This window comes from Paraburkholderia sp. GW821-FHT02A12, assembly GCF_059422005.1.
Genome location: NZ_JBWKWA010000002.1, coordinates 3670061 through 3782964, shown reverse-complemented (window position 1 = coordinate 3782964; position 112904 = coordinate 3670061). Strand labels below are relative to the sequence as shown.

The window sequence follows — 112904 nt, the reverse complement described above, 5'->3', positions numbered from 1 at the left end:
TGAATGCGCACGTGGATATCGTCGCCGACGGCCGGATACCACGTCGACAAACCGAACTTCGCGCGGCTGAAATGACCGTCTGCGGAAAAACCGAGCGTGTCTTTTTTCGTTAGCGGATCGGGTGCGAAACCGTTGAAGGTCACATCCAGCGTAACCGGCTGCGTGACGTCGCGAATCGTCAGAGTGCCGGTCAGCGTGCCGCGCGATTCGCCGGTGCGCTCGAAGTGCGTGCTGACAAAACGCAACTGCGGAAAGCGCGACACGTCGAGCATGCTGGCGCTTTTCACCATCTTGTCGAGCACCGGCACATTCGTGTCGATGCTCGCCGCGTCGATCGTCACGGTTACCGCGCTTTTGTCCAGGCCGCCTTCATTCCAGTCGAGTTGACCCTGCCTGCGATCGAAACGCATCGTGAAGCGCGAATACTTGAGGTGATCGACATCGAAGGTAATGCTGCAATGGTCCCGATCGAGTTCATAGCGGCCAGCCGGCACCCGCGCCTCGCTCTGGCTGACCGTGTGCGTGAGTACTTGCAGCGGCGTACAGGCCATCGGCATCAGCAGTGCTGCGCTGAGCAACGCGCGCATGAACGTTGCGCGGACAGTGGAAGTGCTCATGAAGTTCGTCCCGGTTAGCCCAATCGTCATCACGATAGCAGTTAGCGTACTCAGACCGCAAAAAGCGCGCAAACGCAAGTAGAAACTTGACGGAGGAGAATGATCGTTCTACCATCCGTGCATGGCTACGCAAACTGAAACTGAATCCCTGGCGCCGGGCAGTGCGCGCGAACGGCTGCTCGATGCTGCCGAAGCATTGATCTACGCGGGCGGCATTCATGCAACCGGCGTGGACGCGATCGTCAAGCAGTCCGGCACCGCGCGCAAAAGCTTCTACACGCATTTTGAATCGAAAGATGCACTCGTCGCCGCGGCGCTCGAGCGGCGCGACGAACGCTGGATGAACTGGTTCATCGCGGGCACGCAGGGGCATGGCAAGACCGCGCGCAAACGCCTGCTCGGCATGTTCGACGTGCTGCGCGAATGGTTCGCGTCGGAGGATTTTCACGGCTGTGCGTTTCTGAACGCGGCCGGCGAGATCGCCTCCGCTGACGATCCGATCCGGATCGTCGCGCGTGAGCACAAGGAACGCCTGTTGGCCTTCGTGCGAACGCAGTGCGATAAATACGCGTTGGAATCCGACATGGACGGCCGCCGCGTCGCGCGGCTGTCGCGTCAATGGCTGATCCTGCTCGATGGCGCGATTGCCGTCGCGCTGGTGAGCGGCGAGTCCGACGCCGCGCTCGACGCGCGCGCCGCAGCCGAAGCGTTGCTCGCCATCGAACCCGCCGGCAAATCTGCCAACAACCGCTCGCCATCCCGGCGAACCGCAACCTGACTGAGGAGCCAGCATGGCCGACCCGATCGAAACCCGCCCGCCGCTGCCACCGTTCACGCGCGAAACCGCGGTCCAGAAAGTGCGCGCCGCGGAAGACGGCTGGAATACCCGCGACCCCGAGCGCGTGTCGCTCGCCTACACGCCTGACAGCGTGTGGCGCAACCGCGCCGAGTTCACGCACGGCCGCGCGGAGATCGTCGGACTGCTGCGCCGTAAATGGGCGAAGGAACTCGACTATCGGTTGATCAAGGAGCTATGGGCGTTTACCGATAACCGCATAGCGGTGCGCTTTGCGTACGAATGGCATGACGATTCGAACAACTGGTTCCGTTCTTACGGCAACGAAAACTGGGAATTCGACGAACATGGGTTAATGGCGCGTCGTCATGCAAGCATCAACGATTTGCCGATCCGCGCATCGGACCGTTTGTATCTCTGGCCGCTGGGTCGGCGTCCCGACGATCATCCGGGCCTCTCCGACCTCGGGCTCTGAACCCTCAAGGTGAACGCGCGCCGTGCGTTCACCGCTCTGCCATCGGTTCTCCGTTATTGTTGTGTTTGCGCCGCGGGGCACCTCCTGTGCCCGGGCGCCCGAGCGTGTCCTCCACTTCGCGTAAGCGGGTTGAGGTACAGTGCGCGACGGACGGCAAGCAGGAATACCCAGAACGCGGATGACACCGGCGCTCGACCGGTGACGGAGAACACATGCAATTTCGGCAGATAAAGAGGAATGTCCGGCGCACCGCTGTGGCGCTCGTTGCGAGTTTCGCGGCGGTGTCCGCGGCACATGCGAGCAACTGGTGCGAGGGCGGCATATGGGGCGACCTGATGCTCGGTTCGTATCACATCAAACCCGACCCAAACACCCATTTCGAAGAGTTCAATCCAGGGCCTGGCGTCGAATGCTGGCTCAACAACCGATGGGCGCTGACCGCCGGCGGCTTTCGCAATTCGCTGCGGCGGCCTTCGTACTATGGCGGCGGCGTCTGGTCGCCTGACTTCGCGCACTGGGGCATCGTCCGGATTGCGGCGATCGGCGGGATCATCTCGGGCTACAACTACGGCAACTGGGGCCTGGGTCGCGACCATACGATCGGACCCGTGGTTGCGCCGATCGTGATGGTCGAATACAAGCGCGTTGGGGCGAACTTCATCGTGATTCCGCCGATTCCTTCGGACCATCTTCCGTTCACGATCGGGTTTCAGGTGAAGGTGAAGTTCTAGGTGGCTGTTCTCAATTCGCAAATACGTCGCGACTTTTTGAAACGACGGTTCTTGTGACAGAAAAGTTGCGACTTCCCATCTGGGTCTTCAGTTTGGCAAACTGACATGCCCGGCGCTTCCCATCAAGTCGTCTGGAAAAAAGCCCAGGAATTTGGCTGAATCGGTTTCCCAGGCCGACGTCTCCGACGCGACCGCATCGACAGAGCGTAGCGCGTCGACGGTCGCGCTTCTATTCGACACGAATCGCCATGACGCTGACCGCACTGGCGCGACAGTCACCGGGGCCGATTCGAGAGCGCTCAACAGAGCGGATGCGTCTGGCGAGTACACGACAAAACCTTCGTTGCCCAGCGCCGCGGTGGCGATTCCGAGTGTCTCGCAGAGAGCGGCCTTGAGATCTACTTCGGCAGCATCTGTGTTGCGCGACTCTGCGATCAACGCTGCGATTTTCGCATCGACGATCTGTCCCTGCCTAAGTAGCGGTGAGGTGGCATGTATCCACGCTTCGGGCGGACACGCCTTCTGGTCCCGGCTCAAAGGAATGAATGGGTTAATCTCCGCCGGATAGACGCGGCATACCAGTGGGCGGCTTTCGTAAGCGCTGCACTGCATATCTTCTTCGAGGTTCGGACACGGGCCATCAAACGCGGCGACAATCAGCGCCACGACCCGTATAGGCAGAGAACCGCTTGAGGCGGGAAACGAGCGCCGGCGTTTGTGTGCCGCTATCAAGTTATCGTGGGCAGGTTCTTCGGGCCACGGGACAGCCTCGAGGAATAGCTGAACCTGGTGGCCGCGCTTTAGCCAGCTGATAGCTTCGGCTACCGTCAACGGTAATCGAAGGTCGTGACAACATTTGCCGCACATTGTGCAGCCGAAGTCGATATTCATCCGCCAAGCTCCTTTGCCTCCTGGACCATCCGATTGTGCCTGTTTGTGCCTGTTGTTGTGGCGATAGCCTGGAGATCGTTGAGCTATCGCCATAAGACACAGCGTTCGACTTAGTCGTAGCAGAGGCGCGATTCTTACAGTGGGTTCGGACAATAATTTTTCTGGCGGTGGATAAGACGTTCGCGAAAGGGGGATGGTGAGGAATTCCAGGAGATGGTGCGATGTCGGCGAGAGGTGAGCCGTTCCAGGATGGTGAGGATTTCCAGGAAGTCCGCCTCATACCCGCTGACGGTGACGCATCGAGCGTTCGAAATCTCACCTTCAAGCAAAGCAACGCAAGGCCGGAAGAATCCGCCAATCTCCTTACATCCGCTTCCATCTATAAACAAAGCGTGAGCGCTTCATCTTGCGTTACGTGATGCCGCGAATCCCGCGAGCACTACATTCGCGGGCACGCAGACGGCAGGCCGGCACCACCCTGGAGGCCAGGCTTTGTCGTGGTTGTAACGGCTTCGTAAAACATGATCCTTCGCTGGTTGATAAGTTGCGGATGACGCGCCGCGCCGCTACCTGAGCGGCGACGCTGCGTGACCATTGATCCATCGAAGGAGAAGGCATGAAAAAGCTGTTGGCAATCGCGGCGCTCGCCGCCCTGACCGCAACCTTGAGCGGATGCTGGTGGGGGCCGCCTCCGGGTTGGGGCGGGGGCGGTCCGGGTGGTGGCGGGCCCGGCGGCGGTGGTCCTGGCGGCGGTGGCGGCGGCGGGCCGCACGGCGCGATCGTCGTTCCTAACAATGCTGCGCAAGGCTAACCGAGGCTAACCCGGAAACGTAAGCGACACGACGAAACCGCCATCGCTTGCGCTACCGGCATGAAAAACGCCGCCGTTATATCGCACGAGGCGCCGCACGATTGCGAGGCCCAGTCCGCAGTGAGCATCGCCGCTGCGCGCTTCGTCGAGCCGCACGAACGGCTGCAGCGCGCGAGGTACCAGGCGAAGCACGGGAATGAGGCGAACAGCCGATAGGTGAGAAGATTCGGGAGTACACGCGGTGGGAATAACGCTACCTGTCGCCGGACTTCAAACTCAAAGGTGAGGATATTCGGGATGACACCCAACGCTTTCCGCGGCGAGATCAAGGCGGCGCTCGCACAACACGCCGACGCCCAGCGCGCACTCGCGATGCGCGCTTACATGCGGAACCAGTTCGAGTTCATCGGAGTGCCGACGCCGCTGCGGCGGCAAGCGACATTGCCGGTCTTCAAGCGGCTCCCGGTCGAGAACGCGGAGCATCTCCTGGCATGCGCACGCGTCTTATGGTCCATGCCGCAACGCGAGTATCAATACGCCGCCACCGATCTGCTGGCGCGCAAGTGGAAGGTCCTCGGTCTTGCGGACATCGAGCATCTGCTTTCGATAGCGCAACGTAGCGCGTGGTGGGACTCGATTGATCCGCTGGCGGGCGTGGTCGGCGACGTTCTGAAATCCGCGCGGGAGCAAATCCCGAATGCGCAAATCTGCATGGATGCCGCGCTCGAGCATGAGTCGCTGTGGATTCGCCGCATCGCAATGATTCACCAACTCGGCTGGCGCGACCGTACCGATGAGGAGCGTCTATTCGGTTATGCCCGCTCACTGGCCGCGGAAACGGACTTCTTTATCCGCAAGGCCATCGGTTGGGCTTTGCGTGACTACGCGTGGCATGCGCCTCACGCAGTGAGCGGTTTTCTATCCGCTACGCGAGACGTGATCTCGCCGCTCACATTGCGCGAAGCCGCGAAGCATCTTTCAGCGATTCGCTGACGAGTGTGCTCTTATGGCTTTGGTCTTTCCTTGTTTCGTTATTGGTTTATTAGCGTTGCTCCGCACAGGGGCAACGCTAATAAACCAATAAGAAAAAGAAAAGAACGGCCAAAGAAGTCAGAGCAAGGAGGCCAACGCCGCAGGCACACAGACAGAAAGCGCCGCGCACGCAAACCAGAACAGGCGCTGCCACTTCCCGCTTTAAAGCCAAATTTAAACGGACTTTATATAACGGCATTGCCGAGAAAAACTTTAGAAAAAAATTAACGCCTCGGGCCGCCGCCCCCCTTTTTTTATCAGCAATTAGTCATCGCTTGGTAACATGCGCCCGGAATAATTCCCAGTGCTGCTACATCACCAGATTCCGCGAAAAAAGCGCGCGCCCCATCAGAGGGCCGACGCAAAAGGCCACACCCTCGGGGGTTCAAATGACTATCCGTCATCGCATCACGCTGTTGGTTATCTTGATGTTCGTCGCTCTATCGGCGATCGGAGGCTACGCCGTCTATCAGACCCGCGGTAGCGCGGGCGAAGTGCGGCAGGTGACCGAGGGTGTCGTGCCCAGCGCGCTCGCGTCCGCCGACCTCGTATCGCAAGTCAAAGACGTCCAGATCGCCACAATGACGCTCGTCTACGCGCCGGACGACAACATGGTCGCCCAGGCACAGGACGAACTGAAGAAGAAAAAGGCCTCGCTGCAACAGGCGCTCGCGCTGCAAGCGAAAGATGCCGCGAGCCACGCGCAAAAAGGCCTGGTGTCGCAAGCCAGGGACAGCCTGGAAAACTACTTCTCCGCTATCGCCGAAACGGCGAAGATGAAGGCCGCTGGCAAGAACGAACTCGCGCAGGCCTATCTGTTCGCCAACGTCGCGCAGTATCGCGACGAACTCGAAGGCATCGTCGAAACCCTGCGTGTCGAAAAGAACCGCGAGAAAGACGAAGCGATCACTACGCTGAACGCCACGCTCGCCACCACCACGACGGCTATCGCCATCGTCACCGGCATCGCCATCATTCTGCTGACCTCGATCGGCTCGCTGCTCTACCGCCAGATCACGCGCCCGCTCAGCCGCATGCAGGCGATGATGAGCGAGATCGCCTCGAGCCAGGACTTCACGCGCCGCGTGCCGGTGGGCCGCCTCGACGAGATCGGCCACTCGATCGTCGCCTTCAACGGGATGATCGAAAAGATCCAGGAAAGCTCGGCGCAGCTCAAACAGAAGACCGCCGACATTCAGGCAATGTTGCAGAACATGCAGCAGGGCATTCTGACGGTGATCGATGGCGCCGTGGTTCACGCGGAATACTCGGCGTATCTGGAAGACATCTTCGAAACGAAGGATATCGCCGGCCGCAGTCTGATGGACCTGGTGTTTTCGGAAACCGATCTCGGGTCGGACGTCCTCTCGCAAGTCGATGCGGCGACGCACGCGTGCCTCGGCGAAGACTGCATCAACTTCGCTTTCAATCAGCATCTGCTGGTGGGCGAGATTTCGAAGCGCATGCCCGATGGCCGCGTGAAGATTCTCGACCTGAGCTGGTCGGCGATCACCGACGAAAACGACGTCATCGTGCGCCTGATGCTGTGCGTGCGCGACGTCACCGAGCTGCGCAAGCTCGCTGCCGAAGCTAGCGAACAACGCCGCCGCCTCGACATGATCGGCGAGATTCTCGCTGTCAGCGAAGAGAAGTTCCATCATTTCATCGAAAGCTCCGCTGGGTTCGTCAGCGAAAACGAGCGGATCATTCGCAAGCATTCCGAAGCGGACCACGCAGCGATCGCCGAGCTGTTCCGCAACATGCACACCATCAAGGGCAACGCGCGGACCTACAACCTCCAGCATCTGACCAACGTCGTCCACGAAACGGAGCAGAGCTATCACGAACTGCGCCAGCCGGACGCGGACCGTTCGTGGGATCAGGAACATCTGATGCAGGAGTTGACGCGCGTGCGCGAGGCCATTGAGAGCTACGCGAAGATCAACGAACAGAGTCTCGGCCGCAAAGGCAAGGGCCGCTTGAACGACGCCGGCAACGCGGGCCGCTACGTGATGGTCGAGAAGGAACACATCCAGCAGACCCTGAGCCTGCTGGATAAGGCGAACGCAAGCGAGCTCCAGGAATTGCAGTCGATGCGCGACACCGTGCGCCGAACCTTGCGGGCTCTGGGCAGCGAAAGCGTGCGCGATGCGCTGTCCGGCGTGCTCGACTCGCTGCCGTCGCTCGCGCACGAACTGGGCAAGCAGGCGCCGAACGTGCGCATCGACGACAACGGCTATCGCCTGCGCGGCCAGGCAGGCGGCACGCTGAACAATGTGTTCATGCATCTGCTGCGCAATTCGATGGACCACGGCATCGAAACCGCCGAGGCGCGTACCGCGCAAGGCAAGACGCCAGCCGGCACGATCGATATCGAAGCCGGGGTGGACAGCGGCGCGTTGCAGATCACGCTCAGCGACGACGGCCGCGGTCTCGCGCTCGAACAGATTCGCGGCATCGCCGTCGAGCGCGGCTGGATCGGTAGGGACGAATCGCTCAGCGACGAAGCCATCGCCGATTTCATTTTCCGGCCGGGCTTCTCGACGGCGGAAACGGTCACGGAAGTGTCGGGCCGCGGTGTCGGTATGGATGCCGTGCGCGATTTTCTCAAGCGCGAAAACGGCAGCATCGAACTGCGTTTCACCGACGATAACAAGGGCGCATCGTTCCGCCAGTTCCAGACGATCGTCTGCCTGCCGGACAGCGTCGCGGTCGATACGTTAGGTGTGCAGGCGCGCGGCGCTGCCGGCGAACTGCGACTCGACGCAATGGCGTGAGCCGGGCAAGGGTTTTTGGAAGGATCGGTTGTGATTCCACAGTATCTGATAGCAGCGGTGGCAGGCGGCGCAATCACTGCGCTGCTGGCGTTCGCCGTGCACAAGTTGCAAAGCAGGAAGACCATCGCACGGTTGCGCGCTGAAAGCGAAGCGCGATCCGACGCGCTGCTGTCCGAGCATGCGGGTCATGTCGAAACGCTCCGTGAGCGCGAGCAGTTCGCGCAAGATCTGGAGGCGTCGCTGACACAGTTGCGCGAGGAACTGGCGCGGCAATCGGCGGCATCTGAAGATCTGCGCACCGCGTTGCAAGCCGCCACCGACGACAAAGGCCAGTGGGCACATCACGCGCAACAGATCGCAAGCGAAGCCGCGCGACTGAAGAGCCTCGGTGCGACCTTCGAGCGTTGGCACGATCAGATGATCTCGCTGATGACGCAAAACCACGACATGCACGCAAAAAACCAGGAGCTTTCGTCGATTGTCCGGCACGTGGTGATCGTTTCGCTGAACGCTTCGATCGAAGCCGCACGAGCGGGTCCGGCCGGGCGCGGCTTCGCGGTGGTGGCGAGCGAGGTTCGCGCGCTTGCGGCGCGCTCCGAAGAACTGTCGAAGAGCTATCGCGACAGCCTGCACCGCAACGACCTGACCACGACCTCGACGTTTCAGGACATCCAGGCAGGCGGCAAGATGATCGCCGCGTCGCTGAGCAGCGTCGAGTCGCTGGCCAATCAGTTCCAGGCGAAGCTTCACCAGGTGTCGACGTGATCACCGGCCACGCGAAGGATAGCTTCGAACGCATTTTCCGCAGGGCTGCGCAAGCGCGCTTGCCGCTGCAATCGAGCGATACGTGCGAGATCGTGCCGGTCGCGCAAGCCGGCATGGGCGCGACGAGCGACACCCAGGTCGTCGTACTGACCATCTCGTCGATTGTGTTCAGACTGCTGCTGATCCTTCAGTTCGATGACAACGACAGCACCTGCAACTACTTCCTGAAAGACACCGCGGACCGGTCTTTCCAGGAAGCGTTTCTGGAAATCTGCAACCTGTGCTGCGGCGCGATGAATCACGAACTGCAGCGCTATTTCCCGGACCTCGGCATGTCGACGCCTTACGTGCTGGGCGCTCGCTGCCTGTCGCATTTGCAGGAATTGAAACCGGATTTTCTGTCTTCGTATTCGATCACGATCGAGGGTTCGGTACAGCTTGCCGCGACGATTTGCGTCTGCGCAGATGCGCCGGTCGACTTCGTGGCGGATACGAGCGCCGTCGAAGAGACCAGCGGCAAGCTAGAGATGTTTTGAACGTTATGTCGATATCGACAATGAGCAGGAACCCGAAATGAACGTGAACAAGCCGGTCAGCAAGGTGCTGGTGCTGGATGACTGCCCGGTGCATAAAGACGCGCTGAAGCGCTTCTGCGACGAAAACAATCTGGTCGGCGTGAAGGTCGGCAAGAGCCGTCTGCCTTCGGTGTTGCGCTCGAATATCGATCTGGGCGCGATTCTGTTTGGCGAAGGATACGGCGGTTCGGCCGAGGCGAGCGCCGAGGTCGCGATCAGGATCAATGCCGTGCGGCCCGAACTGCCGATCATCATGCGCCGCGAATCCGGTCCGACTTTGGACGGTCTGCCGGAGAGTCTGCGGAGGGTGGTCTGCGCTGCCTACGTCGGGCACGACATGGCGCCGCTGCGCAAGGTAATCGACGAATACATCTTCAGCCTGGATTACCCGAACGCGCTGGTGCGCGGCATCGCGGAGATGACGCAGGCGATCCTCGGCGACGTCTTCAAGGACCTGGTCGTCGCCTGCGAGACGCCCTACATCGTGCGCGACCGGATCATCTTCGGGGAGGTGTTCAGCCTGATTCCGCTGGAGAGTGCGTGGTGTCGCGGCTACATGATGATGCAGGCCGAGGAGGCGCCGATTCTCGAATTGCTGGATCGCTTCCAGATGACCCATGGCGCGCATGACGGCGAGGCCGACTTTCGCGATCTGAACGGCGTACTGGGTGAAGTGACCAACCTGATCTGGGGCTCCTTTCGGAACCGCTATGTCGGCGACGCGGACGCGTGGCTGCGCAGTCAGGTGCAGGTGCCGCTGCTGGTGAATCACAAGCACAAGTACATCTCGTTCGGCAGCGGCAATCCGCAACTGTGTTTCATGTATCGGCTGACGGACCCGCAGTCGGGGCGGTCGGTCAAGCTGCATCAACGTTTTGTGTTCAGCCTGAGCTGGTCGCCCGAGGATTTCAAGGAAGTCGAGGAAGACGTCGGCGCGATGGTCGATGCGGGCGAACTCGAGCTGTTCTGATTGTTGTCATAGGAAAAAATCATGTCGAAGATTCTCGTGGTGGACGACTCGAGCACGGTGCGCGATGAAGTGGCCGGCTTTCTGAAGAAGAACGGCCTGGACGTCGACACCGCCGTGGACGGTAAAGACGGTCTCGCCAAGCTGAAGACCAACCCCGGCATCAAACTGGTGATCAGCGACGTCAACATGCCGAACATGGACGGCCTGACGATGGTCGAAAAGATTCGCGGCGAACTCGCGAACACGACCGTCAACGTGATCATGCTGACCACCGAAAGCAGCCCGGCGATGAAGGAGCGCGGCAAGGCGGCCGGCGTGAAAGGCTGGATCGTCAAGCCGTTCAAGGGCGACGCGGTGCTGGAAACGTTCCGCAAGCTGGCAGGCTGAACGGTACGGGCGCGGCAGCACGAACGCCGCGGTTCCGGCCAAAGGTGAGAATTTCCGGGAGCCGCGCGCAAAAAGTCAGGCAAACGTAGTCGTGGGCATCCTTCACACGTTGTGATTGTCGAGGCCGCGAGTGGCTGCAGGCGGCTCCCAGATGCGATCGCCGGAGCAAAGGTGAGAATATTCGGGAGCCGCGCATATGGCCACGAGCCGTAGCGGATTTTGGACCGAATTCGGTGAGCGGCAAGATCAATCCGCGTTCATCCGGCTGATGCAAGTCTGCCCGGCGCACCGCCTCTTACCTGGGTATGCAAATTACCTGAAACACACTCAAAGGTGAGGGTTTGCGGGAGTGGCCGGTCCGGAACGACGGGTGCCCCGCCCAGCATGCCTTTGCAGCCCGCACGCAAGCGCCTGAGGTGAGCTTTTTCGGGAGCTGGCCGATGCGCACCTCGCGTCTCGCTGATGTCTGATGCGCCATCACCCGTATGGGTTTCGGGAGAAGCGTCGGGCGCGACGCGATAGCGGCGCCCGACGTGTGATTCATCGGCGTGTCAGCCGAAAGGTGAGGGTTTTCGGGAGCAGAGACAACATTGCATGCTTGCAGCGGCGCCGGTCAGCGAGCCTTCGTCAGGCGGAGCGAAAGCGCTCCCGATACTGCATCGGCGTCACGCCGATTCGTCTCGTGAAGACAATCCGCATCCGGTCCGCGGTGCCGAAACCGCAGTCGTAGGCAATCGTCTTGAGCGCCGCGTCGCTGCTATCCAGCAACTTGCGCGCCGCATCCACGCGAGCGCGTTCGACGAACTCATGCGGTGTGACGGTGGTCTCCTGCACGAACACGCGCGCGAAGTTTCGCGCGCTCATGCCCGCGACGTCGGCCAGTTGCCTTACCGTGAAACGCTCGCGAATGCGCTCCATCACATGCGCCTGCACTTTGGCGACCGGTGAAGTTTCATCGGCCGGTGCAGTCAGGTAGGGGCTGAACTGCGACTGGCCGCCTTGCCGCTGCGCGAACACCACCAGCCGCTTGGCGACCGCCAGCGCCGCGTGCGGCCCATGATCCTCCGCCACCAGCGCAAGCGACAGGTCGATGCCCGCGGTGACGCCGGCCGACGTCACGAGCTGCCGGTCGCGCAGATAGATGCGATCGAAATCGACGTGCGCCTGCGGAAATTGCGCCGCCAGTTGCGCCGCGTGCTGCCAGTGCGTCGTGACGTTGCGCGCGTCGAGCAACCCGGCGTGGCCGAGCGCGAAAGCCCCGGTGCAGATCGAGCCGTAACGGTCGCACTGCGTGGCGACGTTCGTCAGCCATTCCAGCAGCCGTGCATCGGGTGCGCGGTCCGGCAACGCGGGGCCGCCCGCGACCAGCGCGAGGTTGAAGGGGCGGCGTGCCTGTTCGAAAGTAGCGTCGGCGGTAAGCGTCATGCCATTGGATGCGCGCAGCGGCCCCGGCTCTGCACTCAGCAGCGTCACTTCATAGCGGTCTTGCGGGGCGACGAACCGATTGGCTTCGGAAAAGACATCGACGGGACCGGCGACGTCGAGCGCCTGCACGCCAGGAAAGATTGCGATCGCGACGGTAGGCATCGAATGACTTCCTTTGACGACGAACTGGATCCGCAAGCGGCGGCAGTCGACGCGGTGCGTTTGGCAGTGTTCGACGGTCCGCCACGATTGCCTGTGATAACGCGTTGGCCAATACTGAATCTCATCGACGCGCGGCTTGAACAGCAAAAAAAGCGCGGCGAACCAGCATACCAAACGCGCTTTCAACTCACCAGGACCGCGCGCTTTCTTTACCGCGTCATTCAAGGAGCACATCACATGACCACGATCGCAGGCATCCAGATTCCCGACAGCATGATGGCGCGCGAAGCCACGCAACTCGTGCGCGATACCGAAGCCGAGTTGCTCTACCATCATTCGCGGCGCGTGTTCCTGTTCGGTTCGCTGGCCGGTGCGCGTAACAAGCTCAAATACGATGCCGAGTTGCTGTACATCGGCGCGATGTTTCATGACATGGGACTCGTTGCGTCGTATAGCAGCGAGCATGATCGCTTCGAAGTGGACGGCGCGAACGCCGCGCGCGAATTCCTGCGGCGCCACGGCATCGGCGAGGACGATATCGAGCAGGTGTGGAATTCGATCGCGCTGCACACCACGCCTGGCATTCCGCAACATATGAAGCCGGTGGTCGCGCTGGTCACGGCGGGCGTCGAGATGGACGTGCTCGGCCTCGCCTACGACGAGTTCACCGAGCAACAGCGGCATGAGGTGATCCATGCGCATCCGCGCGGCGCGCATTTCAAGGAAGGCATCATCGACGCGTTTGCGCACGGCACGATTCACAAACCGGAGACGACCTTCGGCAACGTGAAGGCGGACGTGCTGGCGTTGAAAGACCCGCATTATCATCGCGAGAATTTCTGCACGATGATTCTTGGCTCGGCGTGGACGGATTAGAGGTTTGGCGGGGGCGTACCTATTTTCCGTGTCTGGCGTCAGAATAGGCGCATTGCTCAACGACGCGGCGCCCCGTCATGGTAATCAAAAACCTTCTACGAAGGCTCGACCTCACCACGCTCCAACTCTTTCTCGCCGTCTACGAAGAAGGCACGCTCACGCGTGCCGCCGAGCGCGAGGCGATTGCCGTATCGGCGGCGAGCAAACGTCTGCTCGAACTCGAACAGGCGGTCGGCGCCACCTTGTTCCAGCGCAACGCGCGCGGCATGACGCTCACGCCGGCCGGCGAAACGCTGCTGCATCACGCGCGCCGCGTGATGCGCGACATCGAAAACATCGGCATCGAATTGGCTGGGCACGCGAGCGGCGTGCGCGGCTACGTGCGCATGATGGCCAACCTGTCGGCGATCGTCGAATTCCTGCCTGAAGATTTACGCGCGTTCCAGTTGCAGCACGAGCGCGTCAAACTCGATCTCGAAGAGCGGCCGAGCGGCGGCGTGGTCGAAGCCGTCGACGACAGCCTCGCCGACCTCGGCATCTGTTCCGGCGACGCCGACACGCGCGATCTGCACGTCGCGCACTATCGGCACGACTCGCTGGTGCTCGTGATGCGCGACGATCATCCGCTGGCCGGCCGCAGCAGTATCGTTTTTGCCGAAACGCTCGACGGCGATCACGTCGGCCTGCACGCAGCCAGTTCGATCAATGCCCGCACGCACATGGCCGCGCGCCAGGCCGGCAAGCCCTTGCGCTTGCGTATCCACGTGCCGGGCTTCGACGCGGTGTGCCGGATGGTGCAGGCCGGTATGGGCGTCGGTGTCCTGCCGCTCAAGGTCTATCAGATCATGGGCCGCCCGCTCGGCCTCGTCGGCGTGCCGCTGGAAGACGACTGGTCCGAACGCAACCTGGTGCTGGTGGTGCGCGATGTCGAGGCGCTGTCGCCGGTAAGCCGGCTGCTGTTCGACCACTTGCGCTCGATCGAGGCATCAGAAGCCCCGTAGGCCGCCGACGGGACCTGAGCGTTCGCCGTTCGCGAACGGTCGTTGGCGAATTGCGGTTGGACGCCGCCGCGGCGCCGCTTCTAAGCTGTCTCCCAACACGAAACTTGCTTCGGAGACAGCATCATGGGTGGTCCCCTGCAGGGTATCCGCGTCGTCGAGATCGGAACCCTCATCGCCGCGCCGTTTGCCGCGCGCCTCATGGCCGAGTTCGGCGCCGAGGTCATCAAGATCGAGGCGCCGGAAACCGGCGATCCCCTGCGCAAATGGCGCAAGCTGCATGAGGGCACCTCGCTCTGGTGGTATCTGCAGTCGCGCAACAAGAAATCCATCTGCGTGAATCTGAAGTCGGCGGACGGGATCGATATCGTCAAACGGCTCGCCGCCGACGCCGACGTCGTGATCGAAAATCTCCGTCCCGGCGCGCTCGAAAAGCTCGGCCTCGGCTGGGACGTACTGCACGCGATCAACCCCAAGCTGACGATGGTCCGCATCTCCGGCTACGGCCAGTCCGGCCCGTACCGCGACCGGCCGGGCTTCGGCGCGATCGGCGAAGCGATGGGCGGCATCCGCTATACGACCGGCGAAGTGGACGGCGCACCGGCGCGCGTCGGCGTGAGTCTCGGCGATTCGCTCGCTTCGCTGCACGGCGTGATCGGCGCGTTGATGTCGCTGCTGCGCGTGAAAACTGGGCAGGGCGAGGGCCAGGTCGTCGATGTTTCGCTGGTCGAAAGCGTATTCAATCTGATGGAAAGCCTCGTGCCCGAATACGATCTGCTCGGTCATGTGCGCGAGCGCAGCGGCGGCGCGTTGCCGGGCATCGCGCCATCGAATACCTATCCGACCGAAGACGATGGCTATGTCGTGATCGCCGGCAACAGCGATCCGATCTTCAAACGCCTGATGCAGGTGATCGGCCGCGCCGATCTTGCCGACGACCCCGCTCTCGCCCGCAACGACGGCCGCGCGAAGCAATGCGCGCTGCTCGATCAGGCGATCGCCGCGTGGACCTCGCACCATTCCACCGACGACGTGCTGGCCGCGCTCGAACGCGCCGAAGTGCCGGCCGGACGCATCTATTCAGTGGCCGATATCGTCGCCGATCCGCACTACCAGGCGCGTGGCATGTTGCTGCAAGCGGACCTGCCTGGCGGCGCCTCGGTGAAGATGCCGGGCATCGTGCCGAAACTCTCGGACACGCCGGGCGAAGTGCGCTGGCAAGGTCCGGCGCTGGGCGAGCATACGGGCAGCGTGCTGCGCGAACTGGGTTTTGCCAACGACGATATCGAGCGGCTGCGCCGCGAAGGAGCAGTGCAATGAGCGAGCCGAGCTTTGACAAGCTGATCGTGCAGGAAGTCGCGCCGCGCGATGGCTTGCAGATCGAACCCACATGGGTCGAAACCGCCGACAAGGTCGCGTTGATCAACGCGCTTTCGACCGCGGGTTTCACACGCATCGAGGCGGGTTCGTTCGTCTCGCCGAAAGCGATTCCGGCATTGCGTGACGGCGAGGCCGTTTTCCAGCAGATCGAGCGGCATCCGGGCGTGATCTACGTCGCGCTGGTGCCGAACCTGAAGGGCGCTGAACGCGCGCTGGCCTCGCGCGCCGATGAGCTGAATCTGGTGATGTCGGCGAGCCAGACGCACAACCGCGCCAACATGCGCATGAGCTGCGAGGCGTCGTTGATGGCGTTCGGCGACATCGTGCGGTCTTTACAGCACTCGCATGAGGGTAGCCATGTCAAGCTGAACGCGACTGTAGCGACCGCGTTCGGTTGTCCGTTCGAAGGCAGGATCGACGAAGACCGCGTGATCGGCATTGTCGATACGTATCGCGAGATGGGCATGCAGGGCATCACGCTGGCCGATACGACCGGCATGGCGAATCCGCGCCAGGTCGCGCGGCTCGTGACGCGCGTGCTCGAACGCCTGCCGGTTGCCGCGCTGACGCTGCACTTTCACGACACGCGCGGCCTGGGCCTCGCCAACGTGCTGGCCGCGTACGAAGCCGGCGCGCGCCGCTTCGACGCGGCGTTGGGCGGCCTCGGCGGGTGCCCGTTCGCGCCGGGCGCGTCCGGTAACATCTGCACGGAAGACCTCGTGAACATGTGCGACGAAATGGGCATTCCCACGGAGATCGAGCTGGAAAAGCTGCTCGCGTTGTCGCGCGGTTTGCCTGCTTTGCTCGGTCACGAGGTGCCCGGGCAACTGGCGAAGGCCGGCCGCAATCGCGACCTGCATCCCGTGCCGGAATACGTTCTGCAAATCTGATACCCCCTTGACCGACTATACGACCGGACGGCACTGCCGAATCCGGCATTGGAGACAACCATGAGTGACCTCGGCGCAGTCGCAACCGGCAGCCGTCAGCACAGCGGACACGACGCCGCGACCCTCATCCGCAAAGTGGCGTGGCGGTTGATGCCGCTGATCATGATCTGCTACCTGTTCGCGTTTTTCGACCGCATCAATATCAGCTTCGCGAAGTTTCAGCTGCAGAGCGACCTTGGCTTGACCGATACCGCATACGGCCTTGGCGCGAGTCTGTTTGTGATCGGCTACGTGTTGTTCGAAGTACCAAGCAACCTGTTTTTGTACAAGGTCGGTGCGCGCCGCTGGATTGCCCGGATCATGATTTCATGGGGGTTGGCGACGGCGGCGATGGTATTCGTCCATAACGAATGGCAGTTCTATGGGCTGCGATTCCTGATCGGCGCGATGGAAGCGGGCTTTGCGCCGGGCGTGCTGTATTACCTGACGCTGTGGTTTCCGCCGAGCTACCGCGGGCGCATCACTTCGATGCTGTTTCTCGCCTCCGCGTTTTCGGGCCTGGTCGGGGCGCCGGTTGCGGGTCTGGTGATCGGGCATATGAACGGCGTGCTCGGCATGCCGGGCTGGCATTGGCTGTTTCTGCTGGGCGGCTTGCCGTGCGTCGCGCTTGGCTTTCTCGTGATGAAGCTGCTGAAGGATCGTATCGAGGACGCAGGATGGCTGTCGGCGGCGGAGAAGTCATATCTGTCGAGCCAGATCGCACAACAGAGCCGGCAGCCCAGCACCGGACATTCGCTGGCGGGTGCAATCAGAACGCCTGGCTTTCTGACGCTCGCGCTGGTCTACTTCATGATTCAGGTTGCGTCGTACGGACTCAACTTCTGGGCGCCGCATCTGATCCGCGTCGCCGGCACCCACAATCCGACGGTAATCGGCCTGCTCACGGCAGTGCCTTATATCGCCGGTGCGATCTGCATGGTGGTGGTGGGCCGGATGTCGGATGCCACGGGCGAACGGCGCAAGTTCGTCTGCGGTCTGCTCGTGATGGCGGCGCTCGGCTTCTTTGCCGCAGGCTTGTTCGACAGGCAAACCGCGCTGCTGGTCGTTGCGCTGGCCGTGATGGGCGCGGGCGTGGTCGCTTCCATTCCGGCGTTCTGGGCGCTGCCGCCGAAACTCCTGACCGGCGCGGGCGCGGCAGGCGGGATCGCGTTGATCAACACGCTCGGGCAGGTCGGCGGCATTGTGAGTCCGGTGATGGTTGGCCGCGTGCGCGACCTGACCGGCAGCACCACGCCGGCGCTGTATGTGATCGGCGCAATGAGCCTCGTGTGTGCGCTGATCGTGTTGTACGGTCTGCCGGAATCCTTGCGTCAGAAGGATGCATCGCAATGATGCGCGTCTTTAGGTAAACGAAAGACCGCCAAGGCTATTTTCACCCCGCCTGTCATTTCCAGTCAGCGTTTGCGACTAAGTCCATGAAACACCTGGCCGGCCTTCTCGAGCGCCGGTCCGGGTGTTGTGTTCCCAGAGCCGGCGTGTGCGACGGATCCCCCGAAGCCAGCCATTCTGAGTGCTTGAACGTCGCTTACCTGGCGCGCCTCGACGGCCCGCTACTCACGTAAAAGTGGAGATGACATGAAATCGATTCGAACCATCATTCTGTGCGGACTGCTGCCGTTGGCGCTCGCAGCAGGCTCGGTGCAGGCGCAGGGAATCGGGCGCGCCGGCACCTACGTCATGCCGCCGAACTACAGCATGATGATGGACAAGCTCACGCCCGAACAACGCACGCAGGCCATCGGCATTCAACAGAAGATGATGCAGGTGGAAATGGAGTATCAGGACACGATGGCGCAGATGGAAATGAAGCATTCGCACGAGATGATGGCGATGCAGAACCAGTTGCTCGATCTGTTCAAGGGGCATTGAGGGGGACCGTGGCTGACGGAGACAGCGCCTGGCGAGCGTTCTGACGCCTGGGTGGGCGCCGCTTCGTCAGCCCGCCGCGGTTTGAGCAGGCAGAACCCGCCAGGCATGATCCGCATTGAGCCGTCTGCCGTTTCGTGCGACTCTGCGTCAAGCAGTATCGGCGTGCGAATTCCGCGTTGTCCGGCAGGAGCGACCAACATGTCCTTCCATCATTGCGCGTTATCCGATTTATCGGTTGCGTCGGCCCGCACCGGGTTGACCGCATTTGTGTTCGCCGGCGGCGGCAGTCTGGGCGCGATCGAGGTCGGCATGTTGCGCGAACTGCTCCGCCGGGGCGAACGTCCGGGCATCGTGGTCGGCGCATCCGCCGGCGCAATCAACGCCGCCTATTTCGCGGGCCGCCCTGACGGCGACGGTGTGGCGATGCTCGAAGCGCTGTGGTGCCGTATCCGTCGGCGGGACATCATGCCGTTGACGATGTTCGGGTTTCTCGACATGGTGCTGCGGCGCCGGCCGCACCTCTTCCAGGCGACTGCGCTGCGTGTGCTGCTGGAAAAAAACTTGTCGTACGCGCGCGTGGAGCAGGCGGCGCTACCGCTGCACGTCGTGGCCACCGACATGCTGACCGGCAACGAAATCATCCTGTCGTCCGGGCCGGTGGTGGAAGCGGTGCTGGCGAGCGCGGCGATTCCTGGCGTGTTCCCGCCGGTGCGGATCGGCGGACTCGATCTGGTCGACGGCGGTGTGGCCAACAACACACCCATCTCGGTGGCGGTCGGGCTCGGCGCCACGCGCGTGATCGTGCTGCCGGCCGGCTTTGCCTGTGCGCTGCGGAAGCCGCCTTCCAGCGCGATCGCCCAGGCGATGCATGCGCTGACGCTCGTCATCGCGCGGCAACTCGTGCGCGACCTCGAGTTCTATTCGGCCCGCGCGGAGATCTTCGTCGTGCCGCCGCTGTGCCCGCTGGATGTCTCACCGTACGACTACACCCAATGCGATCGCTTGATCGACCGGGCGGCTGAAACAACGCGAACATGGTTGAACGAAGGAGGGCTTGAGAAGGCGTTTATTCCGGGCGAACTGCGTGAGCATGAACATGACGTCGTGTATTAACGTATGCGTTCTCGCAGCGGGAGGCCTCGGCGGCGCGTCCTCTGCATTTTGTTGAGTACGGCCAGCCGCGTCATCCGTGCCCATGCAACGCCGCTATGACTCGCCGACGGCCTGACGATATGCCGTCGGCGCGACGCCGACGCTTTCGCGGAACCGGTGGCTGAAATGGCTGGCGTTCGCATACCCGCAGTGCTCGGCGACTTGCGTGAGCGGCAGCGAGGTGGTGCGCAGCAGCGTGCGCGCGCGTTCGAGTCGCTGCTGCGCGATCCACGCAGCGGGCGGCAACCCGAACGACGTGCGGAACATACGCGCCAGATGAAATTCCGATAACGACGCGACGCCGGCCAGTTCGCCGAGCGTCAGCGTCTGCGCGAGATGGTTCTCGATGTAGTCACGCAAGCGCCGCCGCGTGGCGACCGACAAACCGCCTTTAAGCGACGTGTCGGTGCGGCGCACGCCTTGCGCGCGCAACAGCAGACTCAGCACCTGGTGCGCGGTTTCATTGGTGCGCAGCAGACCGTCGGGATCCTGCCAGTTTTCATTGGCAAGCGATCGGCACAGGGTGGCGATGCGCGGGTCTTCGAAATAGGTGCGATCGGCGAGCGTCAGCTCGCGGGGCTCGCGGTCGAGTTCCTGCACGGCGCGTTGCGTGAAGTGCTCCGGCAGGAAGTACAGATGCATGAAATGCATGTGGCCGCGTACCCACCAGCGCGATTCATGATCGCCGGGCAACGCGCAAAGCCGCGCCGGCGCGCCGTAGCGGCCGGGCATTTTCTGTCTTTCGGTTCGATAGCCGCCATCCAGATAGCACGACAGCGTGTGATGGCCGGGCCGCTCGTAGACGGTCTCGGCTTCCTCGGTGTCGCGCGTCCACACGGCGATAGCCAATTTATCGCCGAGCCACGCGAACCGGTCGAGATTCGCGTTGGCATTGCGCAGCGTGTGGCACACCGAGTGAAGGCCGAACGGCGTTTCGGAGGAGTCCATCGCGGCGGCGGGCGGATTGGCGTTCACGGAACGAGCGGCATGCGTCTGATGAGTGGGGAAGCGTCAGTATAGGGCGAGCCATGCACCGTGGCTTGCCGCGACGAAAAAGTGCGCAATCCTGGACAAGTGCGCTCACGCGTGCCGCCGCATAGTTGAGCTTCCGCTCCACTTAATGCAGCAGGCTTGCCATGAATTTGTCGCTGTACGCCGTCACCGTTCTGATCTGGGGTACCACCTGGATCGCAATCAAGTGGCAATTGGGGGCCGTGCCGCCGCCGGTCTCCATCGCCTGGCGCTTCTGGATCGCCGCGCTCGTGCTGTTCGCGTTGCTGCACCTGATGCGCCGCCCGATCTGGCTACCACGCGCCGCATGGCGCTTTCTGGCCGCGCAGGGGTTGGCGCTCTTTTGCGTCAATTTCTTGTGCTTTTACTACGCCGAGCAGGTCGTGCCGAGCGGACTGGTAGCGGTGGTCTTTTCGACCGCGCCGCTGTTGAACTCGATCAACGGCCGGCTCTTCATGGGCCGTCCGCTGCAGCCTTCGGCGATTGCGGGCGCGTTGCTCGGTCTGGTCGGTATCGTGTGCCTGTTTGTCCAGCAGATGGCGGGACACCTGGGCGATCATGCTGCATGGCTGGGCCTCGCAATCGCCTTCCTCGGAACCTTGTGTTTCTCGGCGGGTAATCTGCTGTCGAGCCGGATGCAATCGATGGGCTTGCACCCGTTCGCCACCAATAGCTGGGCGATGCTGATCGGCGCCAGCGTATTGACGGTCGGTAGCGCGTTGGCGGGCTTTTCCTTCGCCATCGAGCCGTCCGCGCGTTATCTCGGCGCGCTCGCTTACCTCGCGATATTCGGCTCGGTGATCGGCTTTACCGCGTACCTGATGCTAGTGGGGCGCATCGGGCCGGAACGCGCGGCTTACTGCACCGTGTTGTTTCCGATCGTGGCGCTGGCGGCGTCGACGGTATTCGAAGGCTATCAATGGTCAGCACTGTCCGTGGTCGGACTCGTGCTGGTGCTGGCCGGCAATCTGGTGGCGTTCGATTTGACGCGGCGCATTTTCGTGCGGCGGGTGCGCACTTACTGAGTGCGGCGGCCGGCGGCGGCGGCTTATTGTGCCGCCGCCTACTCCGGTCGTTTGCCGAGGCTGTCGAACAGTTCGAGGATGGTTGTCTTGGCCTTCTGCACGGCATTGCTGAGCAGTGCCGTGTCGTGAGGTGAGTGTTTTCGGGATCCAAAATAGCTTGAAGAAATCACCGGTGAGCTTTTCCGGGAGCCAAAGAAAGAGCGCCCAAACCGGCAGGCGGTTTTGTGAAGTACCGTTTCAGCGAGCGCGCAGCGCGAGAAGGGGTGGATGATTGCCTTGTCACGGGCACTAGTGGACCACAGTGTGGTCCAGCAGGTTTCCACTACCGGTGGTTGGCCGAGGTGCCCGCTCAAGTCCACGCGGGCAATTAGTACTTTTTTGGGGAGCCGTGGGGGAATTTCGACGGCAATCCCAAAACTGGCATGCAGGATAACTGGCGCTTCAGGGTGCGCGCGCTCCACGGTGACGATGCGTTTTGGCCGCTCAATGCGGTGAAGTTCTCGAAGGCCACGAAGTCGCCGCACCGCGCTATAAGCGGACTGCATCCGCACAGCCCTTAACATCGAGTGACAATTCCCAGGGCTCGCCATGTGCGGGCCATTTTTTACGTGCACCGCGTTTCCCATCGTTGTAGACATCACTTTCACCAGTGCTGGATAGGCGGGGCGTGATGCCAATGTCACGGACATCAACGCCCCTCACACTTTTCAGATATCTCCGATTTACGTCAGTAACAGACAAAACCAATCTCCCTTCAGAAGTTTGTTCAACCCTGAAGGAGACTGGCGCATGAAAAATAGCGCAATCAACGAAACAACCTATCTGTTCGCGACAATCGGTTCGCTGACCACTCGAGGCGGACGGGTTACGACCGCAACCGGTGGCTACGCTATCGCCGGTCTGAATGTCGCACGGGTCGGTGATGTCGTGACATACCCGGACGGCAGTGAGGCGGTGATTATGGACGGGGCGGGTTTCGCGCTGGTGATCGGCAACCGGCCCGCTGCAGTGGTCGGCAGCAGCCTGAGCAATGGCGACCGGATCATCGAGACGCTGGTGAAGGACCACGGCATCGTCGTGCGTGCAGGCGAAACAATCGACGGGCTTTTCGATGCCAGCTACGTGCCGCCGCCATACACCGGGACGACATATCGTTTTGCCGTCAAAGGAGCGACAACCCGGCTCGGCGGTGTGCTGCGGGAAGCAACGAGCGACCACCCTATCCGCGAGATTCACCGTAATGCGGCCTGTGTCGGCGATTTCATCGAATATGCAGACGGCACGCGGGCACAAATCGTCACGGGCATTGGCCTGCCCGACAGGTCAGGTTTCCGGCCACTTGCTGTCGTTGGCAGCCTGCTCGATAACGGCGATGCGATTACCGACAGCCCCGATCGCGAAAACCATGCTGTGAGCCTCGTTCCAGTCCCGCCCGATGTTCCGGTTCACGGATCTGACGACGCTTTAGCACGACCTGCGGGAGCCTGACCCAATGGCGATTTTCTATAGCGTTGTTGAAGATGATCCGCTCGACAGTGGAGAAAATAGCCGCGTCATAGATGGGCTCGCTAACTGCACGATCGAAGGTCAGGACGGACGCCACAGACGAATGACGTTTCTTGGCCATATGGCGTGGTGCGACCGGTGCAAGAGTGCCGGTGAGATCGTTGCGGCTGCCGGATGCCTGGACAACCGGCGCATGTTCGATGCCACCTTGGGTCGATACCAGGCGCTAGGCGGCGATAAGGTGCTCTGCAAATGCGCGACGCCCCCGCGCATCATTCCGGTCTATGGCCGTAGCTGGATGGTCTTCGACGACATGGGTGGCGTCAGCCATGCAGCCGCCGCGTTTCCGTCCGGTGCATCGTCCCAGATGGCAGGAAGCTTTGACGAGCAATACGTGTTGCGCGACGCCATGACGTCCCGCCCTCTGGCAAACATGCGCTATCGGATACGCACGGCGGCTGGCAGAACGTTTGACGGTGTGACCGATGCTGAAGGTCATACGCAGCGTGTGACGACTGACGGAACGGAAACTCTCAAACTCGAAGTGAAGGAGACGAACGGAGATGCCTGATTCAGACTATGTATTGGTTCATGAAGGCGCGGTGACGAACACGACGCCGGGTTCAAAGGTATACGTAGACCTCACGCTCAACGGGCCGCCTATATGCGAGAACATGACGGACACCGAGTTTCGGAAGCGTGCGTTGCGCTTGCGGGACATTGCCATCTCCCTTATCGACAAGCGACTTGCAGAGCTAACGGTCTGGTCAAACCAAGCGCAAGACCGCGTAAGTGACTGGTTCGGAAGATGCGATGCCGTAACGCGTAACCGCTTGATGACATCCCTGCCAGAGCTAAGGCGCGTACTATCTGGCTTGCAGCCAAAAAATTTCTTGCGTGCAACGCCGGAGCTGGATCGTTATCTCGGATGTACGCCTAACACGAAAAACATTGAACGCGAAATGGCGCATGTCTGCGCACCGAACACAGCAACGCATACCATATGCATTTCCCCCGCTTTCTGTACGGCACGAGACGTCAATATGTTCGGCGAGTCGAAACTTGCGACGATCATCCACGAAGCAACACATTTCACCGATACGTTCGGGAGCCTCGATAACATGTATGGATTCAATTCGTATATGAAGATTTGGGCTCACGACCACCCTGATCTCGCCATCGCAAATGCCGATAGTATTGCGCTATACATTGTCTATGCGGAGGATGTTCGTGCTTAAGATTCTTGCATTAATTGCCTTATTGTTCTCCGCTTCTTCATTCGCATGCGTAGGCCCACAAAATAGACCAACGCAAATCATTTCTGTACCGTTTGAACGGAATTCTGCAGAGTTGACTTCGAAGGAGACTATCCGGCTCGCATCATGGGCAATTGACATGAAGTCGAGTTTCCCAATTCAGCTGTGGACAAACATTGTCGCAACGTCGGCACCAGATGAGAGGGAAGCCGCTCAGCTCTCGGCGCAACGAGCTGCATTAATGAAGAAGTTGGCCGTTCAATTTGGCTTGGCAAACGGCGGCTTCGAAGTGCACAGCTACGTGGACAACGCATCCAGTCTGAACGGCAGCTTCTCAATGTCCGGTCAAATCGATCTTTCTCCGGGTTGCCCGAATAATTGCTGCGATGGTTAGTAACGCTTACCCGCGGAGACCGAGTGTCGTTGCCCGTTGGATACCAGCAGGCGCTCGGTTACGTAACGCGCCGTGCGGCGCGCGCGGGGCAGGGCGCGTGCGGCGAGCATCTGAGCGTGTTCAAGGCAACGGCGAACGCCGACGACCATCTGCGCATCGTGTTGTCGAAGATGTATCGGTTCAACTCGTCATGGATGCCGGTGCTGGACGGCGACAGACGCTATGTCGGCGAAGTCACGCAGGATTCGATCGCCGACTATCTGAGCCCGGGCCGCTCGCGTCAGCAGTCCGGCCGGCCATCATGTCGCCGGCCGGTGCCGCGGCAGCCGCGCAAGCTGCTGCGTACGCTCGAGGTCCACAAGCTGGTTAAACCGCCTGCCGGCCTTCGCGCCATTGCGGAGCGAAGGCCGCGAACGTCGCCAAAGCCGCCGCGATCGCGTACGTCGCCAACCCCAATCCGGCGATAACCCACAACGCAATCGACACATGCGGCGCCAGAATCGTCGCCGCGCCCGCCATCGCAACGCCGAGCAGGCCGCCCGCCTGCCGCAACGCATTCAACACACCCGAGGCCACGCCGGCCAACTCGCCGGGCACCTGTTCCAGCACCGTCGAGATCATCGGCGGAACCGACAAGGCCGTGCCGCCGCCGAACACCACCATGGCCGCATACGTGACGACCCACGGCGCGCGCCATTCCAGACTCATTGCCATCGCCGGCACGGCAAGGGCAGCGAGTGCGAGTCCGGTTGTCATGAACTGCGTGGCAGTGAAACGTCCATGCAACTTGCCCACTAGCACGTTGCCGAGCGACAGGCTGCCGGCGAGCGGTAACAGCGTGAGACCGATCTGCCGCGCGTTGAAGCCGAACTCGCCGTGCAGAAAGAGGCTCAGCATGAAGAGCAAACCGAAGTAGCCGACGTAGACAAGCGTGCCCATCACGTTCATCGCGACGAACAGGCGGTTGCTGAACCATGCAACCGGCACCATCGGATCATGTGCGCGGCGCTCGACGGCGACTAGTGCGAACGTTGCCAATACCGCGAGCAGCGCGGCGCCCCACACTTCTCGCGCAGCGATACCGCGCGACGGCAGTTCGATCGCCGCGAAGCAGAGCGCACCCAGCGCGACGATACTCGCCAACTGCCCACCCCAATCGACGCGGCGTCCGACGCTGCGCAACGAATGACGCACGACGATTCCCGCACCCGCGAAGGCAATCAAGCCGGTCGGCAGGTTGATCAGAAACGCGCTGCGCCAGCCGAACCCTTCCACGAGCATGCCGCCGAGCACCGGCCCGACCGCCGCCGCCACCGATGCAATCCCTGCCCACAGCGCGATGGCGCGACCACGTTCGACGGGGTCGTCGAAGGTGCTGCGCACGATCGCCAGCGACGCCGGCAGGAATAGCGCTGCGCCGCTGCCTTGCACGAAGCGCGCGGCCACCAGCGCGCCGACGTTCGGCGCCAGCCCGCAAGCCGCCGAGGCTGCCACGAACAACGCCAGCCCCCACAAATACACCGCCTTTGCGCCGAAACGGTCGGACGCGACGCCGCCCGCGAGGATCAGCGCGGCGAAGCTCAGCGTGTACGCGTCGACGATCCACGCAAGGCCGCCCACGGACGCGCCCAGGGTAGCGTGCATCGCCGGCAAGGCCACGTTGACGATAGTGGTGTCGAGCACGGCCATGAACATGCCGCTCGCCACCAGCGCCAGCGTCAGACGCGGCCGCTTCGCGGACCGCGTCTCGTCGGCCTGCGCCACCGGTGGCTGTTCAACGGTGCATTCGGTCATCAGGTTCCTCTGGTCCAATCTGCAATCGGTAGATCGGCGAAGTCTAGTCACGCAAGCAGCTGCAATAAAGCAGTGATTTCGCATCTGTCTGATGCAAAATTGCATCACGGAGGAATCGACCGATGATGAACTGGGACAACGCCCGATTTTTTCTCGCCGTGGCGCGCGCCGGCACCTTGCGCGGCGCGGCGATGCGCCTCGACGTCGATCAGGCGACGGTCGGCCGGCGGATCGCCGCGCTGGAAGAAACGCTCTCGGCCACGCTGTTTCTGCGTACGCCGGCCATGTATGTACTGACGCGCGCAGGCGAAGCGCTGCTTGGGCCGGCCGAGACAATGGAGCAAGCGGCGTTGTCGATCGAACGGCGGATTGCCGGGCTCGACGATCAGCTGGCCGGCACGATCCGCGTCGCTACCACCGATTCGCTCGGCAAACGCTTTGTGGTGCCGGCCATCGCCAAGGCGCGGCGCGCGCATCCGGGCATCGAGATTGTCTGCGTGACGTCCGCGCAGATCACCAATCTGACCCGGCGCGAAGCCGACGTGGCGATCCGCACGCTGCGGCCCGATGCGCCCGATCTGGTTGCGCGCAAGCTGGCGCAGCTGGAGGTCGGCATTTACGCGTCGCGCGAGTATGTGGCGGCACGTGGCGAGCCGCGCGACGGCGAGGCGTTCGACGGTCACGACCTGGTGATGTATCAGCAGCCGGTCTCGCCGTGGCTATGGGCGCCGCTGTGTGGCGAGCCGACGTCGCGCGGACGTCTCGTGTTCCAGACGCAATCGACCGCGATGCTGTTCGAGGCGGCCCTCGCCGGTTTCGGTGTCGCCGGGCTGCCGTGCTTCCGCGCGGATTACGAACCGGAACTGGTGCGCGTCATGCCGCATCGAGCTGAGCCATTCGACGTGTGGCTGGTCGCGCACGCGGATCTGTACAAGACGGCGCGGATGCAGGTGCTGATTGCGGCAGTGGCGGAGGAATTCGCGGACGCGCGTTAATCGTCAATGGTCAATGCGAGGCCGTGTCGAACCCGTGCGCATGCTGCGAATCCAGTATCGGCCACGTCGGCGGATTGACCAGCGGCGGCACTGCGCGCATCGCGTGCAGCTGAAAAGCAAATAGCAGCGCGTTGCCGCGCAAACTCATGCACATCGAATTATTTGAAGTTCACGCAAGCCCGCAGATAATTTTTTACGAATAAATTTCCGCCTTTTCTATGCGAGGATCGAACGCCAACGTTCACGTATGCGCGATAGCCATCGATCCGCATACACGCTGAAGCGCGCCGGACACGCCGGCTGTGCGCGCTTCGCACTTCGCAAGGAAACACACTGTTGTGAAATTCTCTTCTCGCCTTGGCGCCGCTGTTCTTCTCTTCCATAGCCTCGTCCCGGTCGGCGCACTCGCCCAAGCTCAACTGAACTACACCACCTCCTGGATCGGCAACAGTTTCGGCTTTGGCGACGGCAAATGGATGCAGCAGGACATCCAGGCGATCAGTGTGGGTGCGGACGGCACCGTCTACACCAATGCGCCCTGGGACGAAAGCGGCAGCGAGATCGCCGCGTATCGCGCGGGCGACAAGCTTGCCGTGGCGGGCTCGACGCACGGCTGGGGCAACACCGGAGGCGATGCGGTCGCGACGAACCATACCTACCTGTACGCGGCGATGTCGATCGGCAACGAGAGCAACAGACTGGTTGGCGCGGACTATCCGCCGGCCAATCAGACGTGGTTCGGCATCACGCGCCGCACGCTCGCCAATCTCGCGACCGGCGCGCCGTTCAGCGGCGGCATCGGCAACAGCGCGAATGCGACGAAGAACAGTTTTCTGCTGCTCAACGCCGTGGCGACCGGCAACGATGCGGGCGTTCGCGGCATGGCCGCCACCGATAGCGAAGTGTATGTCGCGGATACGTACAACAGCCGGATCCTCGTCTTCGACGCAGCCTCGATGCAGCGCTTGCGCTCGTGGAACGTGCCGTCGCCGGGACGCATCGCGGTGGATACCGATTCGACGCTATGGGTGATGAGCGGCGTCTCGTCGGGCAGCCTGAGCGTCCTGCACTACGCCGCCGACGGCACCGCCCTTTCCGGCACATTGGCCTTGCCTGCCGGTACGGTGCCGACCGACATCGCGGTCACGCCGTCAGGGCAGATCCTTGTCGCCGACAATGGACCGACGCAGCAGATCCTCGTCTTCAACAAGGACGCCAGCGGTCAGCCGCAAGCCGCCGCGCCGATCGGCACGCGCAATGGCATCTTCCACGTGACCAAGGGCGTGCCGGGCAACTGGCGCTTCAACGGCATCACGGGTATCGGTGTCGATCCGGCCGGCAATCTGTACGTCGCGCAAAACGGCGAAGGTCCGCGGCCGCTCGGCTCGGCATCGGTCGGTCAAGGCGCGGTGCTCGAGAGCTATGTTTTCAGCACGCATGCTTTCAACTGGCGTCTGTACGGGCTCACCTTTGTCGATAGCGCCGCGTTCGATCCCGCGACGCCGAATTCGGTCTACACCGGCTCGAAGCGCTTCACGCTCGATTACAGCCAGCCGGTCGGCCACGAATGGTCGTACGCGGCCTTCACGCTCGACCGTTTCGATTATCCCGACGACCCGGCCTTTCACCAGCCGCGCGGCGTGCGCGGCGAGCCGATGGTGCGGCGAATCAACGGTCAGCCGTTTCTCTACACGCTCGATCCGGGCGCGCATTACCTGAACGTGTATCGCTTCGACGCGGCGCATGGCGAAATGGCGATTCCGTCCGGCTTGCTGGCGCAGAATCCGCTTCCCGGCACGTGGCCGAGCGGGCAACCCACGTATGGCGAATGGCTGTGGCGCGACAGCAATGGCAACGGCACCGTCGACGCCAGCGAGATCACCGGCAATCCGTCTACCGGCAGCACGGTCGGCGACGGCTTCTGGTGGGTCGATACGCCAGGCAACGTATGGCTCGCCACGCCGACGAGCGGGATCCGCGAGATGCCGTTGCAAGGCCTCGATTCCGTCGGCAATCCGATCTACACCTACGCGAGTTCGAAGATGTTCGCGATGCCGCAACCGTTCACGCGGATCGCGCGGATCGTCTACATTGCGGCGACCGACACGATGTATATATCCGGATTCACGAGCGCAATTCCGTGGGATTCCACGCACTGGAAAGAAGCCGGCCCGGTGCTCGCGCGCTACGACAACTGGAGCTCCGGTACGCCGACGCAGCAGTACGCGATCTCGCTGCCGTGGAATACGCAGAGCAATCCGCAGACAACAACGGTGGGCGTCGCGGTGGCGGGCAATTACGTCTTCGTTGCGGAGTTGTACACCGCGAAGGTGGACGTGTACGACGCGCGTACCGGCCAGGCGGTCGGCTATATGATGCCGGGCGCGAGTGTCGGCAACACCAGCGGCTGGGTCGATGTGTACCTCGGCATCAGCGCGGTGCAGCGCGCCAATGGCGAATACGTCGTGCTGCTGGAAGACGACGCGCGCGCGAAAATCCTGATGTATCGGTGGACGCCTTAACGTGGATCGTGCTGGGTCCCTTCACGAATGGACGGCGGCACACGATCGGTATATAACAAACGTGAAAGGATGGCTTGTTCACCGGTGCTTCAACAGGAGAGATGTTTCATCATGACGCAAGACGAAACGCCTAAGCCACCAACAGACGATAAGCCGGATCTGGAACACCTCGATGCAGCGCTCACGCATGTCGATCAGCAAGTATCGTCGGGCAGCATTGCTTCGGGTGCTGCAAAGGGCATTCTGTACAGCCTGATCGAAACGCTCGGCGCGTTAGTCGGCGATCCCGATCTGCCGGCGCATGCGCGTTCGGGTTACGAAGGGCTGCTGGAAACCGCTCGCGAATTGCGAGCGAGGCTCGATCACTGAAAAGTAGCGGCTCGTCGCCTGCGGGCGGCGTGGTTTGCATCGGCTCGAGCATCGGTGCGGACTCTGCATTGGCCGTCGTATTTCGGCGGCTCGGTTCTCTATGATAAAAAGGTGCACTGTTCCCAACAGTGCACCTTTTTATGCTCTCCACGTCCGTTATCGCGTTGCTGGCCGTCGGCATTGTCGTCGTGCTGATTACGCCGGGTCCCACCAACACGCTGCTTGCCGCGGCGGGTTTGCGTCAGGGCGTGCGACGCTCGTTGCCGTTGATCGCCGCCGAACTGGCCGGCTATCTCGTGTCGATTTCCGTGTGGGGACGTTTTCTCGCGCAAGCGGCGCATGCGCTGCCGTGGTTGCCGTCGCTGCTGCGCGTCGCGAGCGGCATGTACATCGCGTATCTCGCTGTCGATATGTGGCGCGCTGCCGTGGCGTTGCCTGTATCGGCGCAGCGCGCGAGCGGCATGCGCACGCTATTCGTCGCGACGCTGCTCAATCCGAAGGGCTTGCTATTCGCTGGCACGATCTTTCCCGCGATCGCCTTTACCCAGGCTTCGGCATACGCCTTGGCGATGCTGATGTTCGCATGCCTGCTGGCGCCGATTGCGCTCGCGTGGATCGCGTTCGGCGCTGCGCTCGGCAGCGGCAAACTCGCAAGGCTGAACCCGGTGAAGCTACAGCGCGGCGCGTCGATCGTGCTGGGCGTGTTTTCCTTGTCGCTCGCGTGGGCGGCGTTTCATTGAGCACACGTTTCGTGCAGCGCGTTCACGCTGCCACGCTGCTGTCGACGCTCAACGCTTCGAGCCACTCCGGCGGCGCGGAGGTGATTTCCAGTTGCGGCGTGCCGTGCCAATCCGCGCAACGCTGCAACGCGCGGCGCAGATCGCCCGCAAGACGCGCACTCAGGCGCACGCCGGGTTCGATGTGCAGCGACTTCAGTTCGAACACGCCGCTGGTCCGATGCGCTTTGGCATCCACGCGGCCGACCAGACGACCGCGGCTCAACAGCGGCAGAACGAAGTAACCGTATTTGCGTTTCGCCGCCGGCGTATAGCATTCGATCGCGTAGTCGAAGTCGAATAGCGCGGCGGCGCGCTTGCGGTCCCACACCACAGGATCGAACGGCGACAGCACCGTGGTGACGCTCGAAGCGAGTTTGCCGTCGGCCGCGTCGTCGATCATCGACGCGAATTCGCGGTGGACGTAGCTGTCCTGTTTCCAGCCTTCCACTTGCACCGGAATCAGCTCGCCCTGATCGGCGAGCGCATGCAGTTCGTCGCGGTAGGGACGGCGCGGCAGCCGGTAGTAATCGGCGACCCAATCGGCGCGCGCGACGCCGAGCGCGCGGCAGCTGCGGCGCAACACTTCCTGGGTGACGGTTTCCGGCGGCGGCAGATCGCGCGCGTCGTCCCAGCCCGGCAGCACACGCTCGGTCAGATCGTAGACGCGATGAAAATTGCGCCGCTCCGCCACCATCAATTGCCCAATGGCGAACAGCACTTCCAGGTGGCGCTTCTCCGGCTTCCAGTCCCACCAGCCGTTGCCCTTACCGGCCTCGCGAGCGAAATCGGCTGAACGCACCGGGCCAGTCTCGCGAATATGCGCGAGCAGGCGCGCGATGTCCTTACGATGCTTCTTGTGCCACTCGGCTGCGTATTTCCAGCCCATGCCGCTCGGATCGAGCATGCGGTGACGCAGCAGACCGTAATCTTCGGTCGGCACGAAACAGGCCTCGTGCGACCAGTACTCGAACAGCTTGCCTTCGGCGAGATGCTCGTCGAGCCATTGCTGCGGATACGCGCCGAGCCGGCTGAACAGTACGAGGTACGGGCTGCGGGCGACGACGTGGATCGTGTCGATCTGCAATTGCGCCATCCGGCGAATCGCGTCGACCACGTCGGACTTGACGGCCTTGCGGCGCGGCGGCGTCAGCAAACCTTGCGCGGCCAGATGCAAGGTGCGGGCTGCGGATAGCGGAAGAGTCTTCACGCGAGCGTCGTTCAGTGAGTGACTGCGTTGGGGAGCGGACGCGAGGTCCGGCGTCGGGATCGGCAGTCGCTACTTTAGCGTGAAAGATTACCCGCCGGCCGGTGGTGAGCCGGACGGCGGATTAGGAGTGCAAGCGGGGAAGTGAGCCGAAAAAGCGGCCAAAAACCGAGCCGAAGCCCGCAAGACGGTTCAGGCACCCAAAGCGACCGCTTCGCCCGCCGATGCCGCCAGAAGCTGATGAATCTGCGAGACCACCGCCGCGCCTTCCCCGACCGCTGCCGCGACCCGTTTGGTCGACCCGGCGCGCGCGTCGCCGATCGCGTACACGCCTTCGACGGTCGTGCCGAGATCGCAGGTCGACGTGCCGTCGGCACTGGTGCCGGTCAGCACGAAGCCCTTGGCGTCCAGTTCCACACCGCAGGTGCGCAGCCAGTCGGTATTCGGGTCCGCACCGGTGAAGAGGAACAGGTGCCGCGTGTCGAAATGATCGGTGCCGTCCGGCAGCGGGTTTTTCAACGCGACCGACGCGAGGCCGCTTTCGTCCGCGTCGAGCCGGCCGATCTCCGAGTTCGGATGCACGAACACATTCGGCAGCGAACGGATGCGGTCGATCAGGTAACGCGACATGGTGGCTTCAAAGCCGCTCCGGCGGATCAGCACATGGACTTTGGCCGCATGCGTCGCCAGATAGACGATGGCCTGGCCGGCCGAGTTGCCGCCGCCCACCAGCACGATCTCCGCGCGCTTGCACAGCTTGGCTTCGACCGGCGACGCCCAGTAATAGACGCCGCGTCCGTCGAGGCGCTCGAGGCCTTCGAGCGCGGGGCGCCGGTACACCGCGCCGCTGGCGATCACGATCGTGCGGGCGCTGATATGACCGCTGCACTTGAGTTCCAGCCGATACGGCGATTCCGCGCAATGCAGCGCCTTCACGTGGACCGGAATCGCGACGTGGGCGCCGAATTTCTGCGCCTGCACGAACGCGCGGCCTGCCAGCGCCTGCCCGGAGATACCGGTCGGAAAGCCGAGATAGTTTTCGATCCGCGCACTGGCGCCCGCTTGGCCTCCCGGCGCGCGGCTGTCGAGCACGATCACCGACAGTCCTTCGGACGCCGCATACACCGCGGTGGCGAGGCCTGCCGGACCGGCGCCGACGATCGCCACGTCGTACACAACCGAATCGTCGAGATCGGGCAGCAAGCCGAGACAGGTGGCGAGTTCCGGCGTGCTCGGGTGACGCAGCACCGAGCCGTCCGGGCAGATCACCAGCGGCAAGTCCTCTTTCTGCGCGGCGAATTGTTCGATCAGACGCAGCGCGTCTTCGTCGCGCTCGTCGATCACCGAATGAGGATGGCCGTTGCGCGACAAGAAGCCTTGCAACGTAACGAGCCGCGCGTCGCTGCTGTTGCCGATCAGAATCGGGCCGCCCGCGCCCTTTTCGATCAGCGCCACGCGCCGCAGGATCAGCGCCCGCATGATGCGCTCGCCGAGTTCGGCTTCGGCGACGATCAGTGCGCGCAGCTTGACCGGCGGGATCAGCAGCGCGTCGACCGGACTGAGCGCCAAGCCGTTGACCAGCGCGGGCCGTCCCGACAGTTGACCGACTTCGGCGAGAAATTGCCCCGCGCCATGTTCGGCGATCAAGACTTCGCGTCCGATGCCGTCGCGCTGATATACCTTCACGCGCCCGTCCAGCAATACGAACATGCCGGGGCCGGTGTGGCCGGTCTCGAACAGCAGATCGCCGGCTTCCCAATGGTGCTCCTCGCCGAACCGCCGCAGACGCTTGATCTCCTCACACGTGAGTTCGGGGAACATCTGATGACGACGCGTCGAGAGCGACGAAAACGGCGCATCGGCGACTACTGCTTGTTGCCCTTCAGCTTCTTGAGTCGAAAGCATTGAACCGCTCCTTCTGTCTTCATCCTGATTGTTCGACGGCGAAGCGGGCGTGGGCGCGGGCGCGCGATGGCGCTGATGCTGGGGCGCGCTGCGCTACACGGCCTTCGGCGCGATATCGTCGACCGCCACTTCCGGCGGCAACATGTCGGGCAGCGCTTCCACCGTTTTGCCCGAGTCGCGCCAGGCTTCCATGCCGCCACGCAGCGGCAGCACGTCGGAAAAGCCGGCTTCGTTCAACTGCTTGGCCATCCATGCCGCGGAAATCTCATTCGGGCACGAACAGTAAATCACTACCTTCTGATCGCGCGGATACTTCGCGACAATCTCGTCGAGTTGCCGCTCGTCGGCGAATTGCGAGCCCGGAATCACGAACGGATCGAGCTTGCGCTTTTCCTGCGAACGGATATCGAACAGCACCGGCGTATCGCCGGCCGCGACCAGTTTTGCCAACTCGTCGACTTCGATCCGTGCGGACGCGAGCTTCGAAATCAGCTGGCGGCGGCGTACCCAGCGATAACCGGCGTACAGCAGCAGCAATCCGACGGCTACCAGCGCGGCCGTGCGCCCGAGGCGTCCGGCGGCGGCGAACACCATGTCGATCTGCCGCGCGAACAGCGCACCGAGGATCAGGCCCGTGCCGGACCACAAAGCGGCGCCGACGCTGTCGTACGTGAGGAACGTGCGGTAGCGCGTACCCATTGCGCCGGCCATCGGGATCGACACGATCGACAGGCCCGGGACAAACTTTGCCACCGCCAGCACGCGCACGCCCCAACGTCCGAAAAAGCGTTCGGTCTTCTTCACGCAAGTGTCGCGCGACAACGAAAGGCGGCAGATCGTCTTCAGCGTGTTGCCGCCGTACAGACGCCCGGCGAGATACCACGCGCTGTCGCCGATCAGCGTAGCGAATATCGACAGCACCAGCACTGGCACCAATTGCGTGCCCACCGAGCCGGGGTGCATGGCGGCCATTGCGCCGAACAGAACGAGCGACGGCATGGCCGGTACCGGCAGCCCAAGGGAGGCGGCCAGCACATTGGCGAAAATGAGCGCCGGCCCGTATTGCTCGACGAGGTCATGTAGCATTGGCTTACATCCGCAGCCTTTTCAGGAACGGAGTAGATGGGGAAGTCGGAAGAGAATGCAAGGATTATGGACGCATTTTCAATACGTGCAAACGCCCAGCCAGGATGCCCGCTATTCGGCTCTATGAAGCGCCGCCACGGCTCGCGGATTAACCGTCCGTTCGGCCGGACGCCGTCAATTAGAAGGTATTCAAAAGGCGAATAATTTGAGTCACGGCTTACACAGAACGCGTGCACGACGGTACCGAAAGCCGGCCGCTAAAACTAAAGACTAAAGTGAATTGAAAGCGCGCCCGGAATGGATCGATAGAATTGAAATGTACAGCGGCACAGGGCCGCCGGACGGTGACAGTGCAAACACGACACGCTTCACCCGGCATCCGCGAGAGAACGCAATGCCGGGCGCTCGCGCTTTATTGACGATGATTGTGCTGTTCGCCAGGCAATTCCGCCCCGTGCGCGCGAATCGCCGCGATCAGTTCCGCAGGCGTGATTTCGTAGCGCACTTCGCGGTGAATGCCCGGCTTGCGCTCATCGACCTCGATCAGAAGAATGCCTTTGCCGTCTTCTGTCGATTCGAGGCGCAGTGAGCGGAGTTCGCGCGCCGTTGCGTCGTCGTATTCGGTGAGCAGGGCCATTGACCCGGAAGACCCGGTAGTGCGCATCGAAGTTGTCCTTGTTCCGTTGTTGATCAAACGATTGTACGGGCAGGATGGAGCCGCCGTCTGTCGCGCCGCGCTCACATCTGGGTATCTGCCCGTTCATTCATATGCCTGCTGCATTCCGTCTCGCCGCGTCGCCGCGTGCGTGCTGCGCCGCACGACGATGACAGCCAGTTTAACGCGACTCTCCGCAGCGACGGACGCATTTTTCGTGCCCCGCGGCGGTGCAATCCTTCCTCCCGGCTGTCATGTTGTTGACGCGTGCTTCGGTTAAGAACCTTGCGGCCCCGTTTGGCTTATCGCGTCAATCCGGGCGGCCGCTGAAGGTTAGCCAGCTCATGCAGGTCGAGTTCGCGCAGCGGCGCGTCGGCGGCGAGGAAGAACTCGTCGAGCTGAGGCGGGGCGGCGGTAATGCCGCTCATCATCGCGTGCGCCTGGCCGCGATGATGGATCTGATGCACGAAAACATGCGGCAATACGCTGCCGATGTTTTCATGCTGCACGCCGACAGCCGGGCCGCGGTCGATCCGTACGTCGCGTTGCAAAGCATCGTCGGTCAGCGATTCGCAGAAGGCCAGCAGTTGCCGGTCGCTCTCTGCTTGTGCATCCCACAGGTCTGCTGCGCGCGGATAGGGCAATTCGTTGTCGAAAATGGTGAGCCCTTTGCCGCCGTCGACCAGTGCGTCGAAGTAATATCGGTCGACCAGAAGAATGTGATTCAACGTGAGCTGCAACGACGGAAAGAAACTCACCCTTCGCTCGGCGAAGGCCTTGTCGGTCAAGGTGAGGCAGACGCGGTACAGGCGCAGATTCGACCATGCGTTGTTGCGCGCCATGGCGGTGTAGTGCGAAGAGAGCGGATTGATGTGCGGCGCGTCGGAAGCGGTCACGTCAGTCTCCGGTGATGGTGGATCGTGTTGCTTGCGCGAGGCGAGGCGAACTCAGGCGCAGGCGCAGTTCGCTTAGCGTAGCATCGCTTGGGGCGTGGCGCGCCATTGGTGCCGCGTTGCGCTGTGCCGGGGTGCAGTCGCGTGCTGGTTTCACGTCGACCGCTCCCGTATTTCCTCACCTTTCGCACGGCGGCCCCGCGGCGGTTCCTGCTAACGGCAAGGTGGACGGCGACCCCGGGCAACGAGCGCGGCCTCGACGTTCGCGGCCTCGACGTTCGCCGTTTCGAAGATCGCCGCTTCGACGTTCGCCGTTTCGACGTTCGTCGTTTCGAAGATCGCCGCCGGCGAACAACCGGAAAACCATCGGAAAACAACCGGTAAAAAAATAGCCCGTCCGCAAAGGGACGGGCTGCTAAACGCCGTTGTTACTCGGGTCAGCCAGCCCACACAATCAACCGGGCGCTGACGGTCTCCATCCTGATGCGTCAATACCTGGCTGTCGAGGTGGGAGTAACGCCGATCTATCAGATCAATGTCATTTCTTCCTGCTCGATATCGCGTGCTACTGCATGTGCAGCATGCGCAACGTCACGCTTCACTTCTCGCGCCTGATCGTGCGCAGCGGCCTGCCGCTTCGGCGTGGCCGCGCGCTGCGCGGGCGCTGCATCGGCGACGGTGAACAGGCGCACCGCCTCGTCCAGCACGTCGGCCTGCTCCGCGAGACGTTGCGCCGTGGCCGCCGCCTGCTCGACCAGCGTGGCGTTCTGCTGCGTGGCGCCGTCGAGATGCGAAACCGCCTGATTCACCTGGCGAATGCCTTCGGCCTGCTCGCTGCTTGCATTCGCCACCTCGACGATGATCGACGACACGCGGCTCACCGCTTCATCGATCACGCGCATCTGGGAGGTTGTGCGTGCAACCAGCTCGGTGCCCAGCGCAACTTCGGTTGCACTCGCTTCGACCACCGATTTGATTTCCTTCGACGACGCCGCGCAACGTTGCGCCAGCATGCGCACCTCGCTGGCGACGACCGCGAACGAGCGGCCCGCTTCGCCCGCGCGCGCCGCTTCGACGGCGGCGTTCAGCGCGAGGATGTTGGTCTGGAACGCGATGCCGTCGATCACGCCGGTGATGTCCGCAATGCGTTTCGACGCGGCCGTGATGCCGGCCATGGTCTGCTCGACCTGGCCGGCGATCTTGCCGCCGACCGCCGCCGCCGCTTGCGCGTCTTTCGCCAGATCGAGCGCGCGCACGGTGGCATCGGCGTTAGCCTGCACAGTGGTGGTCAGCTCTTCCATGGTGGCGGCGGTTTCCTCGAGCGACGCAGCCTGCAGTTCCGTGCGGCGCGCGAGATCGACATTGCCGCTGGAAATTTCACGCGCGTTGTCGAGCATGCCGGTGATCTGCGCGCGCACGTCGTAGACGATCGCCGCGAGATTCGCCTTCAGTTGATTCAACGCCTGCAGCACGTCGCCGAGATCGTCATGACGCTGGATCACCAGATCGGCGGTCAGGTCGCCGGCCGCGAGGCGGGTCGCAAAGCCGGACATGTCGAGGATCGGCTCGGCGAGTTGCCGCTTCAGGATCTGCCAGGACACGACGCTGAACGCCGCGGTGACGCCGAACGCAATCCAGAACGGCGCCGGCGGCGTGCCGCTCCATGCGGCGAAGCCGGTGAGCAGCAGTGCCAGCAGCGTGAGCGCATAGCCGATCGCCGCGCGCGTCGCAACCGGCAGGCGCATCAGTGCTTGCAAACGGCCGAGCACACCGGTGCGCACCACCACGCCGCGGCGCAACTTGAACGCGCGCGATTCGCCGGTGCGGATTCGCGCATACAGCGCGTCGGCGGCGCGCACCGCGTCGCGTTCCGGCTTCACGCGCACGCTCAGATAGCCGACCACCGCGCCTTTGTCGACCACCGGCGTGACGCTCGCATACACCCAGTAATGGTCGCCGTTCTTGCGGCGGTTCTTGACGAGCGCGGTCCATGGACGGCCGTCGCGGATCGTCGTCCACATGTCGGCGAAGGCTTCGCGCGGCATGTCCGGATGACGGATCAGGTTATGCGGCTGGCCGATCAGTTCATCGCGCGTAAAGCCCGAGACGGCGATGAACGCCGGATTGCAATACTGGATGCGGCCGGTCAGGTCGGTCGCGGAAACCAGCATCTGCGACGAAGGGAATTCGTATTCGTGCCCGGTGACAGGCTGATTGTTGCGCATGGCTTTCCTTGCAGGGCGGACGCGCGTTCGAGCGGTCCTTACGTCAATGCAAGGATTAACGGCATTAACCCCGCGCTCTTGAGGGTTTCCCAGTAAACCACTCAGGTTTATGCTGCGCCGAGCCGTAATTGCAGGGTTGGGTTTATGCGTGCTCCTGGTGCTACTTCAAACTTTACCGCGCCGCGACTTGAAGCCGGGGAGGGTCCTCGCGTCAGGGCTCCACGCAAGGTGGACCCCTTGCTCGACGGCTGCATTGAACTGCAATTCACTCGTCCACATCGGGATACGTGTCCGATAGAAGTCCGCCCACTGAAATTCGGCGAAGGGCTCAGGCGTTTTTACGTAACCACCCCCGTCGCGCACAAAGGCTGCGAGGCTGCGGTACGGGTCGTCGGTGAGCCCCGACACCTCATCTGGAATTGCGGAAATGGCTCGCAGGATACCTCGCTCATCCTGGGGATGAACCCACCGTCTCTCGATAACAGTGTCCCAGAACTTCATGTCGGCAAGACGCGAGAGGTCCTCTACGACTTCGACGAAAGCCTTCCCGATGCCTCCATCCAGGAGCGCACGCGCGAGATGATGGTGGTCGACGATGTAGTGCCGGTCGTGCTTGCCTATCACTGTTGGAATCGGTGCGCCTTTCAGGAATTCCTTCAAGGCCTTTTCGTTCATGGCCAAAAGGCGTTTTCGTTTTGCGTCTACCTCGATCATTCCGACCGTCGCCTGCAGCGGACGGAGCTGTTCGATGCTGACATTCGCTATCTTTGCCATAAGCCACCCTCCGTGTCCCTGAGTTGTGCCATCTTGCAGTGTCTCGACCACAGAACGCTCCCGAGGCCAGAGCAAGCAGCATACTTCGAGCCAACTGACTTGTGTGAATCACGGGTTGTGCAATGGCTTTTGAGGGCGAACTCAAACTCGGGCGTTGCCAGCATCAGCGAGCCGCGGGCGATCACCGCGACTCGACGTTAAACCAGCCCCGTCGCGTAATAAACCGCGATCACAAAGAACACCGCCAGCGTCTTGATGACCGTCACCGCGAAAATGTCGCGATACGACTGACGGTGCGTCAACCCCGTCACCGCCAGCAACGTGATTACCGCGCCGTTGTGCGGCAGCGTGTCCATGCCGCCACTCGCCATCGAGACGACCCGATGCAGCACTTCCATCGGAATATGCGCGGCTTCCGCGCCCTTGATGAACACGTCGGACATCGCCGCGAGCGCGATGCTCATGCCGCCCGAAGCCGAACCCGTGATGCCCGCCAGCGAGCTCACCGAGACGGCAGCGTTGACGAGCGGATTCGGGATGCTCTTCAACGCATCGCTGACCACCAGAAAGCCCGGCAGTGCCGCGATCACGCCGCCGAAACCATATTCCGACGCGGTGTTCAACGAAGCCAGCAGCGCGCCCGCCACCGCGGCCTTGGTGCCGATCGCGAAGCGATCGCTCACGCGGCGGAATGCCGTCAGCACGACGAGGATGATGCCGAGCAGCAGCGCACCTTCGACGGCCCAGATCGCGACCACGCTTTTGATCGTCGCCGTGACCGGCGCATGGACGCCCGGCAGGATGTCCGGTGTGACGGTGTACGACGCGCCGTACCAATTGGGAATCCAGCGCGTCAGCAGGAAGTTCGCCACGCCGACCAGAACCAGCGGCGCGACCGCCAGCAGCGGATGTGGCAGTTGCTCGGATTCGACGCGCTCCGGTTCGTTGACGAGTTCCGTGCCGTAGCCCTCGCCGGTCGCCATTGCCGCGCGGCGGCGCCATTCCAGATACGTCAGCCCGACCGCGATGATGAACAGCGAGCCGATCACGCCGAGCGCCGGCGCGGCCCATGAGGTCGTCTTGAAGAACGTGCTCGGGATGATGTTCTGGATCTGCGGCGTGCCCGGCAGCGAATCCATCGTGAACGAGAACGCGCCGAGCGCGATCGCGCCCGGCATCAGGCGCTTCGGAATATTGCTCTGGCGATACAGTTCGGCGGCGAACGGATACACCGCGAACACCACCACGAACAGCGACACCCCGCCGTAGGTGAGCAGCGCGCATACCGCGACGATCACCGCATTGGCGCGCGAGCGGCCGATATAGCGAATCGCCGCGGCCACGATCGATTCCGAGAAACCGGATAGTTCGATCACCTTGCCGAACACGGCGCCCAACAGAAATACGGGGAAGTAGAGCTTCACGAAGCCGACCATCTTCTCCATGAAGATGCCGGAGAACACCGGTGCAACGGCGGCCGGTTCGGTCAGCAGCACTGCGCCGAGCGCGGCGATCGGTGCGAACAGAATGACGCTGTAGCCGCGATACGCGGCAAACATCAGAAACGCCAGTGCGGCGAGGACGATGACAAAGGACATTGAGTCTCCATGCTTGGTTGTTCTACGTGTACGCCGTCCCGACGGCGCGGCGGCCCGGCGCCGCAGATGCAGGTTCCGTGCCACACGCGCCGCAGCGGCCTGCCGGTGGATCTGGCAGCCCGCAGCTCGAAACGTGATGCGGCTGATTGTACCCATACGTCTCGAAATCGGGACGTGAAATCAGCTGAACATAGGCTGTGCCAGGTCAATCCCTTATGCGGCGGGATTGCTGGCGATCTCTTCGTTGAGATATGCTTGTCTACCAAACGAGACAAGCATAAATAAGACGATAGCAGGAGACAGCGACATCATGATGAACGACTGGGCGGGCCTTCCCGCCACTTACGGCGACGTGCTGCGCCGGGCGATGGATTCGCTTTTCCGTACTTTCGAAAATTTCAGCGAAGGCACTTTTATCGTCGATGCCGACGCGCGCGTCGTGTGGATCAACAAGCGCTATGCGGCGCGTTTCGGCTTTTCGGATCCGCAGCAGGCCATTGGCCGCGACTGCGAAGCGGTGATTCCCAACAGCCTGATGCGTGAGGTGGTGAACACCGGCAAGCCGATATTGCTCGACATCCTCGAAACGGACCGCGAACCGCTCGTCGTCACGCGGCTGCCGCTGAAAGACGATGCGGGCGAAACCGTCGGCGCGGTCGGCTTCGCGTTGTTCGATGAACTGAAAGCGCTGACCCCGCTCTTTTCCCACTATTCGCGGGTGCAGGAGGAACTGATCGCGACCCGCCAGTCGCTGGCGCAGGCGCGGCGGGCGAAATACACGTTCGGCAGTTTCGTCGGCACCAGCGCGGCCAGTCTCGAAGTGAAGCGCCAGGCGCGCCGGGCGGCGCAGGTCGATTCGCCGGTGCTGCTGCTCGGCGAAACCGGCACCGGCAAGGAACTGCTGGCGCACGCGATTCACGCCGGGTCGGCGCGGGCGAATCAGCCGCTCGTCACCGTCAACGTCGCGGCCATTCCGGACACGTTGCTCGAAGTCGAGTTCTTCGGCGCGGCGGCCGGCGCGTACACAGGTGCTGACCGCAAGGGCCGCGTCGGCAAGTTCGAGCTCGCGAACGGCGGCACGCTGTTTCTCGACGAAATCGGCGATATGCCTCTGCCCTTGCAAGGCAAGCTGCTGCGCGTGCTGCAGGACAAGGAGTTCGAACCGCTCGGCTCGAACCGGATCGTGCGCGCGGACGTGCGGATCATTGCAGCGACCTCGGCCGATTTGCCTGCGCTGGTTGCGGCCGGGCGCTTTCGCGCGGACCTGTTCTATCGCCTGAACGTGCTGACGATCCAGGCGCCGGCACTTCGCGAGCGTCTGTCCGATATCGAGGCGTTGGCCTACGCCATGCTCGAGGATCTGTCGACGCAAGCGCGCGGCGGCAGTCACTTCGAATTGCAGGACGACGCGTTGCGGCTACTGTGTTCGTACGGATGGCCCGGCAATGTGCGGGAGTTGCGCAATACGCTGGAGCGTGCCGTGATGCTGTCCGATAGCGAGCGCATCGATGCGCGGGCGTTGGCGCCGTTCATCGGTCCGGCGCATGGAAGTTTGCGTCATCCGCGCGAGCCCGATCTGACGGCTCACGCGCGCGCCTCGGCTGAAACCGCCGCCGCGCCCGAGCGGCCGTTGTGGAGCGACGCAATGGCGGCGTTCGAGAAACGCTTCCTGAGCGACGCGTTGCACGCCAACGGCGGACGCGTGATCGAGACGGCAGCGCAGATCGGCATGGGCCGCGCGACGCTCTACAAGAAGATCGCGGCCTACGGCATCGAGGTGAAGACATCGACTGACGCAGCGTAATTCGAGCGTGGCACAATCGCGTGATCGAAAAACAAGAAGCGATCGGGGTTTCAATGAAACACAGTCTCTCCTCTTTTGCGCGCCGGGCTTGTGTGGCGCTGGGCGTAGCCGGGGTCGCCGTGCTGAGCGGTTGCAGCAGCAGCGCGCCGCTGTTTCTGTCGGACGGCCGCGCCACCACGCTGGTGCAATGCCCAAATGGCTCCGACTCCTGCGTGCAACAGGCGCGCGCCGGTTGCGGCAGCGCTTTCGACGTGGTGCGCCAGTCCACCGACAACGGCACGCTCAGCCTGATCTACGCCTGCCGGGCGAAATGACGACGCGCTAGCCTTCGGCCGGCGCGGCCTGTTTTCACCTTCCTCTATTGAGTCCGCCGATCGGCCACGACGGCGGGCGTCGCCATTCGAGTCATTCCCGCCATTCCCGCCATTTGCGCGCGGATTTCTGCCCGGCCCGAGCTATTCAGCTAGCCGGTGCTTATGTTAAGCACAATACCGTCATAAAGATCAGTATCTAATGCACATTTGCGGATGGTCCACGATGCGCAACGGATTTTAACGGACCTCGCCGCTGCATTATTTCTTTCGCCGCCCAGCCCGAATAGAAGGCGCTCAGGGGCATTCGGGTTTGCCGACACGCCGAGTCGGTGCGGCACCTAACGGAACGCGAATATTAGTCGCAGTATCCTCGTCTCAGCGACTGGCAGATTAAGGCGGCACGCATGTTTTGCCGATTTTGTGTCGGTTGGAACGGGGGGTTGAGAGAGATTTTCAATCTTTAACAACGAAGCGGCTCGATTGCGGCACGTTTTATGCTCCGCAATTGATTTGATTTGGAAATTCCGGGGATAGAAATGAATCACCACCAACTCGAAAAAGATATTGAACATCTTGAACACATAATCTCGCACATTTCTGCTGAAGACCGTATCCCGTTGTCCTATTGGCGCAACCGGATCGATTCTGTGTCCGGCGCGGCGCTGGTGCCGGCGCAGGCGAGCCGCGTCAAAAGGCTCAATGCCGCGCTTCTGGCATTGGAGGCAAGGCAGAAGTCCTGACCGCGCGCGGCGGCGGATGCCGCCCGTGTCCTCCGATCTGCTCGTTCGATTTCGAACGTCGCGTATACGATGCAATTGACGATTGAGTGTGCCGGTTCCCCCCTGTTCGCGGCCTTGATGGGCGGGGGCAGCGGGTCTCTATCCGGTGCTTTTTTCGTCTGATAGGGTCACACTGCAGTTAGTCAAACCGATTGGAGCACCGTCATGGCCTCGTACAAGCAGTTGACTGCCCAGCTCGAAAAACTCCACAGAGAAGTCGCGCTGGCACGTGAAAAGGAAGTCGCACAGGCGATCGCCGACATCAAGCAAAAAGTCGCCGAATACGACTTGACCGCGGAAGAATTGGGCTTTTCGAGCAAGCGCGCGGCGGGGCGCAAACCGGCCGTGGTGGCCAAGTATCGCAATCCGAAAACCGGCGAGACATGGAGCGGTCGTGGCCGCTCGCCCAACTGGCTGGCGGGCAAGAATCGCGAGCGCTTCCTGATCGAAGCTCCCTGAAGTCCCCCACATCGCGTGACTGCATGACGGCATGGCGCGTTCGCTCGCAACGCGGTTGTTTTTCCAAAGTGAATCTGCGCGTACTTTTTTTCGCACCGCTGCACTAGTCCCGAAAACGCTCACCTTTCGCGTGAGGCTGGGTCGCGATGCATGGGTTTTTCCTTGTCCCTTGCGTCGGGCTTTGTTTGTTCGGTGAGCCTGGCGTCGGCGTTTTGCACACTCGACGCAAGCGGTCGGCTGCGCTGATCGCAGCGCGTCCCGAACCTTCCGCGTAAGCCGCGTCAGCCTTTGGTGGCGGGCGTTTCCGGGCCCTGTGAAGAATCTCGCGGGTCGGCTGCGACTTCATGCGGCGCATCTTCCAGGACATTGGCGATCTGTTTGACTTGCTCACTCCCGGTGCGTGCGCAACGTCTGACGCGATCACCGTTCGCCGTGATTCGAGGTCGACAATCGCGGTTCCCGAAAACCCTCACCTTTACGCCGTTCGCACGCTTCTGAATTCTGAGGTTTCTCTTCCTTTGCGCTGCTCACGATGGTGTCTGCCGGCCCATTCCCGTTCTACCCATGACCCGGCCCGCCGCCTTTTCCGGCGGGCCGTCCCCATGACGTGTATCATTCGCACCTTGCGCTGTTCTGCGCTGGCGATTCCCGTATTGTCGAACGCTCGTTCGTGACCCGTTTCCGACGCGGCGAGGTTGCCATGTGACGCGGGTCCCGGCCCAACTCCCGCAGCTCGACGCCGCCGCGCAAGGCGTGGCAGACCGGCAGCCACAAGCCGCCGCAGACCGCCCGAACCCCTATCCGTGACCGCCAGACCCGATGTCAGTCTCCGAACTCAAACGCCGCCGCACGTTCGCGGTCATTTCCCACCCGGACGCGGGCAAGACCACGCTCACTGAAAAGCTGCTGCTGTTTTCAGGCGCAATCCAGATCGCCGGTACCGTCAAGGGCCGCAAGAGCAATCGCTACGCGACGTCCGACTGGATGGAGATCGAAAAGCAGCGCGGCATTTCGGTGGCCAGCTCGGTGATGCAGTTCGAGTACGGCGACGCCGTGATCAATCTGCTCGACACGCCGGGCCACGAAGACTTCTCCGAAGATACCTATCGCGTGCTGACCGCGGTCGACGCCGCCGTGATGGTGATCGACGGCGCGAACGGCGTCGAAGCGCAAACGCTGAAGCTGCTCGAAGTCTGCCGCAGCCGCAAGACGCCGATCGTCACCTTCATCAACAAGCTCGACCGCGAAGTGCGCGAGCCGCTCGAACTGCTCGACGAAATCGAACAGCATCTGGGCGTCGCCGCTGTGCCGTTTACGTGGCCGATCGGTATGGGCAAGGAATTTCAGGGCGTCTACGATATCCAGCGCGATCAGGTGCGCGTGTTCCGCGCCGGGCAGGATACGGCGGGCGGCGCGGTTGAAACGCTGCAGGCGCTCGGCGACGAGGAAGGCGAACGCCGTTTCGGCCATAGCTGGGTGCGCGCGAAGGAAGAGATCGATCTGATCACCGGCGCGACGCCCGATTTCGATCGCGAACAATTCCTGGCGGGGCAGCAATCGCCGGTGCTGTTCGGCTCGGCGATCAACAACTTCGGTGTGAAGGAAATTCTCGACGCGCTGGTCGATCTGGCGCCGCCGCCGTCGATGCGCATGACGGTGCAGCGTCCGGTGATGCCGGACGAGCCGAAGTTCACCGGCGTCGTGTTCAAGGTGCAGGCGAACATGGATCTGGCGCACCGCGACCGCGTGGCGTTCATCCGGGTGTGCTCGGGTCGTTTCGAGCGGGGCATGGCCGTGAAGGTGACGCGCTCGAACAAGACGTTCCGCGCCAATAACGTGGTGACGTTCCTGTCGCAGCGTCGCGAGACGGTCAGCGAGGCGTATCCGGGCGACATCATCGGTATTCCGAATCACGGTACGTTGAGTCTCGGCGATACGCTGACCGAAGGCGAGCAGTTGCAGTTCGTCGGCTTGCCGTTCTTCGCGCCGGAAATCTTTCAGACGGTGGAAGTGGTCGATCCGATGCGCGCCAAGCAGCTCGGCGAAGCGCTCAAGCAGCTCGGCGAGGAAGGCGCGATTCAGGTGTTCCGTCCGGAAGTTGGCGGCTTGATGATTCTCGGCGCGGTGGGTCAGCTTCAGTTCGAAGTGGTGTCGCACCGCTTGTCGACGGAATACAAGGTCGACGTGCGGATGGCGCCGGCGCGTTACCGGATGTCGCGCTGGGTGACCTGCAACGACGCTGCCGAACTGCGCCGTTTCACCGATTCGTACGCGGCGCGGATCGCGCTCGATGCATCGGATGCGCCGACGTATCTGGCGTCGCATGTGTCGGAAATCGAAGTCGCGCAGAAGGCGTGGCCGAAGATCGTCTTCAATGAATTGCGCGAGCATTCGGGCGCGCCGTTCAAGAAGGCGATGTAGGCCGCATCTCTGTGGCGTCACAAAAAAGTCTTCAGCATCACAATAAAGCTTTCAGTGTTACAAGAAAGTCTTCAGTCCAGCCGCGTATCCCAGTGCTGAAGACTTTCACTCGTAGGTGAAACGAGATATAACCTACAGAATGGCAACGCGTCGGACACGATTCGTAGCTAATGCAGGTAGGACGCTCTTCACGCTGGGTAGTGCGCGGTCGCTGTCCCACTCAGATATATCCGGCCTTGACCGAGCGTGTACTTTGTCGTCGAGCGACGCAGTGGCGAGGGCATCCCATAGTGGGGAGGATAGCGGGGCGTTCATGCTTGAGATCTCCAGCGGCTTGATGGGAAGCGAAGTACTGAAAACGGACTTTCTTTTTTTTTAATGATGTCGAGGCCGGCGCAAAGAGGCCGGTCAGTCTTGCGCGCTCAACTCTCGATAACACCCGCCGTGGTAAATCAGAGGCTTGCGCTGCGCAGTCGAGAAGCGCTCCACTGCACCGATGAACAGCCGATGATCGCCGGCTTGCAGGCGCGACTCATTGCGGCACTCAAACCAGGCGCAGCAGTTTTCCAGCAGCGGAACGCCGCCGAGTCCCGAGGACGTACGCAGCCCGAGGAACTTGTCCACGCCGCTGGTGGCGAAGCGCTGTGCCAGTTCGATCTGATCGGACGCGAGAACGTGCACGGCGTAGTGTGCAGCGCGTTGAAACGCGTCCAATCTCGAACTGGTCCGCGACAGGCTCCAGATGATGAGCGGCGGCTCCAGCGAAACGGAGTTAAATGAATTGACGGTCAGACCAATCGCGCTGCCGTCGGCGTTGCGCGCGGTGACGATGGTGATGCCCGTGGCGAAGTTGCCCAGCGCGTTGCGCAAGGCCCGTGGGTCGGAAATCGTCGTGGGTCCGTCGTGGTCTACGGCGTCGCATAGAGACATGGTTTGGCGGTATCCAGGCTGGGGGAAGTGGGCGTGTTACCGATCGGACACGACGGGACTTGCAGCGACGTTCGGACTACGGGACTTGACCCGGCGCAACGCGCTGGCGTTTGCCGCGATCAATGCCAACGCCGCGCCAATCGCCGTGATGAGTTGCGCCTGGCGCTGGTGCGCAAGGCCGAACACCAGCGCCACCACCACGGCGCCAAGCGACTGGCCGAGCAGACGGCCCATCGATTGCAAGCCGGATGCGCCGCCGCTGCGCTCCCTTGGCGCGCTGCCCATGATCACGCGATTATTGGGCGATTGAAACAGACCGAAGCCGAGCCCGCCGATGGCGAGCCGCCACGCAATGTCGAACAGCGACGGATCGCTGCCGAGCCAGCAGAGCGAAGCGAGCCCGCAGCCGAGGAAGACGAGGCCGACGCTGCTGATCCGTTCCGGCGACATACGATCGGAGAGCCGCCCCGCGATCGGCGCGATCAACGCGGTCATCAGCGGCCACGGGGTCATGAGCAAGCCGGTCTGCGTCGCGGGACGGCCGAGCGTCGTTTCGAAGTAGAAGGGCAGCGCGATGAAGGCCATGGTCTGCGCCGCGAAGGAGCAGATCGACGTGATCATCGACAACGAGAACACCGGCAGGCGCAAAAGATCGATTGGCAGCAGCGGCTCGGCAAGACGGCTCTCCCGCCAGACGAAGAGTGCGCCGACCAGCAACGCGGCCGTGACCATCGCGACGCCGCGTTCCGCTCCGCCCGCTTCGCTGAACGCCGCGAGACCGGAAATCAGCAAGCCGAAGGTGATCGCGTTGAGTACCGTACTGAGCTTGTCGAGCCGCTTACCCGATGCGGGCGTGATGGGCAAGGTCCGCGCACCGACCATGAGCGCGAGCAGGCCGAGCGGCACGTTCACGAGGAACAGCCACTGCCAGTGGGCGACGGAGAGGATGGCCGAGGCGACGCTCGGCCCTGCAGCCGACGACACCGCGACGATCAGCGAAGCGTAGCCGACGCCGACACCAAGCTGCGCCTTCGGATAGATGAAGCGCACCAGTGCGATGTTGACGCTCATGATGCCCGCCGCACCCAGACCTTGAACCACCCGGGCGGTGGCGAGGACCGGCAACGTGTGCGCATTGGCGCAGGCAAACGACGCGAGCGTGAAAACGGCCAGGCCGGCCCAGTAGATCCGCTTGTAGCCCATGATGTCGCCGAGGCACGCCAGGGGCAGCAGTGAAACGGTAATCGCCAACTGGTAGGCGTTGACGACCCAGATTGCCTGCGCGGGAGACACCGACAGGTCGCGGCCGATGGCGGGCAACGCCACGTTGACAATGGAACTATCCAGAACCGCGATGATGATGGCGATCGCGATAGTGAAGAAAGCAAAGAAACGTTGTGGATTGGGCAGACCGTCAGTCATAGTGGAAATGTAAAAAAACAAAAATGCCGACTTAACGATTCGGCTCGAACGGAGGCTATCGACGTGCCGCACTTCACGCCGGACTGCTCATGCCGGGTTGCGGACCGTCGTAGCCTTCGATGATCAGAATATCCGCTGTCGAACAGCAGTCGCGCTTGGCCTTGACGAGCTCATATTCGGCCGACTCGTAGCAGGCGACGGCCGTCGCATAGTCTTGGAACTCGATCACGACGGTGCGCGCCCGAATAGAACTGCGACAACTCCGCGCTTAGCACTTCGATTTTGCTGGCGATCGCGAGCGCGCTGCGGCGCACGGCGTCGCCCGCCGGTGTCACGCTGATACCGCGGGCGTGGCGCTGGATGAGCGGCAAGCCGACCAGCGCTTCGATTTCGGCGACTCGTCGGCTGACGGCGGACGGTGTGATGAATTCGCGCTCGGCGGCACGCGCGATATTTTTTTCCTGGCAGACAGCGACGAACAAGCGTAGGGAAATCAAGTCGAGCTTTCTGATCAAATTTTCCATAGTAACTTTCGCAGAGTGTTCAAAAGACTCATTCGACTGACGAAGCCCCGCCGGAAAGTCAGGCAACCGGCCAGTTCGAAGCGCGCTTCACAAATGCCGGCGCAACGTCCAAAGCGAACACGCCGACGAGCGATCGTGCCGCGATGACGAACTACGCCGACGACCCGCGCACTTGCCCGACCATCGCCGTGAGGCTGGCCGCGCGGGGCAATTGAGGCGGTGATGCGGTCGGAGGGGTGGCCGGCGGCAGAGGTCGTGCTCGGACGATAGTCGATACGACGCGTGGCGACCCTGGGGCGCTTTTGACGCGGGTTGCCGTGCGCGCAACGAATCGGCGGATTCGGTTTAACCCGCCATTGACGCTGCGCGAATGAATATCAACAACGTGAGTCCGCAACGGATGAGTGAGCTTTCATTTCGTCGACGGACCAGGGTTTATTCCAACGGATATATCTGAGCTTGCTCAACGCGAGCGGCGCTGTCCTTCGTTTTGAAACCGATTTACGCCGCAGCGTCGCATCGATCTGCGATACGCGATTAAATTACGAATAAATTACTTGTTATTTAATTTTTGCTTCCGAAATGCCTGCAAAGAGGGTGCTGCCGACCAGCTTGGTGGCGGCTGCCGGGGAGGCAGGCGCGAGTGTCTTCATGCAATAATCGCCCGAAATGTAAATTCCAAATTTATTAAAGATATCGATTTGCCTGAGTTAATAATCTGTTAATGCTTGAAGGGCAGCGTATTAGCGTGTTGATGTATTGGGGCGAGAAATATAATGTTATTTATGACTTATTTCGGCATAGTCTAAGTCATTTATATTGAAAAAACAACGGAAGCCGAGCTTTATGCTTTTTGGATTGTGGCGGCAATACGAGGGCTATTGACGGCGCCGCGGCACGGTGCGCAAAAAACCCCTGTGACGCATCAGAACCTGCCGCTTCCCGATGCTTTGGAAACCACGCCGCGAACGCACGCGCCTATCGAATGAGTTACCGCAAGCGGTCGTCGGCATCGCGATTTCTGGACCCGATGGACCTCAAGAATGTGGGATCACTCAGTTATTTAATGGATAGCAACATCCTGGGAGATTAAAGCGATGACGGGCATGGGGGTGGCCGCAGCCGTTATCGTCGGCCTGCTGGTTGGCGGGCCGCGATTGATCCGGGCTTTGCGCAAGCCCCAGATCCGCGAGGCGATCACGATCCAGGAACTGGCAGACCGCGTGGTCGCAAGCGAAATCGACGGAGTGGACAAACTGGAACGCGAAGAGGTCATCCGTATACTTACCGACGCGTTGGATAAGAGCAATAGCAATAGCACGCCCGAAAATTGAAAAGTCCGCGAAACCGGATCGTTGCGATGGGTGCTTACCGGGCGCGCTCACTGACACACGTTCCTGCGCGGTTCCCGACAAATCCGCAAGGCAGTTGCTGGAAACGCGGGCACCGACATTGCCCGCATTGGAGAAGATGATGCACAAAAGAAGGCTACTAGCGTTGGCTATGACGTGTTTGACGCTGACGGCTTGCGACTGGCTGCACGAAGGACCAGGCGCAGGCGACATTGACGGCGCGGTACGCCGGGCACTCGATTCGGCCAACAAGGGGTCGCTCAATGCCTTGGTCGGCAACCCGCTGCCGACGTCGGCGGACGTCGCGTCGGTTAAAGCCGACGGCGATTGCGCAAAGACCGGCACAAACACCTTCGCGTGCCACGTCATCATCGCGCGCCGGGCGGCACAGCCGAACGAGGAGGGCACGACACTGCGCGCCGAGCTGGTTTTCGCCAAAGATGGCGAAGGGCACTGGCAGACATCCGACATCGATCAGGCGCTCGCCGTGGGCGCCGCAAAGTCGCTCATCGATCGCGTTAACCAGGCGCTGCCGGATCACGTCGCGTCGAACCCGTTCTGATCTCCATCTCAATACAACAGACTCCGGTAAGTGACATGTAGTGCGGGCATATGTTCGAGCAGCATGTCGAGCGGTTGCCCGAGCAGACGCGGTGCGCCGACAAGCACGTGACGCTCCATCATCAGCAATTTGGAGTCGGCGTCGGGTAGCGCGTGGCGGCCAAAGCGGATGGTGCAATGGCAATCGCCATGAGCTTCGGTGCGGACAGACAATTCGACGTCCGGCAACTCCACCGCCAGCGAACCTAGCCGCGGCGAGAACCGCTGCGTCGCGAAGGTGGGCGGCACGGCGAGCACGAGGCGACGTCGACCCTTGGCCGCAGTGATCTGGCGGAAACCGCGCTCGATCGTGTCGAAAGCTTCGGAGAGGCAGGGCAGGAATTGCAAGCCCACCGGCGTCAACCGGACGCCATTGTGATCGCGCTCGAACAGTTTTGCGTCGAGCGATTCATCGAGCAGCCCGTTCAGAAGCGCCGCGCAAGCCCGCAACTTCGCCTATCCTGACGAAGACGCGTGCCTCGCCGTCGGCGCGCCTTCTCCAATCTGCGGAGCGCCCGTGACCGTTCGCAATCTCGACGCCTTGTTCCGACCCGAATCCGTCGCCGTGATCGGCGCTTCCGAGCGGCCGGGCAGCACCGGTGCGATGGTGTGGGCGCGCGTGCTGGAAGGCGGCTTCAACGGCCCCATCTGGCCGGTCAATCCGAAATACCGCACGCTCGGCGGCCGCGCGGTGACCGGCGATGCCGGCGATCTGCCGCAGGCGCCTACCGTGGCGTTGATCTGCACGCCGCCCGATACCTGGCCTGGCATCATCCATAAGCTTGGCGGGTTGGGCACGCGCGCGGCGATCATCGTCGGCGAAGTGCGTACCGATGACGATCGGCTGGCGCTCCGGCATGCATTGTCGGCGGCGCGGCCGCATCTGCTGCGGATCGTCGGACCTGGCAGTCTGGGCGTGGTGTCGCCGGCGCTGCGCGCGCATTTCGGCGCGCCGTCGTGCACGGTGAAAACGGGCGGCGTCGCATGGGTCTCGCAGTCGAATGCGCTGACCAATGCCGTGCTCGGCTGGGCGCACGCGCGCGGACTGGGTTTTTCGCACGCGGTGGCGCTGGGCGGCGAGGCCGACGTGGACGCCGGCGACGTGCTCGACTACCTGGCGAGCGACCCTGGCACGCGCGCCATCCTGCTCGAACTGGACACGGTGCGCGCGGCGCGCAAGTTCATGTCGGCGGCTCGCGCGGCGGCGCGCAACAAGCCGGTGCTGGCGTTGCGCTCGGGCCGCGCCGATCCCGCCGACGCGCTGTACACCGCCGCGTTCCGTCGCGCGGGCATGGTGCGCGTGGATGCGCTCGACGATCTGCTCGACGAAATCGAAACGCTCGGCGTGGGCCGCGTCGCAGTGGGCGCCACGGCGACGCTGATCACCAGCGACAGCGGCCTCGCGACGCTGGCCTGCGACGCGTTCGCCGCAGCCGGCGACACGCTCGCGCCGTGGCCGGCAGAAGCCGCCGATGCTTTAAGGCAAGCCTTGCCGCACGCGGTCGGCGGCAACCCGCTGCAACTCGGCGACGATGCCCGTCCGGAGCATTTCGGCACCGCGCTGGAGCTGCTCGCCAGCCATCGCAGCACCGGCACGGCCTTCGTGGTCCACGCGTCGACGCATGGCGCGCCGGTCGGCGAGGTTGCGCAGGCGTTGATCGCGAATCAGCGCTTCGCGTATCGCGGTTTGCTCGCGTGTTTTTTCGGCGGTGTGGACGCGGCGACGCGCGACGCGCTGCATGCGCAAGGCATTCCGGTTCATACGACGCCGCAGCGGCTCGCGCGCGCGTTCGCCCGGTTGGTCGATTACCGGATGGGGCGCGAATTGCTGATGCAGACGCCAGAGGGTTTGCCGGCGCAGATTCCAGAAGCCATCGACGCCGCCCAGGCGCAAGTGTGCGCCGCGATAGCCGCAGGTGAGCACCAACTAACCGGCGAAGCGGCGGCGCAGTTTCTTGAACGCTTCGGGCTGCGGGTCGAGACGCAGGCGGGCGGGCAGAAGGAAAACGCGGCGCAAGGCGCTGCGCAGTCGCAGAAACCGGTCGTTGACATCGCCGTCGAGCTTCACGACGACGACAACTTCGGCCCCGTCTTCCGCTTCACCGCGCCGTCGGCGGATGGCGTGTCCGAGCCGCTGCGCGTCTACGGCTTGCCGCCGTTCAATCCGATGCTGGCGCGCGACATCGTCACGCACTCGCGCTACGCGCGGCTGATCGATCCAGAGCCGGCGTTAGCCGCATTGACGGCGCTCTCGCAGGCCGTCTGCGACGTCAAGGAAATCGTCGGTCTTTCACTGACTTTGCGGGTGTTCCGCGACCACGTGGTAGTGGTCGAGCCAACCCTGAGCATTGCGCCGACGCGCAGCCGCCTCGCGATCGTGCCGTATCCGCGCCGCTTCGAAGAGACGCTCGACTGGCAGGGCATTCGCGTCACGGTGCGGCCGATCCGTCCAGAAGACGAGGCCGCGCATCACGATTTCGTCGAAGCGATGACGCCGGAAGATTTGCGCCTGCGGTTCTTCGGCGCGGTCGCCAACTTCGACCATTCGCAGCTCGCGCGTATGACTCAGATCGACTACGACCGCGAAATGGCGCTGATCGCGACTGTATCGAGCGAAGAGGGTTTCATGCGGACGCTGGGTGTGGTGCGCGCGGTGGCCGATCCTGACAACGAAACGGCCGAATTTGCGGTCGCGGTGCGCTCGGACCAGAAGGGCCGGCGGCTCGGACAGTTGCTGATGGACCGGATCATCAAGTACGCGCGGGCGCGCGGCATTCATTGGCTGGTTGGCGAGGCGTTACGCGAAAACGGTCCGATGATCGCGCTGGCCAAGTCCTGCGGGTTCACGATGACGCAGACGGAAGATCCGGGCGTGGTCGGCTTCAGGATGGCGCTGGACGAACCCGCGCAGGGGTAAGCGGGTTCGTCTGTTCGTCTAGGTCTGTGGCGGGTACGACCCTCAAGCCGGCAGCTTCGCCGCGGCTTCGTCGACCTGCGTGCGAGTCACGGCCAGCTCTTCCAGCCACGCATCGGCGTACACGGCGCCGGTCTCGCGTTCCAGACGCGCGATGGTCGCCGCGCAACGACTCGAATCCTTCGGCGTCGCGATGAACGATTTCACCGACTCACCCGCCTTGAACTTGTCGAACAGCGGTACGCGAATATCGTCCGGCAGCGCGCGCGCCGTCCATTGATACGGCTTGCCGTTGAACGTGAACGACGGCGGCAGCACGCGTTCTTTCTTCGCCGCCGGAATCAGACCATAGGTGCGCGCGGCTTCGCCGATCTGCTCGGGCGAAAACAGCTCGTCCGGGCTGATGTCGAATTGCTGAATGAAAGATTCGATGCTTTGCATCGCCGCGGCGCGGTCGTCGCGCCGTTTCTGCGCGTGGGCGACGATGTCGCGCAGTTCGTCGGCTTCTTCAGGCGTAATCGTGAAGCTCGACTGCTTCTGCTGAAGTTCGGAAAAACGCTGGAATTCGGAATCGGTCAGAAGTTTCGCCATTGCTTGATCGAGGGCGCGCATGAGGAAACCCATGCGGCGTCATTTTTGAGAGGGTCGCCATTCTAAACCATGTGCCGGCGCGCTTCGTTTTGAAGCGCTTCAGCGGTCCTCCCGAAACATCGACAACGCCTGCACCGTCTCGCACAGCAGGGTCGTGACAGCGTCCAGCGTCGGTGCGACGTATTCGTCGATGCGCCGCATGTACGGGCACGTGAGCGCCGCAATCGCCTGGCCGGAGGGTCCGAGGATCGGGAAAGTGACGTCCGTCACGCCAACAGTCTGCTGACTGTCCTTCTGCGAAAACCCTGCTGCGCGAGTCCGCTCACATGCCTGTTCCAGCGCATCGCGATCGATCGTGACTTCGCCTTTCACCTTGGTGTGTTCGGCCAGCATCTGCTCGCGTTGCTCCGGGGTTTGGAAGGCCAGCATCACGCGCCCGGAACCCGTATCGATCAACCCGACGCGCGAGCCGAGCCGCACCGAAATGCCCCACGTGCCCGGTCCGTCCACCTGCGCGATCACCAGCAAATTGCCGCGGTCGTACACCGCGAGGTGACACGATTGCTCGGCAGTGTCGGCAAAGCGCTGCATCAGCGGCAACGCTTCGGAAATCAGCCGGTTCATCGGCGGATGCCGATGCGCGAGCGCATACAGCTTGAGACTCAGCGAATACCGGTCGCCCGCCTCTGAGCGCACAACATACTGCCGCGCGACCAGCCGCTCCAGCATCCGATACATCTCGCTCGCGTTGCGCCCCAGCAGCTTGGTGATTTCGGCGCGCGTCAGTCCCCCTTTCTGCTCGGCGAGCAGTTCGAGGATGTCGAGGCCCTTGTCGAGCGCGGGCGCGCGGTAACGGTCGTCGTCTTTGTCTTCCGCATCCATCGTCAGTGTCTCTCCATGTGCAGTTCTCGTTATCTGGGCGTGAGTGTAGTTCGGAATAAATCGAACGAAGCCAAATACACGGCTGGACTCGTCGTTACGCGTGGCCAGGGAAAACACCGACGGTTGGTGCAGTGCACATTCCTTGACTTCAAAAAGTCCGTATATGAATAATACGTTCATTGGTGAATGAGCGCACGCCAATAAACCGACACGACAAGAAAGCGCAGGACGCAGTGCCGGTCATCCAGCATGGCCGGATCACGCAGTTCAACAACGCATTACCTTGCATGGGGCCGGAGCGCGCTGCGTGGGACCGGAGTAAGTGCTGAAGCACTAACTCCGGATCGACATAAGCGCTAAAGCGCTAACTCCGGACCGACACAGGAGACACAACCATGTCGTTCGTAAAGAGACCGTTCGCGGCTCGCCGTTGGTTCCGGAGTCCTTCATTTGCCGCAGCGGCGGGAGCTTGTGCCGCCGGTCTCGTCATCAGCAGCGCCGCGCAAGCCGCCGAGGCCGGCAAGATCGGCCTCGATCTGCCGCTCCTCACGTCGCCGTTCTGGCAGTCATACAACAGCTATCTGCCCAAGTACGCGAAGGATTTGGGCATCGACATCCTCGCGCCGGTCAATTCGAACGGCGATCCGGTCCAGCAGATCACCGACATGAACAACCTGCTGAATCTCGGCGCCAAGGGCATCGTGGTCGGCCCGCTGGATTCGGCGGCAATCAGCCGCGCTTTGGAAGGCGCGGCGACCAGGAACGTGCCCGTCGTCGCGGTCGACGTCGCGCCGACGCAAGGCAAAGTCGCGATGGTGGTGCGCGCCGACAATCGCGCGTATGGCGAGAAGGCGTGCAAATACATCGGCGAGCATGTGAAATCCGGCAAAGTCGTGCAGATCATGGGCGATCTGGCGTCGGTGAACGGGCGCGACCGGTCTGAAGCGTTCCGCGCGTGTCTGAAGGGCTATCCGGGTTTGTCGCTGCTGGAAATTCCGGCGAACTGGAAGGGCGACGTGGCGGCCACTGCGCTCGATAGTCTGCTGACAGCGAATCAGGACGTGAAGGGCATTTACATGCAGGCGGGCGGCGTCTATCTGTCGCCGACGCTGCAAACGCTGCGCCGCAAACAGATGCTGTTTCCCGCCGGCGACGCGAAACACGTCGTGATCGTCAGCAACGACGGCATTCCGCAGGAGTTCGATGCGATCCGCCGCGGCGATATCGACGCCACCGTTTCGCAGCCCGCCGATTCGTATGCAAAGTACGGCCTGTTCTATATCAAGGCGGCGCTCGCCGGACAAACCTTCAAACCGGGCCCGACCGATCACGGCAGCAATATCATCCAGTTGGCGCCGGGCGTTCTCGAAGACCAGCTGCCCGCGCCGCTCGTGACCAAGTCGAATGTCGACGACAAGGCGTTGTGGGGAAACACGGTTAAATGAGCGAACTCACGCCATCCGTGCCGGTCGTCGAAGCGTTGGAGATCACCAAACGCTTCGGCTCCACGGCCGCGCTGAAAGACGTGAGCATCCGCGTGATGCCCGGCGAGTCTCACGCGCTCGTCGGGCGCAACGGTGCGGGCAAATCGACGCTGGTGTCGATCCTCACCGGCCTGCGCAAGCCCGACACGGGCGAGGTGCGTTTCAGCGGCGCGGCTGCGCCGTCGATCGCGGACCGCGATGCGTGGCGCGAACGCGTTGCGTGCGTCTATCAGCACTCGACCATCATTCGCGATCTCACCGTCGCGGAGAATCTGTTCATCAACCGGCAACCGTCGCGGCACGGCGTGATCGATTGGTCCGCGATGCGCCGCGACGCCCGCGCATTGCTCGACCACTGGAAGATCGACGTGCGCGAGGATGCGCGCGCCGGCGACCTGACGGTGGAAGCGCGCCAACTGGTCGAAATCGCGCGGGCGCTGTCGTACGGTGCGCGTTTCATCATCCTCGACGAACCGACCGCGCAACTCGACGGCGACGAAATCAAGCGCCTGTTCCGCCGCATCAGCGAGTTGCAGCGCGAGGGCGTGACGTTCCTGTTCATTTCTCATCACCTGCAGGAGGTCTATGAGATTTGCCAGGCCGTGACGGTGCTGCGCGACGCGCGGCATATCGTCAGCGCGCCGGTTTCCGCGTTGCCGCGCGAGCAGTTGATCGAAGCGATGACGGGCGAGCGCGGCGGCCTCGCCGTCGCCGATGCGGCGGCGCGCGAGGCGTTGCCTGCGGATACGGCCGTCGCGTTGGAAGTCGAAGCGCTGGCCGGCTCCGATTACGAAGACGTGTCGTTCACGGTCAAGCGCGGCGAAGTGGTCGGCCTGACCGGCGCGACGAGCAGCGGCCGCACTAGCGTCGCCGAAGCGATCGCCGGTTTGCGCGCGGCGAAACGCGGCGAGATTCGCGTCGTCGGCGCCACGCTGCCGCGCGGCGACGTACCTGCGGCATTGGCGCACGGCATCGGCTGCGTGCCGAAGGATCGCCACCACGAAGGCCTGGTGCTGACGCAATCGGTCGCCGAAAACGCTTCGATGACGATCGCGCACCTGCTCGGCAAATTCGGCATCGCACCGCCGGCGAAGAAAAACGCCTTCGGCCAGCAGATGATCGACGCGCTCGGCATCGTCGCGCAAGGCCCCGAGCATGTCGTCTCAGGGCTCTCGGGCGGCAATCAGCAGAAAGTCGTGATGGCCCGCGCGCTCGCCACCGATCCCAACGTGCTGGTGCTGATCGACCCGACCGCCGGCGTCGACGTGAAATCGAAAGAAGCGCTGCTGTCAGTCGTGGACCGCGTGCGCGAAGAGGGCAAGGCCGTGCTGGTGGTGTCCGGCGAACTCGACGATCTGCGCACCTGTGACCGCGTGCTGGTCATGTTCCGCGGGCGTATCGCGGCCGAATTTCCCGCCGGTTGGCAGGACCACGATCTGATCGCATCCGTTGAAGGAGTCAGTCTCCATGAAGAATAGTGTGCCCAGCCCTGCATTCGGTACGACGCAAGCTCAAGCGCAGCCGGCCATGGCGGCCATGGCGACCACGCGCGGCAAACGCGCGCGGATCGAATTCGCCCGCCTGCGCGATTTAGCGTTGTTGCCCGCACTCGCATTGCTGATCGTGATCGGCGCATTTGTCAGCCCGAGCTTTCTGACGCGGGCAAATCTGATCAGCGTGCTGGGCGCGTCGGCGGCATTGGCGCTTGTGGTGCTCGCCGAATCGCTGATCGTGCTGACCGGCAAGTTCGATTTGTCGCTCGAATCGACGGTGGGGATCGCGCCCGCGGTCGGCGCGATGCTGGTGATGCCGGCGGCGTCCGCGGGCTTCGGTCTGCAATGGCCGGCGGCGATGGGCTTGCTCGCCATCGTGGCGGTCGGCGCGGTGATCGGGTTCATCAACGGATTTTTGGTGGTGCGTTTGCGGCTGAATGCATTCATCGTCACGCTGGCCATGCTGATCGTGTTGCGCGGCATGCTGGTCGGCGCGACCAAAGGCGGCACGCTGTTCGATATGCCGCCGTCGTTCTTCTCGCTTGCGACCACCATCGTGCTCGGCTTGCCGTTGTCCGTGTGGCTCGCGGCGGCGGCGTTCGCGATCGCCGCGTTCGTGTTGCGCTATCACCGTCTGGGCCGCGCGTTGTACGCGATCGGCGGCAATCCGGAAGCGGCGCGTGCCGCGGGGATTCGCGTCGAGCGCATCACGTGGGGCGTCTTCGTGCTCGGCAGCGTGCTCGCGTCGGTCGGCGGTTTGATCGTGACCGGCTATGTCGGCGCGATCAACGCGAATCAGGGCAACGGAATGATTTTCACGGTGTTCGCGGCGGCGGTGATCGGCGGCATTTCGCTCGACGGCGGCAAGGGCACGATGCTCGGCGCGCTCTCCGGCGTGCTGCTGCTCGGCGTCGTGCAGAACCTGCTGACGCTCGCGCAGGTGCCGTCGTTCTGGATTCAGGCGATCTACGGCGCCATCATCCTCGGCTCGCTGATGGTCGCGCGCCTCGCCAGCGGCGAAGGCCAGAACTAATGCGCGTACAACACGGAGACCTATCTTGAGCCGTCCATTGGATACCGATGTCCGCCTGATTCTGCTGAGCCCGGCCGATAACTGCCTGATCGCGGCGGCGCGCCTGGAAGCGGGCACGCAAATGCAGATCGAAGGCGAATACGTGACGCTCACCAAGACCATCGAGCTCGGCCATAAAGTGGCACGCCAGGAACTCGCGAAAGACGACAAGGTGCTGCGTTACGGCGCGGTGATCGGCCACGTGACCGAAGCGGTCGCGCGCGGCGCGCATCTGCATACGCACAACCTCGAAAGCGATTACCTGCCCACCTATACGCACGACGCGGGACACGAGTTCATCCATCACTGACTTGCGCACAATGAAGTGGCCTGGCGCCACGCTGGAACGATCATGACCGACATTTCCATGGCACCTCAAATCACCCCGCCGACGCTGCAAGGCTACCTGCGCAGCGACGGCCGCAAAGGCATCCGCAACGTGGTCGCGGTCGCGTATCTGGTCGAGTGCGCGCATCACGTCGCGCGCGAGATCGTCACGCGGTTTCGCGAGCCGCTCGACGCATTCGACGATCCATCGGCCGAGCGTGAACCGCCGGTGCCGGTGCATCTGATCGGCTTTCCCGGCTGCTATCCAAACGGTTACGCGGAAAAGATGCTGGAGCGCCTCACCACGCATCCGAATGTGGGCGCAGTGCTGTTCGTATCGCTCGGTTGCGAAAGCATGAACAAGCACTATCTGGTGGACGTGGTGCGCGCAAGCGGCCGTCCCGTCGAAGTACTGACGATCCAGGAAAAGGGCGGCACGCGCAGCACGATTCAATATGGCGTCGACTGGATTCGCGGCGCGCGCAAGCAACTCGCCGCGCAACGGAAAGTGCCGATGGCGCTGAGCGAACTGGTGATCGGCACGATCTGCGGCGGTTCGGACGGCACCAGCGGCATCACCGCGAATCCGGCCGTGGGCCGCGCGTTCGATCATCTGATCGGCGCGGGCTCCGCCTGCATCTTCGAAGAAACCGGCGAGCTGGTGGGCTGCGAATTTCATATGAAAACGCGTGCGGCGCGGCCCGACCTCGGCGACGAAATCGTCGCGTGTGTCGCAAAGGCGGCGCGCTATTACTCGATTCTCGGGCACGGCAGTTTTGCGGTCGGCAACGCGGACGGCGGCCTCACCACGCAGGAAGAGAAATCTCTGGGCGCGTATGCGAAGAGCGGCGCGTCGCCGATTGTCGGCATCATCAAACCCGGCGATATTCCGCCGTCCGGCGGCCTCTATCTGCTCGATGTCGTGCCGGATGGCGAACCGCGCTTCGGCTTTCCGAACATTAGCGACAACGCGGAAATCGGCGAACTGATCGCTTGCGGCGCGCATGTGATTCTGTTCACCACCGGACGCGGCTCGGTGGTCGGCTCGGCGATTTCGCCGGTCATCAAGGTCTGCGCGAACCCCTCGACGTATCGCAATCTCGCTGGCGATATGGACGTCGACGCAGGGCGGATCCTCGAAGGCCGCGGCACGCTCGACGAAGTCGGCCGCGAGGTGTTCGATCATACCGTGGCCATCGCGTCGGGCGAGGCGTCGAAATCGGAGACGCTCGGGCATCAGGAATTCATCCTCACTTACAAGACTTTCGAGCCGGTCGGGCCGGCGTGCCTGCCGTCGAGTGCTGCGAAGCCGCAACGGGTGCTCGCGATCGCACCGCTCTGAGTGCCGATTTGAGTGCCGATTTGCGTGCGCCGGGCAAACATCGTTCGCGCGTGCTAAAACACGTTTAATCACAGGAGACGCGGTCAATGACGGCAACGGTCGGTTCGAAGATCGGGCAACGGCGCGGCATCGGCCGCCGCGCGCTGCAAGTCAGCGGATTGGGGCTCGGTACGGCGCCTTTGGGCGGCCTTTACCGCGATCTGTCCGACGAAGAAGCACACGCGACCATCGCTGCGGCGTGGGCCGCCGGCGTGCGTTACTTCGATACCGCGCCGCATTACGGCCACACGAAAGCCGAGCATCGTCTGGGCGACGCGTTGCGCCGCTATCCGCGCAGCGAATACGTGCTCTCCACGAAAGTCGGGCGCCGCTTCGTGCCGCGCACCACGCCCTACGACGGCAGCGAGGGCTGGCAAGACCCGCTGCCGTTCCAGGCGATCTACGACTACACGCACGACGGCATTCTGCGTTCGTTCGAAGACAGCCAGCAGCGCCTCGGCATTGTCGATATCGATATTCTGCTGGTACACGATATCGGCCGCGTCACGCACGGCGACAAGAATCCGTATTACTGGCGGCAACTGACCGAAGGCGGCGGCTTTCGCGCGCTCGACGAGTTGCGTGCGTCGGGCGCGGTCAAGGCGGTCGGCCTGGGCGTCAACGAAGGCGCGGCGATTCTCGACGCGATGGCCGAATTCGATATCGATTGCGCGTTGCTGGCGGGCCGTTATACGCTGCTCGAACAGACCACCCTCGACGACCTGTTGCCGGCATGCGAAAAACGCGGCGTCAGCATCCTGTTAGGCGGCGCGTTCAATTCGGGCATTCTGGCGCGCGGTGTCGAGGGCGATCTGAAATTCAACTATGGCGACGCGCCGCGCGAAGTGATCGAGCGCGTCGCGCGGCTGGAGACGGTGTGCCGCGAGCATGGCGTGCCGCTTGCCGCCGCCGCCTTGCAGTTTCCGTATGCGCATCCGGCGGTCGCCACCGTGTTGACCGGCGCGCGCAGTGCCGATGAATTGCGCGAGAACGTGGCGTCGTTCGAGCAGCCGATCCCCGCGGAATTGTGGTCCGCGTTGCGCGACAACGGCTTGCTGGACAGCCGCGCGCCCGCACCGGAGGATTGACCGACGATGCATATCGACGCCCACCAGCACTATTGGGACCCGGCTCGAGGCGACTATGAATGGCTCACGCCGGAACTGAAAATCCTGTACCGGCCGTTTGGTCCCGCCGATCTCGCGCCGTTGCGCGAACGAGCCGGCATCGAGCGTACGGTGGTGGTGCAGGCGGCGCCGACCATCGATGAAACGCGTTACTTGCTGGACATGGCTCGCGATGAGCCGTCGATTGCAGGCGTGGTGGGTTGGGTGCCCTTGCTGCTGCCAACTGCGCCGGATGTGATCGACGCCTTCGCGCACGAGCCGAAGTTCAAAGGCGTGCGGCCGATGTTGCAGGATATTCCGGACGATACGTGGATCGCCAACCCCGAGCTCGCGCCCGCGATCGAAGCGCTGATTGCGCACGACCTCGCGTTCGACGCGCTGATTTACGCGCGTCACGTGGAGCACGTCGAAACGTTCGCGACGCGTTTTCCGGCGCTGCGCATCGTCGTCGATCATGGTGCGAAGCCGCCGATCCGTTACGGCCGCGCGGATTGGCAAACATGGGCCGATGCGATCACGCGGCTCGCCAGGCTGCCGCACGTGCATTGCAAGCTGTCGGGGCTCGTCACGGAGGCCGCGCCCGGCTGGACCGAAGAAACCTTGCAGCCGTATGTCGAGCATCTGCTGGCGTCGTTCGGTCCGGCGCGTTTGATGTGGGGCAGCGACTGGCCGGTGCTCGATCTGAACGGCGACTATCTGCTGTGGCACTCGGTGGCGAACACCTTGCTCGCGTCCTTGAGCGACAACGAGCGCGAGGCGGTTTTCGGCGGCAATGCCGCCGCGTTTTACCGGCTTTGAAGGTACGAAGCCAGGACGAGACAAGAGAAGCCCATTCCATTCAACTGGAGTCGTAGATGACACAAAGACTGGCCGGCAAGACGGCCCTGATCACCGCGGCGGGACAAGGCATCGGCCTCGCGACCGCGGAGCTGTTCGCACGCGAAGGCGCGCGCGTGATCGCCACCGATATCCGTATCGACGGGCTTGCCGGCAAGCCGGTCGAAGCGCGCAAGCTCGACGTGCGCGACGACGCGGCCATCAAGGCGCTGGCGGCCGAATTCGGCGCGATCGACGTGCTGTTCAATTGCGCGGGCTTCGTCCACGCCGGCACGATTCTCGAATGCACCGAAGAAGATTGGGACTTCGCGTTCGACCTGAATGTGAAGGCCATGTACCGCACGATCCGCGCGTTCCTGCCGGCGATGCTGGAGCACGGCGGCGGCTCGATCATCAATATGTCGTCGGCGGCGTCGAGCGTGAAGGGTGTGCCGAACCGCTTCGCGTATAGCGCGTCGAAAGCCGCGGTGATCGGGCTGACCAAGTCGGTTGCTGCGGACTTCATTACGCGTGGTGTACGCTGTAACGCGATTTGCCCGGGCACGGTGGCTTCGCCGTCGCTCGAAGAGCGTATCGCCGAGCAGGCTCAGGCGCAGGGCGTGACGCGCGAGGTCGTGCAGGCGGCCTTTGTCGCGCGCCAGCCGATGGGCCGCGTCGGCAAACCCGAAGAGATCGCCGCGCTGGCGCTGTATCTTGCGTCCGACGAATCGTCGTTTACCACCGGTCACGCGCATGTGATCGACGGCGGCTGGTCGAACTGATGCACACGGAATACCACTGAAAAGGGAAGTGTCAGGATGAAACTGCTTCGTTATGGGCCGAAAGGTCAGGAAAAGCCGGGCTTGCTCGACGCGCAAGGCAAGCTTCGCGATCTGTCGAAAGTGGTCGCCGATATCGACGGCGCCGCGCTGACCGACGAAGGCCTCGCCAAACTGCGCGCGGTCGATCCGGCATCGCTGCCGCTGGTCGAAGGCAATCCGCGGATCGGTCCGTGCGTCGGCAAGATCGGCAAATTCATTTGCATCGGGCTGAACTACGCGGATCATGCGGCGGAATCGAATCTGCCGGTGCCGGCCGAGCCGGTGATTTTCAACAAGTGGACGAGCGCGATCAGCGGCCCGAACGACGACGTGGAAATTCCGCGTGGCTCGAAGAAGACCGACTGGGAGGTCGAACTCGGCGTGGTGATCGGCAAGCCGGCGAAATACGTCGACGAAGCCAACGCGCTGGATTACGTCGCCGGTTACTGCGTGATCAACGACGTGTCGGAACGCGAATGGCAGATCGAGCGCGGCGGCACGTGGGACAAGGGCAAGGGCTTTGACACATTCGGCCCGATCGGTCCGTGGATGGTCACGCGCGACGAGGTCGCGGATCCGCAGAACCTGAGCTTGTGGCTCGAAGTGGACGGCCATCGCTATCAGAACGGCAACACGAAGACGATGGTGTTCGGCGTCGCGAAGCTGGTGTCGTATGTGTCGCAGTGCATGAGCCTGCAACCGGGCGACGTGATTTCCACCGGCACGCCGCCGGGCGTCGGCATGGGCGTGAAACCGAATCCGGTATACCTGAAGCCGGGGCAGACCATACGTCTGGGTATTGAAGGCCTCGGCGAGCAGACGCAGAAGACTTATGCCGCGGAGTGAGCGGCGGGTGTAGTCGAAAGGTGCTGATGATGGAAAAGGCCGTTCCTGCTCGATGCGGGAACGGCTTTTTTATGAGCCTCGGCGCGAGCGTTCAGATGGGCGTTCAGGTGGGTTTATGCGCGCTGGGCCTCGAGCAGCCGCGCAAGCAACGCGACCAGCTGATCGACGTGCCGATCTTCGGTGCGCCATGACGACACGCTGATACGGAACGCCGGCCTGCCTTGCCAGACCGTCGCGCCGAACCACGTTTCACCCGAAGCCTGCGCCGCCTCGCGGACCGCGACGGTTTGCTCGTCGGTTGCGGCCCGCGCGAGCACCTGATTCAACACGACGCGATTCAACACCTCGAAACCCGCGGCACGCAAACCTTCGGCGATGCGCGAAGCCTGCGCGCAATGGCGATCGACCATGTCCTTTACGCCGCTTCGCCCTAAAGAACGCAACGCCGCCCAGATCGGAATGCCTCGCGGCCGGCGCGAGAATTCGAGGTTCAGATTCTTCTGCGCATCGTGCGCCGCGCTCAAATACGCCGCGTCGCTGTTCATCGCCGCCGACATTGCGCCCGCGTCGCGGCAGATCGCCATCGCGCCGTCGTAGGGCGTGTTGAGCCACTTGTGGCCGTCGGTGGTCCAGCTATCCGCGCCTTCGATGCCGTCCGTCAGCGCCCGCTTCGACGACGCTCGCGCCCACAAGCCGAACGCGCCGTCGACATGGACCCACGCGCCCGCAGCCTTCGCACGCGGAATCAGCGTGGCGAACGGGTCGAACTCGCCGGTGTTCACCTCGCCCGCCTGCACGCAGAAGATCGTCATGTCGTCGAGCGGCGGCAACTGGTCGGGGTCGATGCGGCCATGCGCATCGACGGGCGCGACGATCACATGCTTCATGCCGAAGCCGAGCACACGCAGCGCCTTTTTCACCGTGATATGCGCCATGTCGGAGATCACGACGCGCACGGCGGGCGCGCCATTCAAGCCGTCGTTGTCGAAATCCCAGCCCTGGCGGTCCAGCAACGCGCGCCGCGCCACCGCGATGCAAACCAGCGTGCAGGCGGTTGCGCTGGTGCCGAAGCCGATCGCCGCTTCGCGCGGCAGATCGAGGGCGTCGAGCACCCAGCGCGTCGCGATCTTCTCGATGGTGGCGGCCACCGGCGAGTTGTCGAAGGTCGACGCGCATTGGTCCCACGCGCCCATCAAACGCTCGGCGGCTGCCGCCGCCGGCAAGACGGCGCCGATCACGAAGCCGTAGTAACGCGGATCGTTCGACGCCACTGTGCCGGGCGACCCGCTTTCGTCGAGCAAACGCAGTACGTCGGCGGGCGGGTGGCCGTGTTGCGGGAAGGCTTCGTCGAACGCAGCGAGTTGCGCCAGCGCGGCGGCGTCCGGAAACACCCGGCGCTTGCCGATGGCCGCGAGGTAAACGTGGGCGCGCCGGTCCGCATCGGCGACAAGAGCGAGTTCGTCCATGAGAGTCCTTGAGGTCTTGGGGCCGGCAGGTCTAGAGATTGGCGAGGTCGCGGCCGAGCTTCTGCAGTTCGGCGTCGATCCGCTTGTAGTAGGTGAATTTGCCGATTCGCTGTGCGCGCACCAAGCCCGCGTCGGCGAGGATGCGCATGTGGCGCGTGGTGGTGGCAGGCGCGATGCCGAGCTTGTCGGTGATGAAGGTGCAGCACACGCCGACCGTTTCGATGTCCGCGTGGTCCTGATAGGGGAAATGCCGCGTCGGCTCCTTCAGCCAGCGCATGACGGCAAGCCGGCTGGCATTGGCAAGCGCGTTGATGCGCGTGAGGTCGTCCGTCATTGGGTTGGGCGTACGCGGAGTCGATAACGTTTCGTATATTAGCTAAATGACAAAACGTGAACAAGCGCCTTTACGGCGGCGCGCGGTCACTGCTAGCGGTCCGTTCAACCCGGCAGTTCGTGCTCGCCGCTGTCGCTGATGCGATTGATCGTGCCTTGTGCCACCGCAACGAGCTTCTCGCGGTTGCCTTCCATCACGTAGACGTTGCACTGGCAGGTCGCCTGAGTTTGACCCGCGTAGACGACTTTGGCGCGCGCGATCAGCGTGCCGTTGATCGCCGGCCGCAGATAGTTGATCTTGTACTCGCCCGTCACGACCTTCGGTCCCAGCGACAACGCGCCGGCGAACGTGAGCGCATTGTCGACGAGATAGCTGATGACGCCGCCATGCACGAAGCCGTGCTGCTGCCGCAGTTCGTCGCGGATCGGCAGAGACAGCGTCAGTTCGCTGGTGCCCGTGTGCATCAGCTCGGCGCCAAGCAGCATGCTGAACGGCTGGGCATGCAATGCGCCGCGCGCCCGGTCGAGGAGGTCGGTCATCTTGATTCCTTCGGGCATGGCCCGCAGTGGCATTCGCACAGGCGTGCGTTGTGTAGTCCTTACCCACTCTAGGAAGCGTGTGCACACCGCGTCAAGGTGATTCGGAAAAATCCGCAATGTATTGTTGTACAAAACAACTGCAATCCCGAAGTTGGCCGATGAAAAGGGGGCGTAAGGCGATCTTTGGTGAAATTGGGCTCAAGCAAAGTCTGGCGATGCCGTTAACCCGAACGTAGCTCCTGCCATTCTTCGCCATTCAGGTATTCATGATGTTCAGCAAGATCAAGGTCGCATCCGGCCTGCTATGTGTCCTGGCCGCGTTCTGCGTGTTCCAGCTTGTGACGGTAGGCCTGGGATTCTGGTCGCTCACTCGCACCCATGATGACGTGGGCGATCTGTCGAACATCGCGCTGAAGCAGGTCGATGCGGTCAATGAAACGACGCAGCATCTGATGGATGCCCGTATCAACCTGTCGCGCGCCGGTACGCGGATGGTGCGCGGCGGCGGCGAGCCGGCCGACATCGTGCAGCACGCCCGTGAACAGCTGATGGCCGCCGATCAGTCATTCGCCGTTTTCATGAACGCGCCGAAGACCAGCGACGAAAACAGCGCCCGCGCCACGGCGATGGCTGATCGCTATAAAAAGCTGCACGACGCGCTCGCGGAACTGGTGCAGTTCCTCGACTCGAACAATATTCAGGCGTTTCTCGACCAGCCCACCCAGTCGTTCCAGGACGCCTACCTTGCCGAGTCGCACCACTTCGTGCAGTTCGGCGACGCCGCGAGCCGTGCGTCGCTCGATTCGATCGATGCCCGTATGACGATGTTCCGCGGCGTCAGCATCGCTATTCTGCTGTTGCTGGTGGTGGGCACGTTTGCGGTTCACATGGCGTTGCGGCGTGGCGTGGTGGCGCCGCTCGAAGAAGCCGGCCGGCATTTCGACCGTATCGCGCTCGGCCGTCTCGATCAGCCGATCGCGGCGCGCGGCACCAACGAAATCGGCCGTCTGTTCTCCGGCCTCGCGAAAATGCAGGCGAGCGTCGCGCGCACCGTGCAGACCGTGCGCGAATCCGCCGACTCGATCCACCTCGGCGCCGACGAAATCGCCACCGGCAACGCCGACCTGTCCGCGCGCACGGAAAACCAGGCGGCCTCGCTCGAGGAGACCGCGTCGAGCATGGAGGAGCTGACCGCCACCGTGCGCCAGAACGCCGAGCACGCCCGCGAAGCCAACGCGCTCGCCGGGACCGCGCTCGACGCGACTGCGCGCGGCAGCGAAGTGGTCAACGAAGTGGTCGACAAGATGCGCGGCATCGCGCAGAGCTCGGACAAGATCGCCGAGATCATTTCGGTGATCGACGGCATCGCGTTCCAGACCAATATCCTCGCGTTGAACGCGGCCGTCGAAGCGGCACGCGCGGGCGAGCAGGGCCGAGGCTTCGCGGTGGTGGCGGGCGAAGTGCGGGGTCTGGCCCAGCGCAGCGCGCAATCGGCCAAGGAAATCAAGACCTTGATCAACGAATCGGTCGCCGGGATTCAGGGCGGGTCGATGCTGGTCGAGCATGCCGGCGAGGCGATGAGCAACGTGTCGGCGTCGATTTCACGCGTCACGCAGATGATGGCGGAGATCAGCGCGTCGTCGCTCGAACAGAGCACGGGCATCGAGCAGGTCAATCAGGCGGTGGTGCAGATGGACGAGATGACGCAGCAGAATGCGGCGCTCGTCGAAGAGGCGGCGGCAGCGGCGGCTTCGCTGCATCAACAGACGCAGCAGTTGAAGCAGGCCGTTTCCGTGTTCGAAATTTCGGAGGCTGTGTTGCGCACGCAACACTTTGATGAAATTCGCGGCCACGCAGCGGCGTTTTCGTTGTCGGACGCGCGGGCGATTTAAATCGTGCGAACGCCTCGAAAAAGGGCGTTTGCAAATGAAAATGGCCCGCGCGAGCGGGCCATTTTGCTTTTTAGACGCAAGCGCCTAAAGGTGCCAGAGCGTACCCAAGGGTACTTAGGCCGGCTGGATGTTCGCAGCCTGCTTGCCCTTCGGGCCTTGCTTAACTTCGAACGTCACCTTCTGGTTTTCTTGCAGCGACTTGAAGCCGCTACCTTGAACTTCCGAAAAGTGCGCGAACAGGTCTTCGCCGCCGTCGTCCGGCGTGATGAAGCCAAAGCCCTTTGCATCGTTAAACCACTTCACAGTACCTGTTGCCATTTTTAATCCAGTAAATGTTGTGTGTTGCATTCGCGACCGCTATTTCTCAACACGAGATCGGAGCGCGAAGTACGAGTTGTATCACGTCTTTATGATGGACGCCAATCAACCCGTATTCGGGTATTCCCCCGATGGCCTATTTTGAGACCTCCGGGGCATTTTGAAAGGATGCCGCCGCCGGTAGGGTAAACTGGCTGTATTACACTTCCAGGAAAACCATTGACACATTATCTGCAAGAAGAACTTACGTCGTTCTGGAGTCGTTTGACCCCCTATCTCGCGATATTGGAGTCTAAATCACCTCAAGAGGGCGCCTTGGATCCGGTCGGCCGAATTACCGTCGACACCGAAGGTCACCAGGCTTTCGCCCTTCACACCACCGACCGGAAGCCGCACGGCGACGCGTCGGACACCCCCACCGGAAAAAGCGCAACCTACACGCGATTTAAAACAGCCGACGCCGATTGGGGACCCTGGCAGCGCGAGGAATACTGATCGCCACCGGCCGGTCGGCCAGATCGGCGCCGTCCGGCTCAGTGGCGGCGTGCAGGTCAGCTCAGCCCGGCAGCGCCTCATAGGCGGTCGCGAGGTGGTAGGGCGTGGTCGACGGCATGTCCGCCCGCGCCACAACGTCCGCCGGCGTTTTGCATTCGAACCAGCCTTGCGGACGCAGAAAGCGCTGCCGGAAACGTTCGATCTGGCCCGGCAGGACCGCTAGCGCAGCCGGATCGTCATGGCTCGCCAGCGCGCGCAAATATTCGGTTTGCGCCCAGATCCGCTGGGTAGCGTCCTTGATCCGGCCGGTTTCGTCGAGCGACGCACACACACCGCCGGTGTCTTTGTCCACCCCGTACTGCTGCGCGAAGCTGAACGCGCGCGTCAGCGCCTCGTCGAGACCCGAGCCCTCGAACAGCGCGCCCGCCCGTTTCACCAGCCAGAACCATTCGAACTGATGACCCGGCTCCAGACGGTTGTCGTCGGCGTCCAGCGGCAATTCGGCGACGCAGCCGGTCGGCGCGTGCACGAAATGACGCGCGACGGCGCCGGCCAGGCGGCTCAACGCGGCGTCGAAAGTGGAATCGCGAGTCGCTTCGCGGGCGGCTAGCCAGGCCTCCGTCAGATGCATCAGCGGATTCTGGATCGGCGTGCCGGTCACGGCGGAGAAGTCGGCGTCGAGCGCGGCGTTGAAAAGATCGCTGTCGGCGGCAAAGTGCGACTGAATCAACGCCGACGTGCGATGCACGATTTCCAGCGCGTCGCGGTTGCCGGAACGGCAGCCATATTCCGCGCACGCGAACACGACGAATGCGTGGGTGTACAGGTCTTTGGTGGTGTCGAGCGGCGCGCCTTGCGCATCCACGCTGTAGAACCAGCCGCCGTGGCGCGGGTCCTGAAACGTGTGCACCAGCGCCTCGAACAGCACCTGTGCATGCGCCGCATCGCCGGCTTGCGAGAACACGAACAATTGCCGCGCGCACGCCATTGCACGGTAGCGCGCAGCAGGCAGCGGCAGATGATCCTCGGCGCTGACCGCTTCGTACGGCAGCTTCAACTCAGTGTTGAAACCCGGCCCGCGCCACAGCGGCAGCACCACGCGAGTGAAGTGATCGCGCAGCGTGGCAGCAAGGGCGATCGTCGAAGCGGCGGAAGGGTTCATGCTTTGCATAGTTCAGTTCGTCAAACGCGGTAATCCGAAGCGCCCAGAGGTTCAGGCCGTTCGGCGTGCGGCCAAGCATAAAGCAAACGGTTGCCGCTGGCACGTCGGCGCAGCTGCGCAATCCGCTTCAGATGATTACGGGTAAGGAGGCGAGCGCTTGCGTCAACTGCCCGGCGTCAAGCAGTTCCTGCTAGACGAGACGCCATCTAAAAATCGGGAAATCGTCGGCGAATGGCTTCGGCAGGGGCGGGCGGCCATGCGACAATGCGGTCTCGAAAAATTCCAATGGTATTGACGAGCGGTGCCCGGCGCCCGCTTTTCGGCGACGACCGCTTTTTTCTCTATGGCAGATTCCGCAGCATCCACGCAGTCCCGGCCTTCGCGCGCCGCTTCGAAGAAGCAGCGTCAGGCCACCGTCTCGACCGAAACCGAAAACAAGCTGGCGCGCGCCGCGCGCTCGGCGCAACGTCTCGCGCAACTCAGCGATGCCTCGCGCGACGACAGCACGCTCGACCTGTTCCCTGACGATCCCACCCGCGCCACGCTCGAAGCAATGAATATCGACGTGCGGCAAGGCACGCTGCATGGCTTTGAATTGCCCGACGTGGTGCTGGCGGCGGTCGGTGCGTTCGATGCCGTGGACACGCACACCGATGCGAAGGCGGCGCGCCGTGCGCCCCGCGTCGCGAAGTCCGATGAAGCGGCGCCGGTCAGCGCGCAGTTGAGCGGATTGGGGATGCAGCACGAGGCCGCGGCGGCATCGCCGATGGGCGAGTTGGCTTTTGCCGAGGCGAAGCCGGCAGGCGCTGCCGCCGTCGAAGAAAAGCCGGCGGCAACGCCGCTCACGCCTGCGATGGCGGCGGCGACCGTGGCGCGCAGCGTGACCGCCTTGCGTCAAGCGGGCGAGCCGGGGGCGTCGGCGGAAATTGCTTCATCGACGGTGGCCGGCGGCAAGCCGCCCGTGCCGCCGCAGCGCTTTGCGACGACTTTCGCCAAGGCGACGACGGCTTCGCGCGAAGCCGCCGTAGCCGAAACTGCCGCAGCCGAAACCGCCGCAGCCGAAACCGCCGCAGCCGAAATTGCCGCAGCCGAAACCGCCGCAGCCGCAACGGAAGCCGCACCGGAGCGCGCTTCGCCTGAAACCGGCCCTGCGGTCGCCGAGCCGAAGTCCGGCGGCCAGCCGGCGCGCCCTGCGCCGGCGCCGGCGAATGTTGCGTTTGGCGCGCAATTCAGGGAAGCCCAACGCGGCGAAGCGGCTGCGGCGGTATTGCGCGCCGCGCCTGAACTCGACCGCGCGCGCGCCACGGCCTTCGCCGATACCGTCGATGCACTGTATGGCGTGATCGCCGACCAACGCCGCGCTGCGACGGACCATTCACGCCGCATGAAATGGATGCTGTCGATCGTGGTCGGCGCGTTGCTGGCCACGGTTGCGATCGGTATCACGCAGACGGTCCTGCTGATGCGTCTGACGCGTGAAACCACGGCCCAGCAGCATCGTATCGAACAGATGATGCAGAACCAGCAGGCCGCCATGGCCAGCCTGCTCGACACCCACATGGCGATGGCCAACGCGGCGGTAGCCCATGCCGCTGCTCCGGCCGCTGCCGCGTCTTCGCCGGCTGCAGTTCAGCAAGCCGCCGGTCCTTCGCACGGCAAACGCAGCGCACGAGTTCAGCACGCGCACAAGCCGAAAGCAGTCAATTCGAACTGATCTTCAGTGACCGCCGCGGGCGTCAGCCGGCTGCGGCGGCTCGCTTCGCCGCCTGCCTGGCCGGGGGCTTCTCCGCTTCCCATGTTGTTCTGCCGGATAGGCGCCGTAAGGCGCCGCATGCGGCCAGCGTCTCGCAAGTCAAATACCGCGTTTTACACTCTCGTTGCTGTTGCGAAGCCGGACCGGATACGCCAGCGCGACTTCTGACGGGAGCCACCATGCCGACTAGCGAGCACAAATATTCCATCGAAGAACTGATCTGCGCGCTGCTACGCGATCAGCGCATTCATGAGGGGCACTGGGCGCTGAGCGTCGAGTTTTCGGCGTCGGGAACGTCCGTCAAGCCGCAGGACAATTCCGCGCGAACCCTGCCGGGCCTGATCGTCTCCGTCAATAGTGCGACGCTGGTACAGGCGGAGAGCGCGGCGACCGGCGCCGTCGACGCCGCCGTGGTCAACCCGCGCAAAGACATGGCGAGCGCGAAGCCGGCGCGAATCAGGAAACCCCAGTCCAGCACGCTCCAATAAGGCGGCCAGTTTTGACCCTGAAAATGAAAGAAACGGGGTCGTTGTAATGGTGCAACGCACCATGGCCGCAAAGCCTGAAACAACGCACCACACCCGAAAAATTGCTGCATTGCACTAGCTTTTGCCTAGGGAAAACCCTATAATTATTTTTAAGGGAAAACCCTAGCTAATCGCAGTAATCAACCGGGAGTCGCCATGAGCTTCATTTTTGCACTGTTCCAAAAGGTCAGCGACCTCTTTGCGTCGCCCCATCTGCCGCTGGATTCGGACTACTCGTACGAAGCGCGTAGCCGCGAAGCGCAGCGCGTGCGCCAGGCGCAGGCTACGTTGTTCGGCATCAAGCTGACCGACTAAACAGCCAGGTCGTATGGCCTGAGCGCGGATCACCCGCGCATGGCCGCGCACGTCGAGTGCGCCTCGCCTCATTGAAGCCACCGCCCGCGAAACGCGTGCGGTGGCTTTTGTTTGTGCGCCGGGTGCTCGCCGAATACCTGACCGGTCCAAATATTTCCCCGCCGAAATGACTGTAACGGCGCCTGACGTGGCATCGCGGCGGCCACGCCGCCAATCCATCGGGCATGGCGCTGCAGACGGGCCGCGAATGCAAAAAAGCTGGCTGTTCATCGCGCCCCGTGTATGAAATGTGCGCTTACAAGTGCTCACGTCTTCACGCGGTTTGCGCCGCTAAAGTTCGTCTCAAGCGTACGGCGTCTGGTCCGAACCCGAAATTGCAGTCCGAGGGTGATCGAACACAGGCGCCGGCTTGATACAAAACTTTGCATGGGAGATCACTATGAAAACCTTGAACAAGACATCTCGCTCGATTCTCGCAACCTTGCTGGCGGGTAGCGCTTTGCTCGCTGCCGGCAGCGCCTTCGCCCAGGAGCGGGTGGTCGTCGAGACCGGTCCGGGACCCGCGGCTTACGGTCAGCCGCACATGACGCCGGCGGGCGTGTCGATCAGTATCGGCTGGCATGGCGATCGTTACTACGACGGCCATCGCTACTGGGAGCATGACGAGTGGATGCGCCATCATCCGCACGACCGCGATCCACGTCACCACGACCGCGACGACCATCGCCCGCCGCCCCCGCCCCCGCGTTATTGATGCGCGCATGACGGCGCCGCATGACGCGGTGTGAAGTCCCGCAAAGCCGGTCGTTCCTCGCGGAAGACCGGCTTTGCCGCGTTCGGCGTGGGAAATAGGCGCGCTGCGCTATGCTTGAACGCTTTCATCGAAGGTGCGGATCTCGGTGGCCTCGATACGTTCCTCGATATCTCGCCTCATCTGATGCCGGAGCTCGCCAAAGATGAAGACGTGCTCGATCTGCTGCGGGCGCAGGTGGACGCGGGACGCGTCGGCGTGCGCAGCGGCGCAGGCTTTTATGACTGGGACGATGCGCATCTCGCGCAGGTGAAGGACGGGCGCAAGCGGGTGATCGGCCGAGGATGAAGTACGGCGGGAGCGGGTAACTCACAACGTGGCCGCTCGCCTAGCCTTTAAGCAGCACCCACGCGACTGCGGTATAACCGGCTTTCCCGCCCCACAACGCCAAACCGCATCAATCATGTCCCACTACTTCTACGATCCCGCCGCCGGCCACGGTCTCCCGCATGACCCATTCAAGGCAATCGTCGCGCCGCGGCTGATCGGCTGGATTTCGTCACGCGACACCGAAGGCACACTGAATCTCGCGCCGTACAGCTTCTTCGGCGCGTTCGCTTCGTTTCCGCCGATCATCGGTTTTTGCAGCGAGGGCCGTAAGGATAGCGTCGCCAACATCGAAGCCACCGGCGAGTTCGTATGGAATCTCTCGAGCAAACCGCTCGCCGAGCAGATGAACCGCTCATCGGCGCCGGTCGCACCTCACGTCGACGAATTTGAACTCGCCGGTCTCACGCCGGCTCCGGGGCGCAACGTCAACGTGCCGCATGTCGCGGAATCGCCGGCCGCGCTCGAGTGCAAGCTGCTGCAAGTGGTGCGTCTGCATACGCTCGACGGTAAACCGATGGACAACTATCTGTCGCTCGGCCAGGTGGTCGGCGTGCACATCAACGAAGCCTATCTGAAGAACGGTTTGTTCGACACGCATGCCGCGCAGCCGATCATGCGTGCCGGCTACCGTGCCGACTACGCGGAAATCGGTGAGATGTTCCAGATGTTCCGCCCGAGCGCATAATCGTCGAACCAGGCATCAAATGTTTAAACCGCGTCGCTCACGGCGGCGCGGCATCAGCCACATCGCCTTCGCGGAAAGCCCACGTCAGGAAACTGGCCCGCTTGATGCTTGCAACCGACACTCCAATGCGTCGTTTTCAAGTACCGGCTCATTCCCCAGGAGCGCGATCATGTCTACCGAATTCGCTACGCAGTTCTCGCATGTCCGTCCGCAAGACACGCCCTATGTGGATCAGGGCTTACGCGATTTTTTTCTCTATCGCGATTTAGGCATTGCGCAGGCAACCGGCGGCAAGGTGCTCGCGCAACTCGTCAAGGCGAATCACGCACCAGAGCAAGGCACCGGCTGGCACCGTCATGAAGCCGATTTCCACATTGTGATCATGCTGAAGGGCTGGGCGCGCTTCATGTACGGCGACAAGGAAACACTCGTCGCCGCCGGCGATTGCGTGCATCAGGCGCCGGGCATCGTCCATTATCTGTTCGACTACTCTGAAGATATGGAGTACCTGGAGATCGTTTCGCCGGCCGACTTCAAATCGATCGAAGTCGACGGTCCATGCGACGTTCCGGCGGTAACGCCGTGGAAGAGCGTCACCGCCTGAACAGCGCCGCCGCAGCAGCAGCGGCGCTTGCACGCGACAACGCGGCCACCCGAAGCATCAGCTCATTGCGCCGCAGGCGGGCGCCGTCGCGGCGACCGTGCGGCCGGCTGCGGTTTGGAGGGGGACGAGCCGACACCAGCGCCATTCGGCGTGGCAGTGACCTCGGCGTCCACGTCGGCATCCACCACTGCGGTGACAGCCGGCGCCGCCGGGGTGATCTCTGCGGCGGCAGCCGCGGGCACCGGCCGGATCGTGCGTGCTCGCGAGCTGACCATCACGGCACGAGGCTCGTTGTCGTAAATGACGGCGCGCACGCGCGGATAAATCTGCCGCTCCCATCGATGCCCATTGAACACGCCATAGTGCCCCACGCCGGTTTGCACGTGATGCGTTTTCAGATACGGCCGTAACTTGTCGCACATATCCTGCGCGGCGAGCGTCTGTCCCACCGCGCAGATATCGTCTTTTTCGCCTTCCACGGTCAGAAGCGCGGTGCGCCTGATCTTCGACGGCTCGACTTTGCGCCCATCGACTGCGAGTTCATGCAACGGCAGCGCGTGCCGCTGAAAGACCGTATCCACGGTTTCCAGATAGAAGTCGGCGGTCAGATCCATCGTCGCGAAGTATTCTTCATAGAAGGTGCGAATCGTGTCGGCCTTGGCCGGATCGCCTTTGGCACGCTCGTAATACATGGTCTCGAACGAGTCGAGATGGCGGCCGAGATTCATCGACATGAACGCCGTGAGCTGCACGAAGCCCGGATACACGCGCCGGTGCGCGCCCGCAAAACCGAACGGCACCGCGCTGATCAGGTTCTGCTCGAACCATTCGATCGGCTTGCTCTTCGCCAGTTCGTTGACGCGCGTCGGATTGATGCGCGTGTCGATCGGGCCGGCCATCAGCGTCATGCTGGCGGGCTGCGCGGGGTGATCGTCGGCGGCCATCAGCGCGACGGCGGCGAGCGCGGCGACCGTCGGCTGACAGACCGCCAGCAGATGCGCGCCTTGCCCGATCGTTTCGGTGAAGTCGATCACGTGTCGCACGAATTCGTCGAAACCGAAGCGGCCCTGGCTGAGCGGCACGTCGCGCGGGTTGTGCCAATCGGTGACGTAGACGTCGTGTTCGGCCAGCATCGTGTGCACGGTGCCGCGCAGCAGCGTCGCGAAGTGGCCGGACATCGGCGCGATCACCAGCACACGCGGCTGCAGAGTCGAAAGCGTGGTGTCCTTACGGAAATGCAACAGCGAACAGAACGGCGTGTGCGCGACGACTTCCTCGACGATCGCGACCGGTTTGCCTTCCGTCACAACACTTTCGATGCCGAACGGCGGTCTAACGGGCGTGAGCCCGGCGAGTGTCAAAAGATCGCAGGCCGCGCGTACCGAGCGCCCGTGCGGCGTTTCGCCGAACGCGGGCCAGGCGTCGAGCGAATGATTGACCAGCGCCGCGCCGTGCCGCATCGGCAGCATCATGTCGGCAAACGCCTGGTATGTAGGATATGCGAACAGGTTCATAACCTTCGCACGAATGCGAGAAAGGAAGGAACCCAAATAGAGGCAAGTCATGTGCCAATCATGCACATGCACTGCCGTATGCTAAGTGTACGTTGGCATAGCATTTGCGCCAGTGGCTGAAGCGGGCCGGAATTGCCGCGCTTTGGTGCGCCGACGCACGGCAGCGTGCATGCACATCGTCAGGCGTCGCGCGAACGCCTCATCAGGAGGAGGAACGTATGACGAATACCACGCTCACCATCAGCAGCAAGAATTATTCGTCGTGGTCGCTGCGCGGCTGGCTGCTGACCAGGTTCAGCTGCCTGCCTTTCGAAGAGATCGTGATGCCGATCGACGATCCCGCCGCGCGCGCCGAATTGCTGCTGCTGTCGCCGTCGATTCTGGTGCCGTGCCTCTTTCACGAAGGCATCAAGATCTGGGACACGCTGGCGATTGCCGAATACCTGAACGAACTGAAGCCGGAGGCGGCACTCTTGCCCGAGGACCTGCGCGCGCGAGCGCATTGCCGCTCGATTTGCGGCGAGATGCATTCGGGTTTCAGTTCGCTGCGCTCGGCGTTGCCGATGAACCTCAAGGCGCATTTTCCCGGCTTCAAGGTTTGGGCGCGTGCGCAATCGGATATCGACCGTATCGTGACGATCTGGAGCGACTGCCTGAAGCAGTACGGCGGCCCGTTTCTGTTCGGCGAGCGTACCGCGGCCGATGCGATGTACGCGCCGGTGGTGACGCGTTTCGTCACCTACGACGTGAAGCTCGATCCGGAGATCGTCGAATACGGACAGCGCATCATGGCGCTGCCCGAGATGCAGCAATGGATTGGCGATGCCCAGCAGGAGGTGGAAGAGATCGACGAACTGGACGTCGAGTTCTGATCACGGCGCGTCGCTGCGCGCCGTGATCAGACGAAGGGACCACCCGCGCCGGCCACTTAATCGCGCCCGGCGTCCAGCTTGAACACGCTGACCACCTGCGCGAGACGCGCCGCCTGATCGCGCAATTCGGCCGCCGCGAGTTCGGCCTCGCCGACGATCGTCGCATTCTGCTGGGTCGCCTCGCCGATCTGGGTAACGGCGAGGTTGACCTGTTCGATGCCGCCCGATTGCTCGCGCGACGCCACGCTGATCTCGGCCATGATCGCGCGCACCTGGCCGACCTGATGGACGATGCCCTGCATCGTCGAGCTGGCTTCTTCGGCGATCCGGAAACCGCTTTTGACGGTCGCCGTCGATTCGGCGATCAAGCCCTCGATTTCTTTCACCGAAGCCGCGCTGCGTTGCGCCAGCGCACGCACTTCCGAGGCCACCACCGCGAAGCCCTTGCCGTGTTCGCCTGCGCGCGCCGCTTCGACGGCCGCATTCAGCGCGAGGATGTTGGTCTGGAATGCGATGCCTTCGATCACGCTGGTGATTTCGGCGATCTTCTGCGACGAGCGGCTGATTTCGCCCATCGTCGAGACCACCCGTTCGACAGCGCGGCCGCCTTCCAGCGCGGCGTCGGCGGCATTCGTGACGAGCGAGTTGGCCTGCGCCGCGTGGTCGGCGTTCTGTTGCACGGTCGACGTGATCTGCTCCATGCTGGCCGCGGTTTCTTCGAGGCTGCTCGCTTGCGTGGCAATGCGCGCGGCGATGTCGCCGCTGCCGGTCGCGATCTTTTCGGTGCCGTAGGACATATCGGCCGACGCGTTGCGCACTTGCGAGACGATGCGCGCGAGGCCTTCGCCGATGCCGTCGATCGACTGCATCAGGCGGCCGATTTCGTCGGTGCGGGCATGCGTTCCCTGCGCCACGCGCACGCTCAGGTCGCCCGCGGCGAAGCGCTCGGATGCTTTGGCGGCTTCATTGAGCGGGCGGCTGACGAGGCGGCGCACCGCGATCAGGAACACCGCCGCGAAGACCCCGACCAGCACGAAACCGATCAGCAGAAATTCGTTACGGGTCGCGGTGACGTCGGCCATCACCTCGTCGCGCGGCGCGACGCCGCCCACCAGCCAGTGCCACTCCGGCACGGTGATGAACGACACGTATTTGTCGCGCGCGTTGTGTTCGCCGAGCGTCGCATCCGCCGAACTGTATTCGAGCTGCCCTTGTTGCATCTCGAGCATCTGCTGATATGGCGCGTTCGCGTTGTCGGCGCTCTGGCCGGCGGCGGCCGGATGCACGATCAGCTTGCCGCGCTCCGGGCCGTTTGAGGCGTTGACGACGAAGTAGTAGCCGCTGTCGCCGATCTTCAGTTTGCGGATGCCGTCTTCGACCGATTGAATCTCGCTGTCCACGTTCACGCCGACAAACAGCGCGCCGATTACGCGACCGCTCACGTCGGTAATCGGCCGGTATTGCGTGATCAAACGTTTGCCGAAGAGCGTGGCAAGCCCGGTATAGGATTTGTTCGCGAGGATCAGCGCGTACGCCGGCCCCTTGCGGTCGAGCAGTGTGCCGATCGCGCGCGAGCCGTCCTGTTTCTTCAGCGACGTCGTCACGCGTACGAAGTCGTCGCCGCTGCGTGCGAACACGGTGGCGACCGAGCCGCTGCGTTCGAGAAACTGGTCGGGGATCGAGAAGTCCATGTTCAGGACTTTGTCGCCGGCCTTGAAGGTTGGCGTGGCAAGACCGTTGATGTCGACCTTCTGGGTTTCGTCGAGCGTATAGCCGGTGGGCAGGAAGCTCGCGAACAACGACATCGAACGATCGACGTCCGCCGATAACGCTTTGTCGAACAGCGTGATCATCGCGGCGATCGAGCGGTCTTTATCGGCGATGCGTTCGAGCACCTGATCGCTGATCTGCGTGCCCGCGCTGCGGGTGAGCCCCCACGCGAAGGCGGCGAAAATCAACGCCACGAGCGCGCAGGAAAGCATGGCCAGCCTGGCGCCCACGCTGGCGCGGCGCAAAGAGAGATGTTCCATCGGCGATTGCGGAGTAAAGGAGGAAGGGTGATGCGCAGGCCACGCTTACGCATGGTCGGCATCGATGTCCTGTTTACGGCCGCGGGGCCAGTTTTCTTTAGTTTATTGAAAGCATCGCGTAATGGACCGTAAGGCGATCCACAACGCGACCCACGCGGCCTACACGGCCTACACGACCCACGCGTCGGCGCTCAGCGGCCCGGCGCTCAGCGGCCCGGCGCGCCGCGCCAGGTGCGCAGCAGCAGCGCATTGGTGACCACGCTGACGCTCGAAAATGCCATGGCCGCGCCGGCCAACATCGGATTCAGCAGGCCGAAGGCGGCGAGCGGGATGCCGATCAGGTTATAGACGAACGCCCAGAACAGGTTTTGCTGGATCTTGCGCCAGGTCTTGCGCGAGATGTCGATGGCGTCGGCCACCAGCGCCGGATCGCCGCGCATCAGCGTGATGCCGGCCGCATGCATCGCGACGTCGGTGCCGGTCGCCATCGCAATGCCGATGTCGGCGGCGGCGAGCGCGGGGGCGTCGTTGATGCCGTCGCCCGCCATCGCGACAATACCGGCGCTGCGGAATTTCAGGTCGTGGATCACGCGGGCCTTGTCCTCCGGCAGCACTTCCGCGTGGAATTCGTCGATGCCGAGCGCCTTCGCGACGCTCGCCGCGCTGCCCGGGTTGTCGCCGGTGACGAGCACGCTTTTGACGCCCATCTGCGCGAGCCGTTCGATGGCGGCGCGCGCGGTCGGTTTGACGGTGTCGCCGAAGGCGATCAACGCGAGCGCAATGGGCGCTCGCGGCTCGCGCCGCATCAGCCAGGAGACGGTGTTGCCGGCGGCTTCGAGTTCGCGCGCGCGCTCGATGAGTTGTGGCGGTAACGCGATGCCCAGTTCGTTGAGCCAGCGCGTGCTGCCGAGCGCCAGGGTATGGCCTTGAATGTCGGCTTCCACGCCCCGGCCCGGCACGGCGCGGGCGGCTGTTGCAGGCGCCGCCGCAGCCATTGACTCCACCGGGGATGCGGTCGTCGCCGCAGCCATTGACTCCACCGGAGATGCGGTCGTCGCCGCAGCCGTTGACTCCATAGGGGATGCGGTCGCCGCCGCGGCCATTGACTCCACCGGGGATGCACTTGTCGCAGCGAACCCGGGAATGCCAAGCGGGCTATCGTCGCGCGCTGCGACGCCGCCATGCGCTGACGCCGCCCCAACTACGCTCTCCGCCGGCGAAGCGCCTGCCTGCGTTTCTTCGTAAGCCTTCACCACTGCCCGAGCCAACGGATGATCGCTATGCCGCTGCACCTCCGCGGCGAGCGCCAGTGCTTCGCCGCGGCTAATGGCGCCGATCGGCTCGAACGCCGTCACGGAGGGTTGTCCGACCGTCAGCGTGCCGGTTTTATCGAACGCGACGACATTCACCCGATGCGCCGTTTCCAGCGCTTCGGCGTCTTTGATCAGCACGCCATGCCGCGCAGCGACGCCCGTGCCGGCCATGATCGCCGCCGGCGTCGCCAGTCCGAGCGCGCACGGGCAGGCGATCACCAGCACGGCGACCGCGTTCAGAATCGCGGTTTCGCCGCTTGCGCCGGCGATCAGCCAGCCCGCGAGCGTCAGCGCTGCGATCACCAGAATTGCCGGCACGAAGATCTCGCTGACCCGGTCGACCAGCCGCTGAATCGGCGCCTTCTCGGCCTGCGCGCTTTCCACGAGGCGGATGATCCGCGCCAGCGTCGTTTCGGCGCCGATCGCGGTGGTTGTCACTGCAATCGCGCTTTCGCCGTTGATCGAACCGGCGGTGACGAGATCGGCTACCTGCTTCGGCACCGGCAGGCTTTCGCCGGTGATCAGCGATTCGTCGATATGGGTGCGGCCTTCGAGCACCGACCCGTCGACCGGCACCCGTTCGCCCGGCCGCACGATCACCACCGTGCCGACCCGCACTTGCGCGAGCGGCACCTCGCGTTCGTCCGTACCGATGCGAATCCGTGCGCGGTCGGGACGCAGCGCGTTGAGCGCGCGGATCGCGTCGGTGGTTTGACGCTTGGCGCGCGCTTCGAGCCACTTGCCGAAGCGCACCAGCGTGATCACCACCGCCGACGCTTCGAAATACAGATGCATCACGTCGCCCGGATGGCTCGCCAGTTGATAGACGCTGATCCCATACGCCGCCGAGGTGCCGAGCGCCACCAGCAGATCCATATTCCCGGCGCCGGCCCGCACGGCGCGATACGCCGCCCGATAGAAGCGCGCGCCGAAGACGAATTGCACGATCGACGCGAGGCCGAGTTGCAGCCACGGCGAAAGCATCGCGTGCAGCCCGAACCACTCGCCGGCCATCGGCAGGACGAGCGGCAGCGTCAGCACGGCGGAGGCGAGTACGGCATAAAGCTCGCGACGTGTCTTGTCGCGCCTGGCGTCGGCTGTTGCGGCGCCGCCGTCGGCCGGCGGCGCGTCTGGCGGCGCAAGCAACGTTGCCTGGTAGCCTGCTTTCCTGACGGCTTCGATCAGCGCATCCGGCGGGCTCAAGGCCGCATCGGCGAAATCGACGGTTGCCGTTTCGGTCGCCAGATTCACCGACACGCCCGCGACGCCCGGCACCTTCGCCAGCGCTTTCTCCACCCGCATCGCGCAGGACGCGCAGGTCATGCCGCCGATGTCGAGTTCGGCGGTTTTGGCGGGCGCGTCCGCGGGACGCTGGGGAGTGGCAAGTTCGGTCATGGGAGGCAAGGCTCGTGGCGGCATCGGGCCGCATCAAGAGCCCAGTATCGACCTTCCCATGATGGAAAGGTAAAGGACCTTTTGATATCGCTCGGGAATGTTGCCGAAAGCGCGTGAAAGCGGCGTCCGGAAACCTCCAGAAGCGGCGTCCGGAAGCGGCCCGCTCAGAACGCCGGCGGCGCGTCCAGCATCGCCTGGCCGACTGCCTGCCATGCGCGTGCACCACCATATAGTTGTACGTCGGCACCTGACGATGCGCTTCGTGCTTGCTCGGATACCAGTTTGGCGAAATATAGGCGGCCGGTCCCTGGAAGATCACGAGCGCCATCAACCGTACCGCAAGTGAATTCCGCGCTTCTTATTACGAAGCTCAATTGTTGCCTTTGCGCTTGCCTCGTGAGTAAGGATACGATACAACCCGATGTTGCTGGCATGACGCCCCCAGACTGCCCGCGCAGGGCTTGAGGAAGCCGCGCAGGCAGGCTTCGCCGCACACCGAGGAATTCCCTGGACCGTACGTTCCGACACCTGAACGAATGATAAAAACTCGCCGAGAACTGTTTTCGCTTCACTGGACCTGCGCATCGCTCGCGGGCCTCGCATTTCTGGCCGGTTGCGCGTCGACACCGTCCGCCACGCAAAAGACGGCCGGCTGGATCAAGGACGAAGTCGCCGATTCGTACGTGTTCGGCTATCCGCTCGTGCTGATGGGCGTCGCGCGTGACGCGGCGGTCGGCACCGATCCGGGCCAGGCGCCGATCAATACGCTGCGTCATGCGCAGGCCTTGCCGCCGGTCGGCACCGCCAATCCGCCGCAGCCCAGCCTCGACACGCTCGATTCGACCGGCTGGCTGGACGTCGGCGCCGAACCGGTGATCGTCTCATTACCCGATTCGCATGGCCGCTACGTCGACGCCCGCGTGCTCGACATGTGGACCAACGTGATCTGGTCGACCAGCACCCAGTTCGCTACGCGCGCCGCGGGCATCAAGGCGCAAACGATTGCGTTCGTCGGTCCCGGCTGGCAGGGCGAGCTGCCCAAGGGCGTCGCGCGCGTCGACGTGCCGACCCGCAACGCATGGGTCAGCGTGCGCATCCAGTCGAACGGCACGCGCGACCTGACGGCGGTGCGCAAGCTGCAACGCGCGATTCGCGTGGCGCCGCTGAGCGTGTATGCAGGCGACACGCGCTCCGCGTCGATTACGCCGCCGCGCAGCAATGCCGCCGATGCCGCTGCGGCGGCCGCATCCGGCACGCCGGCCGCGCAGATCGCCGCACTCGACGCGAACGGCTTCTTCAGCCGGCTTGCGCAGGCGTTGCAGGACAATCCGCCGACTCCGGCCGATCCGCACGCGCTGAAAATCCTCTCTGACCTTGGCATCACGCCCGGCGACCCGGTAAAGCTGCCGGGCGCGGCCGAGGCGATTGCCGCGGGTCTCGCCGACGGCCACGAGCGCATCGTCACGCCACCGTCCAATCTGCTGGCCGGCAATGGCTGGAGCTGGTTCGGCGACGGCGTGGGCAACTACGGTCCCGACTACGCGATGCGCGCTTACGCTGCCTTTGCGCAACCGGGCATCGGCACGAAGGACGACGAAGTGCGCGTGGTCGTCACGCAGGACAGCGACGGTCATGCGCTCAACGGCGCGAACCGCTACGTGATCCATTTCGGACCGAACCAGTTGCCGCCGACGCGCGGCTTCTGGTCGATCACCGCCTATACCAGGGATGGCGCTCTCGGCGAAAGCGCGCCGGCGCGTCTGGCGGTCGGCGACCGCAATGGCGCGCGCCGCAATCGCGATGGCTCACTCGACGTGACGGTGTCGTCGGCGCGCGGCAAGAGCGGCAACTGGCTGCCGGCGCCGCGCGCCGATCTGCAACTGATGCTGCGTCTGTATGCACCGAAGCCGCAAGCCACCGACGGCAGCTGGCAACCGCCGGCTGTCGTGCGTCAGTGACATGACAACGTTCCATGAGTGACGTATAGGTAAGTGCGTGTCCGTTGCCTGGCGCAACGGACACGCGATGCTGTAGCGCGGATCAATGTGTAAGTCACGGCTTACATTTCTGTCCCATGCAAGGTGCGCGACTTATACTGCCGCTTGCGGGATTTTCGTTTTCGCGGCGGGCTTGCCGCCGCACTATCCAAGACCGAGCATGGCAAGCCTCAATAAAGCAACACTGGCATCTTCCATGCGGACCGTGCGCGAGGTCGCGCAGTCACGCCGTACCCGGCGTGTCATTACCGGTCTGCTGATCTTCCTCGTAGTATTCGGTCTACTCGGCTTTTTCGCGGCTCCGCCGCTGATTCGCCACATCGCCGAGCAGCAGCTCAGCAAGCAACTCGACCGGCCTGCCACGATCGGGCGCATCGCGCTCAATCCGTACACGCTCAAGCTCGAAGCCGATCGCGTGCATATCGGCGAGCGCGGCGGCGCGGGCGATTTCGTCGATATTTCGCGGCTCATCGTGCAGCCTTCATGGAGTTCGCTGTTTCGCGCGGCGCCGATCATCGACGAAATACAGCTCGATTCGCCGCGCTTTCACATCGTTCGCTACGATGCGCAGCGCTTCAATTTCACCGATCTGATCGAGAAGTTCGCGAAGCAGCCGTCCCAGCCTTCCAGCAAGCCGACGCTCTTCTCCGTGTCGAATATTCGCCTCGAAAACGGCCAGATCACGTTCGACGATAAATTGCTCGGCGCCACCCACGTGATCGATCAATGGAAGCTCGGCATTCCGTTCATCGCGACGCTGCCCTCGAAAACCAATATCTTCGTCGAGCCGTTGTTGCGTGCGCGGATCGACGGCAGTCCGCTCGCCATCGACGGCAAGACCAAGCCGTTTGCGGCGTCGCGTGAATCGGAAGTGTCGCTGCGCTTTGACGGGCTCGACGTGCCGCGCCTCATGTCCTACGTGCCGACCAAACTGCCGGTGATCGTGCAGAGCGGCAAGCTGTCCACCGATCTCAAGCTCAACTTCGTGCTCTCCAACGACACGCCGTCGCTGCGTGTGGCGGGCACCGTCGATATGAACGATGTGGACGTGCGCGATCAGAGCAAGGCGCCGTTTTTCGCGGCGCGTGCGCTGCATGTAGCCGCCGCGACGCTCGAGCCGTTAAAGAGCGCGTATCACTTCGACGATATCCGCATCGACGCGCCGACCGCCAATCTTGCGCGCGATAAAGCGGGCATGCTGAGTGTCGAGCGGATGTTCGCAGCTGAGCCGGCTCCTGCGGCTTCCGCACCTGCGGCTGCATCGGCACCCGCATCCGCGACCGCATCCGCATCCGCATCTGCATCTGCGCCCACATCTGCGCCCGCCACAGCGAAGAATCCGGCCAGCGCGCCAGTTGCGGCCTCCGGCGCTACCTCCGCCGCCACGGAAAAAGCCGCACCGCCTTTGGACCTGTCGATCAAGCGCTTTGCTCTCAATGACGGCACGGTGAATGTTCACGACGAAGCGGCCTCGCGACCGGTCGACCTCGGCCTGCAAAAACTGGCCGTCACGTTGACGGACTTTTCGACGCTCGCCAACGCGCCCGCGCATTACACGGTGAACACCGGCTTCAAGGACGCCGCCGGCTCGCTCGGCGCGGCGGGCGCATTCGGCCTCGTCACAAAGACCGCCAGCGCGAAGCTCGACCTGAAGTCGCTGCCGTTGCCGCTGCTGCAACCGTATCTCGACACCGCGACCGCGGCGCAGATTGTCGACGGCGCGCTTTCCGCGACGGCGAACGTCGGCGCGAACTGGTCGAAGTCGCCGGCGGCCGTGATGGTCACCGACACGCAACTGGATCTGCAATCGCTGAAACTCGCGGCGCGCGGCAGCAAGGAGCCGGCCGTCTCGCTCGCGCAAGGCCGTGTGACGGTCAAGCAGGTCGACGTGGCGGGCCGCACCGCCGATATCGCCGGCGTCGACACGACCGGCCTGGTCGTTAATGCGCAGCGTCTGAAAGACGGCAGCATCGACCTCGCCGCGCTCGCCGGTCCGCATCGGGCCGAACAGCAACGCACGGCGATTCACGCGGTCAAGAAGGCGCAGGAGCAAGGGCCCGCGTGGCGCTACAAGATCGCCGAACTTAACCTCAAGGACGCGACCGCCAATTTCACCGACAACACCACGCAGCACCCGGTCAAGCTGAACGTCACGCCGTTGCAACTCAAAGTCCAGCAGATCAGCGACGACCTGAGCCGCCCGCTGCCGATCGATCTGCAAGCGACGCTGAACAAGAAAGGCACGCTCGGCGTAACCGGCAATGTCACGGCGACGCCGCTCAAACTCGCGTTGAAGGTGAACGCGAACCGGCTCGACGCGGCGGCCTTCGAGCCATACTTCGGCAGCAAGCTGAATGCGTTGATCGCGAGCGCGTTGCTCAACGCGAACGGCGACCTTGCGCTGACTCAGGCGAAGGAGTTGAAAGCGGCGTACCGCGGCGATGTGGCGCTGGTCGAAGTGCGGATGCTCGACAAAGCCACGTCGGACCCGTTCGCCGGATGGGGTTCGCTCGCGCTGACCAACCTGAAGGCCGATTACGACGAGCGCGGCGGCACGGTAGTCGACGCGGGCCGCGTCACGTTCACGAAGTTCTATGGGCGCGTGCTGCTCGACGCGCAAGGCAAGCTCAATCTGAAGGACGTGGTCGCGCACGAAAGCGGCGCGGCTCAGTCGCTGACGCGCGACAAGAGCGGCGCCGAACCGGCGCCGTTGACGCCGCAAGCTGTATCGGCGTCCACGCCGGCGCCGGCGTCGGCGGCGGCAATCGCGACCCCAGCGGCCACCGTGACCGCCGCGACGCCGCCGCAAAGCCCCGTCAAGCTGCATTTCGGCCAACTGGTGCTGCAACAGGGCCGCGTGACCTACACCGACAACTTCATCAAGCCGAACTACACGGCGAACCTGGTCGGCATTCAAGGCACGGTCGGCGCGTTCGGCACCCAATCGACCACGCCGGCGCCCGTCGACATCGCCGCAAAACTGGCCGCCAACGGTCCGCTGTCGATTCGCGGCACGGTCAATCCGCTGATCGCCAAACCGTCGCTCGATCTGACTGCCAGCGCGCACGATATCGAGCTGACCAACCTCACGCCGTATTCGGCGAAATACGCCGGGTATCCGATCACCAAGGGCAAGCTGAACGTCGATCTGCACTACAAGCTCGACAACGATCAGTTGAACGCGGACAACCACCTGTTCATCGATCAGCTCACGTTCGGCGATCACGTCGAGAACGATACGGCGACCAAGCTGCCGGTGCGTCTCGCGATCTCGCTGCTGAAAAACTCGCGCGGCGAAATCAACGTGAATCTGCCGGTGTCGGGCTCGCTGTCGAATCCGGAGTTCAGCATCGGCGGATTGATCTGGCACGCGGTGCTGAATCTGTTGCAGAAGGCCGTGACCGCGCCGTTCTCGCTGATCGCCAATGCGTTCGGCGGCAGCGGCGAGGAATTGGGCTACGTCGAGTTCGAGCCGGGTTCGGCGAAACTCTCGGACGCCGGTGATAAAAAACTCGATACGATCGTGAAGGCGCTGGCTGACAAGAGCTCGATTCGTATCGACCTGATCGGCCGCGTCGATCCGGCTGTCGACGAACCGGCGTTGCGCGACCGCTATGTCGAGCGGCTGGTCAAGCAGCAGAAGATCAAGGACGTGGTGGGCAATGGCGAAAGCGTGGATCTGTCGACCGTCACCGTCGACCCCAAGGAGTACGACAAGTATCTGACCAGGGCCTACAAGGCGGCCGACTTCAAGAAGCCGCGCAATTTTGTCGGCCTGACCAAGAGCCTGCCGGACGACGAAATGAAGAGCGCGCTGGCCGCCAACGCGCCGATCGACGACGCCAGCTTGCGCGACCTCGCGCAGCAGCGGGCGCAAAGCGTGCAGCAGTATTTCGAAGGCAAGATCGACAGCAGCCGCGTGTTTGTCGTCGCGCCGAAACTGAACGCTGAAGGCATCAAGGACAAGGGCGCGACGACGCGCGTGGACTTTGGCTTGAAGTGATGCGCGGTGGACGCCCGCCCTGCAACCAGGGGCGGGCAGTTAGGCGGCGCGCGTCGGCGCTTTCAGCGCCGTCTGTTCGATCACGCGTGCGAGCGTGTCGAACGCCGGACCGATCCTGTCATTCGGTACGCACGCGTAACCCAGCAACAGCCCTCGCCGCGCGGGCGTCTCGCTGCTGTAGTAACTGGCGAGCGGCCGCACGATCACGCCGGCATCGAAAGCGGCTGCCGTTACCGCGCGATCGTTCGCGTGATCGGGCAGACCGAGCACCAGATGCAAGCCGGCCTCGTCGCCCATCACCGGCAATTCGTCGCCGAAACGCGCGGTGATCGCGTCGATCAGAATCTGCCGGCGCTCGCCGTACAGCGCCCGCATACGCCGCACGTGCGACGTGAGGTGGCCGTCCATGATGAAATCGGTCATCACCGCCTGCTGCATCAACTGCCCCTCGCGATACAGCTCGGCAACGCCCGTGCGAAACGTATCCACCAGATGCTCCGGCGCGATCATGTAGCCGATCCGCAAACCCGGAAACAGCATCTTGCCCAGACTGCCGACGTAGATCACCTGGCCGGCGTCGTCGAGTCCTTGCAGCGATGCAAGCGGACGGCTGCCGTAACGGAACTCGCTGTCGTAGTCGTCCTCGATGATCCACACGTTGTGCTGGCGCGCGTATTCGAGCAGCGTGCGGCGGCGCGCAAGACTCATCACCATGCCGAGCGGATACTGGTGCGACGGCGTGACGAGCGCGAGGCGCGGCGGTTGCTGCAAATCCTGCTCGCGCGGGTTGAGCCCTTCGTCGTCGACCGGCACCGGCACCAGCGTAATCCCCGACGATTGCAGCACGCTGCGCGCGCCCCAATAGCACGGCTCTTCGACCCACGCGCGATCGCCGACGTCGGTCAGCAAACGCACCGCGAGATCGATCGACTGATGGATACCCGTCGTGATGATGATCTGGTCCGGCGTGCAGTTCACCGAGCGCGCAACACGCAGGTAATCGGACAACGCGCGCCGCAGCGGCCGATAGCCGCCGCCGGGCGCATAGGTCAGCAGATCGGGATTGGCTTCCTTCCACAACCTTGCCTGCAAGCGGCTCCATATACGCGCCGGAAATTCGGCGACGTCGGGTACGCCCGGCATGAACGCGCCCCATTGTTTGGCCGACACGCCAGCCTGATCGATCAGCCTTCGTCCACGGCTGGAGAGGTCGCCGAGATCGCGTTTCGGCGGTTTCGCCGCCGAGGCGGCCGGATTGCCTTCCGTATCGACGCTCGCCACCGGCTTCTTGCGCGCGTTCACGGCCGCGCTGTCCGGCCGCGTGTCGGCGACATACGTGCCGCTGCCCGTGGTCGAGATCACATAGCCTTCGGCGGTCAACTGGTCATAGACGTGCAGCACCGTATTGCGCGCAATCCCGAGGTCTCCCGCGAGCGTGCGCGAACTGGGCAGCTTGGTGCCGGGCGGCAACTGGCCAGTCAGGATGGCCTGCTGGATCAGTCGCAATGTCTGCCTGTAGACCGGTTCGGCGGCCGTGCGGTCGAGCCGTGCGGCCAGCCAATCCGACAAGATCACGGTGTCCAAGTGGTTCTATCCGGAATAATGAAATGGTTCCATATTGTAGAACCGTAAGGGACTATAGTGAGCCACGCAATTGTTGCAATCCCTTTGTTTCGACGAGGGAGCCAGCCGGACCGCAGAGGAGACCAGGCGATGAAAACCGATGACGTGATCGTCAGCTTTCGGGGCGTGCGCAAGACGTACGACGGCGAAACGCTGGTCGTCAAACAGCTCGATCTGGATATTTACCAGGGCGAATTCCTGACGCTGCTCGGACCTTCGGGTTCGGGAAAAACCACTTGTCTGATGATGCTGGCGGGATTCGAATTCCCCACCGGCGGCGAGATCTGGCTGGACGGCACGCTGCTCAATACCGTGCCGCCGCATAAGCGCAACATCGGCATGGTGTTTCAGAACTACGCGCTGTTTCCGCATCTGACGGTCGAACAGAACGTCGCGTATCCGCTCACCGTACGCAAGCTTTCGGCGGATGAGCGCGCGCATCGCGTGAATAACGCGCTGAAGATGGTGCGCATGGAGAGCTTCGCAAAACGTTATCCGGCACAGCTTTCCGGCGGCCAGCAGCAGCGTATCGCGTTGGCGCGGGCGCTGGTGTTCGAGCCGAAGCTCGTGCTGATGGACGAGCCACTCGGCGCGCTGGACAAGCAGTTGCGCGAACACATGCAGTACGAACTTAAATCATTGCACGAGAAGCTCGGCGTCACCTTCGTCTACGTCACGCACGACCAGGGCGAGGCACTGACCATGTCGGACCGCGTCGCCGTGTTCGACAAAGGCATCGTGCAGCAGCTCGATACCGTCGACCGGCTGTACGAATCGCCCTGCAACGAGTTCGTGGCGAACTTCATCGGCGACAGCAACAAGCTGCGCGGCACGATCGCGAACGTCGATGGCGAGTACTGCGAGTTTCATCTGATTGACGGCACACGGCTCACCGGCCGCAATATCGGTGGCGCGCGGGCGGGCACGCCGGCGGTTGCGTGCATCCGGCCCGAGCGCATGAAGCTCGCCAACCTGGTGAACGGCGTCTCGCGCCCCGGCGCCAACGCGCTGGCCGGCGAGGCGCGCGGGCTGATCTATTTCGGCGACCACGTGCGCATGCGCTGTGGCCTGCCGGAGCAGGACGAGTGCTTCGTCAAGGTGCCGCTCGGCACCGACGCACTCGAATCCTTCGCGCCCGGCGCGCCGGTCGCGCTGGAGTTCGCGGCCGAGCATCTGCGGGTGTTTGCCGGGGCGTGAGCGCGTTTGATGCGCGGGTAGTTCAACGCAGGCCGGTCAGGCAGGCAGCACATAAAAAGTCGCATCGTACTTAGCTGGAAGCAAACCACCAAAGGAGAGCAACACACCATGAGCAAGATCGGGAAATCGCGCTGCGCCATCGCTGTCGGTGCTGTGGCGCTCGCGCTGGGCGCCGCGCAGGTCAATGCAGCCGAACTGACCGTCGTCAATTTCGGCGGCGCGAATGGCGACGCGCAAAAGGTCGCATTCAACCAGCCGTTCGAAGCGCAAACCAGCAACAAGGTGACCGCCGTCGAATACAACGGTGAGCAGGCCAAAGTGAAGGCGATGGTCGAAGCGAAGCATGTGAATTGGGACGTGGTGGAAGTCGAATCCGGCGACATCGGCCGCGGCTGCGACGAAGGGCTGTACGAGAAGCTCGACTGGTCGAAGATCGGCAAGAAGTCGGACCTGATTCCGGAAGCGCCGCAAACTTGCGGCGTGGGTTTCTTCGTGTGGTCGACGGCACTCGCCTATAACGCCGACAAGCTGAAAACCGCGCCGACCGGCTGGGCCGACTTCTGGGACGTGAAGAAATTCCCGGGCAAGCGCGCGATGCGCAAGGGCGCGCGCTACAACCTGGAGTTCGCGCTGATGGCCGACGGCGTGCCGCCGAAGGACGTCTACAAGGTGCTCGCCACCAAGGAAGGTCAGGACCGCGCATTCAAGAAGCTCGACGAGCTGAAGCCGAATATCCAGTGGTGGGAAGCGGGTGCGCAGCCGCCGCAGTTCCTCGTCGCGGGTGACGTGGTGATGTCCACCGCGTACAACGGCCGTATCGACGCCGCGCAGAAGGAAGGCAAGAACCTGAAGGTGGTCTGGAACGGCAGCATCTACGACCTCGACTACTGGGGAATTCCGAAGGGCTCACCGAACAAGGCGCTGGCCGAGAAGTACATCGCCTATTCGATTTCGCCCAAGCCCCAGGCGGAATACGCCCATCACATCGCATACGGTCCGGTGAACGTGGCTGCGATCAAGGCGCTCGATGCGAAGACGCTTGCCGATCTGCCGAATTCGCCGGCCAATGGCAAGAACGCCGTGCTGCAGAACCTCGGGTTCTGGACCGATCATGGCGATGAGCTGGAGCAACGTTTTTCGTCGTGGGCTTCGAAGTAATTTGCCGAGTGTGAGAAGGCGCGGCTTGGTTTGATCGAGCCGCCCTTTGACGATGCAACATAACGCGCGCATGTCCATTCGGCGTGCGTGCCCGGCTAGATGGATGGGACCGGAGTAAGTGCTTTGCATGGGGCTGGAGTAAGTGCTAAAGCACTAACTCGAGCCGACAGCTAAAGCGCTAACTCCGGTTGACAGCTTTGCATGGGACCAGAGTAAGTGCTGAAGCGCTAACTCCGGTCGACAGCTTTGCATGGGACCAGAGTAAGTGCTCTGCATGGGGCTGGAGTAAGTGCTAAAGCACTAACTCCAGCCGACAGCTAAAGCGCTAACTCTGGTCGACACAGGAGAAGGGTGTGACTACCATGACGATCGCCGCTGATTCGACGCCCGAGTCGAGCGTTCGGCTCAAACGCGAACTGAAGGCCGCGGAAGCCAGGAAGCGCGCCATGGCGCTGCTGCTGATCGCGCCGCTCGCCATTTTTCTGCTGCTAATCTTCGTGGTGCCGATCGGTGCGCTGTTGACGCGCGCCGCGCAGAATCCGGAAGTGGTTGGCGCATTGCCGCATACGCTGAATGCACTGAGCGGGTGGGACCGCAAGACGCCGCCGCCTGACGCGGCTTATGCCGCGTTGGCGGTCGACCTCACCGCGATCGCGGACAGCGACGGCATGGGTGCGCTGGCGCGACGGCTGAACGTGGAGATTCCGGGCTATCGCTCGCTGGTCGCGAAATCGGCACGCGCCATGCCGTTCGCCGACGACAACAGCAAACCGTTGACGCTCACGCCTGCCCAGGTCCATGCGAAGTTCGTCGAGCTCGACGAACGCTGGAACAACATTGCCTACTGGCAAGCGATTGCGAAGAATTCCAGCGCGTATTCGCAGTTCTATCTGCTGGCTTCGCTCGATCACAAGCAGGACGCGTTCGGCCACATCATCCAGACCGATCCTGACCAACAGATTTATCTCGCCGTATTCAGCCGCACCTTCGTGATCGGCGCGGCCGTGACGATTTTCGCGCTGCTGCTTGGCTACCCGCTCGCTTACTGGATCTCGACGCTCTCCGACCGTCGCGCGAATCTGGTGATGATTCTGGTGCTGATTCCGTTCTGGACGTCGATTCTCGTGCGCGTCGCGGCGTGGATCGTGATTCTGCAAAGCGAGGGGCTGGTGAACAAGGCGCTGATCGGCAGCGGACTGCTGCATGATCCGCTCGCGCTGCTGTTCAACCGCACCGGCGTGTACATCTCGATGACGCACATCCTGCTGCCGTTCATGATCCTGCCGTTGTACAGCGTGATGAAGTCGATCCCGCCGACATACCAGCGCGCCGCGATCTCGCTCGGCAGCCATCCGTTCGCCGCGTTCTGGCGCGTGTACGTGCCGCAAACGTATCCGGGCATCGGCGCGGGCGCGTTGCTGGTGTTCATCCTGGCGATCGGCTACTACATCACGCCGGCGCTGCTCGGCGGACCGAACGACCAGATGGTCAGCTACTACGTCGCGTACTTCACGAACGTGACGATCAACTGGGGCATGGCGTGTGCGCTCGGCGGTTTGCTGCTCGCCGCGACGCTCGTGCTGTACGTCATCTATGGGCGCTTTACGCGCTCGTCACTGAGCCTCGGCTGATCGCCTGAACGGAGCTTACCCGCGATGAAACTTGCCAAGCCCTTGTTTGCGCCGCATACGTCATGGATCGAACGCGTATGGTACTTCGCGTTGCGCGCGCTTGCCGTGCTCACGCTGCTGTATCTGATCCTGCCGGTGCTGGCGATCGTGCCGCTGTCGTTTTCGTCCAGTACGTTTCTCGTGTATCCGATTCCGGGCTGGTCGCTGCGCTGGTATCAGAACCTGATCGCGTCCGATGAATGGCGCATGGCGGCGAAGAACAGCTTTATCGTCGCGCCGTCGGCGACAGTGGTGGCGACCGTGCTCGGCACGCTGGCGGCAATCGGCCTGACCAAGGCGAACTTCCGCGGCAAGGCGCTGCTGATGGCCATTTTGATTTCGCCGATGATCGTGCCGGTGGTGGTGGTCGGCGTCGGCATGTATCTGTTCTTTGCGCCGCTCGGGCTCGCGAATACGTATATCGGGCTGATTCTCGCGCACGCGTCGCTCGGCGTGCCGTTCGTCGTGACGACGGTGGCGGCGACGTTGCAGGGCTTTAACTACAACCTCGTGCGCGCCAGTTTGTCGCTGGGCGCGAATCCGGTGAAGACGTTCTTTCGCATTACCTTGCCGGTGATCGCGCCGGGCGTGATTTCGGGCGCGCTGTTCGCGTTCGCGACTTCGTTCGATGAAGTGGTCGTGACGCTCTTTCTGGCGGGCGCGGATCAAACGACCTTGCCGCGGCAGATGTTCACCGGTATTCGTGAGAATATCAGCCCGACCATTGCGGCGTTGGCGACGATTCTGATCGTGTTTTCCACGTGCTTGCTGTTGGCGTTGGAGTGGCTGCGCGGGAGGAATGCGGCGCGGGCGGTGAAAGCCTGAGTGTCGGTTGGCGGAGAGGCTGCCATGCGGCATGGGCATAAGCCGTCGTATTGAAATCTTCCGATGTCATTCTAAGAATTTTCCCATTCCGCCCCGGTCTGCGTCTGTTCATACTCCGAGACTTCTTATAGAAGATGCGCTCGACGCAGATATTCCATGAAATTTCAGCTAACGATGCTGGCGTTCGCGCTGCCCCTGTCCGGCTGCGCGGATCACGCCGCGCGTGATCGTCTCGGCATCGAGGATGCCACGGTGCTGAAAACGGGTCTTGGCGCCTCGCAAGACAGCGCTGCGGGTGCGGCTAGCTGGCAGTGGGTAAGCACCTACGCCCCCATCGTCAGAAGCCAGGCCGCGTTGGTGTCGCTGCAGCGGCGGCTCGATCGCCTGCCCGGCGACAAAAACAGCTATTTTCACGCAAAGGCGCAATGCTGGATCGATGCGGGCCAGCAGACGTCGCAGGCTCACGACCATTGGGGCTTCGTCGAGGAAGCGATCGGCCAGGCCGCATTGATCACGATGGGGCTTGAGAATGGCACGCCGTTGTCAGCGGCCAATCCGGTTTTGCGAACCGTTTCTACGGTGCGCCCCGATTTGTGGCAAGTCGTCAATACCATTAAGGCTGATTCTGCGATCGCGCAATGTCCGGACGCGCAACCACCCCTTGCGTGTGGAGAAGTCGAACTGATGCAAGCAGGGCACGACGCATGGGTTCGCAATTTCACTTCCGCCGAAAAGCGCTTGCCAGCGATTAAAGACAATTTGCGCAAATCAGCGGAGACCGCGTTGCAATGCGCCCAGGCTGCGCCTCAACCGACCGCTGCGGCGTAGCCGCCGCAAACCATCACGCTGCGCGCCGATTCCCTGTCTTTTATCTAGAGCCCGGCATGCGGATGCGCGCAACGGGACGGGATTTCGCCGCGGCATCTCCTTTGCGCGCAAGGGTCTCTTTCATTAGGAACACAAACATATGTCTACTATTCTGATTGTCGACGACCATCCGGCATTTCGACTGATTATCAGACTGCAGCTCATGCAGCTGCTTGGTGTCGAAAACGTATTCGAGGCTGACAACGGACAGGCCGCTGTGGAAATGGCCCGGCAACATGCGCCGGACCTCGCGATACTCGATCTCGATATTCCACGCATCAGCGGACTGGATGTCATTCCGCGTCTCAAGCTCGCGCATCCTTCGATCCGCGTGCTGGTGCTGTCAGGCCAGGATCCTGTCACATTTGCCCCGCGGGCAATGCGTTCCGGTGCCCACGGTTTTGTGGGGAAATCGCAGGAAATGAAAGAAATCTTGCGCGGTGTGGAAGCCGTACTGGCTGGCTACACGGTATTCCCCGTTACGCGCAGTGGTTCAGGCATGGCGCCGAATAATGGCGCGGCAAGTGAGGAAGACAAGCTCGCGCTGCTGTCGGACAAGGAGCTTGTCATTCTTCAAATGCTTTCCAGAGGCATGTCGAACAAGGCGATCGGCGACGCACTGTTTGTCAGCAACAAGACCGTCAGTAGCCATAAGACGCGGATCATGCAAAAGCTGGGTGTCAGGTCGCTCGTCGAACTGGTCGATCTGGCGCGCCGCTGCCGTATCGCGTCGGCGCAGTGAAACGCAACAGTTCGGATGGACAGCATGCATTACGTGAGCTTGATTGGCGCAGAGGCTGGTTGGGGCCTGGCGAGCGGACTGAATGGCGTGCTCGAACGTCTCGGCTTCACACCACGCTCTGACATATCGACCATGGTGGTTTCTGTTTCGCCTCAACTGATAATTGTGCAGTGGTCCGCGGACGACAAGGGCGCTGCGTCGGCGATGGATTGGGACACGATGCCAGCCGACCGCATTAAATTCGTCGTCGTGCCGGCCGATATCCCCGAGGCAACGCGCGCCGCACTGGGGAAGCTATTCCACGGCATTCTGACTGCGCCGGTCGATGAGCTCGCCTTATGCAAGGCGCTCGTCGCGCAACGCTACATCGCGCTCACGGCGACTGAACGTCGGTCGCTGCGCGCCAAGGTTGACGAACTCGCTTGCGGCGACGAAGCCACCGGCGCCCATTTGCTTCGCTTGATCATCGATACCAATCGAACTGGACTCGCTACATTGTGCGAGAGCGATCGCCGCGAAGCGTGGGATGAGGTGCGCAGCGCGGCGCATCGAATCGCGGGATCGGCACGCATACTCGACTGCGGCGGCTTGACGGCGTTACTGAAGCGTCTGGAAACCGCGGCACGGGACCGGCAGGTCGAACTGGTCAAAGCGCTTATGCCGCTGGCGGTCAATACGCTCGAAAGCCTCGAGATGTCGGTGCAGACATCGCTTGGAGTGGTCCAGTAATCGCGATACCCGCTAACCGGTAGGCTGGCATGGTTCAGTCCCCACCCGTTTGACGGACCTGCAAGAAGCGTCCGATAGCGCCGCCCGATGCAGGTTTTTCCTGCATGGTCCCCGTCGATGAAATCGCATCCCGATAGCGGAAATAGCGATCGATGACTTTGGGCACGTAATTGATCGTTTCCTCATACGGCGGAATTTGCCTGCCATACTTCTGCACTGCGCCTTCGCCAGCGTTGTAAGCGGCAAGCGCGACTTGCAGATCGCCGAATTGCCGCATCAGTTGCTTCAGGTAACGCGCTCCCGCATTGACATTCTGCAGAGGATCGAACAGGTCGGACGCGCCATGCCGTGCGCCTGTGCCCGGCATTAACTGCATGAGTCCTGTTGCGCCTTTGGGCGAGACAGCCTGTGGATTGCCGCCTGACTCGACGTCGATTACCGCCATCAGCAGCGCACTGTCCACATTGGCTGCGCGAGCGGCTTCGTTGATCAACGGCGAGAGCGCCATGACTCGAGATGCGACAGAGGCGGAACCTCGCGGTGTCGATGTCGTTGAAGAAACCGCGCCTGGCTGGAAGACAAGGGACAGCGGCCCGGAGTCGTCAGGCGAAACGACGGATTGTGCTGATAGGGATGGCGTGGCCGGTTCGACCGCGTCGTCCGAATTGGCCATCCCGCCGACCATCATGACCACGCCGGACCTATGACGGGCACGCGCGGCTGTGACGTCTGCGGCGCGCGCGCTGTCTGACGGGCACGCCGATCCCATGATTAGACCGGCAAGTAGCCACGCATACAGTCGTGCCTTCGGCAACGTCTTATCCGCTGCATGGCGAACCCGCCTGGGCGCGGCGTCGAGCGAGACCGGCTGCCAATTATGTAGACGACGCGCCATCAATTACCTGTGGGATTCGGAGAGTCGTTCGCCGCGGAATTTCTGAACGGCGACTGCATGCGCACCATTGCCTCCGAATCCAGCGACAGCAGCCAACGATTCGTTTCGATTCCGTCCACAAGTTTGGTATTGCACAGATAGTCACCGTTCTGTGGCGCACCGTAGGGATCGTTGTTCACGTTGGCGGGTTCGCGCGTCAGAATGCCCCCCGTACCGATATTGCCGATGATGTTGGCCGCGTAGTAGATGACTTTGTTGACCAACGGTACGTACATCTCGTAGCAGTAGTGCACATGAATCTTCAGCAGGTTTGCGTCCTGAATGTTCATCAGAGAGTTGGGTCCAGGCGTCTGCGGGTCGCGATACATCAAGGTATCGTTGGGAATATCCATAATCGGATTAGCCGGGTCCCGATACACGCGCGGCCGTGAGAAATCCTGCACGACCGCTCGATTGGGATTCAATATGGTAATGGCACTCAGGTTGACCGCATCCGACTGCGCACGGGTCAGTGCAGCAGCGACGCCCTCGGCACTGGCATCGCGCGCATAGATAGGCGCAAGCCCGCGCGCCAATCCCGCCCGCATTGCCTTCATCGAGCCGTTGTTGACCGCGCCTTCGCGAACAGCCTCCAGCACGGCGACGTCCAGCGTCGACTTCGCCTGATAGAGCAGCACGAACTGGATGACACCAAAGCACACGAACAGCAGCACGGGCGCGATAACGATGAACTCGGCCATCGATTGACCGGATTGCCGGAGCCTGCGTGCACTTCGGATCGATCCCGCACGGGGCGATGTAAGGCTACGCAACATGCAACGTGGGTCGATCACCGGATGTCCTCGAAATCAAGCGTGTCGCCACGCGCGAACTGGAACTGCTGGGCCATGCCCGCCGGCATTTCCAGGGTCTGACTTGCGCGAAGGCTAAGCAGCATGCGCCGCCTGGGCACGCTGTGATGGATCGCTACGATGCGTTGCTGCCGGTCGAGGAACAGCACGTCGATCGGAAAGCGCATGCCGAACGTGTGGACTGAACCGCAGCGTTTCAGAAGCAGTGCTTCGTCGCGCGGCAGATCATCATGGTCAAGCAGACCACGCATGCGCTCACGCGTGGTCTCAGTGATCGAGACCTTGACGCCGAGGTCCTGTCCGCGAACGTGAAGGCGGGTCGATTTCACAATAGACCTTCCTGCACGAATTTCATCGCGATCGGGAAACCGAGCACGATAAAGGTGATCGGGAAAATGAAAAAGAGCAGCGGAAACACCAATTTGACCGGTGCTTCCATGGCCTGCTTCTCCGCTCGCTGGAAGCGTTCCGAGCGGCGCTGTTCAGACTGGAAACGCAATGACTTCGCCAGTCCGGAGCCCATGCGCTCGGCCTGCACAATCGCGCCGACGAGGTTCGTCACTTCCTTGATGCGCAACCGGTCTTCCAGGCGGCGGAGCGCTTCGGTACGGTTCAGCCCGGATTTCAGGTCGCGCAGCACGTGCTCGAGTTCCCAGCGCAACGGACCCTCAGGGCCTTTTTCGACCGCCTTTTTCAGTGCGCCGTTGATATTCAGGCCGGCTTCGACGGCAAGTGTCAGAAAGTCCAGATAGGTCGGCAAATGCTTGAGAATTTGCGTGACACGGCGCCGACGGACGTTCCGTGTCCAGATGCGCGGGTAGAAATAACCCAGCAGGGCCGCGCCGATCGGCACAAAAACCGAAAACATGCCGAGCGCGAGCAGCAGCAGCGAGCTGACGAGCGAGGCCACTAGCGCGCCGATCAGGGACAACGCCAGAAACTGCTGCGCGTTCATCAGGAACGTGAGTGACGTCAGCCGTAATTGCAATTCCGTCTTTGCGACGAGCTTAGGACTGAATCTATTGCCGAAGTGAAATACGACAAAATTGACGAGTGGCCACAGAATCCGCAGCGACCTGGGCAGTGGATCAAGATAGAGCCGATCCTCTTCAGGAATGTTGCGAGTCAGACCATCGACCGACTTGAAAATGACGACGCCGACGATAAGTACACCGACGCTGACGGCGAAAGCGATAAATAGCAGCATAAGTTACACGTCGATGTTGGTGATCTTGGAAATTGACACGTAGCCGAGAAGTTCCATTACGCCGATGACAGCCAAGGTGGCCCAACCGACTGGCTCACTGAAAAGCGGCGCCATGGCCTTGGGTTCCATGAAGCGCAGAACCAGCATCAGGAACAGCGGCAGGCAGGTCATCACGATGCCTTGCATGCGGCCTTGCGATGTCAACGCCTTGATCTTGCCTTCCATCTGCAGTTTTTCGCGCAATGTGCGCGCGACGGATTCCAGCGTTTCAGCGAGGTTCCCGCCCACTTCACGCGCGATGGTGACGGCGGCCGTGGCCATCATGAAGTCGGGAATCGGAATGCGTTTTTCAGCGTTGCGCATCGCGATGTCGAGATCGATGCCGAGACGAATTTCCCGCATCAGGAGGTCGAATTCTTGCGAGATCGGCGCGGCGGATTCACTCACGACAGCTTCCAGCGCGGCGGGAAAGCTGGCGCCGGCCCGCAACGCGCCGGACATCATCAGCAACGCATCGGGCAACTGTTTTTCGACTGTGTCGATACGCTTTTTGCGCATGCGCGCAAGGTACTTCTTGGGCAACGTCACGGCGACCGGCACGGTTGCGAAAGCGATCAGGATGTTGCGGCTCAACAGGAAAACAATGACCGGCAAACCGACGATGGCGAGCATGCTCCACGCGGCCATCTTTTGCCGGTTCACGAACACGAAAGCGTCGGCGAGTGACGATTCGATTTCGCCTGCCATTTGCCGTGAACCGGCTTTGAGGGAGGCCGAGCCGAGCCGGGCGATTAACCAGATCAGCATGAGGCTGCCGAAGAACGCCAGTCCGAGGATGATGGGAAGACTCATGGCTTTTCTCTCATTCCGCTCGCGTGAATATTTCGGTATTCACATTAATGCGCCTGCGGATCAGTTCCTGATAGAAGTCGGGGATGTAGGCGGTGGGAATAAATTTGCCTTGAATTTTGCCGTCTTCGCCGAACCCTTCCTCTTTGAAGATGAATACATCGTGAAGCGTGATCATGCCCGACTCGATGCCGCTGACTTCGGTGATGTGCGTCACGCGACGCGAACCGCAAGAGAAGCGCGACTGCTGCACGATAATGTCGACCGCCGAACAGATCTGTTCACGAATCGCCTGTGCCGGCAGGTCGAGACCCGCCATCAGTGTCATCACTTCAAGACGTGCGATACAGTCGCGCGGGGTGTTCGCGTGTGCGGTGGTGAGCGAACCGTCGTGACCGGTGTTCATTGCTTGCAGCATGTCCAACGCTTCCCCACCCCGGCATTCGCCGATGACGATCCGGTCCGGACGCATCCGCAGGCAGTTCTTCACGAGATCGCGGATGGACACGGCGCCCTTGCCTTCCATATTCGCAGGGCGTGCTTCCAGCGAAACGAGGTTCGGCTGCGACAGTTGCAGTTCCGCAGCGTCCTCGACAGTTACGATGCGCTCGTCGTCGGGGATGTAGCTCGACAGCACGTTCAGCAAAGTGGTCTTGCCGGAGCCAGTGCCGCCGGAGATGATGATGTTCGCGCCTTGCTTGACGGCCGTATGCAGAAACTCGAGCATTTCGGGTGACATCGAACCAAAGCTGATCAGATCCTCGCCGACGAGCTTGCGCCTGGAAAATTTCCGGATGGTCAGGCTGGGCCCTTTCAACGCCAGCGGAGGAATCACTGCGTTCACGCGCGAACCGTCGGAGAGACGCGCATCGACCATGGGCGAGCTTTCGTCGATGCGGCGGCCAACCGGCGCAACAATGCGCTCAATCGCGCCAAGCACTGCGCGGTCGTCGGTGAAGATCACCGGCGAACGGGTCAACCGTCCCGCCTGCTCAATGAAGATTTCGTTATGGCAGTTGACCATGATTTCCGACACGCTCGGATCCGCGATCAGCTCTTCGAGCGGGCCGAGACCGATAATTTCATCGAAGACGCTTTTCTTCAGGATTTCGAGCGGAATGTCCGCGGTACGGAAGCTGGTGTCGTGGTTAAGAATTTCGTCGAGCGCCGCGCTGACGGTTTTACGCAGCTCGTCGTCTTCCATGCGGGCGACGTTCAGACGCCGCAAGTCGAGCGCCGCGATGACCTTCATGTGCGCCTGCTTGCGCAGTTCGATGCCGAGGGGACTGTTGATCGGCGCAACAGGCAATTCAGGCGCCGTTGCCTTGATTGCCCGCACGGCTTGTGGGCCCGGCGCAGCTTGAACAGTCGACGCGTCAGCCGTGTGAACACTCGAGTGTGGCGTGGACGACCGGAGGTCGTTGCGCGTCGCGCCAACCGGCAGGACCTGACCGGTGTGATCGGGGCGCGATACGGCGGGCCACTGCGACGCAGGGTTCGGTGAGTACGACGACCCAGCATCCGGGAGGCCCGCTCCTTGCGCGTAGGACGATTGCGCGTACGTCGGCGGCTCAGTCTCCGGCTGCGCAGCATGCGCCGCCGGATGATCGACCGGACGTGCCGTTGCCGCTTGCGCGGCTTGGGCCGCGGTCATTGCGCGAACGATTTTTATCGTTGTCATGCCGATTTCTATCTGGTCCACCTCAGCGAGTGGACCGTAGCGCGTGATCGGCGAACCGTTGACGAGTGTCGCTGCAATTCCGCCCCGATCTTCGATGTAGTAGGCGTTGTTTTCACGCACGATGCGAGCTTGCAGCTTGCCGATCAGCATGCCTTTGATCGTGATGTCGCAACTGGCGCCCTTACCGATCGTGCAGCCCTGATCGATTTCGAAAGCGCGCATGGGCGCATTGCGACTGTGGACTTGCAAATTGAGCATCTAACTTCTCCCCCTATCCACTCAGTTGTCTGCGTTGCCGAGAACGCCGACCTGCGGCGGCAGCTTGCCGTTGCCGGCTGGCTGCGCCGGGGTTGTCGGCGAAGGCGGCGCAGCGGGCGGCTGCTGTGTGGCGCTCAGCATGCGCAGGGCTTCGGCGACCCCAGCCGGCGGCTCGCTGACGGGCGGCTGTGGCGCGGAGGATTGAGCTGCCGCGTTGCGGTCGGGTTCCGGAGCGGCTTGGACCAGCGGTTGATGCGGAACCGGAGCGGACATGGGCCCTTGCGGCTCAGTGGCTATCTGCACCGGCGTGCTACGGATCGGCGCGGGGGGCAGGGCTGGTGTCGGCGCGATCGGCTGACGCGGGGCAGGCATTTCCGCGGCCTTCTCTTCATCGGAAACGAGCGGGTTCGGGTGACCGTACTCCTGACGGTATCGTTGATCCAGTTTGTCGGCGCGCGCCAGTAACTCGGTGTTGGGCGAAAGCTCCGGATCGGAGATGACAGGCGTCACGAAGATCACGAGGTCGCTATTCTTGGCGCGGAAGCTGTCTGAGCGAAACAGATGACCCAGAATGGGCAATTGGCCGAGGAACGGCATACCGTTGCTGTCGTTGACCGCGTCCGCGCTCACCAGTCCGGAGATCGCGAGTGTTTCGCCTGGGCGCATCGAAATATCCGAACTCGTGCTGCGAGTCAGGAAACCCGGCATCCCGCCATACGTGACGGTGGGATCGATCTGGCTGATCTCGGTTGTCAGATGCGCGGAGATGATATTGTTCGCGTCGACAACCGGAATGATGTTGAGCTTGATGCCGTATTTCCTGTACTCGATATTGGTCGTGCCCAGTGCGCCGGATTGCGGGATCGGTATTTCGCCGCCCGCGAGGAAGCTTGCGGTGCCCCCACTCTTCGTACTCAGCTCTGGCGCGGCGAGAATGTACGCGTCGCCATTGTTGATGGCGAAGTTGATCTGTGAGGTGATGTTAGAGGCAAGGCCTGCGAGGAAATAGCTCGTTCCCGCGGTGACGGCTTTTGCGGCACCCGTGGCGACGCTCGTCGCACCGCCGATCTGCGGTCCCTTGAAGCTGCTGTCCCACGCAATGCCGAGGTTCTTCTGAGCATTGCGTGTGACCTCCATGATCTGTACCTTGAAGTGAATCGTCTTCTTGAGCGCGTCGCCCTCGTCGATGGTGGTGGTGTCGATCACGTTCTTCATGTCCTGCGTGGCTGACTTGACGATTCCCGCCATGTCACGATGCACGACACCGGACAACACGATGTTCGAGCCGATCGCATCGATACGCAATCCAGCCACCGATTTCAACACGGCACGCAGCTGTTCCAGTGAAGCGTTCACCTCGGACTTTGCGATTCGCACCGTGGTTTGCAGCGCAATACCCTTTTCGGTCCACACCACGAGCGACGTCATGCCGTCTTGCTCGCCGAGCAGCATCAGGCTGCCGTCGACCACATTTGCGGTAATCAGCTTGCCGTTGCCGATCGCGATGCGCTTGATCGTGCCGGGCAGATGCAGGATGCGGACTTCGCCACGAAACATTTCGAGCACCCGGGTGCTGGCCGAAGCATCGTCCCTGGTGGACGGGTACGCGGCTTGAGCGAGCGCAGCCGGAGCGGCCTCGCATAACAACATGCCGATGAGAAGGGACGGCAGGACCCTGCGACGCAATTGGGCCGCATTGTGTTTGACTTTCATGGTGTGAAACCTGGGCTCGATACTTCAGTTCTGCTTCGACGTGCGGGGCGCGACGGCTTTCTGCAGTTGTTGGGCAATGGCGTTGGCCTGCTCGTAGAGGCTCGGCTGACGCTCGGGCAATGCCGGCGTGGGTTGAGCCGCGTTGGCGGGCGCAGGTGCGGCGGCCGGCGTTTCCTTCGCGGAAGCGGACGGCGCGCTTTGGGGAACGAGCACGCTGCTGTTCGCGCCGCCGCCCGAAATGACTTCAACGACCTGGCCCACGGGACCGGTGCCAGTGGCCGTTCCTCGATCGGGGTCCATGAACACGTCGCTTTCTTTCACAAGCAGCGGCCCGTCCGCACCCTTGTCGTCTGAATTGCGCAAAATGAGGCGCAGGCCACCGATTTTTTGTGCAAGGGCAATGCGTGGAGCATCGTCCACCGGAACCTGCAGCGTTACGGTGGTGTAGCCCATACCTTCTTGCCGGCTCATGGCGCTGCTGTTGGCATTCGCCTGGTCTTGCCGCTCTGCCTCGCCTGCGTCGCGCGGGCGCATGTCCTGGCCGGTTGCGAGAACCAGCACATTCGGCATGATCAGTTGGGCCACTTTCTTGTCGTCCGAGGCCTGATTTTGGTGGAAGACTTTGCCGACCCAGTACACATCGACGCGGTTACCTGGGCGGAGCATCAGTGCGGTTGAGTTGACGGTATCGATTTCCACCGTGACCGCGCGCTGGCCGGCCGGAACGATGTCGGAAAAATCGCGGCCACGTAGCGAGTCAATGTCGCCGGCACGTAAAGGCCGGCCGCGACGTACCGGTCTGACGAGGTGCGAAGCGTGGTACTGCTGGAAGTTTTCCGCGCGGATCATGTCGTCGTAAACCAGATCGGGTGCAATCTCGCGCGCGACGAAATCGCTGCTCGACAGCGGTGTGCCGACTGGAACGTCCTGTGCCGGCACGACGACCTCCACGCCGGCGCGCACGCGACGCGCGGCCATGTCGGCCTTCAGCTTGTTTTCACGGTCTGTCAGGTACGTGTACAGGAGAAACGTCAGACCACCGGCGACCAATACAGCAAGGAAGAGCAATACCCAGGAATTTCCGAGAAGCGAGCGAAGTTTGATTTTTTTCAGCATAACGATTTGATCCTTGCGGATCAGGGAAGCGAGAGGGTGAAGCTATAGGCGCTAAAAACCGACTTGAAGCTCGTGACGAGGGCGGTAAACGGCGCTACGGTGTCGCCTGCTGCCATCAGCAGAATGCCGACGAGAGCGGTTGCGACGACGAGGTACTCAGCGTAGGCCTGGCCACGCTGCCGACCGCGCCGCGCCGCAAGGCGCTTAAAGATTCCTGGGTGTTGCATCTCAACGGTTCCTTGTTGCGTTGACGACTGCGACGGTTCTTCCATCGCGATCTGAAAAGCTCACGTCTACGCTGTCGCCGCCGTGTTGCATGACGAATGCCGTGCCGTGCGCGGATTGTGTTCCGGCAGACCGATAGTCCGGCTGACGGCCGAGGCTCGACCATCCCTGCGCCGCGAGCCTGTTGCGATAGCGCTGCGCGTTCCAGCGTGCTTCTCCCGGCATATCGAGCAGCCACGTGCGCCCGGTTTGCCCGGGATCGCGGCTCTCGACATCCGATACGACCTTGCTGTCCTCGGGCAGCGGGACCGCCGAATCCGGGATCCGATGGATCGCCTGATCGCTGCCGAGTTTGATGACGCTCATCATTGCGCGCGTGTGCGCGCCGTCTGGTTGAGGCGGGATACTGAGTACATAGAGGCAGTGCTCGTCGAGCGCGCTGAGCAGAATCCCTGAGGCGCTGCTCTGGTTTTTCGACGGCACATCGTCGGCTTTCCAGTATTCGCGGAACGCCTGCGCGACATCGCTCGGCGCACTGCTGAATTGCATGCCGACAACCGATGTGGGCACGCCGTTCACGATCATGTCCCGACCGAAAGCCTGGATGCTTTGCGGTTGTACGGGCTGTTTCTTGCACGCGGTGCCGGCCACGGCCGTGCCGGCGACCAAGGCGGCGAACAGCGTGACGAATAACGTGACGAATAACGTGACGAATAACGTGACGAATAGCGTGACAACCAGGCGGCCGCCTCGAGCGAGGGCATTGAAACGCTTCATGGACTTAAGCGGTTGGGCGGTACGACGTCTTGCTGAACACGGCCGAACTCAAGCGACGAAATCTCGGGCGCGTACTTTCGTAGACCCAGATACCCGTATGGTTGGACCAGCACGACGTTGGCAGCGGGCACCGCCTGGCTGAATACGGCTTTGTTGCTGTCCGTACCGTCAGGAACCCAGGTATTCGTCATCAGCACGTTCGTGTCGGAGAAGGTCAGGCCGCTGAACGCAGGCAACAAGTTATCTTTAGGCCACAGACGCTTAAGTACGTCGCTGTCCTGGGCGATCGAAATACTGAGCGTGCCGGATTGCAGCGTGCGCGTCGGCAGGCTGAGTTGCGACAGGTATTGGCCACCGGTTCCGGTTGTCATCGTGCCAAACGGATTAACGGCGTAGCTGGTCTGACTGCTCGCAGGATCGGCGTCCGCGCTGGTGCTGACCACGACGTCGCCTGCCGCTGCCAGCAGAGGTTTGCCGCCGTAATCGTTCCACATGGCCGGCAGGGTCGCGGCCAATCTGTTTTGCTTCCGGTCGGTACTGGAAATCGGCGAATTGTCGCCTGCCAGGACGCGTTGCATCACCTCGTTGTTGAGCTCGGAATCCACCTTGCTCGCGGTCAAGGCTGCGCTACCGTAGGTACTCGACCAGCCCTCGGTGGTAGTCGGATCGGCGACAAGGTTCTTTTTGGGATCGCTGTCCGACCACACGGTGCGTTCCCACGTGACGTAGCGCGAGCCCATCAGCGTCCGGTTGCGGATGTCGTTGAACTTGCCAAGCATCACGATGCCGAGCAACAGCACGCTCATGACCAGTGTCATGGAGACGAGGAATTCCACCATCGCCTGGCCAGCCTGTGAGGGTTTTCTGGTGTCGAATCGCGTCATTGCTTGTGGGCCTGAGTGGCTGTCGAAATCTGGCTTGCCTGAGCCGCCGCGCGTTCGCTGTCGCTGACCGGTGCAAGCGTGGCTTGCCAGTACGGACTGAACAGGCTCGGGTATTCGGTTTTGTGATCGGCGCGCGCCCATTGGCCGGCATTCACCAGACCGCCGATGATCGAAGCGCCGAACGACGTCTCGTCGGGACGCACGAAATAGGCATTGGCGCTCGACAGCGCCCGCATTGCACCGCCGGCAGCGTTGTCGTCGACAGCCATCCGTCCGCCGCCGCGCAGGTCCACTGTCTTGACCAAGGTGTTGCTGTTGCGAGTGACTTCGATGGTGATGCGCGGAGCGGCGTTGAGCGGCGTGCCGGTCACGTTCTGGTAGGGCAACAGGCCGCCGTTAGTCGCGTCGAGCGAGGGGCCGGGCCCGCGACGGAACTGTTCCGCCATCGCATCGGGCACCTTCCATCCGGGCCTGGAACTCCCTTGATATCCAAAGTTGAAGTAGCCGCCATAGCCTTGCCAGTCTTGCCATGCGGCGAACGGCGGATGAGTCATGAAACTGGTTACGTTTCCGTTAGCACTACCGCCGAAGCCGGCTTCGGCTTCAAGGGGGCCAATGCAACTGATCCGCATATGCGCAGTGCTCGCATCGATGGACTGCCAGCCCGACTTGTCGCTCCGTAGCTGGGTACCTCCGTCATGCGTGACGTAGACGGTGAACGAGCTGTTGGCTCCGCATAGGTTGTCGGCCGTGTCGTCCAGTTGCTGAAAGTTCGGCGCGACGCTGCGCACGGAGTCGCGATTCTTGACGAAACCGTCGAGGGTGTTCGGGTCCGTCACCACGTCGGCGAAAGCGTCCTTCCCGATGGTGCCGGCAGGCGTGATCGTGGCCGTATAGGACCTCCAGGCTGCAAGCTGTGCCGCGTTGCGCGGGCTGATGAAGTATCCGCTGGTGACGTGCGTGTCGGGCTGGTTTTGCTGGGCGATGGCGTCGGCGGTGTCGGGCACGGCGCTGAAGATCGCCGCATGGTAGTTAGCCTGCGCGGTGCTTAGCGCGGGATTGAGGGTGCCAATGCCCGTAGCCACGGTAGGCAGCAAGGCGTCCAGCGCCGCACGCACAGGCGCAATATCATTTTTGCCAACGCTTTTGGGCGTGCTCCATCGGGCCGGATGGTCAGCCAATCGATTGATGGATGAGTCGAGCTGTGACGGGGTGTAAGTCGCATCGAGTTCGTCGATCCAGGATTTCAACGCGACCACTTGCGCGGCAGTGACCTGGTTGGCGACCATTGCCCGGTTCGTATAGGCGGAAAAATTGTAGTCGCGCGCCTGCAGCACGGCGGCGCTGTACGCAGCTGCGTCGGCGGTGTTCTGGAGTTTGATCTTGGCGCTCGTCATCTGGAACGAGTTGAACGCCACATACAGGCCGATACAGCCGACCAGAAGAAAAATCAGTGCAGGGACCAGCGCCTGCCCGCTAGCGCCGGCGACCCTGGCCCTGCCCTTGCGGGCAGAGCGGTTCATGATTGATTTCGCTAACCAGACGAGATTAGTTGTTGTTGCTGGCGTTATACGTACCCATGTTCTTCGTCTTGTCGGCGTTGGTGGTCGCCGTGTTCGCGTTGGTTTGCGCCGACCCGATGTTGCCTTTAGCGTCCTGGCCGGACATTTCCACTGCGAGACCGGCGGTCTGATTACGCAGGGTTTTGCCGAAAAGCGCATACACACCGATTGCCGAGACCGCGATTAGCGCGACGATGATGATGTATTCGGTCATGCCCTGACCAAGCTGCTTATTCTTGCGGCGAATTTGTGAAATTTTCATGATGTCTATTTCAAAATGATTGATAAAAAGATTGAATATTGTCCGGCTGCAGCCTTGCGGGATTTATCGCTTTGAAAAGAAGCGGAAATTAAAAAATTCACTGCTCAAAACGCGCGGGCAACAGTGCCGGTGCGAAGTATAGGAGTAAGCATAGGCAGATACTCGTGGGAAATTTCTGAAGCTTTTGGTGTAAATGCGCATGCAGCCGAAAGCGTAAATAGTTTGTTTGGCGGGCGAGAAATTGGCGATCGTCTGACAAGCGTCTTGACGTGAATGTGCCGACGCGAGCTAGGCCGTGAGGCGCCCGGGGACATAGCTCCGTAGCGCGGCTTGCCCTTGGGCGGGCGCGTGCATGTTCTATATTTCTTGTCTCGGTGTATCCCTGTTGCGACGGCGCGACATTAGCTTCGCGCGCCGCTTGATCCCGGCTGAGGTAAATAAGTGGCGAACTCAAGCCTGGCGTGGGTAATTGGCCGTCCGCGAATTATCTCAAGTCGATTCGGATTATTCTGACACGAATTTCTATTTTCCTGATTTTTAGGGATGGGGCATCCAGTTAGATTTAAGACGCGTGAAAAATCCAGGTCGAGACTTTATGGTATGCGACCGATTTTTTTGCGGAATTTTGCGGAAACCAGTAGGGCACAGTTTTACAAATCTAATTGCAAGCGGGGCTCGCCCGATTTTAGGGAATTTATGAACAAGTCGTATATCAGCGTCTGGAACGACGCATCCGGAACGTGGGTAGCTGCGCCCGAAACCGCCAAGGCGCGCTGCGGTGGCGGAGCTGCGTCTTCCCGTGCGATCTCGCCCGGCAGGGACGCGGCGGCCCGTCCGGGCACCCCGCTGAAGGCCGCGTTTATGCCGATTGCCATGGCAATCGGCGTGGCTATGTTGCCGGGCACGGCAGCGGCCCAGGCGACCACTGGGAAGGGCGGTCTTGAGTTATGTCCTGGCGGGGTAGGTGGGGTCGGGTCTTCGTGGGGGCCATTGTCGAGCTCCGTCGGCTTCATGGACTGCAACGGCGCGGGCGGCAGTGGCGGGATGTCGTTCTCGTTGAATAACTCGGCAGACGACAGCGGCGCAAATGGCTACAACAGCGGCAACATAACTGCCCGCGTAACCGGTTTTGACGATGGCCGCCTCGAGCTCAAGGGTGTGGGCGGCATCACGATGCTCAATGAAGTCGACTTGAGCAGCCATAAGATCACCGGGGTGGCGGCAGGCAACGTGTCGTCGACGAGCATGGACGCGGTGAACGGGGCGCAGCTGTATCAGCGCACGCGTTATTTCCAGGCAAACTCTCCTTCGAGCGACCGGTATACCGATGCCCAGGCCAAGGGAGCCAGTTCAGTTGCCTCCGGACCGTCGGCAATGGCGATTGGCAACCGGTCAAGTGCGTACGGTGCAAACGCTGTTGCGATTGCGGACAACACGGTTGCACTGGGCGCGGGCTCGGTTGCCAGCCG

General features: G+C 62.6%; 106 protein-coding genes and 5 pseudogenes (2 of these 111 running past the window's edge). 65 read left to right on the top strand and 46 right to left on the bottom strand.

Annotated features, from left to right (window positions below; all coding sequences use genetic code 11):
• On the bottom strand, window positions 1-617 hold the 5' portion of the coding sequence (locus tag AC07WT_RS38520) for a YceI family protein (protein WP_494950993.1). It extends 34 nt beyond the left edge of the window; 617 of the gene's 651 nt are visible here — the first part of the coding sequence; it begins with the start codon at window positions 615-617; its stop codon lies beyond the left edge, outside the window.
• A gap of 121 nt (window positions 618-738) precedes the next feature.
• On the opposite strand from AC07WT_RS38520, the gene AC07WT_RS38515 reads away from it, so the two are divergent.
• From AC07WT_RS38515 to AC07WT_RS38505, 3 genes are all read left to right on the top strand, one after another.
• On the top strand, window positions 739-1395 hold the full coding sequence (locus AC07WT_RS38515; RefSeq protein WP_494950992.1) for a TetR/AcrR family transcriptional regulator: 657 nt from the start codon (window positions 739-741) through the stop codon (window positions 1393-1395).
• A 13-nt stretch (window positions 1396-1408) separates the two neighbouring features.
• Complete coding sequence (locus tag AC07WT_RS38510; protein ID WP_494950991.1) at window positions 1409-1888, top strand: nuclear transport factor 2 family protein; 480 nt, start codon at window positions 1409-1411, stop codon at window positions 1886-1888.
• A gap of 212 nt (window positions 1889-2100) precedes the next feature.
• Entirely contained in the window at window positions 2101-2619 is a 519-nt protein-coding gene (locus tag AC07WT_RS38505; RefSeq protein WP_492595164.1) for a hypothetical protein, read from the top strand.
• A gap of 87 nt (window positions 2620-2706) precedes the next feature.
• On the opposite strand, the gene AC07WT_RS38500 is transcribed toward AC07WT_RS38505, so the two are convergent.
• Window positions 2707-3510, bottom strand: a complete 804-nt coding sequence (locus AC07WT_RS38500) for a YkgJ family cysteine cluster protein (protein WP_494950990.1) — start codon at window positions 3508-3510, stop codon at window positions 2707-2709.
• Window positions 3511-4126: 616 nt separating this feature from the next.
• Between AC07WT_RS38500 and AC07WT_RS38495 the strand changes: the two genes are divergently transcribed.
• Complete coding sequence (locus AC07WT_RS38495) at window positions 4127-4321, top strand: hypothetical protein (protein WP_494950989.1); 195 nt, start codon at window positions 4127-4129, stop codon at window positions 4319-4321.
• 6 nt (window positions 4322-4327) lie between these two features.
• Here AC07WT_RS38495 and AC07WT_RS38490 read toward each other — a convergent pair.
• Window positions 4328-4495, bottom strand: a pseudogene (locus tag AC07WT_RS38490) (ATP-binding protein); the annotation flags it as partial.
• A 123-nt stretch (window positions 4496-4618) separates the two neighbouring features.
• On the opposite strand from AC07WT_RS38490, the gene AC07WT_RS38485 reads away from it, so the two are divergent.
• The 6 genes from AC07WT_RS38485 to AC07WT_RS38460 all read left to right on the top strand — a co-directional run bounded on the left by AC07WT_RS38485 (window position 4619) and on the right by AC07WT_RS38460 (window position 10827).
• Window positions 4619-5314 carry a DNA alkylation repair protein gene (locus AC07WT_RS38485; RefSeq protein ID WP_494950988.1) on the top strand — a complete coding sequence of 232 codons (696 nt, stop codon included), beginning with the start codon at window positions 4619-4621 and terminating at the stop codon, window positions 5312-5314.
• A gap of 428 nt (window positions 5315-5742) precedes the next feature.
• Window positions 5743-8130 carry a HAMP domain-containing protein gene (locus tag AC07WT_RS38480; protein WP_494950987.1) on the top strand — a complete coding sequence of 796 codons (2388 nt, stop codon included), beginning with the start codon at window positions 5743-5745 and terminating at the stop codon, window positions 8128-8130.
• A 30-nt stretch (window positions 8131-8160) separates the two neighbouring features.
• A complete protein-coding gene (locus AC07WT_RS38475) occupies window positions 8161-8895 on the top strand; it encodes a methyl-accepting chemotaxis protein (protein ID WP_494950986.1) in 735 nt (244 codons plus the stop codon).
• Window positions 8892-9431, top strand: coding sequence for a hypothetical protein (locus AC07WT_RS38470; protein ID WP_494950985.1), 540 nt, complete (start codon window positions 8892-8894; stop codon window positions 9429-9431). Before AC07WT_RS38475 ends, AC07WT_RS38470 begins: the two co-directional genes overlap by 4 nt.
• A gap of 37 nt (window positions 9432-9468) precedes the next feature.
• Complete coding sequence (locus AC07WT_RS38465) at window positions 9469-10440, top strand: chemotaxis protein CheX (RefSeq protein ID WP_494950984.1); 972 nt, start codon at window positions 9469-9471, stop codon at window positions 10438-10440.
• A gap of 21 nt (window positions 10441-10461) precedes the next feature.
• Window positions 10462-10827, top strand: coding sequence for a response regulator (locus tag AC07WT_RS38460; protein ID WP_492595624.1), 366 nt, complete (start codon window positions 10462-10464; stop codon window positions 10825-10827).
• 627 nt (window positions 10828-11454) lie between these two features.
• Here the strand turns inward: AC07WT_RS38460 and AC07WT_RS38455 are convergent.
• Window positions 11455-12414 carry a GlxA family transcriptional regulator gene (locus AC07WT_RS38455; RefSeq protein ID WP_494950983.1) on the bottom strand — a complete coding sequence of 320 codons (960 nt, stop codon included), beginning with the start codon at window positions 12412-12414 and terminating at the stop codon, window positions 11455-11457.
• 237 nt (window positions 12415-12651) lie between these two features.
• Here AC07WT_RS38455 and AC07WT_RS38450 point away from each other — a divergent pair, with 237 nt between their 5' ends.
• The 7 genes from AC07WT_RS38450 (at window position 12652) to AC07WT_RS38420 (ending at window position 19600) form a co-directional block, all read left to right on the top strand.
• The gene (locus AC07WT_RS38450) at window positions 12652-13290 is read left to right on the top strand and encodes an HD domain-containing protein (protein ID WP_494950982.1); all 639 of its coding nucleotides are present in this window, start codon (window positions 12652-12654) and stop codon (window positions 13288-13290) included.
• Between the two features lie 77 nt (window positions 13291-13367).
• Window positions 13368-14291: a LysR family transcriptional regulator gene (locus tag AC07WT_RS38445; protein ID WP_494950981.1), complete on the top strand. Its 924-nt coding sequence runs from the start codon at window positions 13368-13370 to the stop codon at window positions 14289-14291.
• A 123-nt stretch (window positions 14292-14414) separates the two neighbouring features.
• Window positions 14415-15608 (top strand): CaiB/BaiF CoA transferase family protein, encoded by a 1194-nt coding sequence (locus tag AC07WT_RS38440; RefSeq protein WP_494950980.1) that lies wholly within the window; start codon window positions 14415-14417, stop codon window positions 15606-15608.
• Window positions 15605-16558, top strand: a complete 954-nt coding sequence (locus tag AC07WT_RS38435; RefSeq protein WP_494950979.1) for a hydroxymethylglutaryl-CoA lyase — start codon at window positions 15605-15607, stop codon at window positions 16556-16558. The genes AC07WT_RS38440 and AC07WT_RS38435 overlap by 4 nt, the downstream gene beginning before the upstream one ends.
• Before the next feature lie 60 nt (window positions 16559-16618).
• Complete coding sequence (locus AC07WT_RS38430; protein WP_494950978.1) at window positions 16619-17950, top strand: MFS transporter; 1332 nt, start codon at window positions 16619-16621, stop codon at window positions 17948-17950.
• A 243-nt stretch (window positions 17951-18193) separates the two neighbouring features.
• A complete protein-coding gene (locus AC07WT_RS38425) occupies window positions 18194-18487 on the top strand; it encodes a hypothetical protein (protein ID WP_494950977.1) in 294 nt (97 codons plus the stop codon).
• A gap of 198 nt (window positions 18488-18685) precedes the next feature.
• Window positions 18686-19600 carry a patatin-like phospholipase family protein gene (locus tag AC07WT_RS38420; protein WP_492595630.1) on the top strand — a complete coding sequence of 305 codons (915 nt, stop codon included), beginning with the start codon at window positions 18686-18688 and terminating at the stop codon, window positions 19598-19600.
• 93 nt (window positions 19601-19693) lie between these two features.
• Here the strand turns inward: AC07WT_RS38420 and AC07WT_RS38415 are convergent, their stop codons facing one another.
• Window positions 19694-20587, bottom strand: coding sequence for a helix-turn-helix domain-containing protein (locus tag AC07WT_RS38415; protein ID WP_494951149.1), 894 nt, complete (start codon window positions 20585-20587; stop codon window positions 19694-19696).
• A 188-nt stretch (window positions 20588-20775) separates the two neighbouring features.
• Here AC07WT_RS38415 and AC07WT_RS38410 point away from each other — a divergent pair, with 188 nt between their 5' ends.
• Entirely contained in the window at window positions 20776-21675 is a 900-nt protein-coding gene (locus AC07WT_RS38410; RefSeq protein WP_494950976.1) for a DMT family transporter, read from the top strand.
• Window positions 21676-21713: 38 nt separating this feature from the next.
• On the opposite strand, the gene AC07WT_RS38405 is transcribed toward AC07WT_RS38410, so the two are convergent.
• Window positions 21714-22364, bottom strand: coding sequence for a hypothetical protein (locus AC07WT_RS38405; RefSeq protein WP_494951160.1), 651 nt, complete (start codon window positions 22362-22364; stop codon window positions 21714-21716).
• A gap of 73 nt (window positions 22365-22437) precedes the next feature.
• Between AC07WT_RS38405 and AC07WT_RS38400 the strand changes: the two genes are divergently transcribed.
• The 5 genes and pseudogenes from AC07WT_RS38400 to AC07WT_RS38380 form a co-directional block, all read left to right on the top strand.
• Entirely contained in the window at window positions 22438-23163 is a 726-nt protein-coding gene (locus tag AC07WT_RS38400; RefSeq protein ID WP_494950975.1) for a PAAR domain-containing protein, read from the top strand.
• Window positions 23164-23167: 4 nt separating this feature from the next.
• The gene (locus AC07WT_RS38395) at window positions 23168-23752 is read left to right on the top strand and encodes a PAAR domain-containing protein (protein ID WP_494950974.1); all 585 of its coding nucleotides are present in this window, start codon (window positions 23168-23170) and stop codon (window positions 23750-23752) included.
• Window positions 23745-24419 (top strand): M35 family metalloendopeptidase, encoded by a 675-nt coding sequence (locus AC07WT_RS38390; protein WP_494950973.1) that lies wholly within the window; start codon window positions 23745-23747, stop codon window positions 24417-24419. The genes AC07WT_RS38395 and AC07WT_RS38390 overlap by 8 nt, the downstream gene beginning before the upstream one ends.
• Window positions 24412-24831 carry a hypothetical protein gene (locus AC07WT_RS38385; RefSeq protein WP_492595636.1) on the top strand — a complete coding sequence of 140 codons (420 nt, stop codon included), beginning with the start codon at window positions 24412-24414 and terminating at the stop codon, window positions 24829-24831. The genes AC07WT_RS38390 and AC07WT_RS38385 overlap by 8 nt, the downstream gene beginning before the upstream one ends.
• 44 nt (window positions 24832-24875) lie before the next feature.
• A pseudogene (locus AC07WT_RS38380) lies at window positions 24876-25201 on the top strand (CBS domain-containing protein); the annotation flags it as partial.
• Here the strand turns inward: AC07WT_RS38380 and AC07WT_RS38375 are convergent.
• Window positions 25198-26625, bottom strand: a complete 1428-nt coding sequence (locus AC07WT_RS38375) for an MFS transporter (RefSeq protein WP_494950972.1) — start codon at window positions 26623-26625, stop codon at window positions 25198-25200. The pseudogene AC07WT_RS38380 and the gene AC07WT_RS38375 sit on opposite strands and share 4 nt — an antisense overlap.
• Window positions 26626-26750: 125 nt before the next feature.
• Between AC07WT_RS38375 and AC07WT_RS38370 the strand changes: the two genes are divergently transcribed.
• The 4 genes from AC07WT_RS38370 to AC07WT_RS38355 all read left to right on the top strand — a co-directional run bounded on the left by AC07WT_RS38370 (window position 26751) and on the right by AC07WT_RS38355 (window position 31251).
• The gene (locus AC07WT_RS38370) at window positions 26751-27620 is read left to right on the top strand and encodes a LysR family transcriptional regulator (protein WP_494951148.1); all 870 of its coding nucleotides are present in this window, start codon (window positions 26751-26753) and stop codon (window positions 27618-27620) included.
• 338 nt (window positions 27621-27958) lie between these two features.
• A complete protein-coding gene (locus AC07WT_RS38365; protein ID WP_494950971.1) occupies window positions 27959-30142 on the top strand; it encodes an NHL repeat-containing protein in 2184 nt (727 codons plus the stop codon).
• Window positions 30143-30253: 111 nt separating this feature from the next.
• Window positions 30254-30511 carry a hypothetical protein gene (locus AC07WT_RS38360; RefSeq protein ID WP_494950970.1) on the top strand — a complete coding sequence of 86 codons (258 nt, stop codon included), beginning with the start codon at window positions 30254-30256 and terminating at the stop codon, window positions 30509-30511.
• Window positions 30512-30651: 140 nt separating this feature from the next.
• A complete protein-coding gene (locus tag AC07WT_RS38355; protein ID WP_492595640.1) occupies window positions 30652-31251 on the top strand; it encodes a LysE family translocator in 600 nt (199 codons plus the stop codon).
• A 22-nt stretch (window positions 31252-31273) separates the two neighbouring features.
• On the opposite strand, the gene AC07WT_RS38350 is transcribed toward AC07WT_RS38355, so the two are convergent.
• The 9 genes from AC07WT_RS38350 to AC07WT_RS38310 all read right to left on the bottom strand — a co-directional run bounded on the left by AC07WT_RS38350 (window position 31274) and on the right by AC07WT_RS38310 (window position 41630).
• Entirely contained in the window at window positions 31274-32497 is a 1224-nt protein-coding gene (locus tag AC07WT_RS38350; RefSeq protein ID WP_494950969.1) for a winged helix-turn-helix domain-containing protein, read from the bottom strand.
• Between the two features lie 189 nt (window positions 32498-32686).
• On the bottom strand, window positions 32687-34399 hold the full coding sequence (locus tag AC07WT_RS38345) for an FAD-dependent oxidoreductase (protein ID WP_492595642.1): 1713 nt from the start codon (window positions 34397-34399) through the stop codon (window positions 32687-32689).
• A 93-nt stretch (window positions 34400-34492) separates the two neighbouring features.
• Window positions 34493-35485 carry a DedA family protein/thiosulfate sulfurtransferase GlpE gene (locus AC07WT_RS38340; RefSeq protein WP_492595643.1) on the bottom strand — a complete coding sequence of 331 codons (993 nt, stop codon included), beginning with the start codon at window positions 35483-35485 and terminating at the stop codon, window positions 34493-34495.
• A 412-nt stretch (window positions 35486-35897) separates the two neighbouring features.
• A complete protein-coding gene (locus AC07WT_RS38335) occupies window positions 35898-36149 on the bottom strand; it encodes a hypothetical protein (protein ID WP_007178686.1) in 252 nt (83 codons plus the stop codon).
• Between the two features lie 293 nt (window positions 36150-36442).
• On the bottom strand, window positions 36443-37036 hold the full coding sequence (locus tag AC07WT_RS38330; protein WP_494950968.1) for a DinB family protein: 594 nt from the start codon (window positions 37034-37036) through the stop codon (window positions 36443-36445).
• 210 nt (window positions 37037-37246) lie between these two features.
• The gene (locus tag AC07WT_RS38325; protein WP_494950967.1) at window positions 37247-37483 is read right to left on the bottom strand and encodes a hypothetical protein; all 237 of its coding nucleotides are present in this window, start codon (window positions 37481-37483) and stop codon (window positions 37247-37249) included.
• A 77-nt stretch (window positions 37484-37560) separates the two neighbouring features.
• A complete protein-coding gene (locus AC07WT_RS38320) occupies window positions 37561-39258 on the bottom strand; it encodes a methyl-accepting chemotaxis protein (protein WP_494950966.1) in 1698 nt (565 codons plus the stop codon).
• Between the two features lie 165 nt (window positions 39259-39423).
• Window positions 39424-40032 carry a ParB-like protein gene (locus AC07WT_RS38315; protein ID WP_492595646.1) on the bottom strand — a complete coding sequence of 203 codons (609 nt, stop codon included), beginning with the start codon at window positions 40030-40032 and terminating at the stop codon, window positions 39424-39426.
• A 197-nt stretch (window positions 40033-40229) separates the two neighbouring features.
• On the bottom strand, window positions 40230-41630 hold the full coding sequence (locus AC07WT_RS38310; RefSeq protein WP_494950965.1) for a GntP family permease: 1401 nt from the start codon (window positions 41628-41630) through the stop codon (window positions 40230-40232).
• 310 nt (window positions 41631-41940) lie between these two features.
• Between AC07WT_RS38310 and AC07WT_RS38305 the strand changes: the two genes are divergently transcribed.
• From AC07WT_RS38305 to AC07WT_RS38285, 5 genes are all read left to right on the top strand, one after another.
• A complete protein-coding gene (locus AC07WT_RS38305) occupies window positions 41941-43434 on the top strand; it encodes a sigma-54 interaction domain-containing protein (protein ID WP_494950964.1) in 1494 nt (497 codons plus the stop codon).
• A 53-nt stretch (window positions 43435-43487) separates the two neighbouring features.
• The gene (locus AC07WT_RS38300) at window positions 43488-43748 is read left to right on the top strand and encodes a hypothetical protein (protein WP_492594227.1); all 261 of its coding nucleotides are present in this window, start codon (window positions 43488-43490) and stop codon (window positions 43746-43748) included.
• Between the two features lie 536 nt (window positions 43749-44284).
• Window positions 44285-44488, top strand: coding sequence for a hypothetical protein (locus AC07WT_RS38295; RefSeq protein WP_492594228.1), 204 nt, complete (start codon window positions 44285-44287; stop codon window positions 44486-44488).
• A gap of 204 nt (window positions 44489-44692) precedes the next feature.
• Window positions 44693-44986 carry an H-NS histone family protein gene (locus AC07WT_RS38290; RefSeq protein WP_494950963.1) on the top strand — a complete coding sequence of 98 codons (294 nt, stop codon included), beginning with the start codon at window positions 44693-44695 and terminating at the stop codon, window positions 44984-44986.
• 819 nt (window positions 44987-45805) lie between these two features.
• Window positions 45806-47407 carry a peptide chain release factor 3 gene (locus AC07WT_RS38285; protein WP_494950962.1) on the top strand — a complete coding sequence of 534 codons (1602 nt, stop codon included), beginning with the start codon at window positions 45806-45808 and terminating at the stop codon, window positions 47405-47407.
• Window positions 47408-47815: 408 nt separating this feature from the next.
• Here the strand turns inward: AC07WT_RS38285 and AC07WT_RS38280 are convergent, their stop codons facing one another.
• From AC07WT_RS38280 to AC07WT_RS38265, 4 genes are all read right to left on the bottom strand, one after another.
• Complete coding sequence (locus AC07WT_RS38280) at window positions 47816-48337, bottom strand: flavin reductase family protein (RefSeq protein WP_494950961.1); 522 nt, start codon at window positions 48335-48337, stop codon at window positions 47816-47818.
• Between the two features lie 36 nt (window positions 48338-48373).
• Complete coding sequence (locus AC07WT_RS38275; RefSeq protein ID WP_494950960.1) at window positions 48374-49759, bottom strand: MFS transporter; 1386 nt, start codon at window positions 49757-49759, stop codon at window positions 48374-48376.
• A gap of 73 nt (window positions 49760-49832) precedes the next feature.
• On the bottom strand, window positions 49833-49988 hold the full coding sequence (locus AC07WT_RS38270) for a DUF1330 domain-containing protein (RefSeq protein WP_494950959.1): 156 nt from the start codon (window positions 49986-49988) through the stop codon (window positions 49833-49835).
• Window positions 49930-50274, bottom strand: a complete 345-nt coding sequence (locus tag AC07WT_RS38265) for a LysR family transcriptional regulator (protein ID WP_494950958.1) — start codon at window positions 50272-50274, stop codon at window positions 49930-49932. The genes AC07WT_RS38270 and AC07WT_RS38265 overlap by 59 nt, the downstream gene beginning before the upstream one ends.
• A 1106-nt stretch (window positions 50275-51380) precedes the next feature.
• On the opposite strand from AC07WT_RS38265, the gene AC07WT_RS38260 reads away from it, so the two are divergent.
• Together AC07WT_RS38260 and AC07WT_RS38255 are read left to right on the top strand one after the other, a co-directional pair.
• Window positions 51381-51617: a hypothetical protein gene (locus AC07WT_RS38260; protein ID WP_494950957.1), complete on the top strand. Its 237-nt coding sequence runs from the start codon at window positions 51381-51383 to the stop codon at window positions 51615-51617.
• Window positions 51618-51753: 136 nt separating this feature from the next.
• Window positions 51754-52197 carry a hypothetical protein gene (locus AC07WT_RS38255; RefSeq protein WP_494951147.1) on the top strand — a complete coding sequence of 148 codons (444 nt, stop codon included), beginning with the start codon at window positions 51754-51756 and terminating at the stop codon, window positions 52195-52197.
• 26 nt (window positions 52198-52223) lie between these two features.
• Here the strand turns inward: AC07WT_RS38255 and AC07WT_RS38250 are convergent.
• A pseudogene (locus AC07WT_RS38250) lies at window positions 52224-52655 on the bottom strand (LysR substrate-binding domain-containing protein); the annotation flags it as partial.
• A 97-nt stretch (window positions 52656-52752) separates the two neighbouring features.
• On the opposite strand from AC07WT_RS38250, the gene AC07WT_RS38245 reads away from it, so the two are divergent.
• A complete protein-coding gene (locus AC07WT_RS38245; protein WP_494950956.1) occupies window positions 52753-55152 on the top strand; it encodes a bifunctional acetate--CoA ligase family protein/GNAT family N-acetyltransferase in 2400 nt (799 codons plus the stop codon).
• 42 nt (window positions 55153-55194) lie between these two features.
• Here the strand turns inward: AC07WT_RS38245 and AC07WT_RS38240 are convergent, their stop codons facing one another.
• Entirely contained in the window at window positions 55195-55740 is a 546-nt protein-coding gene (locus AC07WT_RS38240; RefSeq protein WP_494950955.1) for a hypothetical protein, read from the bottom strand.
• A 99-nt stretch (window positions 55741-55839) separates the two neighbouring features.
• Window positions 55840-56622: an IclR family transcriptional regulator gene (locus AC07WT_RS38235; protein WP_492594232.1), complete on the bottom strand. Its 783-nt coding sequence runs from the start codon at window positions 56620-56622 to the stop codon at window positions 55840-55842.
• Between the two features lie 395 nt (window positions 56623-57017).
• Between AC07WT_RS38235 and AC07WT_RS38230 the strand changes: the two genes are divergently transcribed.
• The 9 genes from AC07WT_RS38230 (at window position 57018) to AC07WT_RS38190 (ending at window position 65989) form a co-directional block, all read left to right on the top strand.
• Window positions 57018-58067, top strand: a complete 1050-nt coding sequence (locus AC07WT_RS38230; protein ID WP_494950954.1) for a sugar ABC transporter substrate-binding protein — start codon at window positions 57018-57020, stop codon at window positions 58065-58067.
• Window positions 58064-59584 (top strand): sugar ABC transporter ATP-binding protein, encoded by a 1521-nt coding sequence (locus AC07WT_RS38225; protein WP_494950953.1) that lies wholly within the window; start codon window positions 58064-58066, stop codon window positions 59582-59584. Before AC07WT_RS38230 ends, AC07WT_RS38225 begins: the two co-directional genes overlap by 4 nt.
• Window positions 59585-59633: 49 nt before the next feature.
• On the top strand, window positions 59634-60632 hold the full coding sequence (locus AC07WT_RS38220) for an ABC transporter permease (protein WP_492594281.1): 999 nt from the start codon (window positions 59634-59636) through the stop codon (window positions 60630-60632).
• 22 nt (window positions 60633-60654) lie between these two features.
• Window positions 60655-60981: a UxaA family hydrolase gene (locus AC07WT_RS38215; RefSeq protein WP_494951146.1), complete on the top strand. Its 327-nt coding sequence runs from the start codon at window positions 60655-60657 to the stop codon at window positions 60979-60981.
• A 42-nt stretch (window positions 60982-61023) separates the two neighbouring features.
• A complete protein-coding gene (locus AC07WT_RS38210) occupies window positions 61024-62340 on the top strand; it encodes a UxaA family hydrolase (protein ID WP_494950952.1) in 1317 nt (438 codons plus the stop codon).
• 86 nt (window positions 62341-62426) lie between these two features.
• The gene (locus tag AC07WT_RS38205) at window positions 62427-63467 is read left to right on the top strand and encodes an aldo/keto reductase (RefSeq protein ID WP_494950951.1); all 1041 of its coding nucleotides are present in this window, start codon (window positions 62427-62429) and stop codon (window positions 63465-63467) included.
• Between the two features lie 6 nt (window positions 63468-63473).
• A complete protein-coding gene (locus AC07WT_RS38200; RefSeq protein ID WP_494950950.1) occupies window positions 63474-64304 on the top strand; it encodes an amidohydrolase family protein in 831 nt (276 codons plus the stop codon).
• A 56-nt stretch (window positions 64305-64360) separates the two neighbouring features.
• Entirely contained in the window at window positions 64361-65104 is a 744-nt protein-coding gene (locus tag AC07WT_RS38195; RefSeq protein WP_492594238.1) for an SDR family oxidoreductase, read from the top strand.
• A 36-nt stretch (window positions 65105-65140) separates the two neighbouring features.
• Window positions 65141-65989: an ureidoglycolate lyase gene (locus tag AC07WT_RS38190; RefSeq protein ID WP_494950949.1), complete on the top strand. Its 849-nt coding sequence runs from the start codon at window positions 65141-65143 to the stop codon at window positions 65987-65989.
• A 113-nt stretch (window positions 65990-66102) separates the two neighbouring features.
• Here the strand turns inward: AC07WT_RS38190 and AC07WT_RS38185 are convergent, their stop codons facing one another.
• The 3 genes from AC07WT_RS38185 to AC07WT_RS38175 all read right to left on the bottom strand — a co-directional run bounded on the left by AC07WT_RS38185 (window position 66103) and on the right by AC07WT_RS38175 (window position 68328).
• On the bottom strand, window positions 66103-67455 hold the full coding sequence (locus tag AC07WT_RS38185) for a pyridoxal phosphate-dependent decarboxylase family protein (protein ID WP_494950948.1): 1353 nt from the start codon (window positions 67453-67455) through the stop codon (window positions 66103-66105).
• Between the two features lie 31 nt (window positions 67456-67486).
• Window positions 67487-67789: an ArsR/SmtB family transcription factor gene (locus AC07WT_RS38180; protein ID WP_492594241.1), complete on the bottom strand. Its 303-nt coding sequence runs from the start codon at window positions 67787-67789 to the stop codon at window positions 67487-67489.
• Between the two features lie 104 nt (window positions 67790-67893).
• Window positions 67894-68328 (bottom strand): PaaI family thioesterase, encoded by a 435-nt coding sequence (locus AC07WT_RS38175; protein WP_492594242.1) that lies wholly within the window; start codon window positions 68326-68328, stop codon window positions 67894-67896.
• A gap of 269 nt (window positions 68329-68597) precedes the next feature.
• Between AC07WT_RS38175 and AC07WT_RS38170 the strand changes: the two genes are divergently transcribed.
• On the top strand, window positions 68598-70220 hold the full coding sequence (locus AC07WT_RS38170; protein WP_494951145.1) for a methyl-accepting chemotaxis protein: 1623 nt from the start codon (window positions 68598-68600) through the stop codon (window positions 70218-70220).
• Window positions 70221-70334: 114 nt separating this feature from the next.
• Here AC07WT_RS38170 and AC07WT_RS38165 read toward each other — a convergent pair whose 3' ends face one another.
• A complete protein-coding gene (locus AC07WT_RS38165; protein ID WP_007178724.1) occupies window positions 70335-70538 on the bottom strand; it encodes a cold-shock protein in 204 nt (67 codons plus the stop codon).
• 219 nt (window positions 70539-70757) lie between these two features.
• Between AC07WT_RS38165 and AC07WT_RS38160 the strand changes: the two genes are divergently transcribed.
• Window positions 70758-71033: a hypothetical protein gene (locus AC07WT_RS38160; protein WP_494950947.1), complete on the top strand. Its 276-nt coding sequence runs from the start codon at window positions 70758-70760 to the stop codon at window positions 71031-71033.
• 61 nt (window positions 71034-71094) lie between these two features.
• On the opposite strand, the gene AC07WT_RS38155 is transcribed toward AC07WT_RS38160, so the two are convergent.
• Window positions 71095-72204 carry an AGE family epimerase/isomerase gene (locus AC07WT_RS38155; protein WP_494950946.1) on the bottom strand — a complete coding sequence of 370 codons (1110 nt, stop codon included), beginning with the start codon at window positions 72202-72204 and terminating at the stop codon, window positions 71095-71097.
• 148 nt (window positions 72205-72352) lie between these two features.
• Here AC07WT_RS38155 and AC07WT_RS38150 point away from each other — a divergent pair, with 148 nt between their 5' ends.
• The 8 genes and pseudogenes from AC07WT_RS38150 (at window position 72353) to AC07WT_RS38115 (ending at window position 77220) form a co-directional block, all read left to right on the top strand.
• Window positions 72353-72490, top strand: coding sequence for a hypothetical protein (locus AC07WT_RS38150; RefSeq protein ID WP_492594246.1), 138 nt, complete (start codon window positions 72353-72355; stop codon window positions 72488-72490).
• A 48-nt stretch (window positions 72491-72538) separates the two neighbouring features.
• Window positions 72539-73909 (top strand): hypothetical protein, encoded by a 1371-nt coding sequence (locus tag AC07WT_RS38145; protein ID WP_494950945.1) that lies wholly within the window; start codon window positions 72539-72541, stop codon window positions 73907-73909.
• Window positions 73910-74127: 218 nt separating this feature from the next.
• Window positions 74128-74436: a hypothetical protein gene (locus AC07WT_RS38140; RefSeq protein ID WP_494950944.1), complete on the top strand. Its 309-nt coding sequence runs from the start codon at window positions 74128-74130 to the stop codon at window positions 74434-74436.
• A 195-nt stretch (window positions 74437-74631) separates the two neighbouring features.
• Window positions 74632-74790: a hypothetical protein gene (locus AC07WT_RS38135; protein ID WP_410837869.1), complete on the top strand. Its 159-nt coding sequence runs from the start codon at window positions 74632-74634 to the stop codon at window positions 74788-74790.
• A 439-nt stretch (window positions 74791-75229) separates the two neighbouring features.
• Complete coding sequence (locus AC07WT_RS38130) at window positions 75230-75544, top strand: hypothetical protein (protein WP_494950943.1); 315 nt, start codon at window positions 75230-75232, stop codon at window positions 75542-75544.
• 129 nt (window positions 75545-75673) lie between these two features.
• A pseudogene (locus tag AC07WT_RS38125) lies at window positions 75674-75889 on the top strand (3-hydroxyacyl-CoA dehydrogenase family protein); the annotation flags it as partial.
• A gap of 115 nt (window positions 75890-76004) precedes the next feature.
• Complete coding sequence (locus AC07WT_RS38120) at window positions 76005-76616, top strand: flavin reductase family protein (RefSeq protein ID WP_492594250.1); 612 nt, start codon at window positions 76005-76007, stop codon at window positions 76614-76616.
• A 169-nt stretch (window positions 76617-76785) separates the two neighbouring features.
• Window positions 76786-77220 (top strand): cupin domain-containing protein, encoded by a 435-nt coding sequence (locus AC07WT_RS38115; protein ID WP_494950942.1) that lies wholly within the window; start codon window positions 76786-76788, stop codon window positions 77218-77220.
• Between the two features lie 62 nt (window positions 77221-77282).
• Here AC07WT_RS38115 and AC07WT_RS38110 read toward each other — a convergent pair whose 3' ends face one another.
• Window positions 77283-78734, bottom strand: a complete 1452-nt coding sequence (locus AC07WT_RS38110) for a polyhydroxyalkanoate depolymerase (RefSeq protein WP_492594252.1) — start codon at window positions 78732-78734, stop codon at window positions 77283-77285.
• Between the two features lie 218 nt (window positions 78735-78952).
• Between AC07WT_RS38110 and AC07WT_RS38105 the strand changes: the two genes are divergently transcribed.
• Entirely contained in the window at window positions 78953-79606 is a 654-nt protein-coding gene (locus tag AC07WT_RS38105) for a glutathione S-transferase family protein (protein ID WP_492594253.1), read from the top strand.
• A 56-nt stretch (window positions 79607-79662) separates the two neighbouring features.
• Here AC07WT_RS38105 and AC07WT_RS38100 read toward each other — a convergent pair whose 3' ends face one another.
• From AC07WT_RS38100 to AC07WT_RS38090, 3 genes and pseudogenes are all read right to left on the bottom strand, one after another.
• Window positions 79663-81636 carry a methyl-accepting chemotaxis protein gene (locus AC07WT_RS38100; RefSeq protein ID WP_494950941.1) on the bottom strand — a complete coding sequence of 658 codons (1974 nt, stop codon included), beginning with the start codon at window positions 81634-81636 and terminating at the stop codon, window positions 79663-79665.
• 206 nt (window positions 81637-81842) lie between these two features.
• Window positions 81843-84344 carry a heavy metal translocating P-type ATPase gene (locus AC07WT_RS38095; protein ID WP_494950940.1) on the bottom strand — a complete coding sequence of 834 codons (2502 nt, stop codon included), beginning with the start codon at window positions 84342-84344 and terminating at the stop codon, window positions 81843-81845.
• 193 nt (window positions 84345-84537) lie between these two features.
• Window positions 84538-84648 (bottom strand): annotated as a pseudogene (locus AC07WT_RS38090) (FMN-binding negative transcriptional regulator); the annotation flags it as partial.
• A 232-nt stretch (window positions 84649-84880) separates the two neighbouring features.
• On the opposite strand from AC07WT_RS38090, the gene AC07WT_RS38085 reads away from it, so the two are divergent.
• Window positions 84881-86302: a DUF1254 domain-containing protein gene (locus tag AC07WT_RS38085; RefSeq protein WP_494950939.1), complete on the top strand. Its 1422-nt coding sequence runs from the start codon at window positions 84881-84883 to the stop codon at window positions 86300-86302.
• Window positions 86303-86501: 199 nt separating this feature from the next.
• On the top strand, window positions 86502-90344 hold the full coding sequence (locus AC07WT_RS38080; RefSeq protein WP_494950938.1) for a DUF748 domain-containing protein: 3843 nt from the start codon (window positions 86502-86504) through the stop codon (window positions 90342-90344).
• A 39-nt stretch (window positions 90345-90383) separates the two neighbouring features.
• On the opposite strand, the gene pdxR is transcribed toward AC07WT_RS38080, so the two are convergent.
• On the bottom strand, window positions 90384-91928 hold the full coding sequence (gene pdxR, locus AC07WT_RS38075; RefSeq protein ID WP_494950937.1) for a MocR-like pyridoxine biosynthesis transcription factor PdxR: 1545 nt from the start codon (window positions 91926-91928) through the stop codon (window positions 90384-90386).
• Between the two features lie 129 nt (window positions 91929-92057).
• Between pdxR and AC07WT_RS38070 the strand changes: the two genes are divergently transcribed.
• The 7 genes from AC07WT_RS38070 to AC07WT_RS38040 all read left to right on the top strand — a co-directional run bounded on the left by AC07WT_RS38070 (window position 92058) and on the right by AC07WT_RS38040 (window position 99155).
• Window positions 92058-93164, top strand: coding sequence for an ABC transporter ATP-binding protein (locus AC07WT_RS38070; RefSeq protein ID WP_494950936.1), 1107 nt, complete (start codon window positions 92058-92060; stop codon window positions 93162-93164).
• 108 nt (window positions 93165-93272) lie between these two features.
• Complete coding sequence (locus AC07WT_RS38065; protein ID WP_492594260.1) at window positions 93273-94322, top strand: ABC transporter substrate-binding protein; 1050 nt, start codon at window positions 93273-93275, stop codon at window positions 94320-94322.
• 353 nt (window positions 94323-94675) lie between these two features.
• Window positions 94676-95953, top strand: coding sequence for an ABC transporter permease (locus tag AC07WT_RS38060; protein ID WP_492594261.1), 1278 nt, complete (start codon window positions 94676-94678; stop codon window positions 95951-95953).
• A 24-nt stretch (window positions 95954-95977) separates the two neighbouring features.
• On the top strand, window positions 95978-96817 hold the full coding sequence (locus AC07WT_RS38055) for an ABC transporter permease (RefSeq protein ID WP_492594262.1): 840 nt from the start codon (window positions 95978-95980) through the stop codon (window positions 96815-96817).
• A gap of 174 nt (window positions 96818-96991) precedes the next feature.
• A complete protein-coding gene (locus AC07WT_RS38050; RefSeq protein ID WP_494950935.1) occupies window positions 96992-97645 on the top strand; it encodes a hypothetical protein in 654 nt (217 codons plus the stop codon).
• 139 nt (window positions 97646-97784) lie between these two features.
• Window positions 97785-98426 (top strand): response regulator, encoded by a 642-nt coding sequence (locus AC07WT_RS38045; protein WP_494950934.1) that lies wholly within the window; start codon window positions 97785-97787, stop codon window positions 98424-98426.
• Between the two features lie 24 nt (window positions 98427-98450).
• On the top strand, window positions 98451-99155 hold the full coding sequence (locus tag AC07WT_RS38040; protein WP_494950933.1) for an Hpt domain-containing protein: 705 nt from the start codon (window positions 98451-98453) through the stop codon (window positions 99153-99155).
• A gap of 34 nt (window positions 99156-99189) precedes the next feature.
• Here AC07WT_RS38040 and AC07WT_RS38035 read toward each other — a convergent pair whose 3' ends face one another.
• From AC07WT_RS38035 to AC07WT_RS37975, 13 genes are all read right to left on the bottom strand, one after another.
• Window positions 99190-99663 (bottom strand): lytic transglycosylase domain-containing protein, encoded by a 474-nt coding sequence (locus AC07WT_RS38035; protein ID WP_494950932.1) that lies wholly within the window; start codon window positions 99661-99663, stop codon window positions 99190-99192.
• A 386-nt stretch (window positions 99664-100049) separates the two neighbouring features.
• Window positions 100050-100790: a TadE family protein gene (locus tag AC07WT_RS38030; protein WP_494950931.1), complete on the bottom strand. Its 741-nt coding sequence runs from the start codon at window positions 100788-100790 to the stop codon at window positions 100050-100052.
• Between the two features lie 89 nt (window positions 100791-100879).
• The gene (locus tag AC07WT_RS38025; RefSeq protein WP_494950930.1) at window positions 100880-101230 is read right to left on the bottom strand and encodes a DUF192 domain-containing protein; all 351 of its coding nucleotides are present in this window, start codon (window positions 101228-101230) and stop codon (window positions 100880-100882) included.
• Window positions 101227-102108 carry a type II secretion system F family protein gene (locus tag AC07WT_RS38020; protein WP_494950929.1) on the bottom strand — a complete coding sequence of 294 codons (882 nt, stop codon included), beginning with the start codon at window positions 102106-102108 and terminating at the stop codon, window positions 101227-101229. Before AC07WT_RS38020 ends, AC07WT_RS38025 begins: the two co-directional genes overlap by 4 nt.
• A gap of 3 nt (window positions 102109-102111) precedes the next feature.
• A complete protein-coding gene (locus AC07WT_RS38015; RefSeq protein WP_494950928.1) occupies window positions 102112-102960 on the bottom strand; it encodes a type II secretion system F family protein in 849 nt (282 codons plus the stop codon).
• Window positions 102961-102970: 10 nt separating this feature from the next.
• A complete protein-coding gene (locus tag AC07WT_RS38010) occupies window positions 102971-104896 on the bottom strand; it encodes an ATPase, T2SS/T4P/T4SS family (protein WP_494950927.1) in 1926 nt (641 codons plus the stop codon).
• Window positions 104897-104917: 21 nt separating this feature from the next.
• On the bottom strand, window positions 104918-106609 hold the full coding sequence (locus tag AC07WT_RS38005) for a type II and III secretion system protein family protein (RefSeq protein WP_494950926.1): 1692 nt from the start codon (window positions 106607-106609) through the stop codon (window positions 104918-104920).
• A gap of 24 nt (window positions 106610-106633) precedes the next feature.
• Window positions 106634-107725: a Flp pilus assembly protein CpaB gene (gene cpaB / locus AC07WT_RS38000; RefSeq protein ID WP_494950925.1), complete on the bottom strand. Its 1092-nt coding sequence runs from the start codon at window positions 107723-107725 to the stop codon at window positions 106634-106636.
• Between the two features lie 20 nt (window positions 107726-107745).
• Window positions 107746-107952 (bottom strand): hypothetical protein, encoded by a 207-nt coding sequence (locus AC07WT_RS37995; RefSeq protein ID WP_494950924.1) that lies wholly within the window; start codon window positions 107950-107952, stop codon window positions 107746-107748.
• 1 nt (window position 107953) lies between these two features.
• Window positions 107954-108727 carry a hypothetical protein gene (locus AC07WT_RS37990; protein ID WP_494950923.1) on the bottom strand — a complete coding sequence of 258 codons (774 nt, stop codon included), beginning with the start codon at window positions 108725-108727 and terminating at the stop codon, window positions 107954-107956.
• Entirely contained in the window at window positions 108724-109611 is an 888-nt protein-coding gene (locus tag AC07WT_RS37985) for a hypothetical protein (RefSeq protein WP_494950922.1), read from the bottom strand. The genes AC07WT_RS37990 and AC07WT_RS37985 overlap by 4 nt, the downstream gene beginning before the upstream one ends.
• Complete coding sequence (locus AC07WT_RS37980; protein WP_494950921.1) at window positions 109608-111134, bottom strand: pilus assembly protein TadG-related protein; 1527 nt, start codon at window positions 111132-111134, stop codon at window positions 109608-109610. Before AC07WT_RS37980 ends, AC07WT_RS37985 begins: the two co-directional genes overlap by 4 nt.
• Before the next feature lie 25 nt (window positions 111135-111159).
• Entirely contained in the window at window positions 111160-111435 is a 276-nt protein-coding gene (locus AC07WT_RS37975; RefSeq protein WP_494950920.1) for a Flp family type IVb pilin, read from the bottom strand.
• A 696-nt stretch (window positions 111436-112131) separates the two neighbouring features.
• Between AC07WT_RS37975 and AC07WT_RS37970 the strand changes: the two genes are divergently transcribed.
• Window positions 112132-112904, top strand: partial view of a YadA-like family protein gene (locus AC07WT_RS37970; protein ID WP_494950919.1) — the 5' portion only. Its footprint extends 6883 nt past the window's final position; 773 of the gene's 7656 nt are visible here — the first part of the coding sequence; the start codon lies at window positions 112132-112134; the stop codon falls past the right edge of the window.

What these genes read in the sequence shown, in the direction of transcription:
- AC07WT_RS38070 (WP_494950936.1), top strand. Translation starts at nt 92,058, where the DNA reads ATGAAAACCGATGACGTGATCGTCAGCTTTCGGGGCGTGCGCAAGACG.
- AC07WT_RS38480 (WP_494950987.1), top strand. Translation starts at nt 5,743, where the DNA reads ATGACTATCCGTCATCGCATCACGCTGTTGGTTATCTTGATGTTCGTC.
- AC07WT_RS38200 (WP_494950950.1), top strand. Translation starts at nt 63,474, where the DNA reads ATGCATATCGACGCCCACCAGCACTATTGGGACCCGGCTCGAGGCGAC.
- AC07WT_RS38085 (WP_494950939.1), top strand. Translation starts at nt 84,881, where the DNA reads ATGATAAAAACTCGCCGAGAACTGTTTTCGCTTCACTGGACCTGCGCA.
- AC07WT_RS37980 (WP_494950921.1), bottom strand. Translation starts at nt 111,134, where the DNA reads ATGAACCGCTCTGCCCGCAAGGGCAGGGCCAGGGTCGCCGGCGCTAGC.
- AC07WT_RS38020 (WP_494950929.1), bottom strand. Translation starts at nt 102,108, where the DNA reads ATGCTGCTATTTATCGCTTTCGCCGTCAGCGTCGGTGTACTTATCGTC.
- AC07WT_RS38305 (WP_494950964.1), top strand. Translation starts at nt 41,941, where the DNA reads ATGATGAACGACTGGGCGGGCCTTCCCGCCACTTACGGCGACGTGCTG.
- AC07WT_RS38505 (WP_492595164.1), top strand. Translation starts at nt 2,101, where the DNA reads ATGCAATTTCGGCAGATAAAGAGGAATGTCCGGCGCACCGCTGTGGCG.
- AC07WT_RS37975 (WP_494950920.1), bottom strand. Translation starts at nt 111,435, where the DNA reads ATGAAAATTTCACAAATTCGCCGCAAGAATAAGCAGCTTGGTCAGGGC.
- AC07WT_RS38395 (WP_494950974.1), top strand. Translation starts at nt 23,168, where the DNA reads ATGGCGATTTTCTATAGCGTTGTTGAAGATGATCCGCTCGACAGTGGA.
- AC07WT_RS37995 (WP_494950924.1), bottom strand. Translation starts at nt 107,952, where the DNA reads ATGCAACACCCAGGAATCTTTAAGCGCCTTGCGGCGCGGCGCGGTCGG.
- AC07WT_RS38335 (WP_007178686.1), bottom strand. Translation starts at nt 36,149, where the DNA reads ATGCGCACTACCGGGTCTTCCGGGTCAATGGCCCTGCTCACCGAATAC.
- AC07WT_RS38290 (WP_494950963.1), top strand. Translation starts at nt 44,693, where the DNA reads ATGGCCTCGTACAAGCAGTTGACTGCCCAGCTCGAAAAACTCCACAGA.
- AC07WT_RS38180 (WP_492594241.1), bottom strand. Translation starts at nt 67,789, where the DNA reads ATGACGGACGACCTCACGCGCATCAACGCGCTTGCCAATGCCAGCCGG.
- AC07WT_RS38275 (WP_494950960.1), bottom strand. Translation starts at nt 49,759, where the DNA reads ATGACTGACGGTCTGCCCAATCCACAACGTTTCTTTGCTTTCTTCACT.
- AC07WT_RS38455 (WP_494950983.1), bottom strand. Translation starts at nt 12,414, where the DNA reads ATGCCTACCGTCGCGATCGCAATCTTTCCTGGCGTGCAGGCGCTCGAC.
- AC07WT_RS38230 (WP_494950954.1), top strand. Translation starts at nt 57,018, where the DNA reads ATGTCGTTCGTAAAGAGACCGTTCGCGGCTCGCCGTTGGTTCCGGAGT.
- AC07WT_RS38240 (WP_494950955.1), bottom strand. Translation starts at nt 55,740, where the DNA reads ATGGCGAAACTTCTGACCGATTCCGAATTCCAGCGTTTTTCCGAACTT.
- AC07WT_RS38165 (WP_007178724.1), bottom strand. Translation starts at nt 70,538, where the DNA reads ATGGCAACAGGTACTGTGAAGTGGTTTAACGATGCAAAGGGCTTTGGC.
- AC07WT_RS38030 (WP_494950931.1), bottom strand. Translation starts at nt 100,790, where the DNA reads ATGGCCGAGTTCATCGTTATCGCGCCCGTGCTGCTGTTCGTGTGCTTT.
- AC07WT_RS38055 (WP_492594262.1), top strand. Translation starts at nt 95,978, where the DNA reads ATGAAACTTGCCAAGCCCTTGTTTGCGCCGCATACGTCATGGATCGAA.
- AC07WT_RS38040 (WP_494950933.1), top strand. Translation starts at nt 98,451, where the DNA reads ATGCATTACGTGAGCTTGATTGGCGCAGAGGCTGGTTGGGGCCTGGCG.
- AC07WT_RS38205 (WP_494950951.1), top strand. Translation starts at nt 62,427, where the DNA reads ATGACGGCAACGGTCGGTTCGAAGATCGGGCAACGGCGCGGCATCGGC.
- AC07WT_RS38065 (WP_492594260.1), top strand. Translation starts at nt 93,273, where the DNA reads ATGAGCAAGATCGGGAAATCGCGCTGCGCCATCGCTGTCGGTGCTGTG.
- AC07WT_RS38450 (WP_494950982.1), top strand. Translation starts at nt 12,652, where the DNA reads ATGACCACGATCGCAGGCATCCAGATTCCCGACAGCATGATGGCGCGC.
- AC07WT_RS38355 (WP_492595640.1), top strand. Translation starts at nt 30,652, where the DNA reads ATGCTCTCCACGTCCGTTATCGCGTTGCTGGCCGTCGGCATTGTCGTC.
- AC07WT_RS38340 (WP_492595643.1), bottom strand. Translation starts at nt 35,485, where the DNA reads ATGCTACATGACCTCGTCGAGCAATACGGGCCGGCGCTCATTTTCGCC.
- AC07WT_RS38315 (WP_492595646.1), bottom strand. Translation starts at nt 40,032, where the DNA reads ATGGCAAAGATAGCGAATGTCAGCATCGAACAGCTCCGTCCGCTGCAG.
- AC07WT_RS38260 (WP_494950957.1), top strand. Translation starts at nt 51,381, where the DNA reads ATGACGGGCATGGGGGTGGCCGCAGCCGTTATCGTCGGCCTGCTGGTT.
- AC07WT_RS38425 (WP_494950977.1), top strand. Translation starts at nt 18,194, where the DNA reads ATGAAATCGATTCGAACCATCATTCTGTGCGGACTGCTGCCGTTGGCG.
- AC07WT_RS38310 (WP_494950965.1), bottom strand. Translation starts at nt 41,630, where the DNA reads ATGTCCTTTGTCATCGTCCTCGCCGCACTGGCGTTTCTGATGTTTGCC.
- AC07WT_RS38420 (WP_492595630.1), top strand. Translation starts at nt 18,686, where the DNA reads ATGTCCTTCCATCATTGCGCGTTATCCGATTTATCGGTTGCGTCGGCC.
- AC07WT_RS38095 (WP_494950940.1), bottom strand. Translation starts at nt 84,344, where the DNA reads ATGACCGAACTTGCCACTCCCCAGCGTCCCGCGGACGCGCCCGCCAAA.
- AC07WT_RS38100 (WP_494950941.1), bottom strand. Translation starts at nt 81,636, where the DNA reads ATGGAACATCTCTCTTTGCGCCGCGCCAGCGTGGGCGCCAGGCTGGCC.
- AC07WT_RS38170 (WP_494951145.1), top strand. Translation starts at nt 68,598, where the DNA reads ATGTTCAGCAAGATCAAGGTCGCATCCGGCCTGCTATGTGTCCTGGCC.
- AC07WT_RS38225 (WP_494950953.1), top strand. Translation starts at nt 58,064, where the DNA reads ATGAGCGAACTCACGCCATCCGTGCCGGTCGTCGAAGCGTTGGAGATC.
- AC07WT_RS38155 (WP_494950946.1), bottom strand. Translation starts at nt 72,204, where the DNA reads ATGCAAAGCATGAACCCTTCCGCCGCTTCGACGATCGCCCTTGCTGCC.
- AC07WT_RS38410 (WP_494950976.1), top strand. Translation starts at nt 20,776, where the DNA reads ATGAATTTGTCGCTGTACGCCGTCACCGTTCTGATCTGGGGTACCACC.
- AC07WT_RS38140 (WP_494950944.1), top strand. Translation starts at nt 74,128, where the DNA reads ATGCCGACTAGCGAGCACAAATATTCCATCGAAGAACTGATCTGCGCG.
- AC07WT_RS38435 (WP_494950979.1), top strand. Translation starts at nt 15,605, where the DNA reads ATGAGCGAGCCGAGCTTTGACAAGCTGATCGTGCAGGAAGTCGCGCCG.
- AC07WT_RS38255 (WP_494951147.1), top strand. Translation starts at nt 51,754, where the DNA reads ATGATGCACAAAAGAAGGCTACTAGCGTTGGCTATGACGTGTTTGACG.
- AC07WT_RS38045 (WP_494950934.1), top strand. Translation starts at nt 97,785, where the DNA reads ATGTCTACTATTCTGATTGTCGACGACCATCCGGCATTTCGACTGATT.
- AC07WT_RS38175 (WP_492594242.1), bottom strand. Translation starts at nt 68,328, where the DNA reads ATGACCGACCTCCTCGACCGGGCGCGCGGCGCATTGCATGCCCAGCCG.
- AC07WT_RS38445 (WP_494950981.1), top strand. Translation starts at nt 13,368, where the DNA reads ATGGTAATCAAAAACCTTCTACGAAGGCTCGACCTCACCACGCTCCAA.
- AC07WT_RS38390 (WP_494950973.1), top strand. Translation starts at nt 23,745, where the DNA reads ATGCCTGATTCAGACTATGTATTGGTTCATGAAGGCGCGGTGACGAAC.
- AC07WT_RS37990 (WP_494950923.1), bottom strand. Translation starts at nt 108,727, where the DNA reads ATGAAGCGTTTCAATGCCCTCGCTCGAGGCGGCCGCCTGGTTGTCACG.
- AC07WT_RS38510 (WP_494950991.1), top strand. Translation starts at nt 1,409, where the DNA reads ATGGCCGACCCGATCGAAACCCGCCCGCCGCTGCCACCGTTCACGCGC.
- AC07WT_RS38185 (WP_494950948.1), bottom strand. Translation starts at nt 67,455, where the DNA reads ATGGACGAACTCGCTCTTGTCGCCGATGCGGACCGGCGCGCCCACGTT.
- AC07WT_RS38190 (WP_494950949.1), top strand. Translation starts at nt 65,141, where the DNA reads ATGAAACTGCTTCGTTATGGGCCGAAAGGTCAGGAAAAGCCGGGCTTG.
- AC07WT_RS38135 (WP_410837869.1), top strand. Translation starts at nt 74,632, where the DNA reads ATGAGCTTCATTTTTGCACTGTTCCAAAAGGTCAGCGACCTCTTTGCG.
- AC07WT_RS38280 (WP_494950961.1), bottom strand. Translation starts at nt 48,337, where the DNA reads ATGTCTCTATGCGACGCCGTAGACCACGACGGACCCACGACGATTTCC.
- AC07WT_RS38495 (WP_494950989.1), top strand. Translation starts at nt 4,127, where the DNA reads ATGAAAAAGCTGTTGGCAATCGCGGCGCTCGCCGCCCTGACCGCAACC.
- AC07WT_RS38235 (WP_492594232.1), bottom strand. Translation starts at nt 56,622, where the DNA reads ATGGATGCGGAAGACAAAGACGACGACCGTTACCGCGCGCCCGCGCTC.
- AC07WT_RS38300 (WP_492594227.1), top strand. Translation starts at nt 43,488, where the DNA reads ATGAAACACAGTCTCTCCTCTTTTGCGCGCCGGGCTTGTGTGGCGCTG.
- AC07WT_RS38050 (WP_494950935.1), top strand. Translation starts at nt 96,992, where the DNA reads ATGCTGGCGTTCGCGCTGCCCCTGTCCGGCTGCGCGGATCACGCCGCG.
- AC07WT_RS38360 (WP_494950970.1), top strand. Translation starts at nt 30,254, where the DNA reads ATGACGCAAGACGAAACGCCTAAGCCACCAACAGACGATAAGCCGGAT.
- AC07WT_RS38015 (WP_494950928.1), bottom strand. Translation starts at nt 102,960, where the DNA reads ATGAGTCTTCCCATCATCCTCGGACTGGCGTTCTTCGGCAGCCTCATG.
- AC07WT_RS38080 (WP_494950938.1), top strand. Translation starts at nt 86,502, where the DNA reads ATGGCAAGCCTCAATAAAGCAACACTGGCATCTTCCATGCGGACCGTG.
- AC07WT_RS38130 (WP_494950943.1), top strand. Translation starts at nt 75,230, where the DNA reads ATGAAAACCTTGAACAAGACATCTCGCTCGATTCTCGCAACCTTGCTG.
- AC07WT_RS38460 (WP_492595624.1), top strand. Translation starts at nt 10,462, where the DNA reads ATGTCGAAGATTCTCGTGGTGGACGACTCGAGCACGGTGCGCGATGAA.
- AC07WT_RS37985 (WP_494950922.1), bottom strand. Translation starts at nt 109,611, where the DNA reads ATGACGCGATTCGACACCAGAAAACCCTCACAGGCTGGCCAGGCGATG.
- AC07WT_RS38415 (WP_494951149.1), bottom strand. Translation starts at nt 20,587, where the DNA reads ATGGACTCCTCCGAAACGCCGTTCGGCCTTCACTCGGTGTGCCACACG.
- AC07WT_RS38375 (WP_494950972.1), bottom strand. Translation starts at nt 26,625, where the DNA reads ATGACCGAATGCACCGTTGAACAGCCACCGGTGGCGCAGGCCGACGAG.
- AC07WT_RS38430 (WP_494950978.1), top strand. Translation starts at nt 16,619, where the DNA reads ATGAGTGACCTCGGCGCAGTCGCAACCGGCAGCCGTCAGCACAGCGGA.
- AC07WT_RS38500 (WP_494950990.1), bottom strand. Translation starts at nt 3,510, where the DNA reads ATGAATATCGACTTCGGCTGCACAATGTGCGGCAAATGTTGTCACGAC.
- AC07WT_RS38440 (WP_494950980.1), top strand. Translation starts at nt 14,415, where the DNA reads ATGGGTGGTCCCCTGCAGGGTATCCGCGTCGTCGAGATCGGAACCCTC.
- AC07WT_RS38405 (WP_494951160.1), bottom strand. Translation starts at nt 22,364, where the DNA reads ATGTCCGTGACATTGGCATCACGCCCCGCCTATCCAGCACTGGTGAAA.
- AC07WT_RS38035 (WP_494950932.1), bottom strand. Translation starts at nt 99,663, where the DNA reads ATGGCGCTCTCGCCGTTGATCAACGAAGCCGCTCGCGCAGCCAATGTG.
- cpaB (WP_494950925.1), bottom strand. Translation starts at nt 107,725, where the DNA reads ATGCTGAAAAAAATCAAACTTCGCTCGCTTCTCGGAAATTCCTGGGTA.
- AC07WT_RS38195 (WP_492594238.1), top strand. Translation starts at nt 64,361, where the DNA reads ATGACACAAAGACTGGCCGGCAAGACGGCCCTGATCACCGCGGCGGGA.
- AC07WT_RS38295 (WP_492594228.1), top strand. Translation starts at nt 44,285, where the DNA reads ATGAATCACCACCAACTCGAAAAAGATATTGAACATCTTGAACACATA.
- AC07WT_RS38005 (WP_494950926.1), bottom strand. Translation starts at nt 106,609, where the DNA reads ATGAAAGTCAAACACAATGCGGCCCAATTGCGTCGCAGGGTCCTGCCG.
- AC07WT_RS38210 (WP_494950952.1), top strand. Translation starts at nt 61,024, where the DNA reads ATGACCGACATTTCCATGGCACCTCAAATCACCCCGCCGACGCTGCAA.
- AC07WT_RS38370 (WP_494951148.1), top strand. Translation starts at nt 26,751, where the DNA reads ATGAACTGGGACAACGCCCGATTTTTTCTCGCCGTGGCGCGCGCCGGC.
- AC07WT_RS38285 (WP_494950962.1), top strand. Translation starts at nt 45,806, where the DNA reads ATGTCAGTCTCCGAACTCAAACGCCGCCGCACGTTCGCGGTCATTTCC.
- AC07WT_RS38485 (WP_494950988.1), top strand. Translation starts at nt 4,619, where the DNA reads ATGACACCCAACGCTTTCCGCGGCGAGATCAAGGCGGCGCTCGCACAA.
- AC07WT_RS38115 (WP_494950942.1), top strand. Translation starts at nt 76,786, where the DNA reads ATGTCTACCGAATTCGCTACGCAGTTCTCGCATGTCCGTCCGCAAGAC.
- AC07WT_RS38145 (WP_494950945.1), top strand. Translation starts at nt 72,539, where the DNA reads ATGGCAGATTCCGCAGCATCCACGCAGTCCCGGCCTTCGCGCGCCGCT.
- AC07WT_RS38110 (WP_492594252.1), bottom strand. Translation starts at nt 78,734, where the DNA reads ATGAACCTGTTCGCATATCCTACATACCAGGCGTTTGCCGACATGATG.
- AC07WT_RS38120 (WP_492594250.1), top strand. Translation starts at nt 76,005, where the DNA reads ATGTCCCACTACTTCTACGATCCCGCCGCCGGCCACGGTCTCCCGCAT.
- AC07WT_RS38105 (WP_492594253.1), top strand. Translation starts at nt 78,953, where the DNA reads ATGACGAATACCACGCTCACCATCAGCAGCAAGAATTATTCGTCGTGG.
- AC07WT_RS38220 (WP_492594281.1), top strand. Translation starts at nt 59,634, where the DNA reads ATGGCGGCCATGGCGACCACGCGCGGCAAACGCGCGCGGATCGAATTC.
- AC07WT_RS38465 (WP_494950984.1), top strand. Translation starts at nt 9,469, where the DNA reads ATGAACGTGAACAAGCCGGTCAGCAAGGTGCTGGTGCTGGATGACTGC.
- AC07WT_RS38345 (WP_492595642.1), bottom strand. Translation starts at nt 34,399, where the DNA reads ATGCTTTCGACTCAAGAAGCTGAAGGGCAACAAGCAGTAGTCGCCGAT.
- AC07WT_RS38515 (WP_494950992.1), top strand. Translation starts at nt 739, where the DNA reads ATGGCTACGCAAACTGAAACTGAATCCCTGGCGCCGGGCAGTGCGCGC.
- AC07WT_RS38010 (WP_494950927.1), bottom strand. Translation starts at nt 104,896, where the DNA reads ATGCTCAATTTGCAAGTCCACAGTCGCAATGCGCCCATGCGCGCTTTC.
- AC07WT_RS38320 (WP_494950966.1), bottom strand. Translation starts at nt 39,258, where the DNA reads ATGCGCAACAATCAGCCTGTCACCGGGCACGAATACGAATTCCCTTCG.